Source organism: Ruegeria sp. AB6 (assembly GCF_056542685.1).
The window spans coordinates 448,334-560,292 of record NZ_JBQGAD010000002.1; the positions used below are offsets into that span (position 1 = coordinate 448,334).

Consider the following 111,959-nt stretch of genomic DNA (forward strand, 5'->3'; position numbering starts at 1 on the left):
GACATCAGGTATTTCTGCGGACCATACACCGTGATGGAAAAGAATGCATCGACCGGCACTTCCGCGAAGGTTGCCGTATAACAAGTGCCTCCCACCGCGTTTTCAGGACCACCAATAGCGTACATTGCGTTTTCGTCTGCCGACAAACCCCAGGCGCCTGCCGTGACATAGGTGAAATACTCCCAGTCCTCGACATCGGCGACCCGCTTCTGCATCGCACCGAACGATGAAGGCAGTTTGGAATACTCCGCCAGCAGGGCTGCGCGCACCCTTTCAAGTACCTCCGCGTCAAAGCTCTGCAGATTATCCTCTGACGCGGCACCTGAAATTGCATACTGTGGTTGGAGTTCTTCGGTCACCACACGCACATCGTCAGGCGTAGCATCTGTTCCGGTCCGAATGCCAACGGCGACGAAATCGGTCTCGAACTCCTCGGACGAGAATGTGTATTGACCGTCCCCGTACAGGTAGAACGGAGTCATGTGGTCTTCCGTAATGATCTGGATCGATAGAAACCGGTCGCCCACATCCGGCACATCCAGCGTGAACCCCTGCCTCGCATTGACGATAGCAATCGAATAGATCGTATCGTTATTGGGCGAAACGACCCAGCGGTCGTCGGCGGTTGACAGATTGGTGAAGTGAAAGAACTGGTTGACGCCAGAGCGGCCCATGAAGTTTGCAAAAAACGCCCGGCTGTCTGCGTTGATATACTCGGCGGCGCTCATCCCGTAGTCGTTCGGATCTGTTGACCAGCCGGAACTGTCTATGTCCGGGATATCCGCGAGCGCCGCTGGTGCGATCAGAGTGCTGCACAACAGTGCAGCTGTAATTTTGTTGAACTTGTTGGATGTGTTTTTCATTTAGTTTCGACCTCGACTGTCAAATCTGCGCCGGGAACCGGAACGTAGGCTCGAAGGACACCGTAAAACGGCGTTCCTGTCGGGATGCCGTTCTGCCCCTCGCCGGATGGGCTGAGGGTCACGGTATAGGTGCCGTCTTCATTCGGCTCCGCTGTATAGCTGGTTTGATCGTAGATGCCCTTATCGTTTGGTATCAGCAGCTTGTTGACCGACGCATAGACCGTAACGGAGAAATAACCACCGTCTTCGACGATGTTTGCAGGCACGGTGAGAACGTATGTGTCATCGCCGTTGAACGGCTGGCCGTTTTCGTCAAACGCCAGTAGGCCGTATCTCACCACGTCGGACGGCGTGCCAAGTTGTCCCTGAAACACTCCTACAGCAGCATGTATTTCTCCCACATCACCTGAAACCGACCCGAAAATCTTGTCGGTATCCACCAAAGGAACGGCGGTCTCGATCAGCGTCAGTGCCGCCGCCTCGGTCTCGGGCGAAAATCGCTGCACGTCGCGGTCCATGTCGCCCTGACCACCTTCCATCACGATTTCACCGCTCAGTGCCATGACTTCGTCAAGATTGTCGACCACGACCATTCGGGTGAACGCAAGCCCTTGGTCGGTTTCAAGGGCCAGTTTGTGAAAATCGCCTTCGGGCAAGGTTTGCCCAGGCCGGTATAGCAGGATCGGCAATTCTGGGTTCACAATGACGCCTGGTATGTTGTGCTTCATGTCGAAAATCGACACTGAGAAGTAGCGGTCGTATCGCGGCGTGCGGATGATCGCGGGCCCCTCGGAAAGGCTGAACCAGTTATAGCCGTAATTCACTGTCGCCTGCGGCGTGATCACCGTGTCATCGGTGGGGTCGACGAGTCCCGTGAACTGAAAACTGCCCGGCTCGTTGGTTTCAAGCCAGCGCTGCATCATGCGCACTTGTTCCTGGTTGGGATACTCGCGGATATAGTTTTCGATGGTGTCCTGAGCAAATGCAGGAACAGCAAAGAATGGCAGAAACAAGATCAGAGTGTATAGCTTGCGTAGAAACATCTTGGTCAACCCCATATTGGAAACATAGGTTTTGGAAATTTGTTTACTAAACTATAATTGTACTAGTCTGGAGCAAGCTAAAACGGATAGTGCGCTCGCATGACGCACAATTTTGGCCGAAAATGGCCAATTTGGGCAAACTTTGTCATGCGTGAGACAAGCGACTTAGAGGCATGACCGAATAGATCAGAAATGAACGGAAAAATACCTTCTTTAACACAAGCGCTAGTGCCGGTCGCAGTGTTAGTCGTTCTCCTTGCGACGGCTTACTCCCTCTATGGAGAGCAAGCGGCATCCGGCCCCAATCAGATTGCGTTAGTATTTTGCGCGCTCGTTGCAATTTGGATCGGGCATCAAAACGGCTACTCACTAGAAGAAATGCGTGAAGCAGCAGTCCAAAGTGTCACAACTGGCATCACCGCTATCTTTATTCTGCTCGCGGTTGGATCACTGATCGGTACGTGGGCAATGTCAGGTACTCTGGTTGCCATGGTCTATTGGGGGCTAAAAGTTCTGCAGCCGGATTATTTCTATATGACTTCGGCGGTTATATGTGCCGTCGTCGCCCTCTGCATTGGATCCTCATGGACTGTCGCAGGAACGATTGGAATTGGATTGATGGGTGTCTCATCATCCATCGGACTCAATCCGGCAATCACGGCGGGCGCGGTGATATCCGGTGCTTACTTCGGAGATAAATCATCCCCGCTTTCAGACGCTACCAACCTGGCAGCAATTTCCTCGGGCGCCGATTTGTATGAGCACATTAAGGCCGCATTCTGGACTTCAGGGCCGACCCTTCTGATTACTCTGGCAATTTTCTGGTTTCTTGGCAGCCCGCAGGAATATGACGCTTCGCCTATTACTGAGGCAATTGCTGCCGAATACAACGTGGGCGTTGTGCCCTTCATTCCTTTAATTTTCGTTCTTGTTTTGGCAATTACACGTTGGCCTCCTTTTACCACCATTTTTTTGGGCGCACTTATAGGAGGCATTGTGGCTGTCGTTTTGCTTCCAGAACGGGTGATCGAGTTTGCGGATGCCGAAAACCTGCCGACTACGTTGGGCCTATTGAAAGGTGTCTGGTCAGCTATGGCCAATGGCTACATCTCAGATACAGGTCGGCCCGGAATTGACGAGTTGCTTTCGCGTGGGGGAATGGAAAGCATGCTAATCACAATTTGGCTTATTCTGACGGCACTGGCTTTTGGCGGCGTAGTTGAAAAAACTCGTGTTCTTGAACGAATTTTGAAGCCGATTGTGGACGCAGCAAAGTCCGTTGTCGCGCTCGTTGCGGCCTTGGTTGGGGCATGCATCGGTACCAATTTGCTCGCTTCTGATCAGTACATTGCAATTGTATTGCCTGGTCGGATGTTCCGCTCAACTTTTATCAAACGCGGGCTGTCAAAGACCGCTGTATCCCGCACTGTTGGCGACAGTGCGACTGTCACGTCCGCGTTAATCCCGTGGAATTCCTGTGGTGCCTACATGGCTGCTACACTCGGAGTTGCAACGGCCACTTACGCGCCCTTTGCATTTTTCAACCTGCTGAATCCGCTTGTTGCAATCATGCTTGCCGCAATCGCGCCTGCGCTTTTCCGAACGGACGATTCCGGCGGAGACGGTTCTGGTATCCACAAAAGTGACATTTCATCAACTTCCAGCTGAACCCATTCCTTCATACGATTGATGAGAAAGCGACTGCTACGCGCCACAAAAAGATCTCGAGCTGCACGGACAATTGGTGGTTTCTAGTGTATCGGGTCGAGAAAGAGTGCGTGCTTTCAATCGAGAACCCTCTTGAAAAATACAAAGATACATCAAGCCAAGACACTTTCGGACTGCCAAGTGCCGTCGGTTTTCCCAAGGCGCGCGAACTTAGTTCAGGATAAATAACAGCAGTGCCGGCCTAGTAGAGACGAGTTTGGGTCGGTCTGACAGCATCATCTCGACTTTACTTTACCGCGACCGGAACCTAAACGCCAAATTTCTCTCGACACAACTCTCGCACCTGCTCCCAAGTGTCTTTGTATTCGGGCGTGCCGTCCGCTGCATAATGGAAGTTCTTCATTAAGCCAGTCAACTGCGTGAATGTTTTTCGTACATTTTCCTTGTCTTCGAACGTCGCCTCGGATTGCGTTACGTCATAAACGAGCTTGAAGGTTATTTTTTGCCTGTCCAACGGAACCGTCGCATCAACGTTGTCGAAAGGGTCTTGTCAGAAGAACTTTGCTTGAGCGGGGCAGGGCGGTTTCGTAGCGTCTGGGAATGACCAAACCTGCCGCCTTCAAGTATTTCAAAACCAGCCCCGAGATCATCCGCCTGGCGGTGATGCTGTACGTCCGTTTCCCACTCTCGCTTCGGAATGTCGAAGATCTGCTGCATGAGCGAGGCATCGACGTGAGCCACGAAACTGTCCGATATTGGTGGAACAGGTTTGGCCCTATGTTTGCATCAGAGATCCGAAGAAAACGGGTTCAGCAACTCCGAGCCTTTTCAAAATGGAAGTGGCACGTTGACGAGGTTTTCGTGAAGGTGAATGGCAAGAGAAACTATCTCTGGCGGGCCGTTGATCATGAAGGCGAGGTGCTGGAAGCCATTGTCACCAAACGCCGAAACAAAGCTGCAGCACTGAAATTCCTCAAGAAATTGATGAAGCGGCACGGTAAAGCAAAAACCGTCGTCACGGATCGCTTCGCGTCGTACCAGGCCGCTCTCAGAGAGCTTGGCGCTACCGAAAAACAGCAGACGGGCAGGTGGCTCAACAACCGAGTCGAGAACTCGCACCTGCCGTTTCGACGACGCGAACGCGCGATGCTGCGTTTCAGGCACATGCGAAGTTTACAGAAATTCGCCTCCGTCCATTCCTCCGTTTGCAACCACTTCAACCAGGAAAGATCGTTAGCCAGTCGAGACACCTTCAAGCTGACCCGCGCCGCCGCTCTTAGCGAGTGGCGTCAACTTTGTTCCGGATAGGTTAGCGGTTTCCGCGGCACACTGAGACTGGTTCGAATTCGTCTGACAGCACCGCCACTCATGATACATCTTGGACGAATTGAACGACGAAAAGCCGGGCAAACCTGTGGTCAGCCCGGCCTTGCGAGATTTTTCAGTTTCAGGAGAAGGGTTCAGCCGAACCTGACCAAAGGGCCATCCTGAATTTCTGAAAGTTCAACAGCCTTGTCGATCAGGAACAGAGCTTCCATCTTCGACGAAGCATTCAGCGAGACGTCCTCACCGACGTGGTATGATATACCGGCATTAGCCAGAAGCTCACCGGCGTCGGTGCCAGGCAGGCGTGACAGGCGCAAGCTCAGTTCTTGCGCGTTCAGGCCCTTTTTGCGGTCGTGAATCAGAAGGAACACACCATTGCCCCAATAGGTCGCGAAGTTGCGGCCATCCTTGGAGGATGTCAGTAGCGCCTCGCCTGCAACCGCCATGATCTCGCGGAATTCGGTTGATGTGCTGAGGCCGAAGATCTCTTCGACTTCGTTGACCTTGATGGCCAGCATTTTGGACGTTCTGGCGTGCATGGTTGCCAGTTGAACCACGTAATTTTCGAACTCGGCCAGACCGATGCAGCCAGGCAGATCGCCAAAATAGAGCGGATCGCTCAAACGGAAATTCGGATTCACCTCGGAATCGTTTTGCGCGTAGACATCCGCCTCGAGCACTTCGATCGCGGCACGCCGTTCGGCAGCCAGTCGATACGCATCCGAAAGACGCTGTTTTAGGTCGGCAAACTCGAACGGTTTGGTGACATAGTCCGTGGCGCCAACCTCGAACGCTTCGTCGATATACTGTTTCTGCACCATGGCGGTGACCATGATAATTGGGGTAAAGCGATAATCCGGCAGTTTGCGCGCTTCTTCGCACAAAGTAATACCGTTCATCTCGGGCATTTGCACATCAAGCAGCAGACAGTCGAATACCTGATCCGTTTCGGACAGGACTTTAATCGCCTCTTGACCGCTGCGCGCGGTTACCACGTCTTCATAACCGAAGGCGCCCAATACACAGATCAACAGCTCAAGAATGCTTGGGTCGTCGTCTACGGCAAGTATACGCATAACAAATCACCAGGTTTTGCCACCGAACCATCCTTTTGCTTTGCAGACTTCCGGCAAAGGACGGCAGGCGAGTGGATTTTCAGGTGCGTTCAGGCTGTCCGAGAAAAACGGCAAAAGATTGACGGGTCAGAGGCACCTATGTGTCCGATTAATCATTTTTTCATTAAGCGCGGATTTAATGAACATTAGGATCAACATGGAATTTGCCAATCATTTCGACCGCTCGGGTAGGAGCTTTTTCACCCTGTTGCAACGGAGTTGACGTGTCGTGATCGCGAAAAATTCATGTTTGCCGCTCCAAGTTCCACCCAGTTAGTCGGAAAACCCAGAAAATTCTCTTCTGTTCAAAGAGTTGTGAGCGGCTAACTGTCTGCATCTGGCGCAGGAAATCCACAAAAAAATCAAACAAAATGGCGAATAAACTAAAATTTAGCAGCCAAAAATGAAGGGTGGAGGTGATTTGGCCACACATGGGCTTCAATCATAAGGCGAACAGCACTAAGTTGTAGACTTGGTGTTCGGCATCTTGGCATAAGTGTGTCAAAAATAAGAGCAAAATATGGATCGACCACTCCAGTACGAGCAGGCCTACCCGGCGTCCAAAGTTTTTCCGGACCTTGAGCCTGCTAATGACGCTGCGGCTGCGCCCAAGCCTGCGCCGCGGCGACGGTTGTTTTCGCTCAAGCGAAGCCAGCCGTCCCGTCAGGAAAAGCTGGGTGAGATTCGTGCGACGACGATGAGTTTTCGCAACATGCATGAATATGGCACGCTGCTGTCCAAGTATCTGGAAACCCGCAAGTCGATTTTCATCGACCGCCTGAACTGGCAGATCGGGCAGGTAGATGGCATGGAGTTCGATCAATACGACACACCCGCCTGTCGCTGGGTCGTTCTGCATGAATTCGGCGAGGTTCTGGGCGGCGTGCGCCTTTTGCCGACAACCGCGCGCTGCGGGATTTACTCCTATATGTTGCGGGATGCGCAGCAGGGGAATTTGCCGGGTATGCCAACGGATGTCCTTTTTTTCGAGGCTCCAGTTGCCCCCAATGTCTGGGAGGCATCGCGGTTTTTCATCACCGACAGCGTGCCGTCCTCACGTCGTATGGCCGTGCAACAAGAGTTGTTCTATCAAATGACTGTGACAGCCGCCGAGGGTGGAGCGACGCGCATTCTTGGAATTGTACCGTCAGTCTGGGCGCGCTGGTCGCGGCGGCTTGGGGTAGGGGCCGCGCCGGTTGGGGCGAAGTTCTCGATCGAAGGGACCTATAGCCAGTCGGTCTTGTTCAATATCAATCGGCAATCGCCATAGAGCGCAGTTAAGGTGCTGGAAAGCATGTTAAACACGGGGTTGGCCTGCGTGTTCCTTGTCTTTTGGTGCGAGGCCAGTGGCCGGTTTTGACAAAATAAGGCCCAGAAATGAACACGTTTCGCGGCGTTTTTTACCGTTTTCGCCGCGGTTTTGTCCTAGTCGTTCAATAGGTTGGGACCGTTAAACAAGTTGAAAACGGTTTACCAGTCATGAAACACTCCAACCCGGACAGTGAACAGTTCCAGCGGAAACTGGAAATCCGCGCGTTGCAAAAGACCAAGCTGCGCGTCTTGGTGGTTGATGATGAACCCAGCATTCTGGAGCTGTTGCAGGCCGCGTTGGCCGAGTTTGAGAATTGCGATATTTCAGCTGCATCCTCGGCCTCTGAAGCCCTGGCGCTGATCGAGGCCACCGGAACGCCGTTTGACTGTTTCCTGCTGGATATTCAAATGCCCGGTATTAACGGAATCGAATTGCTGCGGCGTATTCGACAAATGCCCGAACATGCCGATGCGCCGGCGATCATGCTGACCGCGATGAGCGATAGAAAACATGTGGAAGAAGCGTTTCTGGAAGGCGCGTTCGACTATGTTACCAAACCGTTTGATTTCTTCGAGCTGCGCAGCCGGATGAACGCGGCGCATCTTTTGATGCAAGAACGTATCAAGGCGCGCCGCAGCTCGGCCTCGGTGCAGAGCCTTCGGGCTGAACTTGACAGCACACAGCAGTTCAGCTTTGATGATCCATTGTCAATCGACGGGCTCGAACGGTGCCTACGATATGTTGAGTTCGACAATTACATCGAACAACTTTCGCGGGGATGTCTGTACGATTCATGGGCCGTTGCCGTCAAACTTCAGGATGCTGACTTCCGGTTCGATCTTAACGATTTCAGTGCGTTCCGCCGTGCGATTTCCGATTTGGGACGCTCCATCGAAAAGACGACCAAGCTATCGCAAGCAGTGTTCTCGTACCGGGGTAGCGGCGTGTTTCTCGTCGTCGTGCATGGCCGCGAGGCCGCATCCGACCTGCCTGCCGAAGAAGAATTGAACCAGCTTTTTGGCGCGATGCTGGCGGACCGAGGTGTCTCGGGGTCGGTTCGGGCTGTCAAAGGAGCCGCTATTGCCATGCGGTCTATTTCCAAGTCAGGGGCATTCTCAGCAATGAATAACGCGATCGAAAAGGTGCAGGAACGGGAAGTGGCCCTTCGCAAGGTCGAAGCGCCCGAGGCAGAACTGCCCAGCAAATCTAACGTGGTGAAGATGGACAAGCCACGTACCAGCCTGTTCGAGACCGTTTTGCAGGAGATGTACGGCAGCCAGACCTATCTGGCCCGCAAGTAAGGCTTGGGCCTCAGGCGCGGGCCGCGTTCAACATCATGGGACCGCTGGTGCGCATGGTGAACGTCAGGACCGGCTCGGGCATCGGAGCCGATGACATCGAGAAATGAATGTCTCGCAGAACTGACGCCATCAGAACCATAATCTCGGTCTCGGCATATTGCGCGCCAATACAGATGCGAGGGCCATCACCGAAGGGGATATATTGCCCACGCGGAGGCGGAGCACCCAAAAAGCGTTGGGGTCTGTACTGATCGGGCTCTTCCCACAGCTTTTCATTGCGGTGAAGTGAATAGACCGGGAAAAACAACGCGTCACCTGGTTCGATCTTGATCCCTTTGATCTCCACCGCTTCCTCAGCATCCCGCGCAAAAAACGCAGCCGAAGGGTACAGGCGCAACGTCTCTTTGATATGCGCGCGCAACAGCGGCATGTGTTCGAGATGCGAGAATTCGATTTTGTCTTCAGGGCAGGCTGTTCGAATCTCATCCCGGATTCTGTGCTGCATCTCGGGGTAGAGCGCCAGCAGGTAGTATCCCCAAGCCATCGCATTGGCCGAAGTCTCGTGCCCCGCGACAACAAAGGTCAGCAGGTTGTCGACCGTGGTTTCCAGATCTTCGAAGTCTTCCTTAAGCGCGTCGATCATCAGGTCTAGGAAATCTTGCGGCTCCTCTCGGCCTTCGGCGCGGCGCTGCTCGATCACAGTGCGTGCCAAATCGCGCATCGTAGTGACGGGGGCGGTGCTGCGCAGCCATTTGCGGCGGGGCAGCCATTTGGGCAGGCCCATCAGGTCGAACAGAGAGATATCGGAAATATAGTTAAAATAGGCGATCAAGCCCACCCGGATCTGTTCGGCGCTGACCTCTTCATTGCCGGAAAAGATCACACGAGAGATATTCGTTAGCGTCGAAGCCGGTGCGACCTGCGCTATGTCCACAGGACCTTCGTTCTCAGCTAACGACGCGGCGATCTCGGAGCCAGTTTCGGCAAAGTGACGCGACAAGACAGGCAAGTTCCGGGCCGCGAAAAGCGGCGAGTAGCGCTGTCGTTGTTTGCGCCATTTCTCACCCTCGGACAGGATCAGACCATTGCCAACGGCGGAGCCGATGATGTCTTTGGTGAACTTGGCCTTTGGAAAACGGCGGCCTTTGCCAACAAGCAATTCGGTCACCATTTCGGGGTCGCATATATAATGGATGTTCAACGGACCACGCACATAGGTCTGCTGAATCGTCTCAATCGGGATAACCTCAAGCATGTTGCGCCCGGCTGAACGGGCGAATTGCAACAACGATACGGGCTTTTCTGCCAGTCGGGCCGAAACCGGTGTCACGTCGGCCTGCCTCATTTCCTGCATACCAATTGCGGTCATGCTGCTCATCCTTCAGGTTCATTGGCCCCTGGGCAGAAACATTTAGTGTCAAAACACGCAAAGAATCAATGAAATCGTTAACTTACCGCCATGTGTTTCCGGACTGTGTCATATTAGACTCCGTCACTGATGCTGATATGAGAACAGTGACTATTAACAATACACATCGCGTTTTGAGATTATTGCCAAACTGTGAACCAATTTCGGACCAACTGCGTCCTCATTGTGCCTGTAGTTCAAGGAGAACAGTGCCACAATTGAAGACGACGTGATGACGATCACAGAAACGACACCGCCGATCGAGCTCTCGGAAGAGCCTGTCGATCAGCTGCTACAGAACATCAAAGACTACACCGCCATGAGCTTTGCGCTGCTTTGGCAGCGGCAGGCAATTTTTCTGGCGACGACCATCCTGACGGGCTTCTTCTTCGACTCGCTCAACGCGATCCTGTTCTATGGCACGATCCTGATATGCGAAGCGCAAGACCTGTATCTTGCTAAACGTGTGGCGCGCCTGCGGCGCGATGAACGGCGCGCGATTGCGATGATGGTCGCGTGGATATTGCTGAACACGATCCTAAGCGCCGCTGCCATTTGCCTCTATGCGGTGTCAGTTGCGTTCAAACAGCCGTCGGGGGGGCACTTCACCCCCTTGTTCTTCCTGTTTGCGGCCGCGCTTTTTGCGGCGATGAACAACCATCAGTTCGTCTGGGCCATGATCGTGCGGCTGGCCATGTATGGCGTGTCGTTCATGGTGATCGTCGTTACCGATATCTGGATTGAACAACCCGACCTGTCGTCGGAACTTTGGCTGCATTTCTTCACGGTCGTCTTCGTGATGTACTTTTTGATCGACTGTTCACTGGTCTTTCTTAAGCTTTATCGAAAAAATCTAGAGCAGCTTGAAAAACTACGGGAGGAGCACGAACGTACCAAGGCGGCCTATATCGCCAAGACACAGTTCATTTCTACGGTTAGTCACGAATTGCGCACGCCGCTGACCTCTATCAAGGGATCGCTGGACCTGATCAACACAGGCGCGATGGGCGAGGTGCCTGAAAAGATGCAAAAACTTGTTGATCTGGCTGCGCGCAACAGTGAGCGGCTGGCGTCGCTGATCAATGACGTACTTGATATTCAGAAGATGGAAGCGGGTGAGATGGTCTTTCGGCAAACTGCGATTGATGTTCGTCCTCTTGTGCAAGAAGCCATTGCGGCCAATCTGGGTTATGCCAGTGCCCATAACGTAGTGATTGAAGAGAATGTCGACGGCCAAGCCGATCTGCAAATACGCGGGGATACATCGCGCCTGATTCAGGTGCTGACCAATATGATTTCGAATGCTGCCAAGTTCTCTTTCGATGGTGGCTCGATCACCGTCGGCTACAAGCAGGTTGGCGGCCGCGTGCGGATTTTTGTCAAGGATCAGGGGATCGGTATTCCCGCGGGAAGCCGAGACAAAGTTTTCGACCGCTTTTCGCAGATTGATTCATCTGATGAACGTCATGCCGGAGGTACAGGTCTTGGAATGAACATTTCCAAGGAAATCGTGGAACAGTTTGGTGGCACGATCGACTACTACAGCACACTAGGCGTCGGAACCGAATTTTTCGTAGAGTTTCCCATCCTGGAACCGCGTAACAGGCCTGCAAAAGGACATGGACTTACTGATCTGCCGAAAATCATACGATCCAACTAGGCCGTCCATTTGGATCAGCCTTTGCCCAAAATTACTTCACCAGTCGAAACGCTCATAGACTTGTGTATCTAGTGCCGAAACTTGCGGGCTGTCAGGTAGTGTCACTGTCTCGGACAGGACATCTGCTTCTTGGGCTATATCCTGAGCCTCCGGTGCCATGTCCCAAGGTTGAGAGGCCATATCAGTTTCCGTCGCGTCGGCGAGTACAGATGCATCCATTCTTTCGGACTCCGCGCCCGCTGGTTCTGATCCTCCGACAGTGAGTTGAACCGGGATTTCTATTCTGTCCACTAAGTCGGGATCGTTGCGATCAGAGATTGCGAGTTCGAGGTTGATACTATCTTCGAATCCAGCGGGCGGGGAAATTTCCAAACTCGAAAGGTCCCAGCCATCCAAATTGACCACTTCTCCATCCGATAACAATGAGGCTTCGCCACTAACGAAGAGAGTGTTTTCGGGTGCGCCGTCCAACAAAATCGTCGCGCGCTCACTGGCTTCCGCTATGTCGATTTTTAGAGCTATAGTTCCACCTTCTTCGGCTGAGAGAATTCCGCTGACCTGAATTTCGGGCGCGTTTGAACTTTCTCCTTCCGGCCGGTTGTCTGGACCTGTTTCCAAAGCGGTGGTCGGCGCGCTTTCATCGAAAGAGCGTTGGACTTCCTGATCACGGTTTTTGGCTTTTGAGTAGCTTTGACTTGCGGAATTGTTTTTTGACGCCAGACCGCTGGCGATTGCAGTCTCGGGCATGTCGGCAACAGTGATCGAGATTGTCTCGGTTCGGCTTAAACCACCTGCGTCGATCACTGATACATCGATGTCAATCGAGGCTGCTACTTCATAGTCCAAGGCGACACCAGGCTTCAGTCGCAACTGGTTGCCGACCACTTCGAACCGATCATCCGAAACTTCGAACCGGTGTATGTCATTTGCATCGGGATCAGCGAAACTCAGATACCCAACGATGGCGCCTTCGGTATTTTCTGCGACCGAAAGCTGAGCCTCTGTCAAGGCGATGTTGTCGACCAGGGCGCCGTAGCTGTCATTTTGACTTTCTGGTTCACGGAGTTCCAGCGTGTCCTGGCCAGAGCCGACCACCTGAAGCTGGAACGTTTCCCAATCGGACGATTGTGGATCCAGTTCGCCGACCAACTGTCCGTTCCAATATACTTCGACCGTGTCGGTGCCACCGGATAGGCGCTCTCGCAGGTCAATGCCCAAATCGTAAAGCTGCCCGTCTTCAGTCTCAATCGTCTGGGAAATACTGTCGACGCCCCTTGCGTGGTCCAACTCCAACAATTGGTCCCCATGTGAAGCCTTGGTCCCCCATAGATTATCCCAGATTTCAAGGCCATGAGCATCGGTCCATCCCCCAGAATCGTTATTGTCGAAGCCGCGCCATCTGCCACGGTCGAGGTCGAATTCTTCAAAGCTTCCGTTTGCGACCAGATTGTCTGTTGCATTGCCAATGGACAAGTCGACCGGGGCTTCGTTGATGTCTTGGATATCCACTACGAAAGTTTCAGAAACACTCAGCCCGACGGCGTCGATAGCTGTCACCTCAAGCTCGATCTGTTGGGTGGTCTCATAGTCAATGTCCGCCTCAGGCTTGAGGCGTAACTTTCCATCAACAACTTCGAAACGGTCGTCCGAGACTTCGAAGCTGTGGCTGTCGCTCTTGTCTGGATCAATCACCGAAATCTCTCCAACCACGGCACCGGCTGCATTTTCTGCCACAGTTGAATTCCTGAGCGAAACGCCCTCGGGCCCTTCGTTCACATCCAGCACCTCGATGGTGAAGGTTTGCGTCAAGCTGAACCCGTGCGCGTTTGTGGCCGTCACGTCCACTTCGATCTGGGCTGCATCTTCATGGTCCAGCGATACTTCGGGTTTTATTCGCAGCTCTCCATCAATGATTTCAAACCGATCGTCCGAGACGGTAAATTCATGCGCGTCGCTGCTATTTGGATCAATGACGGTGAGGGTGCCAATCGCTGCACCAGACGCATTCTCTGCGACGGTCGCGTTGTCCAGATTTAGCGCGTCAGGCGCAAGGTCAACCTCCTGTTCTGGTGGAGGCACTGCGCTGGGACCACTGGAAACCGGGGCAGCGATTCTTGGCGGAACATCCGGAATTTCTGGAACCGTCGGAGAGCCCTCCGTGTTTGAGGTGTTGAGCTTCGAAAAAGGCTCATTGGCGGATCCTGAAAAAGAAGAGGGGGCTTCAGGTGCATCTGGAACAGCGCGCGTTTGCACAGTTTTCTGGCCATCAATGACGGCCTGTGCTTGAGGAAGCGAGCGTTCGGCGCTGATGAAGTCGTCGCGCGCAGAAGGCATGTCTGCTTTCTCAGGTGCACCGTTTTGATGCAGCCTGTCGTCTATCGTTCCTTCGACCCGTTCCCCCGTGTGCAAAGTGCTGCGGGTCGGATCCTCTTGGATCGAAACGCCGCGCGCAACGTGAGAGACGATCTCGGCTTTGTCGTTCAGTTCGGTTTGTGCGGAATTGATCTGATGCTCAAGATATTGCCCGGCTTTTTGCATTGATCTGATCCCCGTTTGTTCCCCTGATTCCGGCCCATCAGTAACATAGGTTGTTGCTGCGATTGCGACTTAAGTATCTAAAAATTAAACGAAATAATCCACAGTTCTCGATCGGAGTTTACGCTTCTTCAATAGGTTCAGGCCAAACCGATTGGACGAGGCAACTGGGTGAGCAATAGTATGGGATCGAGCGAATTTATCGGACGAAAACTGACGCCACGGTTGGGTGTTCCGGTTTGGGTGGCTTCCCTGTCTTTGAACGTATTGTCACTTTTGATGCCGATCTCAATCCTGTTGATTTTCGACCGGATCATTCCATTCCAATCCATGGAAACTCTGCACGTTCTGACTTGCGTTCTACTGTTCAGTGCGGGGTTTGAACTTGTTTTGCGACATTGCCGATCCATTCTATTGTCGACCGCCGCAGAGGATGCAGCGCGCGCCAACTACAGCCTTTTTATGAGACAGGTTCTGACGGCAAATACCCTGACCTTCGCCAAAGAGCCACCCAGCAGTTATGCCGAGCGCTACGCTGCGATTGCGCAACTTCGGGATCATTATGCGGGGCAAGGGCAAACGCTTTCGATTGATCTGCCGTTTACGCTCATGTTTGCAATCTTGATCGGATTGATTGGCGGCTGGCTCGTTCTGGTTCCATTGGGTGCTTTTGGCATCGTCCTGATTTTTGCGGCCGTAATGAAACGTGCTCAATGGAACTTGTTCCGACAGCGTAAGACGCTGGACACCCGCAGATACGCCTTTTTGTCCGAGCTTTTGTCGAACATGAAGACAATCAAGGCTAACCGGATGGAGCCGCAAATGTCGCGGCGATTTGAGATGCTTGAGGATCAGACAGTCGACATCAGCGGCCGAATGATACGTTTCGCCGGCTTCGCACAGAGTTTTGGTACCGTTTTTGCTCAGGTATCGGTGGCCGCAATGGGCTTGTTGGGCGCTTATCTGGCGATCCGAAATCAGATTGGTATCGCGGAAATGGCGGCCTGTATGCTTCTGAATGGGCGGATCGTGCAGCCGCTGACCAAATTGATGGCAATGTGGGTCCAGGCTGAAAATATCACTGTCGCCTGGTCCAGATTGAAAGAGATGAATGAGCTTGAAACGCATCTAGTCGCGACGTCTGGCGACGGGAAGCTATCGGGTGTTGTTACGGCCTCGGACGTCTCGGTCAGGCGTTTGCATGGAAACGGTGCGTCATTTTCAACGGTCAGTTTTACAGCCAGCGCCGATAGAGGCGTTTTGATCGAAGCCGAGGAAAGCTGGATGGTCGACGCCCTTTTTGATGCGCTAACGGGACAGTGCGACCTGGATCAGGGAAGCATTCTTTTCGACAGAGTGGATGCCAAGAAAAGAGTTGCCTTTCGCGGCGAAAACGCGTTGGTCGCGCTGGAGAGAGAACCGGTTATCCTTTCAGGTACCTTGCTGGAAAACCTAAGTGCGTTTGGTGATCACGAGCGGATCGAAAGCGCCAAGACGATTGCCGCTGCATTGGGGTTGGAACGCCGGATTTTTCGCCTGCCGCTTGGGTACAACACCCCAATGACAATTGGGTCGGCGTTCGAACGCGACCCGGTGAACCGGCAATTGATCGCATTGGTGCGCGCACTGGCTCTACAGCCTCACATCCTGCTAATGAACGAGCCGACCGCTGTGCTTGATACGGCTGAGCGACAGGCGCTGGCAGATTATCTGGCTAAGTTAGAAGTGCGACCGACGCTTATCGTGGCATCGCCCGACCCGCGTTTTAAGCAATTTGCGCCACAGGTCGTCAGGCTAAGTGCAACCAAGTCACGCGACATGGCAGCGTGGGTCGCGGATACGGATCTTGAAAGGCTGACATCAGAGGCCATGCAAAAGGGGGCCGCATGACGACGCTTGAAGTAGAAAAAGCAACCGGCCTGCTGGACGCTCTGCTTTACAACCAAGGGCGCCGAAGCAGCCTAAACACGTTGCTGGAAGCACTCCCACATCAATCAGAAAGGCTAGATCAGGATGACATTCTGGATGTGCTCGACACGCTGAAAATTTCTTATACCAAAACTCGATACCGGGAAGACACCATTGTGGACGCGGATTGCCCGGCTTTGGTTATTCCCGAAACCGGGCCGTGGTACGTCGCCTTGGGGCGTAACGGCTTGTCCTTGCGGGTGGCTGGCGCGAAAGACCACTCACCAAAACGTCGTAAGTGTTTGGTCATCCGAATTGAAACGAAGGCTTGGCGCGAAGAGGACGGTTCGCCACAAACTGTTCGTATGGCATTCCGAGTCTTTAGGCCGATGTTGCCTTGGCTTTTTCTTGCGTCATTCCTCATCAACCTATTGGGCTTGGCTGCGCCACTTTTGATCATGGCGATTTATGACAAGGTTATCCCATCGGGTTCGGTGGCAATGCTTAAGTCATTGGTTGTTGCGGTCTTGGTTATCGGCCTCTCGGATATGTGTTTCCGACACGCGCGAACACGGGCATTGGCGTATATCGGCGCGCGCGGCGAACACCAACTCATGATTGAGTTGTTTCACAAACTGATGTCGCTGCCCCTGCAGCAGTTGCAAAAGTCGGATATCAGCCAACAGCTCTCTCGTTTCAGGCAATTCGAAGCCCTGCGAGACGTGTTCACAGGCCAGATCATGACCAGCTTGCTTGATTTGCCTTTCGTTTTAATTTTCTTTGCCGTCCTGACTTTTCTTGCCCCTCAGGTCGGATTGTTGACGCTTGGGCTTGTTGTTATTTTGGTGATACTCGGTTTCGTCACCATCCCCGAACAGCGGCGACTGGACGGTGCAGCCTCAGATGCGGCTGCAAAAAGTCAATCTGCAATGCAGCAGGCGATATTGCACCAGCGCATGATGAGCGACTTGGGACTGCAACAGAGATGGCTGGATCGCAGCTTGTCTTTGTCCAAAGCGGCAGAGGATGCAACGCGGCGTGCACGTGTGTTTCAGGCATTCACGCAGTCCTTGTCCCAATCGGTGACAGCGTTGGCCACGGTGGGGGCCATTATTCTCAGCGCTTATGCAGCGGTGAATGGCGATCTCAGTTTTGGCGCTTTAATCGCTGTGATTGCTCTGGTGTCAAAAATTCTTGCCCCGGTACAGACATTGTGTAGTTGCTGGGCTCAAATCCTGATTTTCAGTCACAGCCGCAATCAGGCTGATCGGGTGCTTTCGTTGCCAGAAGAGCTTGAACTGGGGTTGGAGCATTCTCACCGCAAGGACATTCAGGGCGAGATCCGGTTTTCTGCCGTCACTTTTCGCCCAGATCCGCTGAATGCACCGCTTCTGTCGCAGGCGAGTTTGAGCTGTGATCCCGGTGAAGTCACCTTAATCATGAGCAGTGATGCAGCCGTGCGAACGGCGGTCTTAGACCTGATGGACGGGCTGGCTACGCCTTTGGCGGGCACTGTATCTTATGATGACGTTGACTTGCGGCAAATCGCCAGGGACGAACTGCGCACTTCGGTTACTTACGCGACCTTTGAAAAAAAGCTGTTCTACGGCACGATCGCACAGAATTTTCGATTGGCGTCTGTGTCACTGAGTGATTGCCAAATCGAAACGGCCTTGTCGCAGATGGGATTGTCGCAGGACCAGGAGTTGTTGCCAGATGGTCTTGAAACTCGTCTGACCGATGCTCACCTGGCGCAGTTGCCAGATGAAACCCTCAAGGCTCTGACCCTTTCGCGTAGCATGGCGCGCCCTTCATCGGTTTATCTGTTTTCGGAACCGACCAATGGTTTGTCAGATCAGCGCCGTGCTGCCTTCAAGGAGTGGATGCGACAGCAAAAGAGGCGGAGCACCGTTGTGATCGCAACTGCGGACCGGTCCTTCCTTTCGATCGCAGATCGCTTTGTGTTTCTAAACGGAGAGCGCGTGGTTTTGAATGACACCGGAGAGGTCGGGCGCAGAAAGTTGAAGGCCATTTTACAGGCAATGGAAAAATAAAATGAGAGAGCAGACACAACAAAATTCGACCTCCGGTCCCACGGCACGTTTAATAAATCGTCGTCGGATGCGACCTCCAAGGGTGGCCGCGTTTTTGGCGCTGACGATCTCGGGCTTTCTGGGCGTGATACTAGTTCTGGCGGGGCAAACCAACGTTCCTCAAATCACGCGGGCCCCGGGGACAATCTTGCCGTTCGGGGACTATGCTCAGATCGAAACTCTGCACGGAGGCGTGGTCAGTGCCGTTCATGTGCGCAATGGCCAAACGGTCAAGGCGGGCCAACTTTTGGTGGAATTGGACCATCCAGACCTTTCGCGTGAGCAGGACATTATGACGGGTCAGCTTTCAGCAATTATTCGTCAGACCGAAAATGCCAAAACCGTTTTGTCCATGCTAGACAGCGAGACTTTGCCAAGTGACCGCGCGCTTGATGAGATAAGGAGTAGAGGCCTGACCAATGCCGCGGCTAGGCTGGATCTGTATTCTGAAAGCCAGACGATCCAGCAGGTATCGATCCAGCAGCAAGAGGGGACGCTGCGAATTTTGCAAGATGCAGCCGAACTGTCAGCAGCACGGGTCGAAAGAAAACAAGATCTTCTGGCAAGATATGCACAGCTTAGGGCACGTGGATTGAAAACCCTGAGCGACTATCTTGAAGAGGAAGATGAGGTTGAAGCGGTTCGAATTGCGGCATCGGACGCGCGGGTTCGGTTGGCCCAGGCGGAAAATGCGTTGAATTTGGCCCGCGCGTCTATGGCAGAGGAAACTCTGGCTCTGCGCGAAGAGGTATTGACGAAACTTTCTGATCTGGATCAGGAAAGGGCAGAGCTTATTGCCGCTCTCAAGATAGTGGGAGCTCAGATCGCGAGCCTGGCCATCGTGGCTCCGGCCCGCGGAGTCGTTCAAGCTGCTGCCTATCCCAATCCGGGAGAGGTCATTGCGCCGGGTGAGGTGCTGTTCGAATTGTCGCCAACACATGACGCGCTATTGGTCGAGGCACGCATTCCAAACGCGGATATCGGTCATGTGGATACCAGTCAGCCAGTGTCCGTCAGCGTTGACACATTCGATGTGCGCAGGTTCGGAAAGGTCCAAGGGCGATTGCAAACTGTCTACCCCATGCCGCTTACCGATGAGAGGACCGGCGAGACCTATTTTCGCGCATCCTTTGTTTTGGCTGAAGGCAATGTGGGACGTGGACCTTATGAAAGGCCACTTCAGGCCGGGATGACGGTTGTGGCCGAGATGGCGACAGGGGAGCAAACGCTGTTGTCCTATATGTTGAAACCTGTCCAGACGACTTTGGGCCGTGCTTTCAACGAAAGATAGTAGCCCGACCTGCGTGCCGCCCCATCTCGTCACGTAGGTCGAGCAGGCGATGAATTTAGTTTTCGTTCGACAAAACCGCGCCACCCGTTTTGTTGCGGGATGCGGCACGCAGACGGTCCTTGAAAGTCTGGGTCGCGCTGTCTGCAACGTCAGCCTGGGTGACAATGGCATCAGATAGAAGAAACGTGGCACGCATTGCGACAGGTCCATCCACGACAATAAATTGAGTGTTGCTCGGGGAAATCGTCAGCCGGCCAGTGACCTCTACACTTTGGTGAATGTATTCGGGCATCCAATCCGTCTCCAGTTCGACGCGGATCATCTGGTTCGGAGGCGGCGGCGGTAAATGGCTGCACATGCCTGGCCTCGGTACAAGGTATATGATTGAAGCACCGTTAGGAGCTTGAGGAGCCGGGATAGCATAGCCTTGAATTGTGGCGGCTTTACCCTCAAGATCGGGATTGCCTTGGGAACCGGCTTTCGCGCGCTGCGCGATCACATTGTCGCGCTGACTCAACAATCGGTCGATGTCGATCTTTTCAGCGGCAAGAGCATCTTCGGTTTCAAACAGATTTTGTTGCCACATCTGCCGTTCCTCGGCGGTGCCTACATCCTGTTGCAAGCGGCTGCGCAAACGCAGGACGTAAACAAGATCATCGAACTGTTCCGGGCTGAGTGCGCGAAACGGGTCGTGAAAATCCTGTACGGATGGGTCGGGCAATTCAGACCAAAGCAATGGCGTCGCGGCCCATGTCCCGAGGGGCGCACACAATACTGAAAACGCACAGATCAAAACTGCTCGCAGGCGCATCCCAACGGCCTTTCATGGCTTAGAAAATAGCGGTCATTCAAAAGTGAGAGATATCCGGGTAAACCGCAAATCACGACACTGCAAGCGCCCCCAATTGGTTCAGGCAGGGGGTGTGATAGGGTTCGAACAAGGCGACAAATTCCAGCGGTAGTCCGTCCTCTGCTGCACGGATGACATTAGTCGAAGTTGCAAATTTGTCGATGACGCTGTCGTCGATCTTGCCGAGGACGTCTTTTACATAGGGCAATCGGTGCAGCCCGCTCCAATATCCCAAATCCAGAGCCTTCCCTTCGATCCCTTTCTCTAGAACGAATTCTTCGTAAGCATAGGCGAACTCAGTGGCCGCATCCTGTCGCGCGATCTGGGGGCCATAGATCCGGTTGATGACGTCAAGCGCGTGACCGGCAATGCCGTGCCCCTTGATCAGCCGGTAGGCAACACCTGCGCCAAGGGCACCAACCCCCAAGGCAAGAACGCGACGGCGCGACCAGCTCATGTGATAACCTCCGATGCTCTGAGGGATAGGGCGGAAATGGTCAGGGATGGGTTGGCAGGCGAGCAGGTCGGGAAAGCGCCCGAGCCCAGTACGAACAGGTTTGGAACTCCATGCAGGCGCAACCGATCGTCAACCACCGATGACTCGGCCGAGGGACCCATGCGGTGCGTGCCTTGAATATGCGCCTGTGTGCGAATTTTTTCGTCCACTATCAGCTCCTCGATCGTATCGGGGATGATGTCCGGCAAGCCGTCAATCGCCCGTCGCAGGCCGCGCATCGCATAGTCGGTGTACCCGACCCATTCGATGACGGGTTCGTCGTCCTCCAGCAGGACCCTGTTCTCTGCCATTGGAATATCATCGACGGTTAACCGGAGATGCAGTCGGTTGGCCCATTTACCCTGTTCTCGCCGGATCGAGACCGGGGCGTTAACGGTTTCGATCAGAACAGCGCCGGCCTCTGATCGGTCAATGTCATGGTAGAAATGATACCCATGTCCGGTTTCGGACGCACCGCCGTAAAAGGCTTTGATATTTGCGGTGTCCAAAATGATGTCAACCTCGCCTTGTTCATGAAGGTACGCACCTAGAGCTTTGTTTTTTATTCCTGATCTCAGCAAGATGGCAGCGTTGAATATCCCGTTTGTTCCCAGCGCAATTGTGTTGCCGCGCAAGCGCGCCTCAGCACCGTCAGCAGTCTTGACTTGTACTGCACGGGCCTGACCGCCTTCGATATCTACCGTGCGTACTTCGGTGCCCAACAGGTAGTGCGCGCCGGGATGTTGCAGCCGCTCGAACCCGTTCAGAATCGTAAATTTCGCGTCCACGGGGCAGATGCGGCAGACACCGTTTGCGCAACACCGCGCTCGCGAGCCACCGTTCGAGGTCGCGCTTGGCAAGGGCACCCAAAGCGGGCTGTCTGCGCGCAAGGCTATGTCAGAGCGAGATGGCGCGTGAGGCGGATACGGAAACGGCGCACTGCGCGGCAAGATGTGATCGGATTGCCCACCGCAAACTTCAATCATCTCTTCGGCCTGAACCCAGAAAGGTTCAAGATCATCGTAGGTTATGGGCCAATCTTCACCGATACCGAACTTGCTTTTCAGGATGAAATCATCGGGATGCAGACGCGGAGTGTTGCCCCACCAATAGTTCGAATTCCCGCCAAACAAGGTGAATGCAACCCATTCCTTGTGTGCGCCCGAGCTATTGCGTTGCTCGATTTTTTCACGAACGGCCCATCCATGTGCGATCTGGTCTGCATGAGAATAGTCCTGCCCCTTTTCGACAAACAGGATGTTAAGATGATCGGGCAAGCCGTGGGCGAAAAACATCGCGGAAAAACTGCTGCCTGCGATCACCACATCCCAATCGCGGGCGCTGGCTTGTTCAAGAGACAATAGGCGCATCAGAACTCATTAACCTTATTAATCTTCACCTGTTGACCAAATTACAGGCTTCCGTCCGACCCGACCAGATCACGCGAGAATTGCGGCGGGGCGAGACAATCACTTTATGGTTTGCAATAATCAGGCCCTTGTCAATAAAGTTAAAGAGACGGCAATGCAGTCGCCTTGCCGGAATTGTTGTTGTTTGTTTGGTGTGTTCGTTGAAATTTGCTTTGAAAAGACGTCATCTTCTTGGGGCTGTTGCTGCGGTGGTCATTGTCCCACCGGTTGCCAGGATTGCAATTTTGAAGTCGCGGGATAATCCGCTGCCTCCCATTTCCGATCCGAAAGTGGTTTTTGCTGATGGCTGGCTGTTGGATGCGAGCGACCTGGATGTGGACGGGTTGTCATGATCCTGGATGCGCGCGCTGAAATCCCGGCGTTAGAGGGGCCCTATGACTGCTGCATCGTAGGCGCGGGGCCGGCTGGTATCGCGCTTGCGCTGAAACTGGCACAGGCGGGCCGTCGAGTGGTTCTTCTAGAGGCCGGAGACCGTGAGGTCACGCCCGACTCGCAGGAACTATATGAGGGCGAAAATCTGGGCCTGGAATATTACCCTCTGTCTGCGCCCCGGCTGCGCGCGCTTGGGGGGACGACCGGTCATTGGGGCGGGCAATGTCTTTTGCTGGACCGGTCCGACTTTCTGCCGCGCCCGGACGTACCCCTCAGCGGATGGCCCATTCGGTACGAGGATCTGGCCCCGTATCAGGCGGAAACAGCTAAACTTTTGCAAACAGGACAGTTCTCGGGCGGCTTCCGCAAACCGGTTGACGACAGCGGCACGCTGGATGTTGTTGAGCAGAGGTTCAGCTCTGACCGGGCGTTTTATGATATCGGCAACACGGACCCGGTACGCTTCGGTCCATTCTATCAGGGGCAATTGGAGGATGAGCCGAACATCGACCTTGTCTTGAATGCCAATGTGGTAGGGTTCGACGTCGATGGTGAGACCGGCCAAATCACGCAGGCGCAGATCCGTAACTATGGTGATGGCGAGGGGGCGGTGGCTGCCGGACGCTTTGTGCTGGCCATGGGCGGTTTGGAAAACAGCCGTATGCTGCTGCATCTGAACGCCCGGCAAAACAACAGGTTCGGCAATCAGAACGACATGGTTGGTCGCTGTTTCATGGAGCATCCGGTAATCGACCATGAAACATACTTCATCACACGGCGTCTTTATTCTCATTCCCCGACATGGGAATTCGAACGTCTGACGAGGCGCTCCCGCCCCGAGCTTGTGCTGAGTCCCAGCCAGGACCAGATGCTAAAAAACGGCTGGACCAACTCAGCCGTGCGGATGCGGCGACTACGACGCAGAAAACTGCCGCCCAAAGAGCTGGGGGACACGGGCTTTATTAACGGTTTGAAATTCGATGAGGATTACTTTTTCACCAGCAACTCTCAGGTCACGGCTGAACAGCGCCCTAACCCTGCCAGCCGGGTTGTTCTGACCGATCAGCGGGATCGGTTTGATCTGAATACTGTCGGGCTGGAACTGCGGCTGATGCCCGAAGATATCGAGACCCTGCGCGGATCAACCATTGAAGTGGCCAAGTTCCTGATCCGAAACGGGCTGGGCCGGATGCGGATGGACCCCGCCTTGTGGAACCGCGATGCATTCGAAAACCTGCCGTTGGACTATGGCAGCCACCATATGGGCGGCGCGCGCATGTCCGAGACGCCCGAGACTGGTGTGGTCGATGCCAACTGTAAGGTGCATGGGGCCGCGAACCTCTATGTTGCAGGGTCAGGTGTGTTTGCGACCTGCGGCCACGCCAACCCCACGTTTACTATTGTACAACTGTCCCTGCGGCTGGCGGATCATTTGCTTGGGCGTTCTGCCTGACGGGGTTTTGGGGTTGAAGCCCCCTGTATTCCACTGGCAGGTTAGCCCCGCACAAGGGGGGCGTTCATGACATCTCAAAGCTCGGGTCAGGCAGTCTTTCTGTCGGGCAGCCTGATGCGCCATGTCACGCGCATGTCATTGACCACCAGTATCGGCCTGATGGCGATCTTCGCTGTCGACTTCGTCGATATGGTGTTCATCTCGATGCTGGGTAACGACGCGTTGGCGGCGGCGGTTGGCTATGCCGGGACGCTGCTGTTCTTTACCAACTCGGTCAATGTCGGCCTTTCTATTGCCGCAGGAGCTCTGGTCTCGCGTGAGCTGGGGGCAGGGCGACCGGATCAAGCCAGGCGGTTTGGCACCAGCGTAGCAGTGCTGGGCGCGATCACCGGCATGATCCTGTCCGCGCTAGTGCTGTGGAATCTTAGGGCCTTGTTATCGCTGTTGGGGGCCGAAGGTGAAGTGCTGGACCTTGCAGTGCGCTATAGCTCGATCATTCTTCCGACCATGTGGGTGATGGCGTTGGCCATGGCCGGGATGGCGGTCTTACGGGCCCATGGGGATGCGCGCCGTTCCATGCAGGCGACGATATTTGGTGGGCTGGTCAACGCGGTGCTGGATCCGATCCTGATCTTTGCGGTTGGGCTTGGGCTGGACGGGGCGGCGATAGCCTCGGTCATCGCGCGGGTCTGTATGCTGATAGCGGTGATGCGACCTGCGACAAAGGTGCATCGAGGGTTCGCGCGCCCTTCGCTTAAACAAGTGGTTCAGGATGTGCGCCCGGTGCGTGCCATTGCGGTACCTGCCGTATTAACCAACATAGCCACGCCCGTCGGTAACGCCATCGTCATCCGTGAGGTGGCGCAGTTCGGAACCGATGCTGTAGCCGGCATGGCGGTTATCGCACGGCTGATGCCGGTGGCGTTTTCGGTTGTGTTTGCCCTATCAGGCGCGATCGGCCCCATCGTCGGCCAGAACTATGGTGCGGGGCAATATGATCGAGTGAAAGAGACGTTTCTGGCCGGGGTCAAATTCACCGCCATCTACGTTCTGCTGATGGCCGCTGTCTTGTTTGCCCTTCGAGGCCCAATTGCGGATCTGTTTCTGGCGCAGGGGGAAACGCGGGCGCTGATCTATCTGTTCTGCGGTCCTCTGGCGCTGGCGTCTTTCTTCAACGGGGTAATCTTTGTTGCCAATGCCAGCTTTAACAATCTGGGCCATCCCATCTATTCCACATGGGTCAATTGGGGGCGGCATACGTTGGGTACTTGGCCGTTTGCCGTGGTCGGAGGCATCCTTGCCGGCGCGCCTGGTGTCCTGATGGGGCAGGCGCTGGGGGGCGTTGTCTTTGCGGTTGTCTGCTGGGTGATGGTGCGCCGCGTTGTGTCAAAGCTCAGCACGCCGAAAAAGCCGGACCCGTTTGCCGGGCAGAACCGACTTCACGCGCTGTTTGGGCGGCGTGGTTGGTAAGCGGGATCAGTTGCCGCTGTTGCGAGCCTCGAGCCGTTCAAGGTTAACTACTGTCGACAGCATCAATCGGTCGTGGCTCCAATCCTCGGTCTGTTGCACGGAGGCGGCACCAAAACCCAGCACGGTTGCAAAGACCAGCGTCAGGCCCAGAAACAGCACCGGAGTGCCAGAGCGGACCGAGGGAGCCTCGGCCAGCGCCATCACGCGTTGGCGCAACACGCGCTTTGCTTTGCCTCCCGTGACCAGCGCGACATTCAGAACCCGAGGGCTGCCCTTGCGCACCGTGCGGGCGCAATAGTCCAGCAGGCAAGCGGTATAGTCGCGCGCGTTGATCCCGCGGCGGGCAACCACGGATTGGTCGCAGGCCAGCTCGCGCAGACGGTCGAACTGATATTTCAGCACCAGATAGGCGGGGTTCCAGAACAGCAATGGGCGTAAAATTTCGAACCCTAGCTCCCACTCCACATCGCCCGCACGCACGTGCTGAAGCTCATGCGCCAGCGCAAAGCGCAATTCGCGCGGCGTGTCCAGCAGATGGCTGGGCAGGACAACATGGCGGCGACGAAGGCCGCGCACGGCAAAGGGCACGGCGATCCGGTCGGAGAGGCGTATATCGACCTTGGCCGAATGCCGCCACAAAAAGCTGGTCTGGATCGTTTCACGGATCGCCAGCCCATCGCGCAGGACGCGCACGGCATAGGCCGCGGCCATCACGATCACCAGACCGAAGATCGCGGACAGAACCGGATATGCACCGGAAACAAATACTTCGACCCAGCGTTCGCGTGTGTTCAAAAGCGCCTCGAATTGGGTCGCGGGCATGGCGATGTCTCCGCGCAGATAGGCGGCAACGGCGATGTCCCCCAAAGCAACGGTGCCATGGGCTGAGGTGAGTGCAAATGCCCCAATGGCCAGAACAGGGCTAAGAACGACGCAAAGGCACAGGGCCTTGAGCGCCTGAAGCTGCGCAACAAAGCCATATTGCAGCCGCGTCCGACCCATAATGGCCCGCACGACCAGCCACACCAGTGCCGCGAGGGCCAGTACGATATTCCATTCCAGATACGCGTCGAGAACCGGTTTAACCGCCGTCATTGTGCAGTCTCCTTTCTACCAGTGCTCGAATTTCCTCCAGATCGGCTTCGCTCAGGCCCGCATCGTCTACCAGGCGCGCCACCAGCGAGGCAGGCGTGTCATCGAACAATGTACGCGAGAGGTTCTGCAACGACCGTGCCTGATATTTGTCTTTCTCCAGCAGCGGCGTATAGATCAGCGTCTTGCCGTCCTTGCGGCTTTCGACGAAGCCTTTCTCGTCGAGAATCCGCAGGATGGTTGCGCCGGAGGTATAGGCCAGATTGCGTTCTGGAGGCAGACGATCAAGCACGTCACGGACCGAGCCCTGACCAAGCGCCCAGAGCTCATTCATGAACTCCAGCTCTACCTCGGTCAGAAGGTTTGTTGTCTTTTTCTTTCGCATCGGTCTTTCGTGTCGCATTTTTTAGTATGCCTGACAGACAAGCATCCTTTCGCTGTTTCGCAAAGCTCAAACTTTCCAGAAGACGAAGAATCCCCAGCCGATCGACAGGAAAAGCGGTGCCCAGACGGGCTGGCCAACCAATCCCAGCCAAGCAAGGAAGATATAGGCCGATCCCAATAGGGTGATGAACAGTCGATCCCCCAGCGTAGTGGTCAGGCCCAGAACGCCGCGCCGTTCGATCCCGTCGCGGAACTTGAACCCCTCCAGCACGCCGATCAGGGCGATGGCCGAAAAGATACCGACGAACAGCGCCAGCGTTGCGGGGGTCCAAGCCATCCAGAAATCGGGCCACAAGGGATCGGTCCAGGAAAACCCTTTTTCCTCCTGCTGGCCGACGCTGCCCCAACCGGCCTGCTGGGCAGCCGCCATCGAGGGTAGAAAGGGGAGGGTGAGAAGAAGTTTACGCATATCGAACCTCACACACGGCCCATCGCGAAACCACGCGCGATGTAGTTGCGGACAAACCAGATGACGATGGCACCGGGGATGATGGTCAATGTCCCGGCAGCGGCCAGCAGACCCAGCTCGTACCCGGCGCTGGAGGCGGTGCGGGTCATCACGGCGGCGATGGGTTTCGCCTCGACCGCTGTGAGGGTTTTGGCCAGCAGCATTTCGACCCATGAGAACATGAAGCAGAAGAACGCCGCCACGCCGACGCCCGCCTTGATGTTGGGTAGGAAAATCGTCACGAAGAAGCGCGGGAAGGAATAGCCGTCGACATAGGCGGTTTCATCCAGTTCCTTTGGGATGCCGCGCATGAAGCCTTCCAGAATCCACACCGCCAGCGGCACGTTGAACAGTGTATGCGCCAGCGCCACGGCCAGATGGGTGTCAAACAGCCCGATCGACGAATAAAGCTGGAAGAACGGCAGCGCGAACACGGCCGCCGGGGCCATCCGGTTGGTCAGCAGCCAAAAGAACAGCTGCTTGTCACCCAGAAACCGATAGCGCGAGAACGCATAGGCCGCAGGCAGGGCTACACAGACCGACAGCACGGTGTTCAGCGTCACGTAGAGGATCGAGTTGATATAGCCCCAGTACCACGTCGGATCGGTGAAGATGGTGATGTAATTTTCCAGCGTAAAGGTCTGGGGAAATAGGGAAAAGCCCGACAGGATTTCGTTCGTTGTCTTGAAGGACATCGCCACCAGCCAATAGATCGGCAGCATCAGGAACGCGATATAGAGGATCGGGATAAGAGACCGCTTCTTCATTGCGCGTCATCCTTTGTCATCAGAGTGTAGAAGACCCAGCTGACCAGCAGCGTGATGGCGAAATAGATCAGGCTCATCGCGGCTGCAGGGCCAAGGTCGAACTGTCCCAGCGCGATCTTCACAAGGTCGATCGACAGCAAGGTGGTTGAGTTGCCGGGGCCACCGCCCGTCAGAACGAAGGGCTCGGTATAGATGTTGAAACTGTCCATGAACCTCAGCAGGACGGCGATGGTCAGGACGGTTTTCATCTTGGGCAGTTGGATATAGCGGAACACCGACCAAGGGCTGGCACCGTCGATTTTGGCGGCCTGATAATAGGCATCGGGGATCGACACGAGGCCCGCATAGCACAGCAGAACAACCAGCGACGTCCAGTGCCAGACATCCATGACGACGACCGTGATCCAAGCCGACAGAGGCTGTTGCGTCATGTCATAGTTGATGCCCAGAACATCATTCAGGAAGTAGCCCAGCAGGCCGATCTTGGGCAGGGTAAAGATGTTCCACATCGAGCCGACTACGTTCCACGGGATCAGCATCGGCAGGGCCATCAGGACCAGACAGACCGGCACCCAGAAGCCTTTGCGCGGCATCGACAGGGCGACGATGATGCCGAGGGGCACCTCGATTAGCAGGATCAGGAAGGTAAACAGGAATTGCCGTCCCAAAGCAGCCTGAAAACGGTCCGAGCGCAGGATTTGCTCGAACCAGCCAAGGCCTTCCCAGAAGAACTGGTTGTTGCCAAAGGTTTCCTGCACCGAGTAGTTGACCACCGTCATCATCGGCACCAGCGCGTTGAATGCGACCAGCGCCAGCACGGGCAACACAAAGAACCACGCTTTTTGGTTTTCCGTTCTCATCAGCTGCGCTCCTCGGTTGCGATCCAGCCGTCGCGGTAGACGCGGGATTGTTCTGGTTTGAATTGCAGGAACACATGCGAACCGGGTTCCGGCACGCTGTGTTCCGTCACGGCCTTGAGCGCGGTATTGCCAACCATGGCGCTGACCACGTAGTGGCGACCAATATCCGAGACCTTGGTAACATGCGCCGGGATGCCCGTATCTCCAAAGCCCACATATTCGGGCCGGATACCCAGATCGGTGCGGCCTCCGTCGCCATGGGTTGGGCCTTCCAGCATCACCTCGTGGCCTTCGAACACCGCGCGGTCGCCTTTGGCTTCGCAGGGCAGGACATTCATGCCGGGTGAGCCGATGAAGTGACCCACAAACGTATGCTGAGGCCGCTCGAAGAGTTCAACCGGTGTGCCGATCTGCACCACTTCGCCTTCTTGCATGACAACGACTTCGTCGGCGAAAGTAAGGGCCTCGGTCTGGTCATGGGTCACATAGATCATCGTGGCTTTGACGCGCTGGTGCAGCTCTTTCAGCTTGGACCGCAGTTTCCATTTCAGGTGCGGGTCGATCACGGTCAGCGGTTCGTCAAACATCACTGCGTTCACGTCATCGCGCACCAGCCCGCGCCCCATCGAGATTTTCTGCTTGTTGTCCGGGCTCAGGCCGCTGGCGCGGGTGCTCAGCATATCCGTGACGTCCAACATCTCGGCGATCTCATCGACACGACGCTTGATCGTTGCCGGGTCTACGCCGCGGTTTTTCAGCGGAAAGGCCAGGTTTTCGCCCACAGTCATCGTGTCGTAGATCACCGGGAACTGGAAGACCTGTGCAATGTTGCGCTGGTCGGGGGGCAGGGCGGTCACATCCCGATCATCGAACAAGATTTGCCCTTCGGACGGGGTCAGCAAGCCCGAGATGATGTTCAGCAACGTGGACTTGCCGCAGCCAGACGGGCCCAACAGGGCATAGGCCCCACCATCGCGCCATGTGACGTCGATTTCCTTCAGCGCATAATCTTCGGGGCCTTTCGGCGCGGGCATATAGCTGTGTCGCAGGTTCGAAAGTTTAATCTGTGCCATGTCAGGCCACCCTTTTGCCGTCTTGGCCGAAATACCGGCAATGGGCCGGGTTCAAGTAGAAACTGTGATCTTCGCCGACTTGATAGGGATGCACGCCAGCCGCCAGCGAGACCCAATCATCCGAGCCATGCCGGAAATGCGCGCTGGAATCTGATCCCGACAGCTCGGTCACGATCACCCGGCCTGTCAGCTCGACATCTGCGTCCGATGTGCGGAACGGCGTCACCCGGTGCGGGCGCACGGCGACCATGTAATCTCCGTCAGCCATGTCCGAGACGGCCCAGCCTCCGCCACCTGCCAGTTGCGCTTGAGCGCCGGACACGGTGATTTGGGCCACGTTGATCGGCGGGTCCGAGAACACACGCGCGGCGGCGATGTTTTCAGGATTGCGATAGATATCGGCGGTGGGGCCGAATTGCGTGACGCGACCATCCTCCATCAGGGCGGTGTAGCCACCCAGAAGCAGCGCCTCTTCGGGTTCCGAGGTCGCATAGACCACGACGGCCCCGCGCCCTGCAAACAAGTCGGGCAGTTGTTCGCGCAATTCTTCGCGCAGCTTGTAGTCGAGGTTTGCCAGCGGCTCGTCCAGAAACACCGCGCGGCTTTCCTTGGCAATCGCGCGGGCGAGAGCTGTACGCTGTTGCTGACCCCCCGACAGCTCATGTGGGCGGCGATGCAGCATGGGGCGCAATTGCAGCAAGTCAGCGGCCTCTTCCACGCGGCCTTCGATCTCGGATTGCGCCATGCCTGCCACGCGCAGGGGCGAGGCAATATTGTCGAAAACTGTCATATGCGGGTAGTTCACGAAGAACTGGTGCACCAGGCTGATCTGCCGCTTTTGCGTGTTCAGCCGGGTCACATCCTGCCCGTCCATCAGCACTTTGCCCGAGGCCATCGGATCCAGCCCGGCCATCATCTTGATCAGAGAGGTCTTGCCCGATCCTGTCGCACCCAGCAGCACATTGAAATGGCCGGTCTGCAGCTTCAGGTTGGTAGGCTTGATATGAATAACGTTGCCAACCCGCTTGGTGGCGTCTTGAAGTTCGATCATGTCCGTGGGTTCCGGTCCTTCAGTGCGGCGCACTGGTCGTGGGGTGGGGATGCCGCGCACGGCACCCCCGGTTGCATTGGCTTAGTTGGCCTGCCAGCGCGCAACCAGCTCGTCATAGTTGACGGTCTGGCCCTGCGGCTTTTCGTTGTCCAACTTGGCCTTAGGCGAACCGGCTTTTTCCAGCCAGAAGGCAGGGTCCTGCGGCTCATTCAGGCGCGGGCCACAGCCGCCATAGACGTTGGCGGCCTCATCGGCGGCCTGCATCCGGGACATGGTGATGTCCATTTCCTCGGCCAGACGATCCATCGCCTCTTGCGGGGTGAAGGCGCCCGAGTTCACGTCACCGATCTGCTGCCACCAGATCTGGGCCAGCTTCGGATAGTCCGGAACATTGATGCCGGTCGGCGACCATGCCACACGATCGGGCGAGCGGTAGAACTCGACCAGACCACCTAGCTTGGGTGCGCGTTCGGTGAAGGACTCGTGGTTGACCGAGCTGTCGCGGATGAAGGTCAGACCCACGTGGGACTTCTTCACATCAACAGTCTTGGACGTCACGAACTGAGCGTACAGCCACGCGGCCTGGGCACGATCCGAGGGGGTCGATTTGAGGAACGTCCAGGAGCCCACGTCCTGATAACCAACCTTCTGACCTTCTTCCCAGTAGGGGCCATGCGGGCTGGGCGCCATCCGCCACAGCGGCGTGCCTTCGTCATCCACGGTGTTGTTGCCTTCGGACTTCGGCTTGACCATGTCGGCGGTAAAGGCGGTGTACCAGAAGATCTGCTGGGCCACGTTGCCTTGGCTGAGCGCCGGCAGCGACTGGTAGAAGTCATAGGACGCCGCACCCGGAGGCGCGTAGTTCCGCAGCCACTCATCCCATTTACGGATCGCATAAACCGCAGCCGGGCCGTTTGCAGCACCACCGCGCGAGACGGACGCACCAACTGGGTTACAGGTGCCCGCTTCCATGCGGATGCCCCATTCGTCGACGGGAACGCCGTTCGGCTCACCTACGTCGCCTGCGCCGGCCATCGAGAGCCACGCATCAGTCATACGCCACCCAAGGTCAGGCGCACGTTTGCCGTAATCCATGTGGCCATAGATCGCCACACCATCGACTTCTTTCACGTCGTTGGTGAAGAACTCGGCGATGTCTTCGTAGGCTGACCAGTTGACCGGAACGCCAAGGTCGTAGCCATACTTCTCTTTGAACGCGGCCTTGTTGGCCTCATCATCGAACCAGTCCTTGCGGAACCAGTAGAGGTTCGCGAACTGCTGGTCGGGCAGCTGGTACAGGTTTCCGTCCGGGCCAGTGGTGAACTGAATACCCATGAAGTCATCCAGATCCAATGTCGGCGATGTGGTCGCCGCCCAGTCACCGCCCATTTGTTCGGTCAGGTTATAGGCCAGTTGCAGGCGCGAATGCGTGCCGATCAGGTCGCTGTCATTGACGTAACCGTCATACAGGTTCCGGCCCGTCTGCATCTGGGTCTGCACGGCCTGAACCACTTCGCCCTCACCGAGGATCTGGTGGTTGACCTTTATGCCGGTGATCTCCTCGAATGCCTTGGTCAGCACCTCGGATTCATAGGAATGGGTCGGGATGCCCTCGGACAGGACGTTGATCTCCATGCCCGCATAGGGTTGTGCAGCTTCGATGAACCATTTCATCTCACCCATCTGTTCGTCTTTCGACAGGGTCGACGGCTGGAATTCGTCGTCGATCCAACGTGTTGCTGCGGCTTCGTCGGCCCAAGCGGTACCGTGCCCCGCAATGACGGCTGCTGCCGCCACGGCGGAAAGTAGATGTCTCCGCATCTGTCTCCTCCCAAAGATTATGGTTTCCGGCGCGAACCGGATGGCGAGGAGCATCGGCGATTTTTTGCATATGTGTCAAACTAAATTTTTAGTAAATGAAATTGACGTCGTATAATGCGTTGAAAAAAAACACTTTTCAAGTTATTGGGAGCGCAGTTACAAGACAGACAAAAGGCTGAGTGGTGGTTTGCCGCAATTGTGAGTTCGGGTTTGTCGTTGAAATCGATTCCCAGACATCCAAAGCGAAACCGGCGGACTGCACGGCGAAAAAGAGGGGGGAAATGGCAGCCCGTAGGGGAATCGAACCCCTCTTTCCAGGTTGAAAACCTGGCGTCCTAACCGATAGACGAACGGGCCATTTAAGCCGAACAAGCACAAGTGGCAGCCCGTAGGGGAATCGAACCCCTCTTTCCAGGTTGAAAACCTGGCGTCCTAACCGATAGACGAACGGGCCACGCTGGCTTGTGGAGGGCCTTTTACGGTTTACCTACACCCCCCGCAAGCCGAAAAATGCAGGGAGGGACAAGTTTTTTGGCGGGGTCGGGCGCGGGCCTAATTTGCCTCGGCTGCGTCCTCCAACCGAAGCTGCACGGATTGCCGTCCGCCCCACGTATTGACCTCGAGCCGCCCAGCAAAATGGAACCGAGCGCCACCGTGGTTGGACAGTTTTTCCCCGATTCGCCCGTCGAATGCACCGAACGCGATGGCGTCCAGACCGCTGCCCACACCATCGGACAGGGACAGTTTCAGATGTGACTCGCCTACGCGTTTGGCAAAGCGCACTTGCAGATCGGGCAGAGCATAGCGCGGGGCAGGGGCGCTGGCGCCAAACGGACCTGCCTTTTCGATCTGTTCGATCAGGTCCACAGTGGCGGCACCCGGCATCAACGTGCCGTCCAGCTTCAGGTCCGCCGGACCGCCTTCGCCCGCGCCCTGTTTGGCCAACAATTCTGACAGCCGCGCCATGGCTGGTTCCAGCTGATCGCGCATCACGGTTAGCCCTGCAGCCATCTTGTGCCCGCCACCTTTGAGCAGCAGCCCTTCGGCAGCCAGACGCTGGATCGAAGCCCCCAGATCGACGCCCGAAACCGAGCGACCCGAGCCCTTGCCTTCATCCCCGTCAAAGCCGATCACGATGGCTGGGCGGTTCGCGGCCTCTTTCAGACGCGACGCAACGATGCCAACGACGCCGGGATGCCAGCCCTCACCAGCGGCCCAGACAAGGGGGGCGTCCACTCCTCGTTCCTCGGCCTGTTCCATGGCGGCTGCGCGTACGGTGTTTTCGATATCGCGGCGCTCGGTATTCAGTTCGTCCAAGCGCTGCGACAGGGCCTCGGCCTCGTGCATCGAATCGGTGCTGAGCAACCGCGCTCCCAGATCGGCCTGGCCAATGCGTCCGCCCGCGTTCACGCGCGGTCCCAGCATGAACCCAAGGTGATAGCTGTTGGGGGCCGAATCCATCCGCGCCACGTCCGAAAGGGCCACCAGACCGGGCCGCTGCCGCTGTGCCATCACCTTCAGCCCCTGACGCACCAGCGCGCGGTTCGCCCCGATCAGAGGAGCGACATCTGCCACGGTCGCCAGCGCCACCAAATCCAGCAGAGAGATCAGGTCCGGTCCCTTGACCCCGGCCTCACGCAGTTGCCGCCCGGCCTCGACCAGCATTAAGAACACGACGCCCGCAGCGCAGAGATAGCCCAGATCGCCGCTTTCATCCTGCCGGTTCGGGTTCACCACGGCCACGCATTCGGGCAGGGTCTCGCCGCCCAAATGGTGATCCAGCACGATTACATCCGCGCCCTTGGCTGCCGCGATCGGTTCATGGCTCAGCGTGCCGCAATCGACGCAGATGATCAGGTCGTGACGGGCGGCCAGCTCTTCCATTGCGGGCACATTGGGGCCATAGCCTTCATCAATCCGGTCGGGCACGTACAGCGTCGCCTGCAACCCCATCTGCCGCAGCCAGACCAAAAGCAACGCCGCAGAACTGCCGCCGTCCACATCATAGTCCGCAAAAACAGCAATCCGCTGCTTGGCTCGCACCGCCGTCAGAAACCGGGTGGCTGCGATCTCCATATCCTTCATGTCACGCGGATCGGGCAGCAGTTCCTTAAGCTTGGGCTCCAGGAAACCGGGAACCTCCATCGCGGGAACGCCACGGACCGCCAGCACCTGGCAAACAGCACGCGGCAGCCCAGCCTGTTGCACCAGCATCTCGGTTGCGCGTTCCACATCCGCCGAGGGGCCGACCCACCGCCGCCCGGACAAAGACTGTTCAACCCCAAGAAAGCTCATGACCCGCCCCTGATATGCCAAGGCCGGATACCTTTCGGACCCGGCCCTTCTTCTCGTTCAAAATACGACCGCCGGAGGCCGCGGCGCAAGCCGCTAGTTGTCGTGCGACCACAGAGGGGTGCGATAGGACATGCGCCGAACCGATCCGGTCTTAGACCGCATCAGCAGGGTGGTGGTTTCCAGCCAACCCGGCTCGCGCTTGATGCGCGGCAACAGCGACCCGCCGGTCACGCCGGTTGCGGCGAAGATCACGTCGGCTGTCACCATCTCATCGCGTTCGTAGATACGGTCCAGATCGGTGATGCCCGCCTTGGCGGCACGGCCACGTTCGTCATCGTTGCGGAACAGCAGGCGGCCAAAGATCTGCCCACCCATGCATTTCAAGGCCGCTGCAGCCAGCACACCCTCAGGTGCGCCGCCTTGGCCCATATACATGTCGATGCCGGTCTCTTCACTTTCGGCGCAATGCATCACACCGGCCACATCCCCATCGGTGATCAGACGGATCGAGGCGCCCGTCTCGCGTACTTCGGCGATCATCGCCTCGTGCCGGGGGCGTTCCAGAATGCAAACTGTAATGTCAGCGGGCGCGCAGCCCTTGGCTTTGGCCAGAGCCTCGACCCGTTCGCGCGGGCTCATGTCCAGATTCACGACGCCTTCGGGATAGCCCGGACCCACGGCCAGCTTGTCCATGTAAACGTCGGGCGCATGCAGCATCGAGCCGCGGGGGCCCATCGCAATCACGGTCAGCGCGTTGGGCATGTCCTTGGCGGTCAGGGTGGTGCCTTCCAGCGGGTCCAGCGCGATGTCCACGCCGGGGCCATTACCGGTACCGACCTCTTCACCGATATAAAGCATCGGCGCTTCGTCCCGCTCGCCTTCGCCGATGACCACGACGCCTGCGATATCTAGCAGGTTCAACTGTTCGCGCATCGCGTTGACCGCTGCTTGATCGGCTGCCTTCTCGTCACCACGTCCCACCAGCGAGGCAGAGGCCAGAGCAGCCTGTTCCGCAACCCGCGCCAGGCCCAGCGACAGCAGTCGGTCGTTGAAATCAATCTTGGCAGCACTCATTTTCACTATCCTCAGGTCAGTATAGGCGTTTTCTTGGGCATAGCCTGCGGCCTAGTCAGGCCGCAAGGGTCAAACCTCTTCAATGCGCAGCGCGACCGGTTCGCCCGAGACCACATCGGTGTCGCGGAACCCATCCAATGCCACGTCCAAAGTGGCCCGTGTTGTCTTGTGCGTGACGATCAGGACCGGCGCGGTGCTTTCGGAATGGCCATATTGGCGCATCCGGTCGATCGACACACCGGCATCGCCCAGAATGGCAGCCACTTTCGCCAGCGCGCCGGGTTTGTCGAACAGCGCAAGACGCAGGTAGTAAGGGGCAGGCAGGCCGGTGATCGCCGGTGCCGCATCCTGCAACGAGGTCGCGGGCCGGCCAAAGGTCGGGATTTGCAACCCTCGCGCCAGATCGCAGACATCGCCCATCACGGCACTAGCCGTGGGGCCTTCGCCCGCGCCGGGGCCGCGCAGAACAACTTGGTCAACTGAGTCGCCCTCGATCACCACCATGTTGGTGCCGCCTTCCAGTTGCCCCAGCGCCGAGCCGCTGGGTACAAGGCAGGGCTGCATCCGTTGGACCAGCCCACGCGCGGTTTTCTGCGCCACACCTAGCAGCTTGATGCGATAGCCCATGTCGTCGGCCTGATGGATGTCATCGAGGCTGATCTGCTGAATGCCCTCAATCTCGATCCCGTCGAAGTTGGGTTTGGTGCCGAAGGCAATCGACGACAGCAGCGCCAGTTTATGTGCCGCGTCGATGCCGCCGACATCCAGATTTGGATCAGCTTCGAGGTACCCCAGCTGGGCGCATTCTTCGAACAGGGCGTTATAGCCCAGCTCCTGCGATTGCATCCGGGTCAGAATATAGTTGCAGGTGCCGTTCATCACGCCCATGACGCGGGTGATCTCATTGCCTGCAAGACCTTCGGTCAGGGATTTGATCACCGGGATACCGCCTGCAACGGCGGCCTCGAACCGGATAACGCGCCCGGCGGCCTCGGCCTTTTCGGCCAGCTCTTGCCCGTGGATCGCCAGCAGGGCCTTGTTTGCGGTGACGACATCCTTGCCACTGGCCAGCGCCGCCTCGACCGAGGCTTTGGCGGGGCCGTTTTCACCGCCCATCAGCTCGACATAGACGTCGATATCGTCCCGTTGTGCCAAGGCGACAGGGTCGGTTTCCCAGGCATAGCCCGACAGGTTCACGCCGCGATCCTTGGACGCGTCGCGTGCCGAAACAGCGGTGATTTCGATGGGACGGCCGGTGCGTGCTTGCAGCAAATCCGCATGTTGCCGCACGATCTTGACGACACCCACGCCGACCGTTCCCAAGCCCGCAATTCCAAGCCGCAGCGCCTGTGTCATCCCGTGGGTTCCTTTCGCTCGAATTCATCGCCTGTCGGGCCTTGCCCGTTCTCCGCTGCCTTAGCGGGTTCGGCGCGAGGGTGCAATGCGTCCCGAGCCAGGCCAACAAGGGATTTTGACGACGTTCAGTTGATTTCTGCGTTCTGCAGTTGATCCGCCTTGTTTTCCAGCGCTTCGCGGCGGGCGTTCAGCTCTTCTTCGACCTCGGCGGCTTCGCTGACGGGGTCGACTGGCGGGCCCAGATTCTGCTGCAACGCGATCAGCTTGGGATAGCGTGCCTTTTTCACGTTGGTGGGTTCCTCTCCCTCCAATTCCGGGAAGTTTGCACAGGCTGCGCAAGCCAGCACAGCGATCAGAAATGGCAGGGGTTTCATTCAGAACCCTTTCGAACAGGACTGCTCCAGTGATGCCTCTTTTGCGACGGCGGTTCAAGCGGGGTTCTATCTGAACATCTGTTCAGATATTGTTGAGTTATGGCACGCACGCAAGGTTCACATTCCGATATCACTGGCCCCCGCATTCGCAAGGCGGCGCTGGCTTTGTTTGCTCGCCACGGCTATGCAGCGGTGTCAATGCGCCAGATCGCGGCCGAAGTCGGTGTGCAGGCCGGTGCGCTGTATAACTACACACCCGACAAGCAGAGCCTTCTATACAGGCTGATGTCCGACCACATGCAGGACCTTCTGACAGCCTATGGCGCGCTGGATCCCGCAGGTGATGCCATTGAGGCCCTGCGCCGCTTTGTCGGCTTCCATATCCGGTTTCACCTGCAACGCCCCGATGAGGTCTTCATCGCCTATATGGAACTGCGCAATCTGACCCCCGAGAATTTTGCCGAGATTGAGGCTCTGCGCCGCAGCTATGAGGATTCGCTGGAGACAATTCTGCAAGACGGTCAGCGGGCAGGGCAGTTTGACATCGCGGATACCAAGATCGCCACGTTGGCCGTGATCGCAATGCTGAATGGCGTGATGACCTGGTATCGCGCGGGCGGGCGTTTGTCGCTGGACGAGGTCGAGCGGATTTATTGGGATATGGTGCGACGCTCGGTCAGTGCGCGGGGCGAATGAAGGTGCCGTTTTGCAGCTCTCGAAAGGCCTGCTCCAGTTCGGCGCGCGTGTTCATGACGATGGGTCCGTGCCACGCCACCGGCTCGTCGATCGGAGCACCTGAGATCAGCAGGAAACGGACCCCATCCGGCCCGGCCTGAACCGTGACCTCATCCCCGGTTCCAAACCGCACCAATGTGCGATCGCCGGACATGTCGCGGATATTGACCTCTTGCCCTGCGACCTCTTTCTCCAGCAAGACGCCAGTGGGTTGCGAGGCATCGGCGAAGGCCGCCTGTCCCTGAAACACATAGGCAAAAGCGCGGCGATAGGTGTCGACGCGAAAGGTCTTTTTCACGCCCGCCGGGATCTGGATATCGAGATATTGCGGGTCAGCGGCGATGCCGTCTACCGGGCCGGTTTTGCCCCAGAACTCACCAACAATGACGCGAACCTTGGTGCCGTCATCATCCGTGATTTCGGGGATCTCTTTGCTTTCCACATCCTGGTACCGCGGTGCCGTCATTTTCTGGGCTGAGGGCAGGTTGCCCCACAGTTGAAACCCGTGCATCTGCCCAGAGCTGTTTCCTTTGGGCATTTCCTGATGCAGAATGCCGGACCCGGCGGTCATCCACTGTACGTCGCCCGCGCCCAAGGTGCCGGTGTTGCCCAGAGAATCCGAATGCTCGACTGTGCCGGACAGCACATAGGTGATCGTCTCTATCCCGCGGTGGGGGTGCCATGGAAAACCGGCCATGTAGTCCTGAGGACGTTCATTTCGGAAATCATCGAAGAGCAGGAAGGGGTCCAATTCGGACGGGTCCTGAAACCCGAATGCGCGGTGCAATTTGACGCCCGCGCCTTCCATCGTTGGCATGGCTTTTCTGGTCTCCAGCGTGGGTCTAAGCGACATATGGGCCTCCTGTATCTCATGCGAACCATGTATCGCGCGGGTAAGGTTCGTCAATTTGCAGTCGGGCACGGGACCTGTGCGCAAAAATGCAATGCACCGCCCTCTGTCCTTCGTCAGCGAAAGCGGCTACATCCGGTCAAACGACCGCGGGGATATGACGATGCAGCAAGAGGTACTGGCCACTGTAAGGGCTTCAACACCAAGACGTTGGCTTGGCGTTGGCATGTTGGCTGTGGTTGGAGCGCTGGTTCTCTATGTGGCAGCGGCAACCCCGCCAGAGCCGGCCTGGCAGGTGTTTCTGGTCTTGGTTGGAATCGCGGCATTCTGGCTGGCGCACCGTATGTGGACTGCAACTGCCGACTGGATCGAGTTGACCAAAACCGAGATGCGTACAGGGTCAGGGCGCGTTATCGCTTATGTCGACAGTATCGAGGCCGTGGATCGCGGGGTCTTTGCGTTCAAGCCCTCAAACGGCTTTTTGGTTCGCACGAAAGAGGGTCAGGCGAACGCCTGGGCACCGGGACTTTGGTGGCGTCTAGGCCGTCGGGTTGGCATCGGCGGCATGACATCCGCCGCCGAAACCAAATTCATGTCTGAGGCGCTTTCTATCTTGCTTATGAACAGACCGGCTGAGGGCCAAGGTTCTGCGCAATAGCGTTCGTAAAACGCGGACGAGTGAATACAAAATTTTCGAAGGTTGAATCGTCGCTTACCCAATCCCCGATGACTGCGGCGCCACCAAAGGCCGGATCGAAGTCATTTGAGGTTTCAACGATGATAAGTGTGTCCTGATCCGGCATCGGCGGCAAAGAGCCGCTAATGCTGGTGATGTTGTCATTGTCCAATTGATCGCAGAAGCCGCGAATGGCGGACCAGTCTACATAATGTCGTGCATCGCCTTCATCATACCTGACCAGCGAAATGCGAACACGTAGTGGCGTACCATTGTCGACCATACGCTCCATCAATTCCTGCATGGAGTCTACGTATGTATCCGTAACCTCTGACGTTTCCCTTGAGATCAGATCTCCAACGGTATAGGCGGCCCGAAGGTTGGCGGCGCTTTGCCGGAAACCGTCGAAAAACGTGTAGGTGCCGGTGACCGTCCAGAACAGCATCGGAAAGACCAGAACAGCCTCGACCGACAGGGCACCACGTTCGTCACGGGCTTTGCGGTTTAATAGGTTTCGAACTTTTGCAAGCAGGGTCATGGGACTATCAAGGCTCCTGAACAAATGCTGTGGTGGCGGTCAGAGCGATCTGGCCCCTGTCGTCAGACAAAGCGCGGCCCATCAACGAAGTGGGGAATACGGGGTCCACTTTTGCGCAGGCCCGCAAAATCATCAGCTCGTTTGACAGGCCCGGTGTAAACTCGCGCACAGGTCTGGCTTCTTCCGAGTTGTCGGTGCAGTCAGGCGTTTGCGGCAAGACAACTCCGGTGAATGCGCTCTGCACGATCATCTCAAGACGCATGTTGTCTTGGCAGTTCTTGATAACCAGGGTCCGTTCGCAGATCGAATCCTTGATGGAATCATGTGTAGGGGCCGTGCCGGTTCCCAAGCGCACGTCCCTTACGGATTGATCCACAGCGCGTTCCAACATCGCCTGCTGGAGCGTGACCAGCGAATACTCCGTCGCGCTCAGGATGAAGAAGATGAATGCAGGAAACAGGAGTGCGAATTCGAGTGTGATCGATCCGTTTTCAGACTTTCTAAAAAGCCGTAGTTTTTTGAATGCTCGATGTGTCATTGAGTCAACCTCAACTTTTTGATCGACGATGCGATCGAGGCGAATGCCTCTTCCAAAGAGATACCTTCGGGATCATCAAACTCGTCGACTTCATAGACATGGCTGTCGGAACTTGCGCAATTCTTGATCGTAGTCAGACCCGCCGCGGGGGCTTCAAAGGCGATACCGTAGATAATCGTGCCCTTGTTCTTGGCCGCGGCGCAGATATTGGTTGTGCGCGTATTCTTGCTGGACGCCCCTGTCGAGCGGAAGGCGTTGTTGTACCAGTTGGTGCGGTGGTTGTTCTGCCAGCGGTAGTTGTTTACCGCGTTCCAGTACAGGGATGCCTGATTAAACAGTTGGGGGTATGTCAGGCGAGTGGCCCGACCTGGTTCGTTGTCACCAAAAGGGTGATCGCGGAAAACGCCTTGGCGTGTCCAGAAATAAGTGGGCGGGTTGCTGGAAACGCGGGTGCTGTATTCACCTCGTTGGCCGTTGAAATGAACGTAGTTGGGGTTGTACCAGACGTTCGAGTTACCGCTGCGCAGGTCCGAGCGTAAACGGAATTGCGAGGTGTTCTGGCCGTCGGTCATAACAATCACGATTTTCAGAACATCTTCTTCGTATCCCAGCGGGCGGTTGCTGAATTTTGCCGGGACGTTGCCGTCGGTCGACAGATCGCTGACGACATCCTGGAAGGCAGGGTCCAGCAATGCCGTACCCCATTTCATGCCGACGTCAATCGAGGTGTTCCCGGTCGCCGTCAGGGCATCAATTCGGTTGTGCAATACGGTAATGTCGTCCGTGACAGGCGTAATCTCGCTCCCAGCGCGGACCGGGCAAACAGGGGCACTGATCGGGTTTTCCGAGTTCGTGAAAACGTCGAAATGTCCGGTGCGTTCCAACGCCGTTGCCGGGTCAAGGGCTGCTTGCTGGAACTGAGTCGAAGTGAAGTTAACGCAATGCGAAAAGCTGTGTTCGCTTGAGACATTGGTGAACTTGTCCAAAATGTCAGCACCCGCGTTCACCTGAGTGGCATAGGGGATGATTGACATCGAAATCTCGCTGCCTTCCTGCTTTTGCAGCATCAGCGTGACAAATTCCTTTGCCGCATCCCTGAGAACCTCAATCTTGGTCTTGTTTGGTTCGGCTGAATCTTCGTTCATGGACCCGGACATATCCAGAACCAACGAGATTTCGACAGCGCCGATGGATTCCTCGGCGGTACTTGCCGCAACGGCCGTGAGTTGTTTGACACCCGAGAACCGCATGAAATGAGTGGGAACGACGGTCTGCGCTCTGGCAGAAACTCGACGAGACCCTAAGCCTTCCTCGACAACGGGTTCTCCGACCAGTTTATCTCCAAGCCCGGCCTTTTCCAGATAAGAAACCACGACCGCTTTCGGAGGCAGTTGCTGATCAAGATCCGCGGCTGCCAGAACGGCGCGGTCCAACGTGGACTGAAGGTTCGCGCGATCTCGCTCAAAGTTCATCAGGTCAACGCCCATACCGGTCGTTGCCAAAATGACAAGGAAACCCAGCAGCACAAAAATGGTGAATGCACCGTCTTCTCGCTGCGCGAAATGACGAGCTAAAGGAATTTGTCGACCAAAAAACGTTTTGCCGCCGTGACGTGCGTGTTCAATCATTATGCAGACCTCGTTGAGCAGACATCCCAAGCTGCTAGGAAAAAGATAACGCATGGAAATTACTGGTGAAACGTGGCGGGAATTGGGCGAAACGGCCCCCCTTTAGGCCCTTTTGGGGGCAAATGGAGGATAATTTATCGAACACGTGTCGCTCTGTTTTCCCGCTGGCGACAATCGCGTTGGCGCTGACGATCCCTCGCGACTCAGCGGGGGTTCAACAAGATGTGCAGAAAATTTCGACTTTTATTTCTGCTTAAATATTGATCGTTTAAGTAAGGGGTGCGACAAAACGTCAGAACGCCAGTCGTTCGTTGGCACGGAGGTATAGATGACGGCCATTAATGAACCAAGTTTTCGTGAGAGTGTTGATTTGATGTTCAACAGGGCGGCGTCCCTGATGGATTTGCCCCCCGGACTTGAAGAAAAGATACGTGTCTGCAATGCCACCTACACTGTTCGTTTCGGTGTGCGCCTACGTGGCGACATACACACCTTCACCGGATACAGATCGGTTCATTCCGAGCATATGGAACCCGTGAAAGGCGGTATCCGCTATGCGCTGGCCGTAAATCAGGACGAGGTCGAGGCGCTGGCTGCGCTGATGACTTATAAATGTGCCTTGGTAGAAACGCCGTTTGGCGGCTCGAAAGGCGGGCTATGCATCGACCCGCGCAAGTATGAAGAGCATGAGCTTGAGCAGATCACTCGGCGCTTCGCCTATGAATTGGCCAAGCGGGACCTAATCAACCCGTCTCAGAACGTTCCGGCCCCCGACATGGGTACAGGTGAGCGGGAGATGGCCTGGATGGCCGACCAATATGCGCGGATGAACACCACCGATATCAACGCGCGCGCTTGTGTAACTGGCAAGCCGCTGAACGCAGGTGGTATCGCCGGGCGGGTCGAGGCAACGGGGCGCGGAGTGCAATACGCGCTGCGCGAGTTCTTCCGCCACCCGGAAGATATCCAGAAGGCGGGCCTATCAGGGAAGTTGGAAGGCAAGCGGGTGATCATTCAGGGGTTGGGTAACGTGGGCTATCACGCGGCTAAATTCCTGAGCGAAGAGGACGGAGCGATTGTCACCGGCATCATAGAGTGGGATGGCGCGCTATATAACCCTGATGGGATCGACGTTGAATCCGTTCGGCAGTGGATCGTCAAACATGGCGGCGTCAAGGGTTACCCGGACGCGACCCATTCCGCCGAAGGCTCGGCAGTGCTGGAACAAGAATGCGATATCCTCATCCCGGCGGCGCTGGAAGGCGTGATCAACCTGGAAAACGCTGATCGCATCAAGGCCCCGCTGATCATCGAGGCGGCCAACGGCCCTGTGACGGCGGGCGCGGACGAGATTCTGCGCAAGAAAGGCACCGTGATCATCCCGGATATGTATGCCAACGCAGGTGGTGTGACGGTCTCGTATTTCGAGTGGGTCAAGAACCTCAGCCATATCCGCTTTGGCCGGATGCAGCGCCGGCAGGAAGAGGCGCGGCACGAACTGATCGTCAGCGAACTGGAGCGTCTGGACCGGTATCTGGGCGATGCCTGGTCGATGTCACCGGACTTCAAGGCCAAGTACCTGAAAGGTGCGGATGAGCTTGAGCTAGTGCGCTCGGGCCTCGATGACACGATGCGGATTGCGTATCAATCCATGCGTGAGGTTTGGCATAGCCGCGATGATGTCGAAGACCTGCGCACAGCTGCGTATATCGTGGCGATCGACCGGGTCTCGAAAAGCTATCGCGCTAAAGGGCTGTGATGTCAGCGCAGGGGCGGCCTTGGGTCGCCCCTGTGCAACACGAAGGCGCGAGGTGCAAAACGGCGATGGCGGGATGGGTTTGCCGGGGATAGACTGCCGGAACAGAAACGAATCCCGGAGACCTACATGTTGCGTATCGCCGTTGCGGCCCTTGTACTGGCTACCCCTCTGGCCGCTCAGGAAACCAAGGAACAAAGCTGCAAGTTTCAAGCCGACGTCGTGGCCGCCATTCAGCAGGCGCGGCTGGACCGGGTGAAGGAACGCGACGTGCCGCAGGCTGTCGCCGATGCAGGGCCCACCTGGCCAGAAAATTACAATGCGGCTATCCCTCTGATCACGCCCTGGGTCTATGAGCAAAAGATGCGCGACGTGCGCAAGAAAGACCTTGGTGCCGCCTGGCTGGAGCTGTGCTTGCAACAATAATCCACAGGTCCGCCATTTCCCTGTGGACAACCGCGCGCCATCCCCTTGGCGCGCGTTTTCATTTCTGGCAGGTTTAGCACATGTCATTGCCCCCCGGATTTATGGATGAACTGCGTACGCGCCTCAGCCTGTCTCAGGTCGTGGGGCGAAAGGTCATGTGGGACCAGCGCAAATCCAATCAAGGCAAGGGTGATATGTGGGCGCCGTGCCCGTTTCACCATGAAAAGACGGCGTCGTTCCATGTGGATGATCAAAAGGGGTTTTACTACTGCTTTGGGTGCCACGCCAAAGGGGATGCGATCAGTTTCGTGAAAGAGACCGAGAATGTCTCGTTCATCGAAGCGGTCGAGATTCTGGCCCGCGAGGCCGGGATGCCGATGCCGCAGCGCGATCCCAAGGCGCAGGAAAAGCAGGACCGCCGGGCGCAACTGGCCGAGGTGATGGAGCAGGCGGTGCAGTTCTTCCGTCTGCAGCTCAAGACCGGGGCCGGGAGTGCGGCGCGCGATTACCTGACCCGCCGGGGGTTGGACGCGCAGGCGCTGGATCGATGGGAGATTGGCTTCGCCCCCGATGGATGGCAGGCTCTGTGGGATCATCTGAGCGGCAAGAATGTGGCCGAGGATCTGATCCTGGGGGCGGGTCTGGCGAAACCGTCGAACAAAGGCAAAAAGCCTTATGATACCTTCCGAAACCGGATCATGTACCCGATCCGCGACCCGCGCGGGCGGTGTATTGCCTTCGGCGGTCGGGCGATGGACCCCAATGACAATGCCAAATACCTGAACTCGCCCGAGACCGAATTGTTCGATAAGGGGCGCAGTCTCTACAACCACGGGCCCGCGCGGCAGGCGGCGGGGAAGGGGCGACCTCTGATCGTGGCCGAAGGCTATATGGATGTGATCGCGCTGGCCGAGGCCGGGTTTGGCGCGTCGGTTGCTCCGCTGGGCACCGCGATTACCGAACATCAACTGCAACTGCTCTGGCGCATATCCGATGAGCCGGTCATTGCATTGGATGGTGACACTGCGGGCTTGCGCGCCGCGATGCGCGCGGTTGATCTGGCCCTGCCGCTGCTTGAGGCAGGGAAATCTCTGCGGTTTGCCCTTATGCCCGAGGGCAAGGACCCCGACGACCTGCTGCGCGCCGAAGGGCCGGGGGCCGTGCAAGCCGTGCTGGAAGGCGCAATTCCCATGGTCAAGCTGCTGTGGCAGCGCGAGACCGAGGGCAAGGTGTTCGACAGTCCCGAGCGCAAAGCGGCGCTGGACAAGGCGCTGCGCGAGAAGATCAAGCTTATCCGCGACCCCTCGATCCGGTCGCATTACGGGCAGGAAATTAAGGACCTGCGCTGGCAGTTATTCCGCCCGCAGCGCCAACAGCAGAACCGCCAATGGCAACCGCGTGGCAAGTGGCAGCCTCAGCCGACGGCGACACCAGGAGCACGCGCGTCCTTCCTGGCCTCGTCCGAAGGTTCGGAAATCCAACTGCGCGAAGCGGCGATTCTGGCCATTGCAGCGCTGAACCCGCAGGTGGTTGTGCAGTTCGAAATCCAGTTGGAAGAGATGGAGTGCCGTGACCCCGACCACGCCGCTCTGCGCCACGCCATCCTGCGCCATGCGATTGATGACCCCGAGAATCTGAAAGACCACATTGCTGAAACTTTGGGGCCCGAAGCCCTTGAAAACCTGCTGGCCCTTCGCCATGTCGCAGTGATCCCTTGTGTGTATAAACCGGGCGATGTCGAAAAGGCCGAAATGACGCTGGCCGAGGAGCTCGCAAAGATCAAAGCTCTCAGGGGGTTGGACGCAGAGATTGCCGAAGCCGAGGAGGAACTGTCTGATCTGGCCGATGAGGCGCTGACATACCGGCTGGCCCAGGCCGCCGAAGAGCGTAACCGCACAAGCCGCAGCCAGAATGAGGACAGGGCGATATTCGACGTGGCCGACAATGGCGCGCGAATCAACCGCGACGAGAAAGACAAGTTCGAGGCAATCATGTCCGGGATCAATTTCGAGCGGAAACGCCGGTAAAGTGGTGTTTTCGTAAGGCACTGGAAAAGAAAAACGGGTAAACGGGTGGCCGAATCACTTCTACGCGCTAATGATTCGGTTCAAACGAATCACCCATCCCTGCAGGAGCATTGAATGGCCGCCAAGGATACCAACGAAGACCGCAAATCCGACGAGCAGGAACAGGAAATCTCGCTGGACATGAGCCAGGCCCAGGTCAAGAAGATGATCGCCGAGGCCCGCGAGAAAGGTTACATCACCTACGACCAGCTCAATCAGGTTTTGCCGCCGGATCAGGTCAGCTCGGAGCAGATCGAAGACGTGATGTCGATGCTGTCCGAGATGGGCATCAACATCATCGAAGATGAAGAGGCCGAGGAAGAAGAAAACAAAGGCTCGACCGAATTAACTACGACGGAAAGCAACCGCGAGGTTGCTTTGGCCGGGGCAGCGACCGAAAAGCTGGACCGCACCGACGACCCTGTGCGCATGTATCTGCGCGAGATGGGCTCGGTCGAACTGCTGAGCCGCGAGGGCGAAATTGCCATCGCCAAACGGATTGAGGCCGGTCGGAACACGATGATCGCAGGTCTGTGCGAAAGCCCGCTGACGTTCCAGGCGATCACCATCTGGCACGACGAATTGCTGTCCGAAGACATTCTGCTGCGCGACGTGATCGATTTGGAGGCCACTTTTGGTAACCAGATGGACGAAGACGGCGATGTCGAGGAACCGGTGGTTGACACCTCGAACGTGCAGGCCGCCAAGCCCGCGAAAGAGGATAACGGCCCCGAACTGGACGCTGACGGCAACCCGCTGAACAACGACGACGATGATGACGATGATGATCAGGCAAATATGTCGCTGGCCGCGATGGAAGCCGCGCTGAAAGATCAGGTCCTGACCACGCTGGAACGCATCTCGACCGACTTCTCGATGCTGTCGGAAATGCAGGACAGCCGGATTTCAGCCACACTGAACGAAGACGGCACCTTCAGCGAGCAGGACGAGGCAACATACCAGAAGTTGCGCGCCGAGATTGTTGAACTGGTGAATGGGCTGCACCTGCATAACAACCGGATCGAAGCGCTGATCGACCAGCTTTACGGTATCAACCGCCGCGTGATGTCGCTGGACAGTTCGATGGTGAAGCTGGCGGATCAGGCACGGATCAACCGCCGTGAGTTTATCGACGCCTATCGCGGGCGCGAGCTGGACCCCAACTGGCTGTCGGATATGGCGGAAAAGCCGGGTCGGGGCTGGCAGATGTTCATTGAGCGCTCGACCGCGAAGGTCGAAGAACTTCGCAACGATATGGCCCAGGTCGGTCAGTATGTCGGTTTGGACATTCCCGAATTCCGCCGCATCGTGCAGCAGGTTCAAAAAGGTGAGAAAGAGGCGCGACAGGCCAAGAAGGAAATGGTCGAGGCCAACCTGCGTCTGGTGATCTCGATCGCCAAGAAATACACCAACCGTGGCCTGCAGTTCCTTGATCTGATCCAGGAAGGGAACATCGGCCTGATGAAGGCGGTGGACAAGTTCGAATACCGCCGCGGTTACAAATTCTCGACCTATGCGACCTGGTGGATTCGTCAGGCGATCACTCGGTCTATCGCGGATCAGGCGCGCACCATTCGTATTCCGGTTCATATGATCGAGACGATCAACAAGCTGGTTCGGACCGGTCGCCAGATGCTGCATGAAATCGGTCGCGAGCCGACGCCGGAAGAACTGGCCGAAAAGCTTCAAATGCCGCTAGAGAAGGTTCGCAAGGTGATGAAAATCGCCAAAGAGCCGATCTCTCTGGAAACACCGATCGGCGACGAGGAAGACAGCCAACTGGGCGATTTCATCGAGGACAAGAATGCAGTGCTGCCTCTGGACAGCGCCATTCAGGAAAACCTCAAAGAGACCACCACACGGGTTCTGGCCTCTCTCACTCCGCGTGAGGAGCGGGTGCTGCGGATGCGCTTTGGCATCGGTATGAACACCGACCATACGCTGGAAGAGGTTGGCCAGCAGTTCAGCGTGACCCGCGAACGTATCCGCCAGATCGAGGCGAAGGCGTTGCGGAAGTTGAAACACCCCAGCAGGTCACGAAAACTGCGATCCTTCCTAGACCAATAAACAAAAAGGCGCCTCAACCAAGGCGCCTTTTTTCATTCAGATGACCGTTCCAGAAAACGCTTTGGCAGGATTTCACAAGTTCTGAGCAGCAGCGGCACTTACCTCACTGTTGTCCACTCATGGGACGGACCGGGGCGAGGCATCTGCGCCGATGACCCCCGGTCTCACCCTTGGGGTGGAGGATCCAATCTGCTGCGGAACGTGCTTGGGGCTTGCCCGGTCCAACGCTTGAAAGCGGTGGAGAAGGCGGGTTGATCGGCATAGCCAAGCGAATAGGCAATCTCGGTCAAGTTCATTCCGTTGGTGATGAAGGTCTGCGCCAGATCGCATCTGAGGTCATCGACGATCTCGCGATAGCTGGTTCCTTCATCCTTTAATCGACGCGCAAAGGTACGGGTGCTAAGACCCAAATTGGCGGCGGCTTCCTCGGCTTGCAGGATTGCACCAGGAAGGGATCTGGTGATCAGCCCTTCGACCTGCGCGCGCAATTTCTGTTTGGGTTGGCGTCTGTCGGCCATGACGCGATCCCCATACTCCAACAGATGCTGACGCAATTTGGGGTCATATGTCGGGACAGGTAAATCTAGCGTTGATAGGGCCAGAATGATCTCGAGCCTCTCGGTTCCGAAAGAGACGGGAAATCCTGCAAGCTTCTGATACTGCGCCTTGTTTTCCCCAACTTCGTGCTGAAAACACATTTCTATCGGGTAAAAATCAATCTGGGTAAGGTCGCGCATACGTGAAAGACCGGCGAACATCAGAAACTCGGTCCGGCGATGAAAACGGGCATAGCTGGCGTCCTTCCACTCGGCCTCGATCGTGGCAAAGTTCCCGGCCACGCGCAGACTGAAGCGCAGGGCGGGATCAATAAGGCCATGATAGCGGGCCGCGTTTTCCAGTACCTGCTTCAGATCGCGAGAGTATTTGCTGACATAGGCCGTCAGGCTCGAGGATGATTTGAAGGCCAGCCCCGCTTGCGCGGCAAACGTCGGATCGCCTAGGGCATCACAGGCATATCTGGTGAACAGAGCTTCGGTTTTTGCGCTGATCCCGCTGTTTAGCGCTTCGACCTCGGGCCGGCTGAGCCCACATTTCTCAAGCAATTTGTTGGCGACAGAATTGTCCGCCGCTTTCTGATCAAGCGTTCGGGTCAATGTCTGAATGCGGGCGATGTCGACGTCCATAGGTTCATCATAGCCTGTTTGCCCAGATTTTGCATCTATGCTGCAACGACCATTGTCCGGTTGTCGAAAAAGCTTGGCGCAAAGTCACAAGCGCTTTTTCTACTAAGGCATTATCTGAGCCTCGTTGCCGGGTTAGAACCTTCTCGGGGATGAGGTCGAGCCCAGTCCGGACACAAAACGGATTGTCAGTGGCTCCCCGGCACACCCGTGTCCAATTGTGTCGCATTGCTCCATTCACGCAACCAGCGCAAAACTGGCGTGAAAAGGGCGACATGCAGCATTTTGATCTGACCAGCGTGACGAAAGACCAGGACGTAATCGTTTTCGACGGCGAATGTGTCCTGTGTGCTGGTTTTTTTTCAGTTCATGCTAAGACACGATAGGCTGGCTCGGTTCAAATTCGTCACGGCGCAGTCGCCGCTGGGGCAGCAGATGTATACCAGCCTTGGCCTGCCAACCGAGGATTTTGAGACCAATCTGGTCATTGTTGATGGCCAGGTGTTCCAACGTCTGGATGCTTTTGCTGCAGCTATGCGGGCTTTGCCAGGTTTGTGGCCGGTTCTTGGGCTGTGCCGCTTTTTGCCAAGAATTATGAAAGACCCGGTCTATTTTGCAGTCGCGCGCAACCGCTACAGGCTATTCGGGCAAAGGCCTAGCTGCCTGATACCAGACGCGGCAATCCACACGCGTTTTCTGCCCGGAGGGTTCTGATTGGACCCGTTCTGGCAAGCCCTGCCAACGCATTCCGATTTGCCTGACGCGCTTCGCGCTCTGCACGAACATCCTGGCAAGTTTTCAGGGCGTTGTTCGGTCGAAGCCGGAACAAGTTGGGTCGTAAGATCAGCGCTATGGCTGGGTAGGTTCCCACCCGTGGCTAGCGACATTGCGATCCGCATCGTGACCCGACAGGACAATGAGACTTGGTTTTGGACGCGAGATTTTGCCGGGCATCTGATGCAATCGTCAATTCGGTTTGATCCAAAGACCATGTTGGTCTGTGAAAAGGCGGGCGTACTGACATTTTGGCTAAAACCGATATGGAACGGCGCAGAACTGAAATTGAAAATTCAGGGCTTGTCTGTTTTCGGGGTGCCATGTCCGGGTGTTTTGGTGCCCAAATCCTCGACTGTCGAATGGCAGGACGCGGCGGGTCGGTTCCGTTTTGACGTTTCGGCCAGATTGCCCGTATTGGGACTGCTCATCCGATATCACGGATGGCTAACGCCGGATCACGCAAGCCCCGACTGAGGCTGAATTGATCGTGAACCGCCTTTGACTGCAAGCAGCGTATACTATTTCCAGTCTTACCTCGTAACAGGAAAGAGTATGATTATGAAACAGGTTATGACATATGCCGCTGTGGCGGCAGTGGTGCTGAGTACGCCGGTCTCAGCGACGGGATTTGCACGACTTGGGTACCAAATCGCGTCCGTAAACAGCAACGTTTACGAAGTGATCCCGCGCGGTCGAACTGATGTGGACGGATATTGGTGCGCCGCTGCGGATTACGCGCGCAGAACATTGGGTGCGGGTTGGAAACAGCCGATCTATGTTGTGCGCGGCTATGGTCCCAGCGAAGCGACCGGTCGTCGTACGGCGGTCCAATTCTCGATCAATCCGCCAGCGGGTGTTAGCACCCCGACCAAGACTGTGTCTGTCGGGTTTGTCGCCGGTCAAAGCAGATCGGTTCAAAGTGCCAATTCGCTATGCTACCGTCGCCAAATCTTTGACGACTAACGGAGTCTAGCGCCGTCTTGCAGACCGAGTTTATTATTTCGACGCGCGGACCGGGTTTGTATGAATTCACCCGCGACGTGTGTAACTGGCTCAACTCGGTCCAAGCAGACGGTCTTTTGACTCTGTTCGTGCGCCATACGTCGTGTTCTCTGGTGATACAGGAGAACGCAGACCCTGAGGTGCAGACGGACATGAATGCTTTTTTTCAACGGCTGGTGCCGCCCTCGAACCATCCATCGATGTCTTACTTGCGGCACACTTATGAGGGCCCAGACGATATGCCTGCGCATATCAAGGCAGCCTTGTTGCCTGTGTCGCTGACTGTCCCGGTGGCGAACGGTCGCCCGGTTTTGGGAACGTGGCAAGGGATCTACGTTTTTGAACATCGCTCCCAGCCGCATACCCGCAAGGTCGCGGCGCATTTTGCTTAGAATCAGGATATTGCGGTAAAATTTTCCGACTACCCAAACCCTAGCGGCTGCCCTATAGTTGTGGATAAGTAAGCCACAGCGCTTACAAAAGAGGCGGATATAGGGACGAGGAGACGGCGGATGCGCTGCCCGTTTTGCGGAAATATTGACACACAGGTGAAAGATTCACGCCCGGCTGAGGATCACGTTGCGATCCGCAGACGTCGCTTTTGCCCGGCATGTGGCGGGCGATTTACCACCTATGAACGGGTCCAGTTGCGCGATCTGGTCGTGATCAAGACAAACGGCAAGCGCGAAGATTTCGACCGCGACAAGCTGGAACGGTCGATCCGTATCTCGATGCAGAAACGGCCCATTGACCCTGAGCGTATCGACCAGATGATCTCGGGCATCGTCCGGCGGTTGGAAAGCATGGGCGAGACGGATATCCCCTCGAACAAAATCGGCGAGATTGTCATGGAAGCGCTGGCACGGATCGACACCGTCGCCTATGTACGCTTTGCAAGCGTATACAAGAATTTCCAGGCGGCCGATGATTTCGAGGAATTTGTCCACGAACTGCGCCCGCCGCAGCCTTCGACGGACGAGTGAGCGACTCAGATAAGCGATATATGGCGCTGGCCCTGTCTTTGGGGCAGCGCGGGCAGGGGATGTGTTGGCCTAACCCGTCTGTGGGCTGTGTACTTGTGCGGGATGGTCGGATTGTCGGGCGCGGCTGGACGCAACCCGGCGGTCGCCCGCATGCTGAAACCGAGGCGCTGAAACAGGCTGGCGACGCGGCTCGCGGTGCGACGGCCTATGTCTCGCTGGAACCATGTGCGCATCATGGCAAGACACCGCCCTGCGCGCAGGCGCTGATTGCTGCGGGCGTTTCGCGCGTGGTCTCACCCATCGAAGACAGTGATCCGCGCGTGGCGGGGCAGGGCTTTGCGATGTTGCGCGACGCGGGGATCGAAGTCACGACCGGTGTCCTCTTAGATCAGGCCGAGCGGGATCACGCGGGCTTTTTCCTGAAGAACGAGCAGGGTCGCCCGTTTGTAACGCTCAAGCTGGCCAGCAGTTTTGACGGCCGTATTGCCACTGCGTCCGGGCACAGCCAGTGGATTACCGGTCCCACGGCGCGCCGAGCCGTCCACGCAATGCGCGCCCGCCACGATGCGGTGATGGTGGGCGCTGGGACCGCACGGGCGGATGACCCCTCACTGACGGTGCGTGATTTGGGGGTCCAGGCGCAACCGGTTCGCGTGGTGGTCTCGCGCCATTTGGACCTTCCCTTATTGGGGCAACTGGCCAGAACGGCCAAGGACATCCCGGTCTGGCTCTGTCACGGACCATCCCCCGACCCCGAGCGGGCAAAAGCGTGGGAGGGGTTGGGCGCGCGTTTGATCCCTTGTGCCTTGCACGATCATCAAATTGATCCCTTGGATTTGGTGCAGCAACTTGGGCAGGCCGGTTTGACCCGTGTCTTTTGTGAGGGCGGCTCGGCTTTGGCTGCGTCTTTGCTCGCGCAGGATCTGGTGGATGAACTGATCGGTTTCAGCGCCGGGTTGACCATCGGGGCCGAGGGGCTGCCCGCGATTGGGGCGCTGGGACTTGAAACGCTGGAGGCCGCGCCCCGGTTTTCTTTGATGGAAACCCGTGCCATCGGGCCGGATATCCTGCACCGCTGGGAAAGATCCCTGCGCTAGCGCCGCCAGAGATGCGCATAGGTCGCAAAGAGCCCTTGTAGTTTCGACAGTGCCCGTAATCCAGGCCGGTCGTTTTGATATCCCTCGGACAGACGTTGAACCGCAACTTCGACGGGGCAGGGCAGGCCGGTCACAGGATCAAGATAGCGCGGGTAGTCTATCAATGCGGCATGGACCAGCCCCAGCATTGACGGGCGCGCGCCGCGCCGCGCGGGAACTGAACCCAGGTCGGTCGTTGATCCCCACCCTGCATAGAATGGCGCGCCCAGAGTGGTCACGGGTATCCCACGCATCAGCGCTTCGAACCCAAGCAACGAAGTTATGGTCCAGACCTCGTGCACCTGCGCCAACAATGAGGCCGGATCGGTATCCGAGACGACGACGTCCGCCAGATCGCGGGCGTCGATATTGCCACTGCGCAGGCCAGCCTCGACATCAGGATGGGGTTTGTAGATCAGCACTGCGTCCGGGTTGGCGGCGCGCACAGCGCGTAGCAAATCTGCGTTGGTGCGGACATCGCTTGCCCCCAGCTGGATCGAGGCGTCATCCTCCACCTGACCTGGAATCAAAATGCGGTGCCCATCGGGTAGGGCGGGGGCGGGGTCGCCCGTGTTGTATTTGCTGATCTGGCCCGAGATGATCTGCGCCACAAGCCGCTCGGCGCGCAGCTCCTGATCCGGGCGCAGGGTTTCGCGCCGGGCGATCAGGCTTTCCAATTGGCTGGGACGGGTTGGATCATAGTAGATTCCCAGATCATCCGTCGCCAGCGACAGAGGGGGCACCAGCCGGGCCCCCAGCCCCCGAGACCGCAGAAATCCATCCTCGACACGCACAACGTGATCCGTCGCCTCGGCTTGATTGGCCCAGACCATATGTGGTTGTTCGCCCGCCGTCGGAATATCCGGGGTGAACCTGACTTTTTTCTCGCGCCCGAACATCTGTTGGATGTGTTTACGTTTCCACAAACGCATCCCCGAGGCGGTCCACCCTCTGTGATCCTGCCGCCATGCGCGGGTCTGCGCTTCGAGCGTGTCCAGAACGGTTTCCAACTGACAGAGCTGATCTCGGAATGGGTCGTACCATGTCGGGTACAAGATCATCGCCGCCGCGAATAGCTGCGGTCGTGTCAAGTTGCGCTGGCGACGGGGCAGGTAGGGCTCGTCCTGCGTCAATCCCCAACCGGCATAGAATGGCAGGCCAAAGACACGCGGTTTGTGCCCGGCCAAAATGGCCTCGAACCCGTATTGCGATGACAGCGTGTAAACGCCAACGGCACCTTCCAGCAGGGTCCAGGGACTGATCGGATCGCTGAACAGTGTGACCCGGTCTGTCTTATCCTGGTCCGAGTAATAGCCGGGGCGGTGGCCTTGGATGGTTTCGGGATGCGTTTTGATCAGGACGCGGGCGCCGGGGTTCTCCTCTTGCGCCATCACCAGCATTTCGCGAAAGCGCGCCAGATCCCCGCCACTGGCCTTGACCGAGGCGTCATCGCGTGCCTGATCAACGACCAAAACATAGCCGGGTTCAGGTGGTTTGATGTCCGGGTGATAGGCCGAGTATTTGCCAAGATGTCCGTCACGCAAACGATCGATCCCGCTACGGGCTTGGTTCAGAAGGGCGGTGTCGTCCAGCGGGTGAGTGGCCAGAAGTGTCTCAAGCTCAGAGGGTAGCGACGGGTCGAAATGCAGGCCCGACCGGTCCAGCAACAGACCCATAGGGGCTTCTCCGCTTCGACCGGGATGAAGAGAGCGCAGAAAGGCATCTTCGACATGCAGGATGGGTGCGTCATACCTTTCTGCCACCCATCGGCCACGATGCGCGGTGGGGCTGTCGCCCCAGACACCCACCAAGTCGCCGTCTTTCGGCAGGCCGAGGCGGATGTCGTAACCTGCAAGCGTCAGGATTCGGCGGATGCGGCGTTGGGTCAGAAACCCGCCGTTGTAGACAAGCAGTCGGGTCCGACTGTCCCCGGCTGTTGTGCCGGAATACATCAGCCGCCTGTCAGCGTTGTGACATTTGCCAGCGGTGTCAGGCCGCCCGCGATCAGCGAGATGGACTTGCTCCACTGTGAGTAGGGGGCTTCGGTGACATAGATCGTGTCATCATCGCGGATGACGAAATCGCGCGCGATGAACAGCCCGTTGGGTGCGGTGAGGTTCAAAAGGTAGATCATGCGCTGATCCCCTTGCAGATCAGGCTGCCCCATGACCGCACGTGCGATTTCTTCGCGTTCCTTGCGCAGCACGAAAATACCGGTTGGGTCTGAGGACAGAGATTGTAAGCCGCCAACCTGGGCCAAAGCCTCTAGGGCGGAAAGGTCCTGACTGTCAAAGGCTACCCGCGATTGCCCGCCGGTGGCGCCAAGCGCCACGTAAGAGCGGGTGTCCGCCTCAATCAAGATGCGATCTCCGGCGCGTAGCGCGACGTCCAGTTTGGGATCACTGAACAAGTCGTTGTACCAGACCGTCCCCCGCTGATCGCCGCGTATTAGTGTGACCAGAGCGATATCGGAACCGACCGAAACACCACCAGCCCGTGACAGCATCCCACTGAGCGTTCGGGTCGGGCGTTCGATCGGGTAGATGCCCGGAGACGCCACACCGCCAACCAAAGATACGGTTGACCCATCCCCCGCAGCGCGGCGTACTTCGACTTGCGGATCAGGGGTTTGCTCGCGCAGCTTGTCGGTGATGACGATGCGCAATTGTTCCGGAGTGTTGCCCGCTGCGCGGACCCGCCCAGCATATGGGACAAAGATGAAGCCCTCGCTATCGACCTGCACTTCGTTCAGGGATGTGGCCGCGCCCGCCTGAACCGACAAAAGGCCGTTGTCGACGTTTTCCCAAATCGACAGACCGAGAACATCGCCGGGGCGCACCGTGTCTGCCGTCAGATTTGGCGCGCTGCGAAAGGCTGCTGAGAACCCGAATTGTGGGATGGCCGATGTTTCCTTGGTGACGCGGTCATCCACCTCGACGACAAAAGCGTTGCCTCCATTCGCGGTGGAGCCCGCTAATATTTCGGATTTATTAGGACCAGATTTGGGAAGCTGGCACGCCGCCAGCAGACCTAAAGCGGCCACAAGGGAGACCCCCCGTACCCAGCGGATGGGAAAGCACTGCACTGCCGAATATCCTCAGTCTTTTTTGTTTGTGTCAGGCTAACCGGTTCGCCGCACGACTTCCAGTCTCAACCCGTTCGAGTCCTTGCACGATTTTCAACTGTGGCCTCTCGGTCTCGTTCAGCAGGGTTTGGTAGGGATCATATTGGTTCAGCATCAAATCCGCCGCACGGCGTAGCAGCTGCCGACGCCCTCGCACCGAGTAGAAACCACCCGGAATTTGGCTGGTCTTCAGCAAAAACCGGCGATAACTCCGGTAGGCGTCCAGATCGGGCCGGGTGGGATTGGCAAAAAACGCCTCAAGCGGTTGTTGCGAGACGAATTCCGCCTTGTCATAGACCGACCGTCCAAAAATGCGCAGCGGTATGCCGCGCCAAAGCACCTGCTGTCCTGCTGTCGAGTTGATCGTCACGGCCGAGCTGGCCTCATCCAACAGACGGGCCAATTTGCCGCCGGGGACATAGTGCACCCTGTCGGCAACCCCAAAAGAGCGGGCCAGATCGCGTGTGCGTTGTCGCAAAGGCTCTCGATGATTTTCCAGAGGATGTTCCTTGACCACCAGTTGGTGATGCCGGGGTGCACCTCCGGCAAAACCGCGAATGACATGTTCCAGAAACTCGCTCATTCCCTTGAAATCCGAATGCGCCTGTACCGAGCTGTCATGCCCAAGTTGCAGCAACGCCAGATGGTAGGGCTGCCCTGTCCGGCGCACGCGTTGGGTGGCCCAAAAGCGTTGTAGCCTGTGGAAGGGCATCAGCATGAAGCGTTTGAAATAAAGCAGAAACTCCCGTGAGACGGGTAATTCCCGGTGACGGCGGAAATTACGGTAGCGTTGGTTCAGAAACAGGACGAACCAATGATATAGCGCACCATAGAAAATATGCTCATGCATGTCGCCCCAATGGGCAGGCGGAGGCGATGTCTGAGTGTCAGTCTGTTCCAACGCATCCTGCATCTGCGTGATATCCATGGACATAAGCCGCGAGTTCCCATTCGAGCCCGCCCTTTCGTACGTCACCCACCAGGGGCGCAGATACCCTTCTTCGAACACATGCACTGTCAGCCCGTTTTCTTGCGCGATTTCGGCAGCCTGCGCGTGGATCGGCCGCGTGTCGCCATAAAGCACCAGATCTGTGACGCCGCGATCCGCGATCAGTTGGGTGAATGTGTCCGGCCAATCTTCGGGCCTGCCGCGAAATGGGGCATAGCTGACCCGGTCGAACCAAAAGGCTCGGTCGCCAGCGTTGAACCCCACGCGCCACACCGTCGCCCCTGTTTTGCGCAAAATCCGCCCCAGCGCGTTGAAGAACGGGCCGTGCGGTCCTTGCAGGAACAGAAAGACGCGTTGATCCGCGTCTGTGGTGATTGGTGGCATGAGGACTGCTCGTGTGGTTTTATGGCTAAATTTATGCCCGTTTCCATCATTCCCGGCAAGGCAGGGCTTGCCCGCCATGGCGGTTACGCTTACCTCGACTGGGACTACGGGTCATAGGTTAGCAAACCAAGGGTAAAGAAAATGTTCACTGGGATCGTCACAGATATAGGAACCATTACCGAGTTAGATCAGCAGGGCGATTTGCGGGCGCGCATTCAGACGGGCTATGACACCGCTGGGATTGATATCGGCGCATCCATTGCCAGTGACGGCGTGTGCCTGACTGTAATCGCGCTGGGCGACGACTGGTACGATGTCCAGATCAGCGCCGAGACCGTGTCGAAGACCAATCTGGATGGCTGGAAACTCGGGAAACGCGTCAACCTTGAACGCGCCTTGAAAGTTGGCGATGAACTCGGCGGGCATATCGTATCCGGCCATGTGGATGGCGTGGCCGAAATTGTGGCCATGCAGGACGAAGGTGACAGTACGCGTGTCACCCTGCGCGCTCCCAAGGACTTGGCGTGGTTCATCGCGCCGAAAGGATCTGTTGCGCTGAACGGGACGTCCTTGACCGTCAATGACGTGGACGGATGTGACTTTGGCATCAACTTCATCCCTCATACCAAAGAGGTGACAACCTGGGGCGATGTTGCGGTCGGAGACAAGGTGAACCTTGAGATCGACACGCTGGCTCGTTACGTCGCGCGTCTGGCCGAAATGTCCTGAGTTAAACGCCGCGTTCTGACCGGTTCGGGACGTTTGCAGACTGGCCTTTGCGCGCGGGGTGGTCTATCCACCCGTGCAAACATGCTCTGCGAAAGGCTGCCCAATGAGCTTTGAAACCCCCGGACCCGTCGAGGCGCAACTGCGCGACGCGATCAGCCCGATTGAAGAGATCATCGAAGAGGCGCGCAAAGGTCGGATGTATATTCTGGTCGACCACGAAGACCGTGAGAATGAAGGCGATCTGGTCATCGCGGCCGAGTTCGCGGATGCCGAGGCGATCAACTTCATGGCCACCCATGGGCGCGGCCTGATCTGCCTGCCGATGACCGCAGAACGTGTGGAGGCGCTGGGCCTACCGATGATGGCGGTGAACAATTCCTCGCGTCATGAAACCGCGTTCACCGTGTCCATCGAGGCACGCGAAGGTGTGTCGACCGGAATTTCCGCCACTGACCGGGCGCTGACCGTGGCGACGGCGATCAACGAGCAGAACACCATGGCGGCCATCGCGACCCCCGGCCATGTGTTTCCCCTACGCGCCAAGCGGGGCGGGGTGCTGGTGCGTGCGGGCCATACCGAGGCCGCCGTGGATATCTCGCGCTTGGCTGGGCTGAATCCTTCGGGCGTGATCTGCGAGATCATGAAGCCCGACGGCACAATGGCGCGTCTGCCCGATCTGGTGGAATTCGCACAAACCCATGACATGAAAATCGGTACGATCAGCGACCTGATCACCTACCGATCCCGCAATGACAATCTGGTGGTCGAGACGTCGCGTGAAACCGTCAATTCGGAATATGGTGGCGAATGGGAGATGCGGCTGTTCACTGACCAGCTTCATGGCATCGAACATGTGGTCATGATCAAAGGCGACATCACCACGCCCGAGCCCGTTCTGACCCGCACCCATGCTTTGCACGAAGCGCCGGATATCTTGGGCCTCGGGCCTAAATCTTCGCGCGAACTGCCGCGTGCGATGGAGAAGATCGCCGAAGAGGGGCGCGGCGTCGTCTGTCTGTTCCGCCAACCGCGCAACTCGCTTTACGCGGTCGAGGATGAAGGTCCTCGGACCATCAAACAAACAGGACTGGGGTCTCAGATCCTGTCCAAATTGGGCATTCACGAGCTGGTGCTGCTGACTGACTCGCCCGAAACCGTATATCTGGGGCTCGACGCGTTTGGCCTGTCCATCGTCGGCACCCGCTCAATCCTCAAGGAAGACTGATCGTGGCTGAACAAGACAAACACGGCGTCCTGCCGACCCCGACCTTCGACAAGCCGGTGAAGCTGCTGCTGGTGGTGGCCCCGTTCTACCGCGCTATCGCGGACAATATGGTCGCCGGTGCGAAAGCAGAGATCGAGGCCGCAGGCGGCACCTGTGAAGTGGTCGAAGTGCCCGGCGCGCTGGAAATCCCGACCGCCATCGCAATGGCCGACCGTCAGTGCGATTTCGACGGCTATGTTGCGCTGGGCTGCGTAATTCGCGGCGAGACTACGCACTATGAAACTGTCTGTAACGACTCAAGTCGTGCCATCCAACTGATGGGTCTTCAGGGCTTGCTTATTGGTAACGGTATCCTGACGGTTGAGAATGACGAACAGGCTGAGGTCCGCGCCAATCCAGAAAAGATGAATAAAGGGGGCGGGGCAGCCGCTGCGGCCTTGCATCTGATCGCGCTCAGCCGTAAGTGGGGCTCTTCCAAAAAGGGCGTGGGCTTCAAGCCGCCGTCCGAGTCCATCCTTGTGGCGGGCGACAGCAACGGATCCACGACAGCATGACCCAGACAGACGCGCCGAAACCGGCCAACCAGCACCGCCTGATGAAATCCGCCGCCCGGCTTTACGCCGTGCAGGCGCTGTTCCAGATGGAGCAGTCAGGCCAGACGACCGAAGCAGTCGTGACCGAGTTTCTGGATCACCGGTTTGGTGCCGTTTATGAGGGGGAAGAGATGCTGGACGGCGATATCCGCCTGTTCCGCAAACTGGTCGAGGACGCCGTGAACTATCAGGCCCCCATCGACCAGATGACCGACCGCGCGCTGGTGGCCAAATGGCCCATCGCACGTATCGACCCGACCTTGCGCGCCGCTTTCCGCGCTGCCGGGGCCGAACTGACCCAAGGCGACACGCCCCCCAAAGTGGTCATCACCGAATTCGTCGACGTGGCCCGCGCCTTTTTCCCCAAAGGCAAAGAGCCGAAATTCGTGAACGCTGTACTGGACCACATGGCGCGCGAGGCTCAGCCCGAGGCGTTCTGACGCCTTTACTCAGAGCATTCGAAGGCTACGCTTGTGACCAAACAAGGAGTGCCGCTATGCCCAAGCTCATCCGTCTTTATATCACTCAGGTTATCTGGGGATTTGTGATCTCGGCCGTATTTGTCGGCGTGCTGTTGGCTGTGAACGTGGCCAATCTGCGCGGGTTGATTTGGGGTTCGGATGTTGGGTTGGTGGCACTCGTCATGATCTGGTTCATGAACGGCATCGTTTTTGCAGGTGTCCAGTTCGCCTACAAGATCATGAGCATGGCGGAAAGGCCGGGTGGTCCGCGCCGTGGATCACCCGTCGTTAATGTGTTCAAACCTGTGCTGGCCAAGCAAGGCTCACGCGCAGAGCGCTGATAATTTTAGAAAAATGTGGCGGGACCACCAGTCAACCGTGCGGTGTGATTCCCGAGGACCTGTATGTACAGGTGGGCGCCAGGTAATCAGGCCAGGACCTGAACAGAGCCAGCCCCCTCGGAATTGCTTAAGGCCACCAGAATGCTACCAGTCACAAGAAGGGCAGAACCCGCCAAGCGCTTAGTTAGGGCGTCTGACGGGCTGGCACAAGGGGTTAAGCGTCAACAGTTTCGTGCAGAGCTTTGCGCATCTTGCCGAAATGTTCGTCCCAACCGTTGTCCAGGGCCAGGATTAGGTCGAAAGCCTGGGCGCCCTGCGGCAGGCCTTCGTGCTTCAAGGACAATCGCGTGCCGCCGTCTACGGGCTCCAACGTCCATTTGACCACGCTGACAGCGTCTCCCATCGGTTTCACCGTGAAGGTATATTCAAGATACTGCGGCTTGCGCGCCTCGCGCACCTCTCCCCAGATCAACAGATCGCCGCTTGTGGTTCCGAACATCTCAAGCTTTTGTCCTGCTGCCAGTGGGCGTTCGGGCTTGTGAAACCATTCGGCAAGGCGTTCCGGTTCGGTCAGATAGGCCCAGACAGTGTCCGGCTCAGCGCGCAGGAAGATGGTCTTTTGCAAAGCTGCTTTGGTCATGTTTCTTTCCTCTCAATGGCTTCTTTCAAGTTACGCAGGCGCTCGTCCCAGAACTGATCAAAGAAGCTCAACCAATCCAGAACAGGGGCCAATCCCTGGGGTTCAAGATGGTTGATGCGTTCTCGCCCCCGAGCTTCGACCTGGATTAGGCCTCCGTCCGACAACACGGTCAGGTGTTTTTTGACGGCCGCTCGGGTCATGTCGAAGCAATCTGTCAGTTGCGCGATTGTCATATCCTGCGATGCAAGCATCTGAACGATGTCCCGGCGCGTGGGGTCCGCAAGCGCGCGAAACGCGTTTTGGATTTGGTCAGGCATCCGTTTCCTCATATTCGATACCATTTGGTTTTATATTTATTTGATACCATATGGTATCATGTCAACAGCAATCTCGCCCTTGCAATTTGTTCACGAATTGTTCACATTTCCCGAATGACGTTGGATCTACAACCCGGCCAAAAGCTAGCACGCGGCGTGGCGCGCCATCTCAGCGCGCACGGTTTTGTTTCTGTTGAAGAATTCGTGCCGGCGCGCGGGCTTCGGGTGGACGTTATGGGGCTGGGCCCGAAGGGCGAGCTGTGGGTGGTGGAATGCAAATCCAGCCGGGCGGATTACCAATCGGATTCCAAGTGGCAGGGCTATTTGGAGTGGTGCGACCGATTCTTCTGGGCCGTGGATACCGAGTTCCCGACCGAGCTGTTGCCTGCCGAGACTGGTCTGATCATCGCCGACGCCTATGACGCCGAGATCGTGCGCATGGCCCCAGAGGATAAGCTGGCTCCGGCGCGCCGGAAGAAGATGATCCAGAAATTTGCAACCGATGCCGCCCGAAGGCTGCACGCATTGCGAGACCCAAGGCTTTAGCGCGTTAGTCTTTCACCGCCAGCGCGGCATGCGCGGCAGCGCGAATCTCTTCGGCGATTTCTTCAGCCTCGTCGGGTTCGAAATCCATCGGAATCTCGACGCCATCAGCCTCGATGAACAGGCGCACCATGCCTTGGTCGGTCGGGCCGATTTGCAGGTTGGCCTGAATGTCACGTTCGGTGTTGATACCCATTTGCGCCTCCGGGGATGAGCGTTTGTGCTAGCGCGCAAAGACTTGAGAATCAAGCCGCTGATCGGGTCAGATGAGGAATGAACGACACGGTGATCAGACTTTTTTACCCATCAGACGTTCCGTGGCTGGTCGCGCAGCACGGCCTTCTTTACGAGCGCGATGAAGGGTTCGACAAAAGCTTTGCGCGCCTTGTGCAGCAGATACTGGATGAGTTTGTGGCAACCCATGATCCCTCCTGTGATCGCGGTTGGATCGCGGAACAGGCCGGCGTTCCTCTGGGCAGTATCTTCTGCGTGCGACTGGATGAGACCACTGCAAAACTGCGCCTGTTCTTTCTAGTGCCCGAGGCGCGCGGAAAAGGTTTGGGTAAGCGCTTGCTGCATACCTGTATGGACCACGCCCGCGACACTGGGTTTGAGAAAATGTCGCTATGGACCCACGAAAGCCACCGTGCCGCTTGCGCGCTGTATCAGGCGGCGGGATGGCAATTGACGGGTAGCAAACCGGTGCATTCTTTCGGGGTCGATCTTGTCGAACAAAGCTGGGAAATTCGGCTTTAATCCTCTTGCATTCCCTCGGCGCGTTCGGTACATCGCCCCTCACGAGTGCCGCCTTAGCTCAGTTGGTTAGAGCGCTGGATTGTGGATCCAGAGGTCCCCTGTTCAAGCCAGGGAGGCGGTACCATCTCCCTCATCATCGGTTGAATAATTACAAGGCTGCTTGTCCGGCTGAATGCATGTGCATTGCTGTTCGCGGCGGCGATTTTTCCTTAGACCGAGATCTTACCAGACAGAATTCCTGCAAAGAAGGTGATCAGCCAAAGCGCAACCCAGATCCACAGGAGCGGCTTTTTCTTGATCCGGCCGTGTCGGATCAAAGGAAAGGACAGGGCCGTGCCCGCCAGAGGGAACAGAGCCGTGAATGGCACCAGTGAAAATATCAGCGGCAACATGAAAGGCAGGGTAAAAGCTGCCATTAGAAACGACAGCCCGACATAGGCCAGTGTGACAACCGGGCCGGCCTGAGACTCGCCGACGAGGAACGGAATGGACGATACCAGCATCAGCGCCGCTGTTAACGGAGCCGAGATGACAAGCGCCAGGGCAGCGCAGGTGCAAAGGCTGCGGAAGGGCTTGGTGGTATCAAAATTCCAAGTTCTGAGCTTCACGAAGAAACGCCTCGGGGTGTTGGCCGGCGAAGCTGCGGGGCCGCTCTGCGGTGGCGTGCTTTCGGGACCACTGCCAGAACCGCATCAAAGCCTGCGACAGGAATGCTGTGTCTCAGCGGGCCAGATTTAGTCTCAACTTCATCTTGCTGCGTTTGGCCACGGGCAGGTGCCGGTTTAGGTGTTTGTTCACCAGCCCAAAGCCCCAGATCACCACTAGAGTCAGCAGAATGAAGTAGAAGGCCAGAATAGGGTAGGGGATGAACGGATTGAACGTCTTGTCCGCGAAATAGCCCGCGTAATAAAGCGCATCGCCCCGTTGTTGCCAGACTGGGAAGGCCGAGAAGAAGACCAGCGTGGTGGCGTGGAACAAAAAGATTGCCTCATTTGTGTAGGCAGGCCAGGCAAGCCGCAGCATGGTCGGCCAAATGATACGGCGAAACCGCGACCAGCCGGTCATTCCATAGGCGTCTGCAGCCTCAATATCGCCCTTGGGGATCGAGCGTAGGGCACCATAGAAGATCTCGCCTGAATATGCGGCGGTGTTGCAGAACAACACGATCAACGCTCCCAGCCAGGCAGAGGTCAGTGCGTCGAAGAAGGGAAAACTCTGCTTGAGGGACAGGAAGAAGAAGTAGGCAAAGAAAAACTGGATGAACAGAGGAGATCCCCGGAACAGGAAAATGAACCACTCGGACGGTTTGCGCAGCCATTTCTTGCTTGACGCTTTGCCAACGGCCAGCGCTGTAGCCAGAAAGAACCCGGTCGCCAGCGCCATGATCCCGAAATAAATATTCCAGATCATGCCCGAACCGATCAGGGTGAATTGCTCGCATAGTGTAAAATCATTGCGCGGCAGAAGGCGTTCACCGATGCCGACCGAGCGGAGCGCATAGTCCTGGATGGTCTGGACGCAGCTCATGCGGTGGTCTCCTTGCGCAGAAGCTCTCCGCCTGCGGTGGCTTGTCCGTGCGACAGGCGACGCATCAACCGTTCAAGGCCGATTTCCGAGACGCGGGTCATGCCCAGGTAAAACACGAGCAGAGCAAGGAAGTACCACATACGCCAGTCGCCGTGAGGGTATTGGGTGAATTTCGGGTTTTTGAACGACCCCAGTTCGCGGGCCCAATAAACGATGTCTTCGATGCCCAGCAGGAACAGCAATGGTGTGGCTTTGATCAGCACCATCCAAAGGTTCGACAGGCCGGGCAGGGCGTAGACCCACATCTGTGGTACCAGAATGCGCCAGAATGTCTGGCGGCGGGTCATACCGTAAGCTTCGGCGGTTTCCAGTTGCGCATGCGGGACGGCGCGCATGCCGCCAAACAGAACATTGGCGGCGAATGCGCCAAACACGATTGAAAAAGTAATAACGGCCAGGAAAAAGCCATAGGTCTCGTGAACCCATTCGGGTGCAGTTCCAAGCGGCAGTTTGGCGGCCTGACAAACGATGAAATCATTGCCCTGTCGAACGGGGTCAGTCCATTCGGGGCAAAGAATCTTGTGGCGCGTCCATTCGAATGCCTGATCCAGCGCTATCACGAAGAACATGAAGAACGCGATATCCGGCACACCGCGAACGATGGCGATATAGCCTTTGCCCAACATGGCAAGCGGTGGAAAATGTGACCGCGCGGCCATGGCCCCCAGAAAGCCGAACCCCAATGCAACCGGGGCGGTGATCGCCAGCAGCAGCAGGACCTTGAAGAAGGATAGATAAAACAGCCAATGCACACCGTTGGTCAGGTAACAGGCAAACCAACGGAACGTGCCGAGTGTTTCGGGATCGGTGCAGAACGAGAAAATGGCGGGCCTCTTTGACTTGCAAGGGCTCTGAGGCGGCGCGCCCTAAGTAAGGCGCGCCGCAGAGTTTATCAGAAGGTCGAGGACACTTCCCACTTAGTGATCAGCGCGTTCAGGCTGCCATCGTCCTTCATGGACTGGATGGCCTCGTTGAACTTCTCTTTCAGCTCACCATCGGATTCGCGGATACCCATTCCGACACCGCCGCCCAGCGGAACGTCGTCACCCACAAAAAGCAGGCCCGAGCCATCTTCGGTAAAGGGTGCCAGGAACGACCGGTCAGCAAGGACTGCATCCGCTTCGCCGTTGCGCACAGCAGCAATGGTTTCCTCGGGGCTGGCGAACTCAACCAGAGTTGCACCGGAATCGGCCACATAACCCGCCTGAATCGTGCCGGTCTGGGCGGCGATCACACCACCAGCCAGGTCCACGCCATCAGACATGGCGATATAGGCCGACGGATCCGGCGGCGTGTAGTTCTGGGTAAAGTCGATGACTTCGTCACGCTCATCGGTGATCGACATGCCGGCGATGATTGCGTCGTAGTTGCCCGAGACGAGGTTCGGAATGATCGAATCCCAGTCATTCTTGACCCACTCGCATTCCAGACCTGCGCGTTTGCACAGCTCATCACCCAATTCACGCTCGAACCCGTCGATTTCGCCAGCGTCGTTGACGAAGTTCCACGGCGCATAGGCGCCTTCGGTGCCCAGACGAACGGTGTCCGCCATGGCCATGCCGGCGCTCAGCGCCAAGGCCGCAGTGGTCAGAATCAGTTTTTTCATTGGTTACTCCCCAGTTTAGTTCTGTCCTGAATTTATGCCGCCATAGTGGCGGATAGAAAGCCCTGAAGCCGTTCGGATTCAGGGGTGGTGAAGATATCTTCCGGCAGGCCTTCTTCTTCGATGAGGCCCTGATGCAGAAAGACGACATGGCTAGAGATATCAGCAGCCATCTTCATGTCGTGGGTCACGATGATCATGGTGCGGCCTTCGGCAGCCAGATCCTTGATCACCTTAATCACTTCCTGTTCCAGTTCGGGGTCCAGCGCCGAGGTGGGCTCGTCAAACAGCAGGGCCTCGGGCTCCATGCACAGCCCGCGTGCAATGGCAGCGCGTTGCTGCTGCCCGCCCGAAAGCTGCGCCGGGTAGACATCACATTTGTCGCCAATGCCCACTTTTTCCAGGTATTTTCGGGCGCTGTCCTCAACTTCGGCCTTGTCGCGGCCCAAAACGGTGACGGGGGCCTCCATCACGTTTTGCAAGATGGTCATATGGGACCACAAGTTGAATTGCTGGAACACCATCGACAGATTGGTGCGGATGCGCAGGACCTGTTTGGGGTCTGCGGGGCGGCGGTTGTGGCCCGAACCGCTCCACTGAACCGGTTCTCCCTTGAACAGGATTTCGCCCTGTTGGCTGTCTTCCAACAGGTTGCAGCAGCGCAGTAGTGTAGATTTTCCGGACCCGGATGAGCCGATCAGCGATACGACATCGCCGCGTCTGGCCGTAATATCCACCCCTTTCAGCACCTCAAGATTGCCGAAGCTTTTGTGTAGGTTCTTGATCTCGATGACCGGAGTGGAATCTATCACGGGCGACCTGAGTGTTATTGGTGTTGGTGCGGTACTAGGGCTTAAAAATCAGCCTAATGCAATGCGCAAATGACATATATGAGGTCCGAAACCGTCAAATTGACCAGACGTTCTGGTCGAATCGATCAGGGATTGAGCAGCTTGGCAGCATCCTGCGAAGGGTTGGGGATGGCTAGATAGTCGCGGGCCGGTATCTCTATCAGATCCAAAAGGTGCAATGCATTGCGGTCGCGCGGGGATAAGGCGTTGATCGCACGCCGAACAGCTTGAGTTATGGCGGCCGCATCTTGAGTGCCCGATGTGATATAAGGCAGCGCCGGAGTGGGAGCTGTTGCCTCGACATCCCGCAATGCGGTTCCCAGCTTGGTGTGTTCCTTCAGCATCAACCAGGTTAGCGCATCCAGCGCTGCGAAATCGGCCAGACCGTCGGCAACAGCGCGCGCTGAGTTGGCATGTGCGCCTGTTTCCAAAGCAGACATCGGGCGCAGGCCCAAAGCCTCCAAGTGTACCAAAGGTCCGATCCATCCAGACTGAGAAAGCGGCTCATTATAGGCAAAAACACCACGTGATAGCTCGGTCAAGTCGCGCGGGTCCTGAGTTCGCGCCACAAAAACCGAACGATAGTGGCCCGGTGGGCATCCCGAAAGCCCATGATCCGGTGTTCCTACCAGCTGCACCTGATCTTGCAAATGGGTGCGATAGGGCATTCCGCAGGTCTGCGCGAACAACAGGTCAGGACTTTGCCAAACCTCCCAGGCGTCGACATCGCGGGTCAGTTCGACAGGTCCATAGCCCAGATTGTCTCGAATCAGGGTCCAAAAGCGGTCGTGGGCAGGCCGCAGGCCGGGCATGTCGTACATGCCCAGCATCGCAATCACGACTTGGCGGCCTTTTGTCTGGCCAGCGCAGAATCCACATCGCTGACGCCAAGCAAGCTAACCACAAGTCGTAGCAGCGAGTCCTCCTCGCCGGTGCGGTGCCCATCAGCCAGCGCTACAGACCAGAGCGCCTGTACGACGGCCAGACGGTCGTCATAAGCCACGGCTTCTTTGATGGCGCGGGTAAAGCGCACGGTATCGGGGGCCTCGGACTCAAGGTCTTCGGCGCGGGCGCGCAGACCGGCCGCCTCGAACGGGGACAGGCCATAGCGTTCGGCGGAAATTCGGTCGATTCGCGCCATTTCGCTGTCGGCATAGTCATTGTCAGACCGCGCGATGCGCACCAGCAGCGCCGTTAGGGCAAGGCGGGCATCATCATCGACAAGTGGGTCGGGCTGGGGCTGCGTGAGCCGGGACAAGAAATCACTGAACATGGGTCAGATATAGATTGGGCCTAAGCCTCTTCCAAGCGCCTTTGCACCCGTTCGCGGGCTGTCTGGCTGTCATTATAGCTGAGCCCCATCGAAATACGGGCCTCTTCCACGATTTTCATCTCTCCCTCATCTGACTTTCCGTCGGCCAACACGACTTCCCACAAGGCGTCAAGCGCGGCGAGGCGTTCGTGCAGATCTGTGGTTTCGCGGATCAGCTTGCCGAACGTGTCGGTTTCTGGCGCGGCAGCGTGTAGCTTTTCGCAGGTGGCGCGAACCTTGGCGGCCTCGATCGCGTTATGCTGATAGAGCCGCGCAAGAATGCGGTCGATCAGGCTGATCTCTTCCAGTTTATAGTCCCGGTCCGCTTGCGCGACCCGCACCATCAGAGCCCCAAGGGCCAATTCGGCATCGGGGTCGGGCAGGGCATCGTGTTGGGGCGGGCGAAAGGCCTGAAAGAACTTTTTCAACATAGCGTGAGGGTATTCCATATTTTGTAGTCCGCCAAGCACGGACTACAGGTCATAGCCTCAAATTGACATTTCTTTGCCGGGCGTCGCCCTGCGTGGCGGGGCGTCAGCCCAAGGCCGCTGCGGCCTGTTCCTGTAGCCACGCCACCATTTTGCGATAGGGCACAGGGCCATAGCTGATCCGGGCAACCCCCAGCTTGGCCAAAGTTGCGGTGTCGGGAGTGCCGGGCAGGGCAATGATGTTCACCGGCAGATCCGTGGCCTCACACAGGCGACCGATCATGGCTTCATCCTTTAAACCGGGGGCAAAGAATCCGCTGGCACCTGCATCGGAATAGGCTTTGGCGCGGGCGATGGCGTCGTTCAGCATCGCGTCGTCATGGGTGTCCGGCTGCGCCTTGAGGAAGATATCAGTCCGCGCGTTGACAAAGGCTGGGATACCGGCGGCATCACAACCCGCGCGCATCGCGGCCACGCGGGTCGCCTGCGTTTCGATGTCAAACAGGTCCTTGGTGCCGATGATCTGATCTTCGAAATTGAAACCGATGACCCCGGTCTCCAGCGCGCGCTGTACGTTATCCGAAATGCCCGCCGCATCCGTGGCATAAGCCCCTTCGAAATCCAGCGTCACTGGAAGGTCCACCGCACCGATGATGCGCCGAGCGTTGTCCAACACATAATCCATGGGAATGTTCTGACCGTCCCCGAACCCCTGCGCCATCGCAACCGGTGCGCTGCCCGTGGCCAAGGCTTTGGCCTCGGCATCCTGCACGGCCTTGGCGCTGCCCGCGTCCCAGATATTGTAGAGGATCACCGGATTGCCCTTTTGATGCAGGGCGGCAAAGGTCTTGGCGCGGGTGGTTTGATCGGTCATGGCAGGGCTCCTGTCTTGAAATTTGAAGACAGTTAACCCTGCAAAGGGGCGTTTCGAACAGAAAAATCGAAAGCGCCCCTCACTTTGAGGTGACTTAGACCAGACGCGACGTCTCTTTCGCAGCGCGTACGAAGTCGCGGAACAGAGGGTGGGGCTCAAACGGTTTGGATTTGAGCTCGGGGTGGTATTGAACCCCGATGAACCATGGATGATCGGACCATTCGACAATCTCGGGCAGACGGCCATCGGGTGACATGCCCGAGAATTTCAGGCCCGCTTTTTCTAACTTATCCCGATATTTGATGTCGACCTCATAGCGGTGACGGTGACGTTCTTCGATATTTGAGCCGCCATAAACCTCGGCCACCTTGGATCCATCCGCCAGAACCGCATCATAAGCGCCCAGACGCATGGTGCCGCCCTTGTCGTCGCCAACTTTGCGTTCGACCATGTGGTTGCCCTGTACCCATTCTTTCAGATGGTACACCACGGGTTCAAAACGCTTTTTCCCGGCCTCGTGGTCGAATTCTTCGGACCCGGCCTCGGTGATGCCTGCTGCGTTGCGGGCGGCCTCGATCACAGCCATCTGCATGCCCAGACAAATGCCCAGGTAAGGCACCTTATGTTCGCGGGCATATTGGGCCGCCTTGATCTTGCCCTCGGTGCCGCGCTCACCAAAGCCGCCTGGGACGAGGATTGCGTGGAAGCCCTCTAGATGCGGGGCGGCGTCTTCGGTGTCGAAGACCTCGGCATCGACCCACTCGACCTTTACGCGGACACGGTTCGCCATGCCGCCATGGGTCAGCGCCTCGGCGATTGATTTATAGGCGTCTTCCAATTGGGTGTATTTGCCGACGATAGCCACCTTCACTTCGCCCTCGGCGTTGTGGATGCGGTCGCTGACGTCTTCCCATTTCGCCAGATCTGGCTTGGGGGCCGGGCTGATCTGGAACGCGTCCAGAACCGCCTGATCCAGACCTTCGCGGTGATAAGCCAGCGGGGCGTCATAGATGGTGCTGAGGTCCTGCGCCGCGATCACGCTGTCCGGGCGGACGTTGCAGAACAGGGCCAGCTTTTCGCGTTCTTTCTTGGGGATCGGGCCCTCAGAACGGCAGACTAGAATATCCGGCGCCAGACCGATGGAGCGCAATTCCTTGACCGAGTGCTGGGTCGGCTTGGTCTTCAACTCTCCAGACGCCTTGATGTAGGGCAGCAGCGTGAGGTGCATGAACATGCACTGACCGCGCGGCTTGTCCTGACTGAACTGACGAATGGCCTCAAAGAAGGGCAGGCCCTCGATATCGCCCACGGTGCCGCCGATTTCGCAAAGCATGAAATCGACCTCATCCTCGCCAATGGCGATGAAATCCTTGATCTCGTTGGTGACGTGCGGGATCACCTGAATGGTCTTGCCGAGGTAGTCTCCCCGACGTTCTTTCTCGAGCACGTTAGAGTAAATCCGACCCGAGCTCACCGAGTCGGTCTTGCGAGCAGCAACACCTGTGAAACGTTCATAATGGCCAAGGTCCAGATCGGTCTCGGCCCCGTCATCGGTAACGAACACTTCGCCATGTTCAAACGGCGACATCGTGCCGGGATCGACGTTCAGATAGGGGTCCAGCTTGCGCAGGCGAACCGAGTAGCCTCGCGCCTGCAACAAAGCGCCCAAAGCCGCCGAAGCCAGCCCTTTGCCCAAGGACGAAACCACACCACCGGTGATGAAAATAAAACGCGCCATGTTGTTCGGCTAGCTCCCGTGAGACTTCAAAATCAGCTGCCCGACGGTTTACGAAAAACCGCTGCATCACGGGACTTCACGTATAAAGGATTCGCGCCCACAGCGCAAGAGAACCGCAAGATGCTGTTGCAGTTCTCTGTCAGATTTCTAGGTTTTGTGGCTTAATCCGCTTGCGGGATCAGCGGCGCATTGTCGCCCTGCGCCGGAGGCAGCAGATCATCCGCCGACGGAACCGCCGGTGCGCTTTCTTCGGTCGCGGCTGGGGCAGGGACGCCCAAACGGTCAATGACTGAGCTGCCCGAGGATTTCTGCGCCGCAATGATCGTCAGCGTGATCGAGGTGACGATAAAGCACGCCGCCAGAATCCATGTGACCTTGCTCAGCGCAGTTGCGGCAGCGCGTCCGGTCATGGCGCCGCCACCACCGCCACCCATGCCAAGGCCACCGCCTTCGGACCGCTGCATCAGGACGACGGCGATCAGGCCCAAGGCCAAAAGAAGATGGATGATGAGAACGACGTTTTCCATGGTGGTCCTGTACAGCGTGGCGTGTATCGCGTGGTACTTATGCAAGTTTGGGTCCGGGGGCAAGACACGAGTTTCCATCACCTCTGGTGATGTGTGATATCACGTCAAAGGGACTGGACAGATGGGCGGATCGTGACGCAACCTGCGGCCATGCCACATGACGATCACGACCACCCGCACGCGCTGTTGCCGCCGGAACCTGCGCTTCGAGTAAAGGCGCTGGAAACGATTCTGACCCGCAAGGGTTTGATTGATCCGGCGGCTTTGGATGAAATCATCGACACCTATCAGAACAAGATCGGCCCTCAGAACGGGGCGCGCGTTGTCGCCAAGGCCTGGACGGACCCAGAGTTCAAGCGCGCCTTGCTGGAGGATGCAACACCAGTCGTCGCCGATCTGGGGTTTTACGGGCGTCAGGGCGAACACATCGTAGTCGTTGAAAACACGCCCCAGCTGCACAACATGGTCGTGTGTACCCTGTGCAGTTGCTATCCGTGGCCGCTGCTGGGCATTCCGCCGGGCTGGTACAAATCCGATGCTTACCGCGCCCGCGCCGTGCGTGAACCGCGCAAGGTTCTGGCTGATTTCGGCGTGTCTCTGCCCAAAGACACCGCCATTCGCGCCTGGGACTCAACGGCTGAGATTCGGTATCTGGTTCTGCCGATGCGTCCCGAAGGCACAGAAAGTCTGTCCGAGGACGAACTGACCGCCCTTGTTACCCGCGACAGCATGATCGGCACCGGTCTTCCCAAGGTGCCCTCATGACCCGTGTTCACGATATGGGCGGACGGTTCGGGGATGGCTCAGTTATCCCCGAGGCGGAAGATGCTCCAGTTTTCCCGCAGGAATGGCATGGGCGTGCTCTGGCCGTAACTTTGGCTGCTGGCTTCTTGGGGCAATGGAATATCGACATCTCGCGCCATGCGCGCGAACGTCTGTCACCAAAGGACTACACACGGTTTTCCTACTACGAGAAATGGATTTCGGGCTTGGCCGACCTCTTGATTGAACGGGGTGTCCTGACGTTGGAGGACCTAAAAGGCGGGAACGGTGACACCCCCCATCCGTTGGCGTCGCGAGCCCTGAAAGCAGAGAACGTCAGCGCTGCGCTGGCCAAGGGCGGCCCTGCGGACCGCCCGTCCAAGGTTGCTATGCGTTTCCAGCCGGGACAGGCCGTTCGCACGGCGCACCCATCCGCCAACCGCCTGATCGACGGTGGGCATACTCGGCTGCCAATTTACGCGGCCGGTGCGCAAGGGCGGATATTGCGCCTCCATGGGACACATGTTCTACCTGATTCCAACGCGCATGGATTAGGGGAAGCGCCCGAACCCCTCTACGCGGTGGCCTTCGCGGCATCAGAACTTTGGGCAAACCCGGAAAACCCAAAGGACGAGGTCGTACTGGATCTTTGGCAAAGCTATCTGGAGCCCGCATGACCGACTGCGCCGCACACACAGCGCCCGAACCCGTTTTCGCCGAGCCCTGGCACGCACAGGTCTTCGCGGTGACTGTCGCATTGATTGAAGCAGGCCGATTCGAATGGCCAGATTGGGCCACCCGATTTTCCGCGACACTTAAGCGGCGGGGGCTTTCGAAAGAGTTGGATGGCGGAGACGACTATTTTCGAGCGTGGCTGGACGCGCTTGAAACCCTGTTGGAAGACGCCGGAGAGGCCGATGCGCAAGATATCAGCGAAGTGTTGGCAGCTTGGGAAAATGCCTATCTGACTACGCCGCACGGACAGCCAGTCAAATTGGCAACCGGGTAGGGGGCTCTGCCCCCGCCGCCCGTTCCGGGCGACTCCCCCGGGATATTTATAGCCAGATGAAGCAGGGGATCCGCTCTTCATCTGGCTATAAATATCCCCCCCGGCGGCACCGCGCGCAGCGCGGTTCGAAGCTGCGGCGAATTATCGGTTTCCCTGTCGCTGACACATCGCTATACGAGCCGAGTTTGATTACTCAGCGCAAAAGGACCTGTTATGGCCAATGTGGTTGTTGTCGGCGCCCAGTGGGGTGACGAAGGAAAAGGCAAGATCGTCGACTGGCTCAGTGAGCGGGCGGACGTGATCGCGCGCTTTCAGGGTGGGCACAATGCCGGTCATACACTGGTTATCGATGGCGAGGTCTACAAACTGCACGCGTTGCCGTCCGGCGTCGTCCGCGGGGGCAAGCTGAGCGTGATCGGCAATGGTGTCGTGTTGGACCCTTGGCATCTGCTCAAGGAGATTGGGACCATTCGCGCGCAGGGCGTCGACATCTCTCCTGAAACACTGATGATCGCTGAGAATACGCCTTTGATCCTGCCTATTCACGGCGAGCTCGATCGGGCACGTGAGGAAGCCGCAAGCAAGGGCACCAAGATTGGGACCACTGGTCGTGGGATCGGCCCGGCTTATGAGGACAAGGTGGGGCGCCGATCCGTTCGTGTTGCTGACTTGGCCGATGAGGCAACGCTCGAGGCGCGCGTCGACCGGGCGTTGCAGCATCATGATCCGCTGCGTAAGGGCTTGGGGATCGAGCCGGTTGACCGCGACGCGCTGATTGCGCAGTTGAAAAACGTCGCGGCGGAGATCCTGCCCTTCGCCGCACCGGTCTGGAAAGTGCTGAACGAAAAGCGCAAGGCCGGTAAGCGCATTTTGTTCGAAGGGGCACAGGGGGCTTTGCTGGATATCGATTTCGGCACCTATCCGTTTGTGACCTCGTCCAACGTGATTGCCGGTCAGGCGGCAACGGGTGTGGGCATCGGGCCGGGCTCGATCGATTTTGTGCTGGGCATTGTCAAAGCATACACGACCCGTGTAGGCGAAGGTCCGTTCCCGACCGAACTGGATGATGCCGACGGTCAGCGCTTGGGCGAGCGGGGCCATGAATTCGGTACCACCACGGGGCGCAAGCGCCGCTGTGGCTGGTTTGATGCCTGTCTAGTGCGTCAGACCTGTGCAACCAGTGGTGTGAACGGCATCTCGCTGACTAAACTGGACGTTCTGGACGGGTTCGAGACCTTAAAAATCTGTGTGGGGTACGAACTGGACGGCCAACGTCTGGACTACTTGCCCACCGCTGCGGATCAGCAGGCGCATTGCAAGCCCATTTACGAAGACATGCCGGGTTGGAGCGAATCCACTGAAGGCGCGCGTAGCTGGGCGGACTTGCCTGCCAATGCGATCAAGTATGTGCGCCGGGTCGAGGAACTGATCGAATGCCCTGTGGCCCTTTTGTCCACCAGCCCGGAGCGGGACGACACCATTCTGGTGACCGACCCGTTTGCTGACTGATGAGTAGCGAGGAAAAGCCGGGCCTTAGCTATAAGGCGCGGCGTAGATGGTCTCTGGTTCTGCTTCTGGTGGGACTGCCAGCCTATATCGTGGCGGTTGTGACGGTCGTGAACTGGCTTGATCGACCGCCGATTTGGTTAGAACTTCTGGTCTATGTGGTTCTGGGCGTGCTCTGGGCTTTGCCGTTCAAATTTGTGTTTAAGGGTGTTGGCAAGGAAGACCCGGGTAACACACAAGATTGACCGTCAATACCGACCTCACCTTCGAGGCCAACTGAGAATTGCACGGGCGAATGCATGGTATTCTCCGGAGATTTCTTCAGCCAGGCTAAAGGGTGAAGGCCATGGCGTCGCCAGTGTTGCTTCGATCTGGCCTGTGATTAGTTTCAATTCTGCTTTGTGCTTGGCTGCCAGACGACGCATCTTTTGGTTGGTGGCAAGGCACAGCATGTGGACTTCGTTGATCCCGCGATTGCGTGCAGCGGTAAGGAGGCGGGAGAGCAACCCGTCTCCAATGCCCCTGTCTTGCCAGCCAGTTTCAACAGTTAGCGCGACCTCTGCTACGTAGTTCAGGCTGTCCGGAACAGCCCGAAGTTCCCCTACGCCGCGCAGTCGTGAATCCGGGAAAGCCCCAAAAATCAACGCCGCATCATCAAAGATACCGGAAAGATAAGCTTCAACGAATTCTGTGCTGACCGGCGCGCCGAAACGCGATGTCAGTGCGTCATTATCCAATGATTTGAAGTGGCTTTCGATTTTGGGCCTGTCATGGAGCCTCAGACGGCGAATCGGAAGTTCATACATGGCGCGACCTCTGTTTGAACCGAGGGAAAAGTGCCTGGCGTAGTGGTTCAAACCTAGCATAATTCTGCGGTGCAGCATAGCAGGACGCTAGGTACTTTCAGTTTAGTGCTCAAAAAAGGGCCAGAGGAATTGCTCTGGCCCTTCTGGTTTTAGTTTATTTGGCGATCAGCCCGCGGCGCGTTCGTCGTCGTCGGGGCGGAAGCCGATATCAGTTGAGGCTGCAAACCGGCCACCACCGGCTTTTTCGATTTTGCCGTCGCGCAGCAATTGACCGAATGAGCGCAGGCTTTCCTCGCGGTTGAAATCCGCCTGTTGGAGCGACCGGATTTTGTTCATCAATTGCGGACGCGAGAACTGCTCCTGACCTTCGATAAAGGACAGATAGGATGCGGCGGCTTCCAGAAGGTCGGGCAAGGACTGGGCGCCCTGTTCTTGTGCGAAAAGGGCAAAGCCGCCTTCTTCGCCCGCCTGAGCATCCTCAGATGAAGACACGCGGCGCGGCGTGACGGGGGCTGCCTCAGGGGCATCCGCGTCGATACGCTGCTCGGCGACCAGTTTCAGCGGGGCCATCTTATCTGATTGCGGGCGCGTGCCGGTGACCTGAATGTCCGGCCGGCGTGGGCTGACCGATGCGGTCAGATCACGATAGACGCTGTCATCAGATGTTTCTTCGGCTTTTGGCTTGTCCTTGCGCTCGGCTTCGGTCGCGGCCACTGCAGCGCGCAGGTGCGAGTATGTCTCGCGCTGATCTGTGGTTGCCGGGTCCTCCATCTGGACATCGGCTTTGTCCATAAGACGCGAAACGTCCTGGTCCAGGCTTCCGGTATCCGAGGCAGAGTCCGCCGCGCGTCGGGCAAGAAAAGCCTCGACATTCGAAATCTCGCTCAGCAGGTCTTCTTCATCGTCGGCAGTCAACACCCCTTCCTCTTGGGTGGTGTCGTCCTCCGGCATATCCATGGCTTCCTCGTCCTCCTGCAGCAGGTTGACGGGATCGTTTTCTTCCATGGCATCGGCTTCGGGTGTCAGGTCTTCTTGCGCTGCTGCCTCGGCCTCTTCAACCATCGCGGCAGGCTGAATTTCTTCTTCCGGCTCACCATCAGAGACTTCGGTTGGGGCTGCTTGGACTTCTTCTGCAGGTTCACCGAATTCGGTGCTCAGGGTATCGTCGAAGACCTGCTCAGTTTCTTCAGGCGCATCTTCGACAATCTCATCTTCGGCCAAGGCTTCTTCGATCGCGGCCACAGCCTCTTCCGGGGATTCCTGCGGTTCGGTATCGGACGCTTCGCCCAAATCCTCGGCGCTTAGCGAACCAGCTTCGAATGCTGCGGCCACAGCGTCCGACGGTCCGGCCGCCGCCTTCATCAAGGTCGTTTCTTCATCCTCGGAATAGATGACGGTGTTTTCTTCCGAATGGGAAACGACCGCGCGGATGCGTTGCAGTTTGGCGGCGATGCTGTCGGCGGCAGGGGGGGACGCGTCTTCGATCTCGTCCGCCTCGGCAGCCACCGGATCGGGTTGAGTCGGTACAGGCTCAGGGTCGGCGGCGGGCGTGGGTGCGGCGGCAATCGGGGCGGGTGCGGGTTGTTCAGTGGCACGCAACAGCAGGCCGGAGTCATTCTGGCTGGCTTCCACCCGCCGCGCGACATCGCGCTGAGCGATGCGGGCCAACATCTCGGCATCCGGTTGCGGGGGTTCTGACCCAAAGTAGCGATCCTCGGCGGCAAGGTCGCGGAAATATTCTGCGATTGCCTTCATTGTCTCGAAGGAATCGTCAAAGCCTTCCAAAGTGCATGAGAAGGTTCCGTATGAAACGGTCAAAACCTTGTTATTCTGTACCATCAGACGCACGTCCTTTACAAACTACGAGAGCCAACCCGCCCGGCGATGGGCATACCCATTGGCCCTGAACTATGCCAATCAGCCTATCATTTTGTGGTTTCAATGTGTCCAAATCCGGGAAAAATGATCAATCTTAGAAAAAACACGGGAATTGTACGCTGTGATGGGCCAATAACGCTAGTCGGCGGCGGAGAAATCAACCCAAGGGACATCGAACTGGCGCTGATTCGCGCCGAAACCTGCGTTGCAGCTGATGGAGGGGCCGCACCGCTGCTGGATGCAGGGGTCATTCCCGACGCGGTGATTGGCGATTTTGATTCGCTTTCACCGGATCACAAGGCCCAGATTCCGGCGGAACGGTTGTTTCTTATCCGTGAACAGGACAGCACGGATTTCGACAAGGTTCTTCGCAATGTGGAAACGCCGCTGGCGCTGGGTGTCGGGTTTCTGGGCGCGCGTCTGGATCATCAGTTGGCGGTGCTTAACGCTCTGGTTCGACATCAGGATCGCCCTTGTATCCTATTGGGCGTGCAGGAAGTGGTGTTTCACGCGCCACCTCGGATCACATTGCCTTTGGCGGTGGGGGAGACCGTGTCATTGTTTCCTTTGCGGTGCATAACCGGGCGCAGTCAGGGGCTGGAATGGCCGATTGACGGGTTGGAACTGGCCCCGGATGGGCAGGTCGGGACCTCGAACCGCGCCGTATCCGAGGTGACGCTGGAGATGGAGGGGCCGGGGCTGCTTGTGATGGTGCCTCGGGATGCGTTGGATCAGGTCATGCAGGCGTTTCTGTCGGGGCAGACCGGGCGCTGGCCCGCTCTCGCAGAATGACGAACAATCCGGCTGCGATGGTGATGGTGATCCCGATGGCTGCGATTCCGTCGGGCAGGTCATGGAAGATCAGCCAGCCGATCAGGGTGGCGACGGGGATTTCCAGATATTGCATCGGGGCCAGTGTGGCCGAGGGCGCATAGCGCAGGGACCACGTCATGAACAGATGCGCCACGGTGCCCAAAAGTCCGATGGCCCAGAGAAGCGCATAGGTGCCGTCGGCGGGTGCGATCAGCAACAGTTCCCATACACCTGCTGCGGTTCCGATCAGAAGAAACGGCAGCATCAGGACCGCGGCCATGGTGCCCGAGACCGCTTGTAGGGCGATTGGGTCCGTCTCCTTCGCAATGTGTCGTGTGACCAGCATGAACAGCGAAAAGACCACGGCGACCACCAGCGGCAACAAAGCTGCGGCGCCGACTTGTACAAAGCTGGGCTGAATCACCAATAGCGTACCGATAAACCCGACGATACAGGCGATCAGGCGGCGCAGGCCGACCTCTTCCCCCAGAACGTATTTGCCGAGTAGCAGCATGATGAAGGGCATGACAAACGCGATGGCCACCGCGTCTGCCAGCGGCAGATATTGCAGCGAGGTGAACATCGCGCTGATTCCGATGATGTGCAGAACGGTACGCAGCAAGGTCAGCCGCACCACGCGCCCGGTCATCCGCCAGACCCGCCCCGTCAGGGCGACCAGCGGCACAAGCACCAGCGCCTGCACGGCGAAGCGCACAAAGACCAGCATGGCCACCGGAGTCGTCTCGCCCAACAGCTTGGCCATCGCATCGCCCGCCGGGGCGAGGACGCAAAAGCCAAGCATCAACATGATGCCAAGAACGGGACGATCCTGAGTCATGGGCGGCACGCTACGGGGTTTGCGCCGCCGATGAAAGCGCCAGTCTCAGCAGTTTGGGACGTTCACGGCCAAACCGCCCAGCGAGGTTTCCTTGTACTTCTCGTGCATGTCGTGCCCGGTTTGGCGCATGGTCTCGATCACCGCGTCAAGCGGGACAAAATGATGCCCGTCCCCGCGAAGCGCCAGAGACGCGGCTGAAACCGCCTTGATCGCCCCCAATCCATTGCGTTCGATGCAGGGGACCTGAACCAGCCCGGCGACCGGGTCGCAGGTCATGCCAAGGTGATGCTCCAACGCGATTTCAGCGGCGTTTTCTACCTGTTCCGGCGTACCGCCCATCACCGCGCACAAACCTGCGGCGGCCATGGCTGAAGCGCTGCCGACCTCGGCCTGACATCCGGCCTCGGCCCCCGAGATTGAGGCGTTGAACTTGACCAACCCGCCAATAGCGGCTGCAGTCAGAAGGAAATCCTCAATGCGGCTTTCAGAGGCACCTGGCACGTGATCCAGGTAATAACGCAGCACCGCCGGCAGCACGCCCGCCGCGCCATTGGTGGGGGCGGTGACGACCTGACCCCCAGCGGCGTTTTCTTCGTTCACGGCCATGGCGTAAACGCTCATCCAGTCGTTGATCGTGTGCGGGGCGTTCAGGTTCATGCCCCGCTCGGCTTGCAGCGCGTCATGGATGCCCTTTGCGCGACGGCGCACGTGCAGGCCACCAGGCAGGATGCCATCGGTGTTCAGACCACGCTCGATACATTCGTTCATCACTTGCCAAAGGCGCGCGGTGCCCTTGGCGAAACTGTCCGCGCACCCGCGCGCGATCTCGTTGGCGCGCTTCATTTCGGCGATGCTTTTGCCACTGGCTTTGGCCATGTCAAGCATCTCGACTGCGGATTTGAAGGGGAAGGGCACCGGGTCGCCTTCGTCGGTCGCCTTGCCCTCGGCCAGTTCCTCTTCGGTCAGAACAAAGCCACCGCCGATCGAGTAATAGACCTGCCGCAGAATCACATCGCCCTGTGCATCTGTGGCCATCAGGATCATGCCGTTGGCGTGGCCGGGAAGATTGTGTTCATAGTCAAAGACCAGATCAGTCTTCGGATTGAACTCCAGCGTCGGCAGCCCCTCGGGCGTGACGCTATGCGTTTCGTTGATCGCGGCCAGCGCGGCCTCGGCCTTTTCATTGTCATAGGTGTCGGGCACAAAACCGGCGAGGCCCAAAATGGTGGCGCGGTCGGTGGCATGGCCGACACCGGTGAACGCCAGCGATCCGTGCAAAGACCCGCGCAGCCCCGAAAATTCGAACGGAGAGGCGCGCATCTGGTCCAAAAACCGCGCGGCGGCCACCATCGGCCCCATAGTGTGCGACGAGGACGGGCCGATGCCCACTTTGAACATATCGAAGACAGACAGGAACATATCAGGTAGCAGAGCCTTCTGGAGGGTTAGCGTAAGTCGGGGCGGTGAATGGCGTGGCGCCCAACCCCTCGGCCGCGATGGCGGCGCGGGTTGCGGGACGGGCTTCCAACTGCATCACGATGCGTTGCAAGTGAGGAGTATCAGCCAGTTGATACCAACTGCGATCCGCCTTGGCAGGATAGAGCGCCATCCAGCGCATCTGACAAGCCAGATAGTAGGTCAAAACCGACGGGCTGTCAGGTTGCAGCCAGTTCGGAGTGCTTTGGGCCTGCGCATCCAGCAATTTCAGGTGATGCCGCAGGCGCGGGCGGATGCCAGTGCGCAGGGTGTCGGCCTGTGCCGCGTCGATATATTTCTCGGCATAGAACAAAATGCGCAGATCGGCGTGCAACGTGTTCGAAGCAAAGAACAGCCATTTCAGAAACGCGGCCCGCTCGGGATCGGTGGCGGCGGGGGCCAGTTGCCCATGGGTGTCCGACAGCCACAGCAGAATAGCGGCTGTTTCGAAAATCGGGCCCTGGGGCGTTTCCAGAACAGGAATCAGCCCGTTGGGGTTCAGCGCGCGATAATCTGCGCTGTCCTGCGCGTTGCGGGTGCGATCCACCAGCACGGTCTCGAACGGCAGGCCCATCTCGGACAGTGCCAGTCGGATCACCAGCGAGGCGTTGTCGGGGGCATAGTGCAGGCGATAGGGCGCAGTCATGAAACCTATCTATACCTTACATCATTTTCCCAAAGCCCTGATTGCGACGTTTCCAATCGGAAACGCGTAGTTTCGCGACGTGTTGGCCTGCGCGGTTCTGCAATTCGCTCTCGCAGTTGGCGCGGGCATTCCGTATACGTTGCCTCAGTAAGACAGGGGGATGCCGCCATGACCGCAGAAATGTCACCGATCGACCGGGCAAAATACGTGGCCGCGCGTCGGGCCGCCGATCTGGTGCAGGAGGGTATGCGCGTGGGGCTGGGGACCGGGTCCACCGCCGCCTGGATGGTGCGTCGTTTGGGCGAACGGGTGCAGGAGGAAGGCCTGAAGATCAAGGGCGTGCCCACCTCGACCCGGACTGCGCAGCTTGCGCGTGAGGTCGGGATCGAGGTCGTGTCTTTGGATCAGGCCGGATGGTTGGATATGACCATCGACGGCGCGGATGAGTTCGATCAGGAGATGAACCTGATCAAGGGCGGCGGCGGCGCGCATTTGCAGGAAAAGATCGTCGCGACGGCCAGCGATAAGATGGTGGTCATCGCCGATGCCGGGAAAGAGGTTGAGACCCTTGGCGCTTTCCCCCTGCCGCTCGAGGTCATTCCTTTTGGCTGGCAGACCACGCGCACTCTGGTCGAAGAGATTCTGGATACGATGGACGTTCTGGGGACTTCGACTGCTTTGCGGATGGATGGGGACGAGCCCTTCGTCACGGATGAAGGCAACCATGTGCTTGACCTGCATCTGCACCGTATCGGAAACGCCCGGCAGCTGGCTCTGGTGCTGAATCAGGTGCCCGGCGTGGTCGAAAACGGGTTGTTCATCGACATCTGCGACAAGGTGGTGATTGGCCATGGCGATGGCCGGGTCGAGATCAGGGATATCAATGAGGGCACGACCGAAACAGAGCAACCCTCCGACAGCGATGAGAACCTGTTTTTGGACATTGCGGACTGATCCGTATGATTTCTTCACAAAATCCGGCCCATCAAGGGTTGGCAGTTTCGCAATCGACCCCAGATAAGCAACGAAATTTGGCCTGACAAAAAGGAACTCGGGATGAGCTTTGACTATGATCTTTTCGTCATCGGCGGCGGCTCGGGCGGGGTTCGCGCCGCGCGTGTCGCGGCGGGTGAAAACGGGGCCAAGGTGGCGCTGGCCGAGGAAGATCGCTATGGCGGAACCTGCGTTATCCGGGGCTGTGTGCCCAAAAAGCTGATGGTGTTCGCCAGTGAGTTCTCGGGCATGGTGGGTGACGCGCAGGCTTACGGTTGGGATATCCAGCCCGGCGCGTTCGACTGGAATACGTTCCACGGCAAGCTGGTAACAGAACTGGATCGGCTGGAAGGCATCTATCGCAACATCCTGAAGAACAACGGCGTGGAAAGCTTTGACCAGCGGGCCACCGTGGTGGATGCGCATACGGTTGAACTGGCCGATGGCACCCGCAAAACCGCCAAGCATATCCTGATCGCCACCGGCGGTCGCCCGGTTGTGCCTGAGTTTCCGGGATCAGACCTCGCCATCACTTCAAACGAGATTTTCCACCTGCCGAAACTGCCCGAAAACATCCTGATCGTGGGCGGCGGCTATATCGCCAGCGAATTTGCAGGGATCATGAATGGGCTCGGCGTCAAGACCACGCAATTCTATCGCGGTGAACAAATCCTTCGCGGCTTTGACCGAGAGGCCCGCGATTTGATCTGCAACGAAATGCGCGCAAACGGGATCGACGTGCGCCTGGGTACAAATGTGGTTGAAATGGCCAAGGATGGCGACAAGATCCGCGTCAAAGCCACCGACGGGACCGAGGATCAGTTCGACGTGGTCATGTACGCCACCGGTCGCGCGCCCAACGCCGACAATCTAGGGCTTGAGGCTGTTGGTGTCGAACGTGGCCGCAAGGGTGAGATCATCGTGGATGAATACAGCCAGACCGGCGTGCCCTCGATCTATGCCATCGGGGATGTGACTGATCGTGTAAACCTGACCCCGGTTGCGATCCGCGAGGGCATGGCCTTTGTGGAAACCGTGTTCAAGGGCAACCCAACCCCGGTGGATCACGAACTGATCCCGACCGCGATCTTCACGCAGCCCGAAATGGGCACCGTTGGTTTGAGCGAAGAAGAGGCCGCAGCACAGGAACCAGTCGAGATTTATGCAACTTCGTTCAAACCGATGCAAAAGGCGTTTGCGGGTGGGACCGACAAGGTGATGATGAAGCTGATCGTGTCTCAGGCGACGCGCAAGGTGCTGGGCTGTCACATCGTCGCTCCGGGCGCGGGTGAGATGATCCAGCTGGCGGGCATTGCCGTAAAGATGGGCGCAACCAAGGAAGATTTTGACCGCACGGTCGCCGTTCACCCGGTCATGGCCGAAGAACTGGTGACAATGCGTCAACCTGTGCGCACTGCTTGATTTGCAACCACGCGCACACAAGTTACAAGGGAACCCGTGATCACACGGTCCAACACAAGGGAAAAGATACATATGGCGGGCAACAGCGGTGGCCCCTGGGGGGGCGGAGGCTCCTCGGGCGGCGGAGGAAATCGGGGTAACAACGGGAACGGGCAACGCCCACCCGAAGGCGATGGCCCGCAGATCCCCGAGATCGACGATCTGGTAAAAAAGGGGCAGGAACAGCTGCGCGTCCTGATGGGCGGTCGCGGCGGTTCGGGCCGAGGAAGCAATGGCAAGGGCGGCGGCGGTGGTCCGCTGTTTACGAAGGGGACCGTGCTTATCGGTCTCGTCGTTGGTGCTGTGCTTTGGGGCGCGGCCAGCTTTTACACCGTCAAACCCGAAGAACAGTCGGTTGAACTGTTTCTGGGCGAATTCTCATCGGTCGGAAATCCCGGCCTGAACTTTGCCCCTTGGCCGTTTGTCACCGCCGAGGTTATCCCGGTCACTCGGGAACAGACCGAAGACATGGGCGGAACACGCGGCAGCGACGATGGGTTGATGCTGACCGGGGACGAAAACGTGGTCGATATCGACTATCAGGTCGTCTGGAACATCAGCGACCCCGCCAAGTTCCTGTTCAATCTGCGCGATGCGCGTCAAACGATCCGTGCGGTGTCTGAGTCGGCCATGCGTGAGATTATCGCACAAAGTGAGCTGGCACCGATCCTAAACAGGGATCGTGGTGTAATCGCAGAACGCCTGCAAGAGCTGATCCAATCGACAATGGACAGCTATGATTCCGGCGTAAACATCATCCGTGTGAACTTCGACAAGGCCGACCCGCCGCAGGACGTGATCGCCGCCTTCCGCGACGTTCAGGCCGCGGCGCAGGAACGTGACCGTCTGCAAAATGTGGCGGACGCTTATGCCAACCGCGTGTTGGCGGAAGCGCGCGGTGAAGCCGCGCAGGTGCTGGAGGAGGCTGAAGCCTATCGCGCCCAGCAGATCAACAGCGCCATGGGTGAGGCCAGCCGCTTTAGTGCGGTTCTGGAAGAGTATTCCAAAGCACCCGACGTAACCCGGAAGCGCCTCTATCTGGAACGGATGGAGCAGGTTTTGGGTGACGTGGACAAGATCATTCTGGACGAAAACTCGACCGGTTCGGGGCAGGGCGTTGTGCCGTACCTGCCGCTAAATGAACTGCGCCGCAATTCTGGGCAGGAGAGCAACTGATGCGTAAATCACCAATTATTCTAGGTGCAGTTGTCTTGTTGGTAGTGGGCATCCTGTCCTCTATTTTCATCGTGGATGAACGTGAACGGGCGTTGGTCCTGCAATTCGGACGCGTGGTTTCCGTCAAGGAAGAACCCGGTTTGGCCTTTAAAATCCCGCTGATTCAGGAAGTTGTGCGCTATGACGACCGTATCTTGTCGATCGACGTGCAACCGCTTGAAGTGACGCCTCTGGACGATCGCCGTTTGGTGGTCGATGCCTTCGCGCGCTACCGGATTTCGGATCTGGAGCAGTTCCGTCAGGCGGTCGGTGTCGGCGGCATTCCGGTGGCAGAGGATCGTCTGGACCGTATCCTCCGCGCTGAAACGCGGGAAGTGCTGGGGTCGGTCTCGTCCCGTGACATCCTGAGCTCCGACCGTGCAGCGTTGATGCTGCGCATCCGCAACAGCGCGATTGCCGAAGCGCGGGCGCTGGGCGTGAACGTGATCGACGTACGCCTGAAGGCGACGGATCTGCCGCAGGCAAACCTGAACGCAACCTTCGATCGGATGAAGGCCGAGCGGGAACGTGAAGCGACCGACGAACGTGCCCGTGGTAACGAGGCCGCCCAGCGTGTGCGCGCACAGGCCGACCGGACCGTGGTTGAACTGGTGTCGGACGCCAACCGTGAGGCCGAGATCATCCGCGGTGAGGCTGACGCCGAACGCAACGCTATCTTCGCCGAAGCCTTCGGCAAAGACCCGGAATTCTTCGAATTCTACCGCTCGCTGTCGGCATATGAACGTGCGCTGGGCGGTGGCAACAGTTCGATGGTGCTGAGCCCGGATTCCGAGTTCTTCAACTACCTCAAATCGCCTACAGGGCAGGCAGCCCAGTAATGGGTATGATCTTTCTGGCCTTCGGGCTGGTACTGATTGTCGAGGGGCTGGCCTATGCGCTGGCCCCTTCGCTTATTGAACGCATGCTGGAAGCGCTGCGCAGCCTGCCCGAACAGGCGCGGCGGCTGGCCGGATTGCTGTGCGTGGTCTCGGGTTTGGTGCTGCTTTGGGCCGCGTATCAGGTCGGGTTTTAATACAGCCTTTTCACTTGCCGGTGATTTCCCCGCGATCCTCAGTTGCGGGCTTGGCCAAACCGACTACATTGGTTGTCAAGAAGGGCCGCCTGCGGGCGATCCACCGTGTAGTGACGACAAGGAGTTCCCAAGTGCAGGCACAAGCGCGCAGTATTTCCGTCCGGCGGGACGAGGTTGTTGGTTTCATGCGGCTGATGTGGTTGGCCATTGCCGGGATGGTTCTGGTTCTGGCCCAAACCGTCGCCGCGCAGGCGCGCGGGGAAAGCCTTGCGCCTCTGGCCGAAAAGATCAGCCCGGCGGTGGTGAACATCACCACTTCAACCTTGATCGAAGGGCAATCCGGGCCGCAAGGCATTGTGCCCGAGGGCTCTCCGTTCGAGGATTTCTTTCGGGAGTTTCAGGATCGAGAGGGTGATGACGACAACCGCCCGCGCCGCAGCAACGCGCTGGGTTCGGGTTTTGTGATTTCCGAGGATGGTTTCATCGTCACGAACAATCACGTGATTGCCGAAGCCGATGAAATCCTTGTTGAATTTTTCCCCGGCGACGGTCAACCCAAGAAAGAGCTGCCTGCAAAGGTCATCGGCACTGATGAGAAAACCGATATCGCACTGCTTAAGGTCGAGGCCTCAGGGCCACTGCAATATGTGCAGTTCGGTGATAGTGATGTGGCACGTGTGGGCGATTGGGTGATTGCGATGGGCAACCCGCTGGGTCAGGGCTTTTCGGTTTCAGCCGGGATCGTCTCGGCCCGCAATCGTGCGCTGAGCGGGTCCTACGACGACTACATCCAGACCGATGCAGCGATCAACCGGGGCAACTCGGGTGGGCCGCTGTTCAATATGGATGGAGAGGTCATAGGTGTGAACACAGCGATTCTGTCGCCCAATGGTGGCTCAATCGGGATTGGTTTCTCGATGGCGTCGAATGTGGTGATCAAGGTCGTGGATCAACTGCGCGAGTTTGGTGAGACCCGCCGTGGTTGGCTGGGTGTACGCATTCAGGACGTGACCGAGGATATGGCCGAAGCCATGGGTCTGGAAAAGCCCGGCGGTGCGTTGATCAGCGATGTGCCGGACGGCCCAGCCAAAGAGGCTGGCCTGCTGGCGGGCGATGTGATTCTCAGCTTTGATGGTGTTGAGGTTGAAGACACGCGCGGTCTGGTGCGGCAGGTCGGTGAAACTACGGTGGGCAAATCTGTCCGCGTAGTTGTGCACCGTGATGGCGGCACGCAGACCGTTCTGGTGACATTGGGCCGCCGTGAGGATGCCGAGCGTTCCGGTGGGAGTGAAGAAGAACCTGCAGAGGAAGCTCCGGTCGAGGAAGACGCGGATATTCTGGGCCTGACGATCTCACCGTTGACTGAGACGCTGCGCACCGATCTGGAATTGGATGCTGACGCTGAGGGACTGGTTGTAACAAATGTGGATGAAGCCTCGGAAGCTTATGCCAAGGGCCTGCGGGCGGGTGATCTGATCACCGAAGCCGGTCAGCAGAAGGTCGCGTCGATTCAGGATCTTGAGACGCGCATGGACGAAGCACGCGAAGCGGGCCGCAAGTCGCTGTTGCTGCTGGTACGGCGTGGTGGCGATCCACGTTTTGTAGCACTTAGCCTGGGCGAATAACCTGCCTTTCAGATTGCAAGAATGGCCGGGGTCTGCACCCCGGCCTTTTTTTTCATACACCGGAAATGAGAAGAGCCGCACACCGGGGAAGGCGTGCGACTCTGATACAGGGAGAGGTCAGTGGACAGATATCGGGGATGATTCTCTGACCTCCTACGGTAACAGTTATGAAGATAGCCTTAACGACTACACAGGTATGTGAAGCAGGTCACAGCGGATCAGATAAGATCGGAATCCGCCAGTTCTCGAAGCGCGTCAAAGTCGTGGATCATCAACCCGCCCCGCGATGCCTCGACCACCTTGTCGCGCTTCCACGTCGAGATGGTCTTCGATACGGCCTCGCGCGTGGCGCCGACAAACTCGGCCAGCTCGCTTTGCGACAGGGACAGACGGCTTGAGGGGTCCTCTTGCAGGTCGGTCAGGTGCAGCAGCTTGCGGGCCAGACGGATCGGCATGGGCAGGAACACCTGTTCGTTCAACTGCGAGCCCATCCAGCGCATCCTGAGACCGGCCAGACGGATCATATCAACTGCCAAATCCGGGTGTTGTCGGATTTGGTCCATCACATCTGTACGCCGCACCCGCAATACGCGAGAAGGCTCGGCGGCGGCAATGGTCGCTGTACGCGGACCGCTGTCGAACAGCGCTATCTCACCAAAAACTTCGCCGGGTTTCATCAGGGTCAGCGACAGTTTGCGACCGCTCATCGCCAGAAAGGACACTTCGAGCGTACCGGCGAGAATGGCGTAGAGCGCATCGCCCTCATCGCCCTGTTCAAACAATGTCTCGCCGTCATCAAGCGAGATTTCGGTCGCCTGTGCCGACAGCATCGCGCGCAGACGGTCGGATGCTTCGGCCAGAAAACCGGTATTGGGAAAGGCCGTCATGTGGATGTGGTGCTCCGGCTGGCAGGTGTGAGTGGTGTCACAACTTTCCACAGCAACGGCGATTAGCCAAGGATTTTATGTAGTTTTACGGAATCTACGGCCTATTGCTGGTCAGGATCGTCCATATAGGTCTGCAACATGCTGAACTGGAGCATGAGAAAGACCATTAGTGCGATCGGAAAACCAAAGGTTTCGATTTTGACCCACAGATCGGTCGACATGGTGCGCCAGACGAATTCATTGGCGACGGCCAGCACTGCGAAACAGGCACACAGCCGGCGTGTCAGAATCATCCAACCTTCGTGGCGCATGGGCAGCATCTCGTCCAAAACATAGGCGAGGTAGGATTTCTTTTGCAGCAGACCAATGCCGAGGATCAGGGCGAAAAAGCCATAGACCAGGGTGGTTTTCATTTTGAAGAACCGCTCGTCATTGAACCATGCGGTCAGGCCGCCGAAGAAGATCACCATGAAAGCGGTGAAGATCTGCATCCGGCTGAGTTTTCCGGTCAGGAACCACAATATCCCCATTGCGCCCAGCATAAGTGGGACGAAGATGATCGTTGCGACGATAAAGCCGGAATATTCCGTTCCTGCGAATTGGAAGCTGTCGTCGCGCAGGCGCAAATAGATGAAGAAGAAAGCCAGCGGCGGGCCAAGCTCCAGCACCTGTTTCAGAAACGGGTTGATCTCATTCTTGCCTGTCATGTCGGTTTCCTGCTGTTTACCCGCCCATTTCAACTATTACGGCGCCGAGTGCAATCAATGCCATCAGTGCGATGCGTCTGGGGCCAACGGTTTCTTTCAAAACCAGCCAGCCAATAAGCGCTGCGAAGACGGTTGAGGTTTCACGAAGGACAGCTGCTTCGCCGACTTTATCCAGACGGGTGGCGAGCATGATCGAACCGAAAGACAGAGGTGCAATGATACCGCCAGCCAGCCCGCGCAGCATCAAAGGGCCAAGCGCGGGGCGGTGGATCATCGCGCGCCATCTGAGGAAGGCATAGAAGGGTAGCGTGGCGCCGTCGATCATGAAGAACCAGGCGAGGAAGGTGAACGGGTCGGCGGTGGCGCGGATGCCATAGGCGTCATAGGTCGTGTAGAGCGCGACGAACAAACCGGTCGCGATGGCCAGCGCCAAGGCGATGCCCAGCGTTTCGCGGTTGGTTTCGAGAAACCGGAAGTTATAGGCGGCCAGTCCGAAAATCCCGCAAAGCAGGACAGCCACACCGAGCCATTGGGTGCCGGTGAAGGTTTCGTCAAACAACAGGTAAGCGCCAATCACGGTGAACAGTGGACCGGTGCCGCGCACGACCGGGTAAACCACTGTGTATGAGCCTTTGGTGTAGGCCAGGGCCTGAAGGATTTTGTAGAGGATGTGGATCAGCCAGACGACTGCGAATATGGGCCACATAAAGGGTTCGGGCCAAGGCACGACGAAGAGGGCAAACGGGGCCGCCATAAGGCAATAGCAGGCGTCAATCACCCCGCGCGACATCCAGGGATCGTGGCGCCCTTTTTGCAGCGCGCCAAAGGCTGCGTGCAGGAAAGCGGCTGACAGCGCAAGCGCCAGGGCGAGCCTGTGGCCCGCTTCGGTGCCTTCAAGGGAGATCAGCCAGTCGCTCAAATTTCGGTCTTTGTTTTGGCGGAGAAGTGGGGGGCTGTCTGCCCCCCCCACGCCCCCCGAGGATATTTTTGGCCAGATGAAGCGGCGGATCAGCTTTGCAGGCCGGTGAGGGCGGCGGCGAATTCTTCGGGGTCGAACGGGGCGAGGTCGTCGATTTGCTCTCCGACGCCAATGGCGTGGATGGGCAGACCGAATTTATCCGCCAGCGCCACCAGAACCCCGCCTTTGGCGGTGCCGTCGAGCTTGGTCATCACCAGACCGGATACATCAGCCAATTTCCTGAAGGTTTCGACCTGGCTGAGTGCGTTCTGGCCGGTGGTGGCGTCCAGTACCAGCAGGGTGTTGTGAGGGGCGCTGTCGTCGACCTTGCGAATGACGCGGACAATTTTTGCCAGTTCCTCCATCAGGTCGGCGCGGTTTTGCAATCGGCCAGCGGTGTCGATCATCAGAAGGTCTGCGCCTTCGTTCCGAGCTTTGGTCAGGGCGTCAAAGGCCAGCGACGCCGGGTCCGAGCCTTCGGGGGCGGTCAGAACCGGGACGCCTGCGCGGTCGCCCCAGACTTGCAATTGTTCGACGGCGGCGGCGCGGAAGGTATCCCCCGCGGCGATGACGACTTTTTTGCCCGCGGCTTTGAACTGGCTGGCCAGCTTGCCGATGGTGGTGGTTTTGCCCGAACCGTTGACACCCACAACCAGCACGACCTGCGGGCGTTTGGGGTAAAGCGGCATGGGCTTGGCCACGGGTTCCATCACGCGGGCGACTTCCTGTGCCAGCAGCTGCTTGATTTCCTGCGTAGACAATTTGCGTCCAAAGCGCCCCTCGGCCATGTTCGAGGTGACACGCAGGGCGGTATCGACGCCCATATCCGAGGCGATCAGCAGCTCTTCGAGCTGTTCCAGCATGTCATCGTCCAGGGTGCGACGGACAACGGTTTGGGACTCGGACCGGTTGAACAGGCGGCTCAAGACGCCTTTGGGCTGGGTTGGTTCGGGCGCGGGTTGTGCGGCAGGTTCAGGTGGCGCGGTTTCGACCGGTTGTGGCGTGCGTTCAGGTTCGGGCGGTGCGGAGACGGGTTCAGTTTGCGGTGCAGGCTCAAGTGGGCTGGGCTCGGGTGCAGCCGTTTCCTCTCCGCCATCGTCGACGATTGCATCCAGCCCCTGTTCGAGGCGGGACGAGGATTTGAACAGCTTGTCTTTGAGCTTTGAGAAAAACGCCATTTTTGGTCTCCGCAGGTGTTCCTTTCACCTAATGCGGATTTGCGGCAGTTGCAAAGGGTCAGAGAAAGGCGATCAACAGACTGGCCTGTGCGCCCCAGTATAGCGGCCAGACCAGATAAGGGGTCATCCGCAGGGCCGGGTGATTGGCGGGCAGCAGGAATTTCTCGGTCGCAAGGATCAGGTCCGAGGCGATGAAGGCCAGCGCGGCGGGCAGCGCCCAACGCAAAGCGCCGGTGTCGGGCAGGGCCAAAACAGTGACACCCATGCCCAGAATGATCGGGATATAGCCCAGTACCGGTAGTTTGAGATCCCCGGCACGTGGGGCCAGAAGAGTTGCCGCGACGATACCCAGCAGGATCAGGGACCAGAATAGGCCGGGGTGAGTTAAAATCAGGCTGGTATCGCTGCTGGGATGCGACAGAAACAGTGCGATATAGGCCAGGTGTCCGGCTGCAAAGGCACCGATCCCTGCCATGAACGTTGCGTCGGTTTCGCGCGACAACAGCGCGTCTCCGATGGCGCAGAGGCTCAGTGCGGCGATCAAAAGGAGTGGCGCCTCAGACAGCAGGGCGATGACGGCAAGGCTGGCGACCGAGGCTGTTTTCAGCACCGACCTAAGTGTGTTGGCCGGGCGAGGCGCCAAGGGCAGATAGGCCAACGCGCAGGCAGCAGCGACCAGAAACAGCGCAGTTGTCATTCAAGTGTCCCTTTTTTCGTCCAGCTTCATCGGGAATGCGTCCGCAACTCAACCCATGACGTTAAGGCAGCCTGTCCTGACAGATTGGTAATTGGCATTGCCGGTTGGCATCTGACATCATACGGACATGATCAGGCATGTTGCGATTCTTCTGGCTATGTCCGCGCAGATGGCGGCGGCGCAATCCGCGCTTTCGGGGGCTGAATTTGACTCGTATACGCAGGGTAAAACCTTGTTCTACGGCTTTGAGGGGCAGGTTTACGGGGTCGAACGTTATTTGCCCAACCGACGCGTGATCTGGTCCTTTCTGGACGGAGATTGCAAGGAAGGCGTCTGGTACGAGCAGAATGACCAGATTTGTTTTCTGTACGAAGACCGGCTGGACCCGCAATGCTGGGTGTTTGTCGAATCCGGCAGCGGCTTGATTGCTCAGTTCGAAGGCAACCCCGAGCAGACGGAGCTGTACGAGGCCGAAGATATCGATGAGGAGATGGTCTGCCTCGGCCCCGAGGTTGGCGTTTGAGCGAGACCTAGAACAGTGAACCCTGATCGGGTGGCGCTTTTTTCTGCGATTTCTTAGCTGGTGACTTTGCTGTGGACGACATGCCCGTCGCTAATATGCCGTCGGCGAATTCGATCTCAAGCGCGGTATGTTTTGCCGCCTGTTTCCGGGTTGTCACCACCTCGCCCTCGGCGCGCACCACGGCATAGCCCCGCTGCAACGTGGCCTTGTAGCTGAGTGTTTCTCGAAGCCTGTCCGTGGCTTCTAACGTCTGTCGCATCCGGTCCAAACGCGTGGTCTGGGCGGTGTTCAGACGCTCGGTCAAGCGGGTCAGGGTTTGCCGTTGAGCGTCAATGTCGCGCTGAATAGGGCGCAAGGACAGGCGGGATGACAGGTTGCGCACCGCCTCCTGCCGTGAGGACACCAGATTTCGCAGGGTCGAGGGGCGCAGATGGGCCGACAGTTCCACAACTTTGATGCGTCGCGCTTGAACACCACGTTCCAAAGCCGGGGTCAGGCGATCGGCAATCAGATCAAGACGTTGACGCGGTGTGTTCAACAGGCTGTCGGGGCGCGGTAACGCCCGGGACAGGTCGCGCAGGCGTTGGCTGCGGCGCTGCACGGCGTCGGTCGCAGCGCGGGACAGGCGCGCGTCCTGTTCGCCGGTCCAGGCCAACAGTTCCATCCGCACGGGCACGGCCAGTTCGGCGGCTGCGGTGGGCGTCGGCGCGCGACGGTCCGAGACATAGTCGATCAGTGTCGTATCCGTTTCGTGCCCCACGGCTGAGATTAGTGGGATGTCTGAAGTCGCAGCCGCCCGTGCGACGGCCTCTTCGTTGAAACCCCACAGGTCCTCGATCGACCCGCCGCCGCGGGCGACGATGATCAGGTCTGGGCGCGGCAGGGCGCCTCCGGGGGTGAGTTGGTTGAAACCGTTGATCGCGTTGGCAACCTCGGGCGCGCAGTTCGATCCTTGCACGGCGACAGGCCAGATCAGCACCTTGCGCGGGAACCGGTCGCGCAGGCGGTGAAGGATATCGCGGATCACTGCGCCAGATGGTGATGTCACTACGCCGATGATCTGCGGTAGATAGGGCAGGGGTTTCTTGCGTTCAGGCGCGAACAGCCCTTCGGCCTCTAGCTGTTTCTTACGCTTTTCCAGCAACGCCATCAGTGCGCCTTGGCCTGCGACGGCGACCTCATCGACATTCAGGTTGTATTTCGATTGCGCGCCAAACGCGGTGAGACGCCCGGTTACGACGACCTCAAGCCCTTCTTCGGGCACCACGGACAGTCCCGAGATCTGACCCTTCCACGTGGTGCAAGCCAGCACGTTCCGGTCATCCTTGATATCATAGTAAAGATGGCCCGAGCGCGCCTTGAACACGCGCCCGACCTCACCACGCACACGGATTCGGCCAAAGGTGCTTTCCAGTGTGCGTTTTACCTCGCCGGAAATGTCGGAAACACTGTATTCAGGTGTGTTTTGGCCGGGAATGGGATCGTCAAGCAGGTCGGACATTTCAGCGCCTTGTGTCAAATGCCCACCCAGCTTAGAACGCGCGGAAGGCGAGGCCAAGCAGATCGGAGAGCAGTCATGAATATCCTCATTCTCGGGAGCGGTGGACGCGAACACAGCCTAGCCTGGGCGGTGATGCAGAACCCCAAGTGTGACCGTCTGATCGTCGCGCCGGGCAATGCCGGAATTGCTCAGATTGCCGATTGCGCGGCTCTGGACATCGAAAATGGCGGCGCTGTGGTCAGCTTTGCCGAGGAAAACGCAATTGATTTCGTGATTGTCGGCCCCGAGGCCCCCTTGGCGGCTGGGGTTGCCGACCGCCTAAGCGAAGCGGGTGTTCTTGTCTTTGGCCCCTCGGCTGCGGCGGCGCAGTTGGAGGCATCAAAGAGTTTTACCAAGGAAATCTGCGACGCCTCGGGCGCGCCGACGGCAGCCTATGGGCGCTTTACCGAGGCCGAGCCCGCCAAGGCCTATATCCGCGAACAAGGCGCGCCGATTGTGGTCAAGGCCGATGGTCTGGCCGCCGGCAAGGGCGTGATCGTGGCGATGGACGAGGCGACCGCGCTGGAGGCCATCGACGACATGTTTGGCGGGGCTTTTGGCGGGGCCGGGGCCGAGGTGGTGATCGAGGAATTCATGGAGGGCGAGGAGGCCTCGCTTTTCGTGCTGTGTGACGGTGAGGATATCCTGTCGGTCGGCACCGCGCAGGACCATAAGCGCGTAGGCGAGGGGGATACCGGGCTGAATACAGGCGGGATGGGAGCGTATTCTCCGGCTCCGGTCCTGAGCGCCGAGGTCGAAGCCCGCGCGATGGAAGAGATCATCAAGCCGACCGTGGCCGAGATGAAAAAGCGCGGGATGCCGTTTCAGGGGGTTCTCTATGCGGGTTTGATGATCAAGGACGGGCAGCCGCGACTGGTGGAATACAATGTGCGCTTTGGCGATCCCGAATGTCAGGTGCTGATGATGCGCCTGGGCGCGCAGGCGATGGATCTGATGCATGCCGCAGCCGAGGGCCGTTTGCGTGAGGCGCAGGTGAACTGGGCCGATGATCATGCGCTGACCGTTGTGATGGCGGCTCAGGGATATCCGGGGTCTTACGAGAAGGGCAGTGTTATTGGCGGTCTGGACGGGCTGCCCGAGGACAGCAAGAACATGGTCTTTCATGCCGGGACCAAGGCTGCGGATGGGCAGGTATTGGCCACGGGTGGTCGGGTTCTGAACGTCACCGCTCGGGGCGAGACATTGCAGGACGCGCGCGACCGGGCATATGCGATGGTTGATGGGATTGACTGGCCCGGCGGGTTCTTCCGTCGTGATATCGGCTGGCGGGCTTTGTGATCTGATTTCCGGGCTGCGCCTGTCTCGATCTTTTTTAGCGAGGGGCCAGCTCCTCGCGCTCCCCGGGATATTTGGGGCCTGATGAAGGACGGATCAGCAAGTGAGTGCGTTTGTTAGGTCACTGCGCTTCTTGAGGGGGCCAAGGTTGTTGGTTTGCCAGCCGTCTAGATAAGAAACGCCGACGATGGTGCTCCAGTCGGCGCTGGCGACGACCATCTCGAGGCCGGTGCCGCAAGCGCGGATGGCGCTTGAGATGAAAGCCTCTCCAATTTTGTGGTTTGTCAGACCGCGCAGTGCCGCGATTTCGGTCAGAGTGCCATCTTTGAAGCGCCAGATGCGCAGGGTTTTGGCCAGGTGAGGGCGGTCGATATAGGCGATCTCGACGTAGCCGTCGCCGTCCAGATCGGCCGCGCCGATCGGTGCGAGCCAGCGGAAACGGGTGCCGATATGCGGGGTGGCGGCGATCTTTTCCCCGTGCGCGTTATAGATGGCGAGTTGCGCGCCTGTATCCTTTTGGGCTTCGACAACCAGAACTTCGAGCGTGCCGTTTTGATCAACGTCCGCCAACCGGGGCGCTAGATCTTCGAAAACACGGTCCTCGGGCAGGCGGATGGTCAGGGCAGATCGTTCCTTAGCGCCCGTCGAGCCTTGTGTGGCAGGCGTGTTTTCTATGGTAAGCTCAAGTGTTCCATATTCGATCTGATCCCCCAGAACGCCATGAGGATATCGGGTCGTGGGTTCGGTATAACGAGCCGCGACAATCGTATCTGCAATGGCAGGGGCTGTTGTGACCAACCACAAGCACATTGCCATAAGCGCGCCGCGAGACCTGCCTTGCCAGAGGCGAGAGAGTCGGCGCGGCGCTTTGGAGATCATCAGATCTGTTTCTCGGGCATCTGAACGACCAGACCGTCCAGCGCGTCGGTGACTTTGATCTGGCAGGTCAGGCGGGACCGCTCTGGGTCGGGCTCAAACGCAAAGTCCAGCATGTCCTCTTCCATGTCGTCTTTGGCAGGCACCTTCTCGACCCAATCAGGGTGGATATAAACATGACAGGTCGAGCAGGCGCAGGCGCCGCCGCAATCGGCCTCGATGCCGGGGATGTTGTTGTCACGGGCCCCTTCCATGACGGTCAGTCCGTTGGCGACCTCGACAGTGTGCTCGGTACCGCCATGCTCGACATAGGTGATCTTTGCCATTGCGTGCGTCTTCCTTTTACGATGTTCGAAACCTTCCTTAGTCAAGCCATTTAGGTCTTTCCACCCTCATTTGCGACTCGGGATGCCGCGACTGGACATTCCTGTGATATGTTCTATTTTTGTTCTCATGCTTGTTGCCCCTGTTCGCAATGCAGTTTCAAACCGAGACTGGCCGCGCCCACCCGCTTGCCTGCCAGCCAATCGGCTGGACGATCCGCCCGATCATGCGCGTGTGACCGTGGCCGGGCTGGTGATCTTGCGGCAGAGGCCGGGTACAGCCAAGGGCGTGATCTTTCTGACGCTGGAGGACGAAACCGGCATCGTGAACGTGGTTGTCTGGCGCGCGATGTATGAACAATTTCGCCGGGCGGTGATCTCGGGCCGGTTGCTGCGGATCACGGGGCGGATGCAGCGGGCGCATTCCGTAACCCATGTGATCGCGGAAGAGATCGAAGATATCTCGGCCATGTTGGACGTGTTGGTACGGGGGGAGGGGCAATCGCCCCAAAGCAAGTGAGAAGAAAACACCCAGACGTCATGGTTTTGCCAAGGTTGAATGTAATTCAGTCACCAGTTTGACGGGTATTACATTATGAAAAACAAGTATTTGTACCGCGTATTTCGACTACGTCGGCTGATATTTCTTAGTTTGATTCTTTTGTTCGTGCCATGGGCTGTGGGGACGCAGGTATTTGGTCATTCCGCACTTTTGGCGGGTCCGAAAATGCAACTCGTGACGGCCTTGTTTGGTGTATTTGCAATCATGTTACTGGTGCTCATTTATCCGCGGGTCTGGTGGGAGACGGTCACAACGGCCTTAGTGCTTGGTATGACCCTAATGCTCTTGCCGGTGATTGAGATGCTGCCCGACCTTGCGCCAACGCAAAATCAAGGGAAGGCAACAGCCTGGACGATTATCGGAACGGTTCTGGTCAGTTTTTTCTTATGGCTCGGCCTGAACTGGCTGCCCAGCGTTTTTCTGCATGTTCCCCTTGGTTTGCGGGAATGGAAGTCGCGCGCCAGATACCCCATCCCTGCACAGCGTGCCTTTGACATTCTGAAGACAGCACCTGACAGCTATAGCGGAAAATACAAAACCGGCCCGGTGGGGGATGATGGGTTGTTCACGGTCTCGATGAACATGAACACGGTAAATCCCGACACCTGGGACCCGGAGAACATGGAAATGCTCTATAAATGCAAGATCGAGCAAGAGAGCGGTACGAGTCAGGTTATTTCGACGTATTATATGGTTGAAGGAGAGGCCAACGTGGATGTCGAACGCTTGACTGTCCGCGGCGAAGGGCAGACCGCGATATGTGAGACAGTGACAATCAGAAGCCGACGAAACCTGTACGAAGATTTGGGTTTTTGGGTGCAGGATTTCGGAGCGGACCGTTTGCATGCTAGATTGGATGCCGCCGAAGGTCTGTCCTCGATTGCGCTGGTCGACTTGCCGTATGTGTCGCCATTGGTCGGGCTTGCGCGGTTTTTCGAGCAGTTTAATGAAGATCCGCCTGGTAAAAGCGGCGGATCGATTTAGCACTCTGCCGACTACCGCTTGTCCCGGTGGTTCTTGGACATGCCGACATACGGTACACGGCCCGCCTGAAACTTACTCCTGCCTTGCCCAAACGTCAGCGTTGATGCACAGTTTCATCATCGGAACTTTGGCGGCGCCGACAGGCTGCCGTGCCACGCTTTGGGAGGACCGTGACATGCCATCCAAAACCGCAGATTCCACACCGCCAGACGACCTGACGCCCCAGCCACAGGACAGGGCCAACGTCAATACGATCACTGCTGACGATATCACGGCCTCTTTGAAGGCCGGGTTTTCCGACTTTCTGGCGCGCCCGGTCATGAGCGGCTTTTTTGGTCTGTTCTATGCGGTCTTCGGCATTCTACTGGTTTGGGTCATGGTCTGGCTGGGCAAGATCTGGATGATCATTCCGGCCATTGTCGGCTTTCCGTTGATTGCACCATTTGCAGCCGCCGGGCTGTATGAAATGTCACGCCGGTTGCAAAAGGGACAGGCGTTCGGGTGGTCCGACATCCTGACCGTCATGGCCCATCAGCGCAAACGCGAGATGGGCTGGATGGCCTTTGTCACCCTGTTCATTTTCTGGGTATGGGTTTATCAGGTTCGGCTGTGGCTGGCGATTATCCTGCAAAACGCCTCGTTCTCGGATTTGGACGGGTTTTTGAACATCGTCTTCTTTACCCCGCAGGGCTGGACGTTTCTGGCCGTTGGCACGGCCATAGGCGCATTCCTTTCCGCGGTCCTGTTCTCGGTCACTGTCGTCGCCATGCCCATGTTGCTGGATCGCGAGACCAACTTTGTCTCGGCCATGCTTACATCTATCCGCGTCGTCACCGAAAACCCTGTGGTCATGCTGAGTTGGGCGGCGATTATTTCGGTCACGATGCTGTTGTCACTAGTTCCGGCATTTCTGGGCCTGATCTTCACCTTGCCGATTCTGGGGCATACGACATGGCATCTCTACCAGCGGGCGGTGCCACCGGTAGAGGAGTGATTTGAATGTGAACCCTTCGGAAAAGGGTCAGCCGCCGACCGTGTTCATCGCTTGAACAAATTGCTCTGCGATTGCTTGTCCCGGTGATCTCCGCGCAACTCGGCGTGCAGCGCGCGACCGGCCTGAACGCCGGGGCGGGCGCTGACGGTTTCCAGCCAGCGGGTGAAATGAGGTTTGTCCTCCAGCACCTGTTGCTGACCTTCCCACAGGCTGGCCCAGCCCCAGATCGACATGTCTGCAATGGAGTAGAAATCGCCCGCGACATATTCATTCTCGGCCAGCCGCCGGTCGAGCACGCCGTAAAGCCGCCCAACTTCGGTGCGATAGCGATCCTTGGCATAGGGCAGGTCTTGTGGCGGATCCAGTTGCGGGGCGTACTTCAAAAAGTGGTGCGCCTGACCGGCCATGGGTCCGACCCCGCCCATTTGCCACATCAGCCATTCCTCAACGGCGATCCGGTCACGCTCGGTTTCGCCATAGAACCGCCCGGTCTTGCGGGCCAGATACATTAGGATAGCACCGCTTTCGAAGACCGAGATCGGCTCTCCATCCGGGCCGTCGGGGTCCACGATGGCAGGCATCCGGTTGTTGGGCGCGATTTTCAGGAATTCGGGATCGAACTGATCGCCCTTGCCGATATTGATCAGGTGGGTGGTGTAGGGCAGCCCCATCTCTTCCAGAGCGATAGACGCCTTCCACCCGTTTGGCGTAGGCCAGAAATACAGATCAATCATGGTCTCTCCTTCGGTTGACGGCGATCATGAAGGTTTCGGGCCATTGGGCAAGGGGGCAGGGGCAAACTGTTACGAAACCGTGACTGATTGCGCCTAAGGCTTGACGCCTTTGCATGCGCGGCGTAAGGGCAAGGCACCACGTGGCGATTTGTTACCGGATTGCGGGCCACGCTAAACAACACCGCTAAAAGGTCAGGATGAAAGACCCCTTTCGCTTGGCCGCGTCTGGGGTTTTTTGTTTGCCTCCAAAGAGGGGCCGAAAGGAATGACATGAGCGAGAATTGGAACAAACGCACACAGGCCGTCCATGGCGGCATCCGTCGTAGCCAATATAACGAAGTGTCCGAGGCGATCTTTCTGACGCAGGGCTTCGTTTACGAAAACGCCGAGCAGGCTGAGGCGCGGTTTATCGAGACCGGCCCGGATGAGTTCATCTATGCCCGCTATGGCAACCCGACCGTGTCCATGTTCGAACAGCGCATCGCAGCGCTGGAAGGGGGCGAGGACGCCTTTGCCACCGCATCCGGCATGGCGGCGGTGAACGCGGCACTGGTGTCGATGCTGAAGGCGGGCGACCATGTGGTTTCGGCCAAGGCTTTGTTCGGCTCTTGCCTCTATATCCTTGAAAACATTCTGACCCGTTACGGCGTTGAAGTGACCTTTGTCGACGGCACCGATCTGGACGCGTGGAAAGCGGCGATCCGCCCCGACACCAAAGCGGTTTTCTTCGAATCCATGTCGAACCCCACCCTTGAGGTGATCGACATCGAAGCGGTGGCCACGCTGGCCCATGCCGTCGGTGCAACCGTGATCGTGGACAATGTGTTCTCGACCCCAGTCTTTTCGCGCGCGATCCAGCAGGGCGCGGACGTGGTGGTCTATTCCGCAACCAAGCATATTGACGGGCAGGGCCGGGCTCTGGGTGGTGTGATCATCAGTACCAAAGAGTTCATCCGTGGCACCGTTGAACCCTATCTGAAACATACCGGCGGCGCGCTTAGCCCGTTCAACGCGTGGGTCATGCTCAAAGGGCTTGAGACGATGGCTCTGCGGGTGAATGCTCAGGCCGAGACGGCGCAGATCATTGCCGAGGCGTTGGAGGGCCATCCCGCGCTGGAACGCACCTTGTATCCGGGGCTGAAAACCCATGCCCAAAATGCGTTGGTGCAATCTCAGCTGGGCGGCAAGGGCGGTACGGTTCTGTCCCTGGACATCAAGGGCGGGAAAGCAGCGGCTTTTGCTTTCCTCAACGCGATGACGATCCCGGTGATCTCGAACAATCTGGGCGACGCCAAGTCGATCGCGACGCATCCGGCAACAACGACCCATCAACGCCTGAGCGATGCGCAGAAAGACGAGTTGGGCATTGCACCCGGCTTGATCCGGTTCTCAGTCGGGTTGGAAGATGCTAGCGACCTGCTTGCCGATATTAAACGCGCATTGGACGTTTCTCAGCAGTAAACGTCGCGTCAACGGTGCTACAAACAGGCTCAAAGAGATGTGTGTGGGGTGGTAAATCGCTCATCCCGCACCAAAAATCGATCCGGACTGTGTTTTCCGGCGTATACGGTTAAACTGGAAAACACGCCCAAGCTGTATATAGTCCGGCGGCGAACCCCGAGGAACCCCAAGCGATGAACGTGCATCCCCGTGACATTGACGACGCCCCCGACCATGACGAGGCCGCTGCGGCGCTGAAAGTTCTGCGCAAATGGGCGGTATCCGCGACCGACGCCGAGATCAGTCAGCTTGATCCGGCAATCGCGCGCCTTGTGCCGGGTCAGGAGACGTCCAACTATCCGTCTTTGTCGCGCGACTACCCCGAGGACTTCAAGGCCGATGAGGCCTATCGCGCCACGCTGCCCGATCTGCAAAACGGTCCGTCCAGCTTGATCCGGGGAGCGAAGCAGCAAATTCAGCATGTGGGTATCTCGAATTTCCGCCTGCCGATCCGGTTTCACCGCAAGGATGGCGAAGACCTGACGCTTGAGACCTCGGTCACGGGCTCGGTCAGCCTTGAGGCCGAGAAGAAGGGCATCAACATGTCCCGTATCATGCGGTCCTTTTACAAACACGCCGAGCGCACGTTCAGCTTCGAAGTCATGGAAGCCGCGCTGGATGATTATATGACCGATCTGGACAGCTTTGACGCGCGTATACAGATGCGGTTTTCCTATCCCGACAAGGTGAAAAGCCTGCGCTCGGGGCTGGAAGGCTATCAGTATTACGACATCGCGCTGGAGCTGGTGGAACAGAACGGCGTGCGCCAGAAGATCATGCATCTGGACTATGTCTACTCTTCGACTTGTCCCTGTTCGCTTGAGCTGAGCGAACATGCTCGTTCAACACGTGGCCAGTTGGCGACGCCGCATTCACAGCGGTCGGTGGCGCGGATTTCGGTAGTGGTAGATTGCGCCGCCGATTGCCTTTGGTTCGAGGACCTGATCGCGTTGTGCCGTCGTGCCGTGCCCACGGAAACACAAGTGATGGTTAAACGCGAGGACGAGCAAGCCTTTGCCGAGCTGAACGCCGCAAACCCGATCTTTGTCGAAGATGCTGCGCGCCTGTTCTGCGCCGAACTTCTGGCCGACCACCACGTGGGTGATTTTCGCATAGTGGCCAGTCATCAGGAAAGCCTACACAGCCACGACGCTGTATCAGTTCTGACCGAAGGGCCGACCTTTGTGTCATCCAGCCTTGACCCAAGGCTGTTCTCGACTCTGTTCCATGTCGGCTGAACGCGCAAAGTCTCAGGATTAACCTTACGGCACGTTTTTGCCGCATCGCAGCAAAAAATGCTGCACTCGCACGGTCTTTGAAGTAGACTGATGTGGAATGCAGCCGTGGTTAGACCGTTGGTCAATGGGAAAGCCACTCTGAAGGAAGCTGAAACGTGCAACGCTTGATCCTGCGTGACATCGTTTCCCGCCCGTTATCCCAAGGCGGGCAGGGCCTCTTTTTCTCAAGCGTGCTGCGTTACTTTCAGAGGAGAGACTACGTATGAATCCGATTACCCAGCCCTTGGAATTTCAGGCTGCCGCAATCCGCATGGCAGGCTACGCGGTGAGCAACCAGATGAAAATCATGCAGATTCTGGCTTGCTCGGCGATGGAGTTGCCATTTTTTCAGGTGCAGGCACTGCACGCCTCATCCGCTGCGCCCGCGCCTGTTGCACCGAAACCTGCAGCGCCGGCCAAGCCGAAACCGGTAGCCCGTGCTGCCAAGGCGAAAACGCCGCCGGCGGCTAAAGCCAAACCTGCGGTCAAAGCGAAACCGGCAGCGAAGCCAGTCGCCGAATCACCTAAACCGGCAGCCGTGAAATCCACACCGGCCAAAGCAGTGGCTGCCAAACCGGCCAACAAACCGCACATAGCCAAACCAGTGGCGAAAAAACCAGCTGCGGCCAAACCAGCGGCAGTTAAATCGCCCATCGTAGCCAAGCCTGCGGCTGCAAAGCCGGTAGCTGCCGCCGTTGCGGCGAAGCCTGAGGTCAAGGCTGCGCCGAAACCGGCAGCGGTCCCTGCTGCATCCAAGCCAGTGACCGCAAAAGCTGCGCCGAAACCGGCCGCTCCTAAGCCTTCGGCGGTAAAACCCGCAGTTGCAAAAACGGCAAAGGTCAAGGCAGAGGCACCCAAACCAGCCGCACCCAAGGCGCAACCTGCCAAACCCGCAGCACCCAAGGCCGAAGCCGCGAAACCCGCAGCACCCAAAGTCGAAGCCGTGAAACCTGCAGCCCCCAAGGCAGAGGTTGCGGCACCAACCCGCCGAACCCGTGCGCCATCGAAGCCGCCCGCAATGCCCAACGCGACCAACAAAACGCAAAAGTAAATCGGGGCATCCGCTTGACACAGTCGTGCAGGCGCGCCAACGCTGCGCCTCATGACGGATATACGCCCGGTTGGATATGTGATTGGCCTGCTGGTCGCCATTCTTGGGGCGACCATGATTCTGCCTATGCTTGCGGACCTGATCGAAGGGCGCGACGAATGGCATGTGTTCCTTGAAAGCGGGATCATCACCGTCCTGACCGGCGTCATTCTGGCAATGAGCTGCTCGAACGGGGTGGGCGAAGGTCTGACGATCCGTCAGACCTTTTTGCTGACCACCGGGGTTTGGGTCGCTCTGCCGTTTTTCGGCGCGATCCCGTTTTTGATCGGCGCAACAGAACTGCGCTTTGTCGACGCTTATTTCGAGGCGATGTCCGGTCTGACGACCACCGGTTCGACCGTGATTTCCGGGTTGGATGAGCTGCCGCAGGGCCTGTTGCTGTGGCGCGGAGTGCTGCAATGGTTGGGCGGGATCGGGATCATCGTCGTCGCTATGGTGTTTCTGCCCGAGCTTCGGGTGGGCGGGATGCAGATCTTTCGCTCGGAAGGGTTTGAAACTATGGGGAAAATTCTACCCCGCGCGCAAGAGATCGCGGGCCAGATTTCTCTGATCTACGTCTTTCTGACCTTCGTCTGTGTGCTGGTATATGCCGGCTTTGGCATGAGCTTTTTCGACGCCGTCGTCCACGCCATGACCACAATCGCGACTGGAGGGTTCTCGAATTACGACGCCTCGTTCGGGACGTTCTCGGGGCCGACGGAATATGCCGCCTCGGTGTTCATGATTTTGGCGGCGCTTCCTTTCGTGCGCTATGTGCAACTGGCAAATGGCAACACCAGTTCGCTGTGGAAAGACAGCCAGATCCGTGCCTTCCTGGCCACGATCCTTCTGCTAGTCGCGATAATGACCGTCTTTCTGCTAACCGTCTTTCCGCATCACTGGGAACAAGCGTTCCGGGAATCTCTGTTCAACATCACCTCGATCATCTCGGGCACAGGCTATGCCAGCGTGAACTACATGACCTGGGGCAGTTTCCCGGTCATGGTTTTCTTCCTGATCGGCCTGATCGGTGGCTGTGCGGGCTCGACCGCCTGTTCGATCAAGGTGTTCCGCTACCAGCTTTTGTTTGCCTCGATCAAAACCCAAATACGCCGCATCCGCTCGCCCCATGGGGTGTTCATGCCTTTGTATGATGGACGGCCGATAAGTACGGATGTTCTGACCTCGGTGATGAGCTTTTTCATGTTCTTTGTGCTGTCAATGGGCGTTCTGGCCTGGGCTCTGGCGCTGACGGGTCTGGACTTTATCACCTCGGTCTCGGGCGCGGCGACGGCGTTGGCCAATGTAGGGCCGGGGCTTGGTGATCAGATCGGTCCGGCAGGCAATTTCGCGGGGCTGAGCGATACCGCCAAGTGGTTGCTGTCCATCGGGATGCTGGTCGGGCGGCTTGAGCTTCTGGCCGTTTACGCCCTGTTCACCGTTCAATTCTGGAGAAACTGATGAAAAGACCCCTCGGCGCGCAAATCTCGCATATGCTTCGGGATCGCGGTGTGGATGTGATTTTCGGCATCCCCGGCGTGCATAATCAGGAAATGTACCGGGGGATCGAAGAGGCGGGCATCACCCATGTTCTGGCTCGGCACGAACAAGGGGCCGGGTTCATGGCCGACGGCTATGCGCGGGCAACTGGTAAGCCGGGGGTGGCCTATGTGATTACCGGGCCGGGCCTGTGCAACATCATGACACCTATGGGGCAGGGATATTCGGATTCGGTGCCGATTCTGGTTCTGTCCTCATGTCTGGACGAGACCGAGGCGTCAAAGGGCCAGTTGCACCAGATGAAGGACCAGCGCGGGGCCGCCGGTACGGTTGCTGATTGGTCTGTGCAGGCAAATTCGGCCCAAGCCGCTTACGGGCTGGTCGAGCGCGCCTTTGAGGAATTCGAACTGTCGCGCCCGCGTCCCAAGCATATTCAGGTGCCGATCAAACAGCTCCAGGCCGAAGTAGATCCGGCCCCGTTTCCCAATCAGCCGGGGCTGCGCACCAAGGCCGCGCCGCCGGATGTCGCGCCCGTTCTGTCGATGCTGAACATCGCCCGCAGGCCCTTGTTCATCCTGGGGGGCGGGGCGCGGTCCAACCTGTGGCGGCAGATCCTGACCCAACTGGGGGCGGCCTGTTTCACCACCTATGCGGGGCGCGGTATGGCCGGGTTGAACTATGCGTTGGATTTTGGTTCCTACCTGCCCAGGCCGGGCAGCGCGGAAGTTATCGACTCGGCCGATCTGGTTGTGGTCGTTGGATCGGAGCTGGGTGAAGTTGACCTGTGGCGCGATGATCTGGGGCATTCCGGAAATCTGGTGCGGGTCGATCTGGACCCGGCTGTACTGTCCGACCGCCACCGGGCAGCGGTCAAATTGCAGGTGGATGGAGAAAGCTTCGCCCATGCGCTTTGGGCGGCGATCGACCATGTGAAACCGGCAACTGGCTGGACCGAGGACGAAGTGGCGCAAGCCCGCGCGAAATGGCGGGTCGAGGTGGACGCCGAACGCCCCGGCATCGTCCCCGTGCTGGACGCGCTGCGCGAAGCGATGCCGGCCGAGACCATGATCTATTCGGACATGACCCAGCTAGCCTATGTCGGCAAAGAGGTCTGGGACATGACCTTCCCCTACCACTGGCATCACCCGACCGGGTTCGGCACGCTGGGTTACGCTCTACCCGCCGGGATCGGCGGTGCGGTTGCACGGCGCGGAAAACCGACGGCGGTGATGGCCGGGGATTACGGGTTTCACTACACAATGGCCGAGCTGGGTGTCGCGGTCGAGTTGGGCTTGTCTCTGCCCATCATTCTCTGGGACAACGCCAAGCTGAAAGAGATCGAGGACAGCATGGTCCGGGGTCAGATCGCACCCAACGCCGTGGTCGCGCGCAACCCCGATTTCTGCAAACTCGCCGAAGCGTTTGGCGCTCTGTCCGCAAACCCCTCTAGCCTGGAGGAGATGCAGCAGACGGTTCGGGGGGCATTCTCGGCGCCGGGTCCGACGCTGATACGGGTGACGCCCGACATCCTGACATAAGAAAAGCGCTGCATGGGTTTTGCGGCGCTTTTTTGTTTTGGATTAAGTGCTTACTCCCAGCAGTGAACCAGTACAGTCATACCTGTAGCGCGACGGTTCAGTTCGTTGGGCGACACCTGACCGGTGGATTGACCGGCCTGACCGACAACGCCCGCCTTATCAAGGATTTCACCCAGACGCGCCGCGGTTGCGGCCAAACTGACCGAGGCGGGCAGGGTTCGGCCGTCCGCGGGCGTCGGCAATAGCATCCCCACAACCTGACCGCTGGTGTCAAAAATCGGGCCACCTGCGTCGCCGGGTTGTGCGGCCAGCGCCAGACGTTTCACGCCCTCTTCACCGTTCAGCCCGCGCACATCGGCGATCTGGCCATAGGTCAGCGTCGGTGCGCCCAACGCGCCTTCGTAGGAGAACCCGGACACGGCGACCTCGGTCTGAATGCGCGGAGTAGCGGCGTTGAACTCGGCAACATTCAGCGGGGCGAGGGTGGTTTTGGGACGCAGGACGGCGACTCCAAGATCCACATCGGTCCAGGCGACCTGAAGTTCCTGATCACCGTCCAGCGTCAGACGGGTGCACATGTCGGTGGCCTCGGTCACAGTCAAAATCGTACCGTTGGCGTCCGCGAAAAAGCCCGAACGCGACAGACGGGGTTTGCGCAGCTGCAGGCCCGAGATCAGGTCAATGCGCTGCTCAGCCTCGGCCCCGGCGCTGGCATCCAGAACGGCGTCATTGGTGGCAAAACTGGCCTTCATTCCCGCCAGCACACGGGCGCGGCGGGCCTCATCCCCGTCGGGCCATACAAGGGTAAAGCCCTTGATCTGGCCGTCTTGCAGCTGGGCTTCGGTATAAGACACGATGCCATTGCCGCGCCCTTCGAGCGTAAAACGGTCACCGCGCAACTGACGAGGGCCGTCCAGCGGCACGATCTCGAGCGATTGCATGACCTCGTAAAGCGCGCGCAGGGTGTTCTTGTCGCCTTCCTGACTGATCAGCAGTGCCTTGGCATTCAGGTCAGAGATACTGTTGAAATGGGCAAACGGGGCCTCATACCGGTCAAAGGCAACAGCGCTAAGCGGCAGGTCCAGATCAATCCCCGCCTGCGGGTCGGAATGGCGGGCCATCCCGACGCTGATCAGAGGGGCGTTGTAGTCGTCCATCAAGGTGGTGCGTTGCGCGGTGGTTAGAACTCCGGTGGCCTCGAACCCGTTGAAGCGCTGCCAATCCGCCATCGAACGACGGGTGCCTTGCCCGAAAGCTCCATCAATGGTCGAATTGTAGAACCCGGCGGCCTGAAGGGCGGTTTGCAACGCGCGTCGATCCTGCGCGCTGAGCAGCCGTTCGGATTGTAGCGCCTGCGCGCGGGTTTCATCTGATGTCTGCGGCGTCAGCCCAGTTGCAGGTTGTTCCGGCGCAGCGGTTGTCGGAGGTTCCACTGCGGCGCGGTCTTGGCTGGTGCTCGAAACAGGCCAGAACTGCGGTCCAAAACTGTTGGAAAACGCGATGTAACTGTCGGAGGGGATTTGGCCTTCAGCGCGATAAACCCTCAGAACTTGCTCGGCATCAGCGCGTAAATACGGTCCGATAACAATGGCGTACCAGCCAGAGTTCAAGCGAAACCCATTCACGTCTGGTAGAAGGGACGCATAGGCCTGCGCGCGCTCTTGGGCTTGGCTCAGGGATGGCCGTGCCTCGACCTGAACCCAGACGCCTGCCTCTTGCTGGGCGAAAACGGCGCGGGTGCCGAAGAGGAAAAGAAATAGAATTGCTGTAAATATGCGTGTCATTGTCTGCCCGTGTCCGCAATTTTTATCTGGGTGGCAGAGTACGCCAAGTGCAGGGTTGAACACCATGCCCAGATTGCGGGGAATTTGCAGTGTGGCGACGCAGTGACAGGCCGGACGCACTGGCCCGTTGACGCCCCTTGGCCCCTTGCATAGGAAGGGCAAAACCCATCGTTACCGGCGCAGCGGCGCCCAAAGGGAATGTCATGACCGAACAGTCCAGCGCACCTCGTTCTTTTCAGGAGATTATCCTGCGGCTTCAGTCCTATTGGGCCTCGAAAGGCTGCGCGATCCTGCAGCCCTATGACATGGAGGTCGGTGCGGGCACATTCCACCCGGCGACGACTTTGCGCGCCCTGGGGTCCAAGGCATGGGCTGCTGCCTATGTGCAACCCTCGCGCCGCCCGACCGACGGGCGATATGGTGAGAACCCCAACCGATTGCAGCACTACTACCAATATCAGGTGTTGATCAAACCCAGCCCACCGGACCTGCAAGAGCTGTATCTGGGTTCGCTTGAAGCGATCGGTATCGACATGGAGCTGCACGATATCAGGTTCGTCGAGGATGACTGGGAAAGTCCCACTCTGGGCGCATGGGGTCTGGGCTGGGAGGTTTGGTGCGACGGTATGGAAGTCAGCCAGTTCACCTATTTCCAGCAGGTCGGCGGCCACGACTGTACACCCGTTTCGGGCGAACTGACCTATGGGCTGGAACGTCTGGCCATGTATGTGCTGGGTATCGACCATGTGATGGACATGCCCTTCAACGACCCTCAATCGCCCAGCCCGTTGAAATATGGCGATATCTTCAAACAGACCGAGGAAGAATACGCCCGCTGGAATTTTGACGTGGCCAATACCGAGGTCCTGCTGCGCCACTTTGAAGAGGCCGAGGCGGAATGCGCCACTATTCTGGCGCAAGAGCATGATGATCCAAAGACCGGCAAGCGCATCGTGATGGCGCATCCGGCTTATGATCAGTGCATCAAGGCCAGCCATATCTTCAACCTGCTGGATGCGCGTGGGGTGATTTCAGTCACCGAACGGCAGGCCTATATCGGGCGGGTGCGTGCCCTGGCCAAACAATGCGCAGATGCGTTTGTCATGACCGAGGCTGCCGGGTACGAGGCTTGATGGCCAGATCACGCCAATCCGGGCAGCAACACCTTCAGGCCGTCGGCGATCATGCTTATGGCGATGGCCGAAAGGATCATGCCCATGAAGCGGCTCATAATAACGCGCGCGTTTGCGGACAAGCGTTTGGCCAGCGCCGATGCGTTCCAGAAGGTGACGAACAGCAACAGCAGGACGACCAGAAATACGCCTGCATAAAGCATCGCATCCACTGGTTTGGTGATGTG

At 57.9% G+C, this 111,959-nt stretch carries 111 protein-coding genes, 3 tRNA genes and 1 riboswitch (2 of these 115 running past the window's edge); of the genes, 53 read left to right on the forward strand and 61 right to left on the reverse strand.

The features are described from left to right. A protein-coding gene (locus ACR0DB_RS06340; protein WP_480549563.1) for a DUF1254 domain-containing protein crosses the window boundary here: on the reverse strand, nt 1–863 show its 5' portion. 214 nt of this gene lie to the left of the window's left edge; the window shows 863 of its 1,077 coding nt (coding positions 1–863); the start codon lies at nt 861–863; its stop codon lies off the left edge, out of view. Continuing rightward, nucleotides 860–1,906 (reverse strand): DUF1214 domain-containing protein, encoded by a 1,047-nt coding sequence (locus ACR0DB_RS06345; protein WP_480549565.1) that lies wholly within the window; start codon nt 1,904–1,906, stop codon nt 860–862. The genes ACR0DB_RS06340 and ACR0DB_RS06345 overlap by 4 nt, the downstream gene beginning before the upstream one ends. A 192-nt stretch (nt 1,907–2,098) precedes the next feature. On the opposite strand from ACR0DB_RS06345, the gene ACR0DB_RS06350 reads away from it, so the two are divergent. Beyond that, nucleotides 2,099–3,574: a Na+/H+ antiporter NhaC family protein gene (locus tag ACR0DB_RS06350; RefSeq protein WP_480549567.1), complete on the forward strand. Its 1,476-nt coding sequence runs from the start codon at nt 2,099–2,101 to the stop codon at nt 3,572–3,574. Between the two features lie 600 nt (nt 3,575–4,174). Next, nucleotides 4,175–4,882 carry an IS6 family transposase gene (locus tag ACR0DB_RS06355; RefSeq protein WP_480549569.1) on the forward strand — a complete coding sequence of 236 codons (708 nt, stop codon included), beginning with the start codon at nt 4,175–4,177 and terminating at the stop codon, nt 4,880–4,882. A 152-nt stretch (nt 4,883–5,034) separates the two neighbouring features. Here the strand turns inward: ACR0DB_RS06355 and ACR0DB_RS06360 are convergent, their stop codons facing one another. Next, a complete protein-coding gene (locus tag ACR0DB_RS06360) occupies nt 5,035–5,976 on the reverse strand; it encodes a response regulator (protein WP_170769307.1) in 942 nt (313 codons plus the stop codon). Between the two features lie 559 nt (nt 5,977–6,535). On the opposite strand from ACR0DB_RS06360, the gene ACR0DB_RS06365 reads away from it, so the two are divergent. Both ACR0DB_RS06365 and ACR0DB_RS06370 read left to right on the forward strand, forming a co-directional pair. Next, a complete protein-coding gene (locus tag ACR0DB_RS06365) occupies nt 6,536–7,285 on the forward strand; it encodes an acyl-homoserine-lactone synthase (protein ID WP_170769308.1) in 750 nt (249 codons plus the stop codon). Between the two features lie 209 nt (nt 7,286–7,494). Further along, nucleotides 7,495–8,628: a response regulator gene (locus ACR0DB_RS06370; protein ID WP_480549571.1), complete on the forward strand. Its 1,134-nt coding sequence runs from the start codon at nt 7,495–7,497 to the stop codon at nt 8,626–8,628. Nucleotides 8,629–8,638: 10 nt separating this feature from the next. On the opposite strand, the gene ACR0DB_RS06375 is transcribed toward ACR0DB_RS06370, so the two are convergent. After that, nucleotides 8,639–9,997 (reverse strand): cytochrome P450, encoded by a 1,359-nt coding sequence (locus ACR0DB_RS06375; RefSeq protein WP_480549573.1) that lies wholly within the window; start codon nt 9,995–9,997, stop codon nt 8,639–8,641. Nucleotides 9,998–10,268: 271 nt separating this feature from the next. On the opposite strand from ACR0DB_RS06375, the gene ACR0DB_RS06380 reads away from it, so the two are divergent. Further along, nucleotides 10,269–11,696: a sensor histidine kinase gene (locus ACR0DB_RS06380; protein ID WP_170769311.1), complete on the forward strand. Its 1,428-nt coding sequence runs from the start codon at nt 10,269–10,271 to the stop codon at nt 11,694–11,696. Between the two features lie 36 nt (nt 11,697–11,732). On the opposite strand, the gene ACR0DB_RS06385 is transcribed toward ACR0DB_RS06380, so the two are convergent. After that, nucleotides 11,733–14,234 (reverse strand): cadherin repeat domain-containing protein, encoded by a 2,502-nt coding sequence (locus ACR0DB_RS06385; protein WP_480549575.1) that lies wholly within the window; start codon nt 14,232–14,234, stop codon nt 11,733–11,735. A 180-nt stretch (nt 14,235–14,414) separates the two neighbouring features. On the opposite strand from ACR0DB_RS06385, the gene ACR0DB_RS06390 reads away from it, so the two are divergent. The 3 genes from ACR0DB_RS06390 to ACR0DB_RS06400 all read left to right on the forward strand — a co-directional run bounded on the left by ACR0DB_RS06390 (nt 14,415) and on the right by ACR0DB_RS06400 (nt 19,523). Then, nucleotides 14,415–16,121, forward strand: coding sequence for an ABC transporter transmembrane domain-containing protein (locus tag ACR0DB_RS06390; RefSeq protein WP_480549577.1), 1,707 nt, complete (start codon nt 14,415–14,417; stop codon nt 16,119–16,121). Beyond that, a complete protein-coding gene (locus tag ACR0DB_RS06395; protein ID WP_480549579.1) occupies nt 16,118–18,193 on the forward strand; it encodes a peptidase domain-containing ABC transporter in 2,076 nt (691 codons plus the stop codon). The genes ACR0DB_RS06390 and ACR0DB_RS06395 overlap by 4 nt, the downstream gene beginning before the upstream one ends. 82 nt (nt 18,194–18,275) lie before the next feature. Continuing rightward, entirely contained in the window at nt 18,276–19,523 is a 1,248-nt protein-coding gene (locus tag ACR0DB_RS06400) for an HlyD family type I secretion periplasmic adaptor subunit (protein ID WP_480549581.1), read from the forward strand. Between the two features lie 55 nt (nt 19,524–19,578). Here ACR0DB_RS06400 and ACR0DB_RS06405 read toward each other — a convergent pair whose 3' ends face one another. The 3 genes from ACR0DB_RS06405 to ACR0DB_RS06415 form a co-directional block, all read right to left on the reverse strand. Next, nucleotides 19,579–20,109, reverse strand: a complete 531-nt coding sequence (locus tag ACR0DB_RS06405; RefSeq protein WP_480549583.1) for a DUF3299 domain-containing protein — start codon at nt 20,107–20,109, stop codon at nt 19,579–19,581. 295 nt (nt 20,110–20,404) lie between these two features. Further along, nucleotides 20,405–20,830: a hypothetical protein gene (locus ACR0DB_RS06410; RefSeq protein ID WP_480549585.1), complete on the reverse strand. Its 426-nt coding sequence runs from the start codon at nt 20,828–20,830 to the stop codon at nt 20,405–20,407. After that, nucleotides 20,827–22,239, reverse strand: a complete 1,413-nt coding sequence (locus ACR0DB_RS06415; protein ID WP_480549587.1) for a GMC oxidoreductase — start codon at nt 22,237–22,239, stop codon at nt 20,827–20,829. The genes ACR0DB_RS06410 and ACR0DB_RS06415 overlap by 4 nt, the downstream gene beginning before the upstream one ends. Before the next feature lie 200 nt (nt 22,240–22,439). Here ACR0DB_RS06415 and ACR0DB_RS06420 point away from each other — a divergent pair, with 200 nt between their 5' ends. The 3 genes from ACR0DB_RS06420 to ACR0DB_RS06430 all read left to right on the forward strand — a co-directional run bounded on the left by ACR0DB_RS06420 (nt 22,440) and on the right by ACR0DB_RS06430 (nt 25,594). Further along, on the forward strand, nt 22,440–22,631 hold the full coding sequence (locus ACR0DB_RS06420; RefSeq protein ID WP_170784288.1) for a hypothetical protein: 192 nt from the start codon (nt 22,440–22,442) through the stop codon (nt 22,629–22,631). Then, nucleotides 22,628–24,124: a GMC oxidoreductase gene (locus tag ACR0DB_RS06425; protein WP_480549589.1), complete on the forward strand. Its 1,497-nt coding sequence runs from the start codon at nt 22,628–22,630 to the stop codon at nt 24,122–24,124. The genes ACR0DB_RS06420 and ACR0DB_RS06425 overlap by 4 nt, the downstream gene beginning before the upstream one ends. A gap of 66 nt (nt 24,125–24,190) precedes the next feature. Further along, the gene (locus tag ACR0DB_RS06430) at nt 24,191–25,594 is read left to right on the forward strand and encodes an MATE family efflux transporter (RefSeq protein WP_480549591.1); all 1,404 of its coding nucleotides are present in this window, start codon (nt 24,191–24,193) and stop codon (nt 25,592–25,594) included. Nucleotides 25,595–25,600: 6 nt separating this feature from the next. Here the strand turns inward: ACR0DB_RS06430 and ACR0DB_RS06435 are convergent, their stop codons facing one another. From ACR0DB_RS06435 to ACR0DB_RS06500, 14 genes are all read right to left on the reverse strand, one after another. Then, on the reverse strand, nt 25,601–26,689 hold the full coding sequence (locus ACR0DB_RS06435; protein WP_170784292.1) for a M56 family metallopeptidase: 1,089 nt from the start codon (nt 26,687–26,689) through the stop codon (nt 25,601–25,603). Continuing rightward, complete coding sequence (locus ACR0DB_RS06440) at nt 26,676–27,071, reverse strand: BlaI/MecI/CopY family transcriptional regulator (RefSeq protein WP_170769322.1); 396 nt, start codon at nt 27,069–27,071, stop codon at nt 26,676–26,678. The genes ACR0DB_RS06435 and ACR0DB_RS06440 overlap by 14 nt, the downstream gene beginning before the upstream one ends. A gap of 66 nt (nt 27,072–27,137) precedes the next feature. After that, nucleotides 27,138–27,539, reverse strand: coding sequence for a DUF2160 domain-containing protein (locus ACR0DB_RS06445; RefSeq protein ID WP_170769323.1), 402 nt, complete (start codon nt 27,537–27,539; stop codon nt 27,138–27,140). Nucleotides 27,540–27,547: 8 nt separating this feature from the next. Then, nucleotides 27,548–28,345, reverse strand: a complete 798-nt coding sequence (locus tag ACR0DB_RS06450; protein ID WP_480472568.1) for a carbohydrate ABC transporter permease — start codon at nt 28,343–28,345, stop codon at nt 27,548–27,550. Further along, nucleotides 28,342–29,205, reverse strand: coding sequence for a carbohydrate ABC transporter permease (locus ACR0DB_RS06455; protein ID WP_085807799.1), 864 nt, complete (start codon nt 29,203–29,205; stop codon nt 28,342–28,344). The genes ACR0DB_RS06450 and ACR0DB_RS06455 overlap by 4 nt, the downstream gene beginning before the upstream one ends. Next, on the reverse strand, nt 29,205–30,278 hold the full coding sequence (locus tag ACR0DB_RS06460) for an ABC transporter ATP-binding protein (RefSeq protein ID WP_480549593.1): 1,074 nt from the start codon (nt 30,276–30,278) through the stop codon (nt 29,205–29,207). Before ACR0DB_RS06460 ends, ACR0DB_RS06455 begins: the two co-directional genes overlap by 1 nt. A gap of 1 nt (nt 30,279) precedes the next feature. After that, the gene (locus ACR0DB_RS06465) at nt 30,280–31,329 is read right to left on the reverse strand and encodes an ABC transporter ATP-binding protein (RefSeq protein ID WP_480549595.1); all 1,050 of its coding nucleotides are present in this window, start codon (nt 31,327–31,329) and stop codon (nt 30,280–30,282) included. A gap of 81 nt (nt 31,330–31,410) precedes the next feature. After that, the gene (locus ACR0DB_RS06470; RefSeq protein ID WP_480549597.1) at nt 31,411–33,150 is read right to left on the reverse strand and encodes an ABC transporter substrate-binding protein; all 1,740 of its coding nucleotides are present in this window, start codon (nt 33,148–33,150) and stop codon (nt 31,411–31,413) included. Between the two features lie 282 nt (nt 33,151–33,432). Continuing rightward, nucleotides 33,433–33,507: transfer RNA gene (locus tag ACR0DB_RS06475), tRNA-Glu, on the reverse strand. Nucleotides 33,508–33,529: 22 nt separating this feature from the next. Continuing rightward, nucleotides 33,530–33,604 (reverse strand) — tRNA-Glu (locus ACR0DB_RS06480). Nucleotides 33,605–33,702: 98 nt separating this feature from the next. Then, complete coding sequence (gene recJ / locus ACR0DB_RS06485) at nt 33,703–35,445, reverse strand: single-stranded-DNA-specific exonuclease RecJ (protein WP_480549599.1); 1,743 nt, start codon at nt 35,443–35,445, stop codon at nt 33,703–33,705. A 93-nt stretch (nt 35,446–35,538) separates the two neighbouring features. Continuing rightward, complete coding sequence (glpX, locus tag ACR0DB_RS06490) at nt 35,539–36,519, reverse strand: class II fructose-bisphosphatase (RefSeq protein ID WP_170352726.1); 981 nt, start codon at nt 36,517–36,519, stop codon at nt 35,539–35,541. Between the two features lie 69 nt (nt 36,520–36,588). Beyond that, nucleotides 36,589–37,875, reverse strand: coding sequence for a homoserine dehydrogenase (locus ACR0DB_RS06495; protein ID WP_480549601.1), 1,287 nt, complete (start codon nt 37,873–37,875; stop codon nt 36,589–36,591). 125 nt (nt 37,876–38,000) lie between these two features. Further along, nucleotides 38,001–38,249 carry a hypothetical protein gene (locus ACR0DB_RS06500; protein ID WP_170769332.1) on the reverse strand — a complete coding sequence of 83 codons (249 nt, stop codon included), beginning with the start codon at nt 38,247–38,249 and terminating at the stop codon, nt 38,001–38,003. Between the two features lie 99 nt (nt 38,250–38,348). On the opposite strand from ACR0DB_RS06500, the gene ACR0DB_RS06505 reads away from it, so the two are divergent. Then, nucleotides 38,349–38,945, forward strand: a complete 597-nt coding sequence (locus ACR0DB_RS06505; RefSeq protein WP_480549603.1) for a TetR/AcrR family transcriptional regulator — start codon at nt 38,349–38,351, stop codon at nt 38,943–38,945. Here ACR0DB_RS06505 and ACR0DB_RS06510 read toward each other — a convergent pair. Continuing rightward, complete coding sequence (locus ACR0DB_RS06510; RefSeq protein WP_170769334.1) at nt 38,926–39,837, reverse strand: pirin family protein; 912 nt, start codon at nt 39,835–39,837, stop codon at nt 38,926–38,928. The two genes, ACR0DB_RS06505 and ACR0DB_RS06510, sit on opposite strands and share 20 nt — an antisense overlap. A gap of 91 nt (nt 39,838–39,928) precedes the next feature. Between ACR0DB_RS06510 and ACR0DB_RS06515 the strand changes: the two genes are divergently transcribed. After that, nucleotides 39,929–40,492, forward strand: a complete 564-nt coding sequence (locus ACR0DB_RS06515; RefSeq protein WP_336510144.1) for a hypothetical protein — start codon at nt 39,929–39,931, stop codon at nt 40,490–40,492. Here the strand turns inward: ACR0DB_RS06515 and ACR0DB_RS06520 are convergent. From ACR0DB_RS06520 to ACR0DB_RS06530, 3 genes are read right to left on the reverse strand one after another with little or no spacing between them, the layout of a single operon-like run. Next, nucleotides 40,452–41,048: a TadE/TadG family type IV pilus assembly protein gene (locus ACR0DB_RS06520; RefSeq protein ID WP_170784309.1), complete on the reverse strand. Its 597-nt coding sequence runs from the start codon at nt 41,046–41,048 to the stop codon at nt 40,452–40,454. The two genes, ACR0DB_RS06515 and ACR0DB_RS06520, sit on opposite strands and share 41 nt — an antisense overlap. Before the next feature lie 7 nt (nt 41,049–41,055). Continuing rightward, the gene (locus tag ACR0DB_RS06525) at nt 41,056–41,586 is read right to left on the reverse strand and encodes a TadE/TadG family type IV pilus assembly protein (protein WP_170769336.1); all 531 of its coding nucleotides are present in this window, start codon (nt 41,584–41,586) and stop codon (nt 41,056–41,058) included. Beyond that, on the reverse strand, nt 41,583–43,214 hold the full coding sequence (locus ACR0DB_RS06530; RefSeq protein ID WP_170769337.1) for a TadE/TadG family type IV pilus assembly protein: 1,632 nt from the start codon (nt 43,212–43,214) through the stop codon (nt 41,583–41,585). Before ACR0DB_RS06530 ends, ACR0DB_RS06525 begins: the two co-directional genes overlap by 4 nt. A gap of 328 nt (nt 43,215–43,542) precedes the next feature. Here ACR0DB_RS06530 and ACR0DB_RS06535 point away from each other — a divergent pair, with 328 nt between their 5' ends. The 4 genes from ACR0DB_RS06535 to rpoD all read left to right on the forward strand — a co-directional run bounded on the left by ACR0DB_RS06535 (nt 43,543) and on the right by rpoD (nt 49,529). Further along, nucleotides 43,543–44,973 carry a Glu/Leu/Phe/Val family dehydrogenase gene (locus ACR0DB_RS06535; RefSeq protein WP_170769338.1) on the forward strand — a complete coding sequence of 477 codons (1,431 nt, stop codon included), beginning with the start codon at nt 43,543–43,545 and terminating at the stop codon, nt 44,971–44,973. Between the two features lie 126 nt (nt 44,974–45,099). After that, nucleotides 45,100–45,396 carry a hypothetical protein gene (locus tag ACR0DB_RS06540; protein ID WP_170769339.1) on the forward strand — a complete coding sequence of 99 codons (297 nt, stop codon included), beginning with the start codon at nt 45,100–45,102 and terminating at the stop codon, nt 45,394–45,396. An 80-nt stretch (nt 45,397–45,476) separates the two neighbouring features. Beyond that, on the forward strand, nt 45,477–47,423 hold the full coding sequence (gene dnaG, locus ACR0DB_RS06545; RefSeq protein ID WP_480549607.1) for a DNA primase: 1,947 nt from the start codon (nt 45,477–45,479) through the stop codon (nt 47,421–47,423). Nucleotides 47,424–47,537: 114 nt separating this feature from the next. Next, entirely contained in the window at nt 47,538–49,529 is a 1,992-nt protein-coding gene (gene rpoD, locus ACR0DB_RS06550; RefSeq protein ID WP_480549609.1) for an RNA polymerase sigma factor RpoD, read from the forward strand. Nucleotides 49,530–49,693: 164 nt separating this feature from the next. Here the strand turns inward: rpoD and ACR0DB_RS06555 are convergent, their stop codons facing one another. Beyond that, nucleotides 49,694–50,713 (reverse strand): helix-turn-helix domain-containing protein, encoded by a 1,020-nt coding sequence (locus tag ACR0DB_RS06555; RefSeq protein WP_170769342.1) that lies wholly within the window; start codon nt 50,711–50,713, stop codon nt 49,694–49,696. A gap of 366 nt (nt 50,714–51,079) precedes the next feature. Between ACR0DB_RS06555 and ACR0DB_RS06560 the strand changes: the two genes are divergently transcribed. The 6 genes from ACR0DB_RS06560 to ribD all read left to right on the forward strand — a co-directional run bounded on the left by ACR0DB_RS06560 (nt 51,080) and on the right by ribD (nt 54,569). Beyond that, nucleotides 51,080–51,424 carry a thiol-disulfide oxidoreductase DCC family protein gene (locus ACR0DB_RS06560; RefSeq protein WP_480549611.1) on the forward strand — a complete coding sequence of 115 codons (345 nt, stop codon included), beginning with the start codon at nt 51,080–51,082 and terminating at the stop codon, nt 51,422–51,424. Nucleotides 51,425–51,463: 39 nt separating this feature from the next. Then, on the forward strand, nt 51,464–51,961 hold the full coding sequence (locus tag ACR0DB_RS06565) for a DUF4166 domain-containing protein (RefSeq protein WP_480549968.1): 498 nt from the start codon (nt 51,464–51,466) through the stop codon (nt 51,959–51,961). Between the two features lie 84 nt (nt 51,962–52,045). Further along, entirely contained in the window at nt 52,046–52,450 is a 405-nt protein-coding gene (locus ACR0DB_RS06570; protein ID WP_170784317.1) for a hypothetical protein, read from the forward strand. Between the two features lie 17 nt (nt 52,451–52,467). Continuing rightward, on the forward strand, nt 52,468–52,881 hold the full coding sequence (locus ACR0DB_RS06575) for a secondary thiamine-phosphate synthase enzyme YjbQ (protein ID WP_170788424.1): 414 nt from the start codon (nt 52,468–52,470) through the stop codon (nt 52,879–52,881). A gap of 120 nt (nt 52,882–53,001) precedes the next feature. Then, a complete protein-coding gene (nrdR, locus tag ACR0DB_RS06580; protein ID WP_008756450.1) occupies nt 53,002–53,472 on the forward strand; it encodes a transcriptional regulator NrdR in 471 nt (156 codons plus the stop codon). Continuing rightward, a complete protein-coding gene (gene ribD, locus ACR0DB_RS06585) occupies nt 53,469–54,569 on the forward strand; it encodes a bifunctional diaminohydroxyphosphoribosylaminopyrimidine deaminase/5-amino-6-(5-phosphoribosylamino)uracil reductase RibD (RefSeq protein ID WP_480549613.1) in 1,101 nt (366 codons plus the stop codon). Before nrdR ends, ribD begins: the two co-directional genes overlap by 4 nt. Here ribD and ACR0DB_RS06590 read toward each other — a convergent pair. Genes ACR0DB_RS06590 through ACR0DB_RS06600 form a run of 3 tightly spaced genes read right to left on the reverse strand, consistent with a single transcriptional unit; the run spans nt 54,566 to nt 59,065 of the window. Then, the gene (locus ACR0DB_RS06590; RefSeq protein ID WP_480549615.1) at nt 54,566–56,560 is read right to left on the reverse strand and encodes a capsular polysaccharide biosynthesis protein; all 1,995 of its coding nucleotides are present in this window, start codon (nt 56,558–56,560) and stop codon (nt 54,566–54,568) included. The two genes, ribD and ACR0DB_RS06590, sit on opposite strands and share 4 nt — an antisense overlap. After that, a complete protein-coding gene (locus ACR0DB_RS06595; protein WP_480549617.1) occupies nt 56,560–57,693 on the reverse strand; it encodes a polysaccharide biosynthesis/export family protein in 1,134 nt (377 codons plus the stop codon). The genes ACR0DB_RS06590 and ACR0DB_RS06595 overlap by 1 nt, the downstream gene beginning before the upstream one ends. A gap of 31 nt (nt 57,694–57,724) precedes the next feature. Next, nucleotides 57,725–59,065, reverse strand: a complete 1,341-nt coding sequence (locus ACR0DB_RS06600) for a capsule biosynthesis protein (protein WP_480549619.1) — start codon at nt 59,063–59,065, stop codon at nt 57,725–57,727. A gap of 141 nt (nt 59,066–59,206) precedes the next feature. Here ACR0DB_RS06600 and ACR0DB_RS06605 point away from each other — a divergent pair, with 141 nt between their 5' ends. From ACR0DB_RS06605 to ACR0DB_RS06625, 5 genes are all read left to right on the forward strand, one after another. Next, nucleotides 59,207–59,794 (forward strand): riboflavin synthase, encoded by a 588-nt coding sequence (locus ACR0DB_RS06605; RefSeq protein WP_480549621.1) that lies wholly within the window; start codon nt 59,207–59,209, stop codon nt 59,792–59,794. A 103-nt stretch (nt 59,795–59,897) separates the two neighbouring features. Then, complete coding sequence (ribB, locus tag ACR0DB_RS06610; protein WP_480549623.1) at nt 59,898–61,019, forward strand: 3,4-dihydroxy-2-butanone-4-phosphate synthase; 1,122 nt, start codon at nt 59,898–59,900, stop codon at nt 61,017–61,019. A 2-nt stretch (nt 61,020–61,021) separates the two neighbouring features. After that, nucleotides 61,022–61,573, forward strand: coding sequence for a 6,7-dimethyl-8-ribityllumazine synthase (locus ACR0DB_RS06615; protein WP_170769351.1), 552 nt, complete (start codon nt 61,022–61,024; stop codon nt 61,571–61,573). Further along, nucleotides 61,570–62,052, forward strand: coding sequence for a transcription antitermination factor NusB (gene nusB, locus ACR0DB_RS06620; protein ID WP_480549625.1), 483 nt, complete (start codon nt 61,570–61,572; stop codon nt 62,050–62,052). The genes ACR0DB_RS06615 and nusB overlap by 4 nt, the downstream gene beginning before the upstream one ends. Before the next feature lie 56 nt (nt 62,053–62,108). Further along, a complete protein-coding gene (locus ACR0DB_RS06625; protein WP_170352750.1) occupies nt 62,109–62,414 on the forward strand; it encodes a hypothetical protein in 306 nt (101 codons plus the stop codon). 214 nt (nt 62,415–62,628) lie between these two features. Here the strand turns inward: ACR0DB_RS06625 and ACR0DB_RS06630 are convergent, their stop codons facing one another. After that, nucleotides 62,629–63,054 (reverse strand): SRPBCC family protein, encoded by a 426-nt coding sequence (locus ACR0DB_RS06630; protein WP_480549627.1) that lies wholly within the window; start codon nt 63,052–63,054, stop codon nt 62,629–62,631. Beyond that, complete coding sequence (locus ACR0DB_RS06635) at nt 63,051–63,371, reverse strand: ArsR/SmtB family transcription factor (RefSeq protein WP_480549629.1); 321 nt, start codon at nt 63,369–63,371, stop codon at nt 63,051–63,053. Before ACR0DB_RS06635 ends, ACR0DB_RS06630 begins: the two co-directional genes overlap by 4 nt. A gap of 114 nt (nt 63,372–63,485) precedes the next feature. Between ACR0DB_RS06635 and ACR0DB_RS06640 the strand changes: the two genes are divergently transcribed. Beyond that, on the forward strand, nt 63,486–63,917 hold the full coding sequence (locus ACR0DB_RS06640; protein WP_170784335.1) for an MmcB family DNA repair protein: 432 nt from the start codon (nt 63,486–63,488) through the stop codon (nt 63,915–63,917). A gap of 4 nt (nt 63,918–63,921) precedes the next feature. Here ACR0DB_RS06640 and ACR0DB_RS06645 read toward each other — a convergent pair whose 3' ends face one another. Then, complete coding sequence (locus tag ACR0DB_RS06645; RefSeq protein WP_480549631.1) at nt 63,922–64,110, reverse strand: DUF6324 family protein; 189 nt, start codon at nt 64,108–64,110, stop codon at nt 63,922–63,924. Nucleotides 64,111–64,187: 77 nt separating this feature from the next. Here ACR0DB_RS06645 and ACR0DB_RS06650 point away from each other — a divergent pair, with 77 nt between their 5' ends. Both ACR0DB_RS06650 and ACR0DB_RS06655 read left to right on the forward strand, forming a co-directional pair. Further along, complete coding sequence (locus tag ACR0DB_RS06650; protein WP_480549633.1) at nt 64,188–64,670, forward strand: GNAT family N-acetyltransferase; 483 nt, start codon at nt 64,188–64,190, stop codon at nt 64,668–64,670. 47 nt (nt 64,671–64,717) lie between these two features. Then, nucleotides 64,718–64,794, forward strand: a tRNA-His gene (locus tag ACR0DB_RS06655). An 85-nt stretch (nt 64,795–64,879) separates the two neighbouring features. Here the strand turns inward: ACR0DB_RS06655 and ACR0DB_RS06660 are convergent. The 11 genes from ACR0DB_RS06660 to secG all read right to left on the reverse strand — a co-directional run bounded on the left by ACR0DB_RS06660 (nt 64,880) and on the right by secG (nt 73,590). Next, nucleotides 64,880–65,278, reverse strand: coding sequence for a hypothetical protein (locus tag ACR0DB_RS06660; protein WP_480549635.1), 399 nt, complete (start codon nt 65,276–65,278; stop codon nt 64,880–64,882). Nucleotides 65,279–65,390: 112 nt separating this feature from the next. Continuing rightward, nucleotides 65,391–66,197 (reverse strand): ABC transporter permease, encoded by an 807-nt coding sequence (locus tag ACR0DB_RS06665; RefSeq protein ID WP_480549637.1) that lies wholly within the window; start codon nt 66,195–66,197, stop codon nt 65,391–65,393. After that, entirely contained in the window at nt 66,194–67,081 is an 888-nt protein-coding gene (locus tag ACR0DB_RS06670) for an ABC transporter permease (protein WP_170769835.1), read from the reverse strand. Before ACR0DB_RS06670 ends, ACR0DB_RS06665 begins: the two co-directional genes overlap by 4 nt. Nucleotides 67,082–67,149: 68 nt before the next feature. Next, the gene (locus ACR0DB_RS06675) at nt 67,150–67,863 is read right to left on the reverse strand and encodes a transporter substrate-binding domain-containing protein (protein ID WP_480549639.1); all 714 of its coding nucleotides are present in this window, start codon (nt 67,861–67,863) and stop codon (nt 67,150–67,152) included. 32 nt (nt 67,864–67,895) lie between these two features. Next, nucleotides 67,896–68,672, reverse strand: coding sequence for an ABC transporter ATP-binding protein (locus tag ACR0DB_RS06680; RefSeq protein WP_480549641.1), 777 nt, complete (start codon nt 68,670–68,672; stop codon nt 67,896–67,898). Nucleotides 68,673–68,797: 125 nt separating this feature from the next. Next, the gene (locus ACR0DB_RS06685; RefSeq protein ID WP_480549970.1) at nt 68,798–69,541 is read right to left on the reverse strand and encodes a phosphate/phosphite/phosphonate ABC transporter substrate-binding protein; all 744 of its coding nucleotides are present in this window, start codon (nt 69,539–69,541) and stop codon (nt 68,798–68,800) included. 5 nt (nt 69,542–69,546) lie between these two features. Continuing rightward, nucleotides 69,547–69,984: a tellurite resistance TerB family protein gene (locus ACR0DB_RS06690; protein WP_170769364.1), complete on the reverse strand. Its 438-nt coding sequence runs from the start codon at nt 69,982–69,984 to the stop codon at nt 69,547–69,549. 20 nt (nt 69,985–70,004) lie between these two features. Further along, nucleotides 70,005–70,454 carry a tellurite resistance TerB family protein gene (locus ACR0DB_RS06695; protein WP_170769836.1) on the reverse strand — a complete coding sequence of 150 codons (450 nt, stop codon included), beginning with the start codon at nt 70,452–70,454 and terminating at the stop codon, nt 70,005–70,007. Between the two features lie 103 nt (nt 70,455–70,557). After that, nucleotides 70,558–71,325 (reverse strand): isocitrate lyase/PEP mutase family protein, encoded by a 768-nt coding sequence (locus tag ACR0DB_RS06700; protein ID WP_480549643.1) that lies wholly within the window; start codon nt 71,323–71,325, stop codon nt 70,558–70,560. 94 nt (nt 71,326–71,419) lie between these two features. Further along, entirely contained in the window at nt 71,420–73,063 is a 1,644-nt protein-coding gene (locus ACR0DB_RS06705) for a CTP synthase (protein WP_480549645.1), read from the reverse strand. 161 nt (nt 73,064–73,224) lie between these two features. Further along, complete coding sequence (gene secG / locus ACR0DB_RS06710) at nt 73,225–73,590, reverse strand: preprotein translocase subunit SecG (protein ID WP_170788438.1); 366 nt, start codon at nt 73,588–73,590, stop codon at nt 73,225–73,227. A gap of 150 nt (nt 73,591–73,740) precedes the next feature. Here secG and nthA point away from each other — a divergent pair, with 150 nt between their 5' ends. The 5 genes from nthA (at nt 73,741) to ACR0DB_RS06735 (ending at nt 77,112) form a co-directional block, all read left to right on the forward strand. Continuing rightward, nucleotides 73,741–74,355 carry a nitrile hydratase subunit alpha gene (gene nthA / locus ACR0DB_RS06715; RefSeq protein WP_480549972.1) on the forward strand — a complete coding sequence of 205 codons (615 nt, stop codon included), beginning with the start codon at nt 73,741–73,743 and terminating at the stop codon, nt 74,353–74,355. After that, nucleotides 74,352–75,029 (forward strand): nitrile hydratase subunit beta, encoded by a 678-nt coding sequence (gene nthB / locus ACR0DB_RS06720; protein ID WP_170784344.1) that lies wholly within the window; start codon nt 74,352–74,354, stop codon nt 75,027–75,029. Before nthA ends, nthB begins: the two co-directional genes overlap by 4 nt. Beyond that, complete coding sequence (locus tag ACR0DB_RS06725; protein ID WP_480549647.1) at nt 75,026–75,361, forward strand: nitrile hydratase accessory protein; 336 nt, start codon at nt 75,026–75,028, stop codon at nt 75,359–75,361. The genes nthB and ACR0DB_RS06725 overlap by 4 nt, the downstream gene beginning before the upstream one ends. A gap of 213 nt (nt 75,362–75,574) precedes the next feature. Beyond that, nucleotides 75,575–76,870 carry an adenylosuccinate synthase gene (locus tag ACR0DB_RS06730; RefSeq protein WP_480549649.1) on the forward strand — a complete coding sequence of 432 codons (1,296 nt, stop codon included), beginning with the start codon at nt 75,575–75,577 and terminating at the stop codon, nt 76,868–76,870. Then, nucleotides 76,870–77,112: a DUF2842 domain-containing protein gene (locus ACR0DB_RS06735; RefSeq protein ID WP_170784346.1), complete on the forward strand. Its 243-nt coding sequence runs from the start codon at nt 76,870–76,872 to the stop codon at nt 77,110–77,112. The genes ACR0DB_RS06730 and ACR0DB_RS06735 overlap by 1 nt, the downstream gene beginning before the upstream one ends. 15 nt (nt 77,113–77,127) lie before the next feature. Here ACR0DB_RS06735 and ACR0DB_RS06740 read toward each other — a convergent pair whose 3' ends face one another. Both ACR0DB_RS06740 and ACR0DB_RS06745 read right to left on the reverse strand, forming a co-directional pair. Further along, entirely contained in the window at nt 77,128–77,673 is a 546-nt protein-coding gene (locus ACR0DB_RS06740) for an N-acetyltransferase family protein (protein WP_480549651.1), read from the reverse strand. A 165-nt stretch (nt 77,674–77,838) separates the two neighbouring features. Next, nucleotides 77,839–79,512: a hypothetical protein gene (locus ACR0DB_RS06745; RefSeq protein ID WP_480549653.1), complete on the reverse strand. Its 1,674-nt coding sequence runs from the start codon at nt 79,510–79,512 to the stop codon at nt 77,839–77,841. A 123-nt stretch (nt 79,513–79,635) separates the two neighbouring features. Between ACR0DB_RS06745 and ACR0DB_RS06750 the strand changes: the two genes are divergently transcribed. Further along, nucleotides 79,636–80,343 carry a thiamine diphosphokinase gene (locus ACR0DB_RS06750; RefSeq protein ID WP_480549655.1) on the forward strand — a complete coding sequence of 236 codons (708 nt, stop codon included), beginning with the start codon at nt 79,636–79,638 and terminating at the stop codon, nt 80,341–80,343. Here the strand turns inward: ACR0DB_RS06750 and ACR0DB_RS06755 are convergent. Genes ACR0DB_RS06755 through ACR0DB_RS06765 form a run of 3 tightly spaced genes read right to left on the reverse strand, consistent with a single transcriptional unit; the run spans nt 80,288 to nt 83,324 of the window. Then, a complete protein-coding gene (locus ACR0DB_RS06755; RefSeq protein WP_480549657.1) occupies nt 80,288–81,202 on the reverse strand; it encodes a DMT family transporter in 915 nt (304 codons plus the stop codon). The genes ACR0DB_RS06750 and ACR0DB_RS06755 overlap by 56 nt on opposite strands. Before the next feature lie 45 nt (nt 81,203–81,247). Further along, nucleotides 81,248–82,621: an L-serine ammonia-lyase gene (locus tag ACR0DB_RS06760; RefSeq protein WP_170784350.1), complete on the reverse strand. Its 1,374-nt coding sequence runs from the start codon at nt 82,619–82,621 to the stop codon at nt 81,248–81,250. Nucleotide 82,622: 1 nt separating this feature from the next. Then, entirely contained in the window at nt 82,623–83,324 is a 702-nt protein-coding gene (locus ACR0DB_RS06765; RefSeq protein WP_170784351.1) for a glutathione S-transferase family protein, read from the reverse strand. A gap of 168 nt (nt 83,325–83,492) precedes the next feature. On the opposite strand from ACR0DB_RS06765, the gene rpiA reads away from it, so the two are divergent. The 6 genes from rpiA (at nt 83,493) to ACR0DB_RS06795 (ending at nt 89,651) form a co-directional block, all read left to right on the forward strand. After that, on the forward strand, nt 83,493–84,278 hold the full coding sequence (gene rpiA, locus ACR0DB_RS06770) for a ribose-5-phosphate isomerase RpiA (RefSeq protein WP_480549659.1): 786 nt from the start codon (nt 83,493–83,495) through the stop codon (nt 84,276–84,278). A 102-nt stretch (nt 84,279–84,380) separates the two neighbouring features. Beyond that, nucleotides 84,381–85,739 carry a glutathione-disulfide reductase gene (gene gor, locus ACR0DB_RS06775; protein WP_480549661.1) on the forward strand — a complete coding sequence of 453 codons (1,359 nt, stop codon included), beginning with the start codon at nt 84,381–84,383 and terminating at the stop codon, nt 85,737–85,739. A 72-nt stretch (nt 85,740–85,811) separates the two neighbouring features. Continuing rightward, nucleotides 85,812–86,954: an FtsH protease activity modulator HflK gene (gene hflK / locus ACR0DB_RS06780; protein WP_170788449.1), complete on the forward strand. Its 1,143-nt coding sequence runs from the start codon at nt 85,812–85,814 to the stop codon at nt 86,952–86,954. Beyond that, nucleotides 86,954–87,832: a protease modulator HflC gene (gene hflC / locus ACR0DB_RS06785; RefSeq protein WP_170788450.1), complete on the forward strand. Its 879-nt coding sequence runs from the start codon at nt 86,954–86,956 to the stop codon at nt 87,830–87,832. The genes hflK and hflC overlap by 1 nt, the downstream gene beginning before the upstream one ends. Continuing rightward, nucleotides 87,832–88,026, forward strand: a complete 195-nt coding sequence (locus tag ACR0DB_RS06790) for a DUF2065 domain-containing protein (RefSeq protein ID WP_480549663.1) — start codon at nt 87,832–87,834, stop codon at nt 88,024–88,026. Before hflC ends, ACR0DB_RS06790 begins: the two co-directional genes overlap by 1 nt. A gap of 185 nt (nt 88,027–88,211) precedes the next feature. After that, entirely contained in the window at nt 88,212–89,651 is a 1,440-nt protein-coding gene (locus tag ACR0DB_RS06795) for a Do family serine endopeptidase (RefSeq protein ID WP_170769838.1), read from the forward strand. A 218-nt stretch (nt 89,652–89,869) separates the two neighbouring features. Here ACR0DB_RS06795 and ACR0DB_RS06800 read toward each other — a convergent pair whose 3' ends face one another. The 5 genes from ACR0DB_RS06800 to ACR0DB_RS06820 form a co-directional block, all read right to left on the reverse strand. After that, nucleotides 89,870–90,538 (reverse strand): Crp/Fnr family transcriptional regulator, encoded by a 669-nt coding sequence (locus ACR0DB_RS06800; protein ID WP_480549665.1) that lies wholly within the window; start codon nt 90,536–90,538, stop codon nt 89,870–89,872. A 101-nt stretch (nt 90,539–90,639) separates the two neighbouring features. Then, on the reverse strand, nt 90,640–91,245 hold the full coding sequence (locus tag ACR0DB_RS06805; RefSeq protein WP_170769384.1) for an inner membrane-spanning protein YciB: 606 nt from the start codon (nt 91,243–91,245) through the stop codon (nt 90,640–90,642). A 16-nt stretch (nt 91,246–91,261) separates the two neighbouring features. Then, nucleotides 91,262–92,164: an EamA family transporter gene (locus ACR0DB_RS06810; protein ID WP_170769385.1), complete on the reverse strand. Its 903-nt coding sequence runs from the start codon at nt 92,162–92,164 to the stop codon at nt 91,262–91,264. 89 nt (nt 92,165–92,253) lie between these two features. Then, nucleotides 92,254–93,381: a signal recognition particle-docking protein FtsY gene (gene ftsY, locus ACR0DB_RS06815; protein ID WP_480549667.1), complete on the reverse strand. Its 1,128-nt coding sequence runs from the start codon at nt 93,379–93,381 to the stop codon at nt 92,254–92,256. A 58-nt stretch (nt 93,382–93,439) separates the two neighbouring features. Beyond that, nucleotides 93,440–94,078: a lysoplasmalogenase family protein gene (locus tag ACR0DB_RS06820; RefSeq protein WP_480549669.1), complete on the reverse strand. Its 639-nt coding sequence runs from the start codon at nt 94,076–94,078 to the stop codon at nt 93,440–93,442. A 127-nt stretch (nt 94,079–94,205) separates the two neighbouring features. Here ACR0DB_RS06820 and ACR0DB_RS06825 point away from each other — a divergent pair, with 127 nt between their 5' ends. Then, nucleotides 94,206–94,601 (forward strand): hypothetical protein, encoded by a 396-nt coding sequence (locus tag ACR0DB_RS06825; RefSeq protein WP_480549671.1) that lies wholly within the window; start codon nt 94,206–94,208, stop codon nt 94,599–94,601. Between the two features lie 7 nt (nt 94,602–94,608). Here the strand turns inward: ACR0DB_RS06825 and xseA are convergent, their stop codons facing one another. After that, nucleotides 94,609–96,102 (reverse strand): exodeoxyribonuclease VII large subunit, encoded by a 1,494-nt coding sequence (gene xseA, locus ACR0DB_RS06830; RefSeq protein WP_480549673.1) that lies wholly within the window; start codon nt 96,100–96,102, stop codon nt 94,609–94,611. Nucleotides 96,103–96,177: 75 nt separating this feature from the next. Between xseA and purD the strand changes: the two genes are divergently transcribed. Next, a complete protein-coding gene (gene purD, locus ACR0DB_RS06835; protein WP_480549675.1) occupies nt 96,178–97,440 on the forward strand; it encodes a phosphoribosylamine--glycine ligase in 1,263 nt (420 codons plus the stop codon). A gap of 93 nt (nt 97,441–97,533) precedes the next feature. Here purD and ACR0DB_RS06840 read toward each other — a convergent pair whose 3' ends face one another. Together ACR0DB_RS06840 and ACR0DB_RS06845 are read right to left on the reverse strand one after the other, a co-directional pair. Beyond that, nucleotides 97,534–98,253: an FG-GAP repeat domain-containing protein gene (locus tag ACR0DB_RS06840; protein WP_480549677.1), complete on the reverse strand. Its 720-nt coding sequence runs from the start codon at nt 98,251–98,253 to the stop codon at nt 97,534–97,536. 62 nt (nt 98,254–98,315) lie between these two features. After that, nucleotides 98,316–98,639 carry a 2Fe-2S iron-sulfur cluster-binding protein gene (locus tag ACR0DB_RS06845; protein WP_170769391.1) on the reverse strand — a complete coding sequence of 108 codons (324 nt, stop codon included), beginning with the start codon at nt 98,637–98,639 and terminating at the stop codon, nt 98,316–98,318. A gap of 127 nt (nt 98,640–98,766) precedes the next feature. Here ACR0DB_RS06845 and ACR0DB_RS06850 point away from each other — a divergent pair, with 127 nt between their 5' ends. The 3 genes from ACR0DB_RS06850 to ACR0DB_RS06860 all read left to right on the forward strand — a co-directional run bounded on the left by ACR0DB_RS06850 (nt 98,767) and on the right by ACR0DB_RS06860 (nt 101,176). Then, a complete protein-coding gene (locus tag ACR0DB_RS06850; protein ID WP_480549679.1) occupies nt 98,767–99,156 on the forward strand; it encodes an OB-fold nucleic acid binding domain-containing protein in 390 nt (129 codons plus the stop codon). A 75-nt stretch (nt 99,157–99,231) separates the two neighbouring features. After that, nucleotides 99,232–100,182, forward strand: coding sequence for a hypothetical protein (locus tag ACR0DB_RS06855; protein ID WP_480549681.1), 951 nt, complete (start codon nt 99,232–99,234; stop codon nt 100,180–100,182). Nucleotides 100,183–100,357: 175 nt separating this feature from the next. Then, the gene (locus tag ACR0DB_RS06860; RefSeq protein ID WP_480549683.1) at nt 100,358–101,176 is read left to right on the forward strand and encodes a DUF2189 domain-containing protein; all 819 of its coding nucleotides are present in this window, start codon (nt 100,358–100,360) and stop codon (nt 101,174–101,176) included. Between the two features lie 44 nt (nt 101,177–101,220). On the opposite strand, the gene ACR0DB_RS06865 is transcribed toward ACR0DB_RS06860, so the two are convergent. After that, on the reverse strand, nt 101,221–101,910 hold the full coding sequence (locus ACR0DB_RS06865) for a glutathione S-transferase N-terminal domain-containing protein (protein WP_170769395.1): 690 nt from the start codon (nt 101,908–101,910) through the stop codon (nt 101,221–101,223). Nucleotides 101,911–102,040: 130 nt separating this feature from the next. Then, a riboswitch (SAM riboswitch) is annotated at nt 102,041–102,118 on the forward strand. 62 nt (nt 102,119–102,180) lie between these two features. Here ACR0DB_RS06865 and metZ point away from each other — a divergent pair. Both metZ and folE2 read left to right on the forward strand, forming a co-directional pair. Next, nucleotides 102,181–103,371 (forward strand): O-succinylhomoserine sulfhydrylase, encoded by a 1,191-nt coding sequence (metZ, locus tag ACR0DB_RS06870; protein WP_480549685.1) that lies wholly within the window; start codon nt 102,181–102,183, stop codon nt 103,369–103,371. Nucleotides 103,372–103,544: 173 nt separating this feature from the next. Continuing rightward, entirely contained in the window at nt 103,545–104,648 is a 1,104-nt protein-coding gene (folE2, locus tag ACR0DB_RS06875; RefSeq protein WP_480549687.1) for a GTP cyclohydrolase FolE2, read from the forward strand. A gap of 387 nt (nt 104,649–105,035) precedes the next feature. Here folE2 and ACR0DB_RS06880 read toward each other — a convergent pair whose 3' ends face one another. Continuing rightward, nucleotides 105,036–105,791, reverse strand: a complete 756-nt coding sequence (locus ACR0DB_RS06880; protein ID WP_480549689.1) for a hypothetical protein — start codon at nt 105,789–105,791, stop codon at nt 105,036–105,038. Here ACR0DB_RS06880 and ACR0DB_RS06885 point away from each other — a divergent pair. Both ACR0DB_RS06885 and ACR0DB_RS06890 read left to right on the forward strand, forming a co-directional pair. After that, entirely contained in the window at nt 105,790–107,238 is a 1,449-nt protein-coding gene (locus tag ACR0DB_RS06885) for a TrkH family potassium uptake protein (RefSeq protein WP_480549691.1), read from the forward strand. The two genes, ACR0DB_RS06880 and ACR0DB_RS06885, sit on opposite strands and share 2 nt — an antisense overlap. After that, nucleotides 107,238–108,815, forward strand: coding sequence for a thiamine pyrophosphate-binding protein (locus ACR0DB_RS06890; RefSeq protein ID WP_480549693.1), 1,578 nt, complete (start codon nt 107,238–107,240; stop codon nt 108,813–108,815). The genes ACR0DB_RS06885 and ACR0DB_RS06890 overlap by 1 nt, the downstream gene beginning before the upstream one ends. Nucleotides 108,816–108,865: 50 nt before the next feature. Here the strand turns inward: ACR0DB_RS06890 and ACR0DB_RS06895 are convergent, their stop codons facing one another. Beyond that, nucleotides 108,866–110,599, reverse strand: a complete 1,734-nt coding sequence (locus ACR0DB_RS06895; protein ID WP_480549695.1) for a serine protease — start codon at nt 110,597–110,599, stop codon at nt 108,866–108,868. Between the two features lie 203 nt (nt 110,600–110,802). Between ACR0DB_RS06895 and ACR0DB_RS06900 the strand changes: the two genes are divergently transcribed. After that, nucleotides 110,803–111,732 (forward strand): glycine--tRNA ligase subunit alpha, encoded by a 930-nt coding sequence (locus tag ACR0DB_RS06900; protein WP_170769402.1) that lies wholly within the window; start codon nt 110,803–110,805, stop codon nt 111,730–111,732. Between the two features lie 8 nt (nt 111,733–111,740). Here the strand turns inward: ACR0DB_RS06900 and ACR0DB_RS06905 are convergent, their stop codons facing one another. Then, nucleotides 111,741–111,959 carry the final stretch of a MarC family protein gene (locus tag ACR0DB_RS06905; RefSeq protein ID WP_480549697.1) on the reverse strand. 414 nt of this gene lie beyond the right edge of the window, so 219 of the gene's 633 nt are visible here — the last part of the coding sequence; the start codon falls outside the window, past its right edge; its stop codon occupies nt 111,741–111,743.

Coding starts and splice junctions, on each gene's coding strand:
- glpX (WP_170352726.1), bottom strand. CDS start 36,519: ATGAGTGCTGCCAAGATTGATTTCAACGACCGACTGCTGTCGCTGGGC.
- ACR0DB_RS06745 (WP_480549653.1), bottom strand. CDS start 79,512: ATGGTACAGAATAACAAGGTTTTGACCGTTTCATACGGAACCTTCTCA.
- ACR0DB_RS06530 (WP_170769337.1), bottom strand. CDS start 43,214: ATGATTGAACACGCACGTCACGGCGGCAAAACGTTTTTTGGTCGACAA.
- ACR0DB_RS06825 (WP_480549671.1), top strand. CDS start 94,206: ATGATCAGGCATGTTGCGATTCTTCTGGCTATGTCCGCGCAGATGGCG.
- ACR0DB_RS06425 (WP_480549589.1), top strand. CDS start 22,628: ATGATCCTGGATGCGCGCGCTGAAATCCCGGCGTTAGAGGGGCCCTAT.
- xseA (WP_480549673.1), bottom strand. CDS start 96,102: ATGTCCGACCTGCTTGACGATCCCATTCCCGGCCAAAACACACCTGAA.
- purD (WP_480549675.1), top strand. CDS start 96,178: ATGAATATCCTCATTCTCGGGAGCGGTGGACGCGAACACAGCCTAGCC.
- ACR0DB_RS06450 (WP_480472568.1), bottom strand. CDS start 28,345: ATGAAGAAGCGGTCTCTTATCCCGATCCTCTATATCGCGTTCCTGATG.
- ACR0DB_RS06850 (WP_480549679.1), top strand. CDS start 98,767: ATGCTTGTTGCCCCTGTTCGCAATGCAGTTTCAAACCGAGACTGGCCG.
- secG (WP_170788438.1), bottom strand. CDS start 73,590: ATGGAAAACGTCGTTCTCATCATCCATCTTCTTTTGGCCTTGGGCCTG.
- ACR0DB_RS06510 (WP_170769334.1), bottom strand. CDS start 39,837: ATGTCGCTTAGACCCACGCTGGAGACCAGAAAAGCCATGCCAACGATG.
- ACR0DB_RS06760 (WP_170784350.1), bottom strand. CDS start 82,621: ATGTTCCTGTCTGTCTTCGATATGTTCAAAGTGGGCATCGGCCCGTCC.
- nusB (WP_480549625.1), top strand. CDS start 61,570: ATGACCCAGACAGACGCGCCGAAACCGGCCAACCAGCACCGCCTGATG.
- ACR0DB_RS06890 (WP_480549693.1), top strand. CDS start 107,238: ATGAAAAGACCCCTCGGCGCGCAAATCTCGCATATGCTTCGGGATCGC.
- ACR0DB_RS06515 (WP_336510144.1), top strand. CDS start 39,929: ATGCACCGCCCTCTGTCCTTCGTCAGCGAAAGCGGCTACATCCGGTCA.
- nthB (WP_170784344.1), top strand. CDS start 74,352: ATGACCCGTGTTCACGATATGGGCGGACGGTTCGGGGATGGCTCAGTT.
- ACR0DB_RS06750 (WP_480549655.1), top strand. CDS start 79,636: ATGATCAATCTTAGAAAAAACACGGGAATTGTACGCTGTGATGGGCCA.
- ACR0DB_RS06395 (WP_480549579.1), top strand. CDS start 16,118: ATGACGACGCTTGAAGTAGAAAAAGCAACCGGCCTGCTGGACGCTCTG.
- ACR0DB_RS06840 (WP_480549677.1), bottom strand. CDS start 98,253: ATGGCAATGTGCTTGTGGTTGGTCACAACAGCCCCTGCCATTGCAGAT.
- ACR0DB_RS06360 (WP_170769307.1), bottom strand. CDS start 5,976: ATGCGTATACTTGCCGTAGACGACGACCCAAGCATTCTTGAGCTGTTG.
- hflC (WP_170788450.1), top strand. CDS start 86,954: ATGCGTAAATCACCAATTATTCTAGGTGCAGTTGTCTTGTTGGTAGTG.
- ACR0DB_RS06895 (WP_480549695.1), bottom strand. CDS start 110,599: ATGACACGCATATTTACAGCAATTCTATTTCTTTTCCTCTTCGGCACC.
- ACR0DB_RS06535 (WP_170769338.1), top strand. CDS start 43,543: ATGACGGCCATTAATGAACCAAGTTTTCGTGAGAGTGTTGATTTGATG.
- ACR0DB_RS06505 (WP_480549603.1), top strand. CDS start 38,349: ATGGCACGCACGCAAGGTTCACATTCCGATATCACTGGCCCCCGCATT.
- ACR0DB_RS06690 (WP_170769364.1), bottom strand. CDS start 69,984: ATGTTCAGTGATTTCTTGTCCCGGCTCACGCAGCCCCAGCCCGACCCA.
- ACR0DB_RS06675 (WP_480549639.1), bottom strand. CDS start 67,863: ATGAAAAAACTGATTCTGACCACTGCGGCCTTGGCGCTGAGCGCCGGC.
- ACR0DB_RS06525 (WP_170769336.1), bottom strand. CDS start 41,586: ATGACACATCGAGCATTCAAAAAACTACGGCTTTTTAGAAAGTCTGAA.
- ACR0DB_RS06460 (WP_480549593.1), bottom strand. CDS start 30,278: ATGGCACAGATTAAACTTTCGAACCTGCGACACAGCTATATGCCCGCG.
- ACR0DB_RS06440 (WP_170769322.1), bottom strand. CDS start 27,071: ATGCGAAAGAAAAAGACAACAAACCTTCTGACCGAGGTAGAGCTGGAG.
- ACR0DB_RS06455 (WP_085807799.1), bottom strand. CDS start 29,205: ATGAGAACGGAAAACCAAAAAGCGTGGTTCTTTGTGTTGCCCGTGCTG.
- ACR0DB_RS06865 (WP_170769395.1), bottom strand. CDS start 101,910: ATGATTGATCTGTATTTCTGGCCTACGCCAAACGGGTGGAAGGCGTCT.
- ACR0DB_RS06390 (WP_480549577.1), top strand. CDS start 14,415: ATGGGATCGAGCGAATTTATCGGACGAAAACTGACGCCACGGTTGGGT.
- ACR0DB_RS06370 (WP_480549571.1), top strand. CDS start 7,495: ATGAAACACTCCAACCCGGACAGTGAACAGTTCCAGCGGAAACTGGAA.
- ACR0DB_RS06555 (WP_170769342.1), bottom strand. CDS start 50,713: ATGGACGTCGACATCGCCCGCATTCAGACATTGACCCGAACGCTTGAT.
- ACR0DB_RS06740 (WP_480549651.1), bottom strand. CDS start 77,673: ATGTATGAACTTCCGATTCGCCGTCTGAGGCTCCATGACAGGCCCAAA.
- nrdR (WP_008756450.1), top strand. CDS start 53,002: ATGCGCTGCCCGTTTTGCGGAAATATTGACACACAGGTGAAAGATTCA.
- ACR0DB_RS06790 (WP_480549663.1), top strand. CDS start 87,832: ATGGGTATGATCTTTCTGGCCTTCGGGCTGGTACTGATTGTCGAGGGG.
- ACR0DB_RS06705 (WP_480549645.1), bottom strand. CDS start 73,063: ATGGCGCGTTTTATTTTCATCACCGGTGGTGTGGTTTCGTCCTTGGGC.
- ACR0DB_RS06600 (WP_480549619.1), bottom strand. CDS start 59,065: ATGCCACCAATCACCACAGACGCGGATCAACGCGTCTTTCTGTTCCTG.
- ACR0DB_RS06700 (WP_480549643.1), bottom strand. CDS start 71,325: ATGACCGATCAAACCACCCGCGCCAAGACCTTTGCCGCCCTGCATCAA.
- ACR0DB_RS06540 (WP_170769339.1), top strand. CDS start 45,100: ATGTTGCGTATCGCCGTTGCGGCCCTTGTACTGGCTACCCCTCTGGCC.
- ACR0DB_RS06640 (WP_170784335.1), top strand. CDS start 63,486: ATGACGTTGGATCTACAACCCGGCCAAAAGCTAGCACGCGGCGTGGCG.
- ACR0DB_RS06805 (WP_170769384.1), bottom strand. CDS start 91,245: ATGACAGGCAAGAATGAGATCAACCCGTTTCTGAAACAGGTGCTGGAG.
- ACR0DB_RS06665 (WP_480549637.1), bottom strand. CDS start 66,197: ATGAGCTGCGTCCAGACCATCCAGGACTATGCGCTCCGCTCGGTCGGC.
- ACR0DB_RS06500 (WP_170769332.1), bottom strand. CDS start 38,249: ATGAAACCCCTGCCATTTCTGATCGCTGTGCTGGCTTGCGCAGCCTGT.
- ACR0DB_RS06635 (WP_480549629.1), bottom strand. CDS start 63,371: ATGCCTGACCAAATCCAAAACGCGTTTCGCGCGCTTGCGGACCCCACG.
- folE2 (WP_480549687.1), top strand. CDS start 103,545: ATGAACGTGCATCCCCGTGACATTGACGACGCCCCCGACCATGACGAG.
- ACR0DB_RS06650 (WP_480549633.1), top strand. CDS start 64,188: ATGAACGACACGGTGATCAGACTTTTTTACCCATCAGACGTTCCGTGG.
- ACR0DB_RS06430 (WP_480549591.1), top strand. CDS start 24,191: ATGACATCTCAAAGCTCGGGTCAGGCAGTCTTTCTGTCGGGCAGCCTG.
- ACR0DB_RS06560 (WP_480549611.1), top strand. CDS start 51,080: ATGCTAAGACACGATAGGCTGGCTCGGTTCAAATTCGTCACGGCGCAG.
- ACR0DB_RS06355 (WP_480549569.1), top strand. CDS start 4,175: ATGACCAAACCTGCCGCCTTCAAGTATTTCAAAACCAGCCCCGAGATC.
- ACR0DB_RS06380 (WP_170769311.1), top strand. CDS start 10,269: ATGACGATCACAGAAACGACACCGCCGATCGAGCTCTCGGAAGAGCCT.
- dnaG (WP_480549607.1), top strand. CDS start 45,477: ATGTCATTGCCCCCCGGATTTATGGATGAACTGCGTACGCGCCTCAGC.
- ACR0DB_RS06415 (WP_480549587.1), bottom strand. CDS start 22,239: ATGCGCCTATTGTCTCTTGAACAAGCCAGCGCCCGCGATTGGGATGTG.
- ACR0DB_RS06435 (WP_170784292.1), bottom strand. CDS start 26,689: ATGACGGCGGTTAAACCGGTTCTCGACGCGTATCTGGAATGGAATATC.
- ACR0DB_RS06350 (WP_480549567.1), top strand. CDS start 2,099: ATGAACGGAAAAATACCTTCTTTAACACAAGCGCTAGTGCCGGTCGCA.
- ACR0DB_RS06405 (WP_480549583.1), bottom strand. CDS start 20,109: ATGTGGCAACAAAATCTGTTTGAAACCGAAGATGCTCTTGCCGCTGAA.
- ACR0DB_RS06765 (WP_170784351.1), bottom strand. CDS start 83,324: ATGACTGCGCCCTATCGCCTGCACTATGCCCCCGACAACGCCTCGCTG.
- ACR0DB_RS06730 (WP_480549649.1), top strand. CDS start 75,575: ATGGCCAATGTGGTTGTTGTCGGCGCCCAGTGGGGTGACGAAGGAAAA.
- ribB (WP_480549623.1), top strand. CDS start 59,898: ATGAGCTTTGAAACCCCCGGACCCGTCGAGGCGCAACTGCGCGACGCG.
- ACR0DB_RS06860 (WP_480549683.1), top strand. CDS start 100,358: ATGCCATCCAAAACCGCAGATTCCACACCGCCAGACGACCTGACGCCC.
- ACR0DB_RS06570 (WP_170784317.1), top strand. CDS start 52,046: ATGAAACAGGTTATGACATATGCCGCTGTGGCGGCAGTGGTGCTGAGT.
- metZ (WP_480549685.1), top strand. CDS start 102,181: ATGAGCGAGAATTGGAACAAACGCACACAGGCCGTCCATGGCGGCATC.
- ACR0DB_RS06385 (WP_480549575.1), bottom strand. CDS start 14,234: ATGCAAAAAGCCGGGCAATATCTTGAGCATCAGATCAATTCCGCACAA.
- ACR0DB_RS06685 (WP_480549970.1), bottom strand. CDS start 69,541: ATGCTGGGCATGTACGACATGCCCGGCCTGCGGCCTGCCCACGACCGC.
- ACR0DB_RS06375 (WP_480549573.1), bottom strand. CDS start 9,997: ATGACCGCAATTGGTATGCAGGAAATGAGGCAGGCCGACGTGACACCG.
- hflK (WP_170788449.1), top strand. CDS start 85,812: ATGGCGGGCAACAGCGGTGGCCCCTGGGGGGGCGGAGGCTCCTCGGGC.
- gor (WP_480549661.1), top strand. CDS start 84,381: ATGAGCTTTGACTATGATCTTTTCGTCATCGGCGGCGGCTCGGGCGGG.
- ACR0DB_RS06800 (WP_480549665.1), bottom strand. CDS start 90,538: ATGACGGCCTTTCCCAATACCGGTTTTCTGGCCGAAGCATCCGACCGT.
- ACR0DB_RS06900 (WP_170769402.1), top strand. CDS start 110,803: ATGACCGAACAGTCCAGCGCACCTCGTTCTTTTCAGGAGATTATCCTG.
- ACR0DB_RS06795 (WP_170769838.1), top strand. CDS start 88,212: ATGCGGCTGATGTGGTTGGCCATTGCCGGGATGGTTCTGGTTCTGGCC.
- nthA (WP_480549972.1), top strand. CDS start 73,741: ATGCCACATGACGATCACGACCACCCGCACGCGCTGTTGCCGCCGGAA.
- rpiA (WP_480549659.1), top strand. CDS start 83,493: ATGACCGCAGAAATGTCACCGATCGACCGGGCAAAATACGTGGCCGCG.
- ACR0DB_RS06880 (WP_480549689.1), bottom strand. CDS start 105,791: ATGAGGCGCAGCGTTGGCGCGCCTGCACGACTGTGTCAAGCGGATGCC.
- ACR0DB_RS06855 (WP_480549681.1), top strand. CDS start 99,232: ATGAAAAACAAGTATTTGTACCGCGTATTTCGACTACGTCGGCTGATA.
- ACR0DB_RS06410 (WP_480549585.1), bottom strand. CDS start 20,830: ATGAGCTGGTCGCGCCGTCGCGTTCTTGCCTTGGGGGTTGGTGCCCTT.
- ACR0DB_RS06365 (WP_170769308.1), top strand. CDS start 6,536: ATGGATCGACCACTCCAGTACGAGCAGGCCTACCCGGCGTCCAAAGTT.
- ACR0DB_RS06735 (WP_170784346.1), top strand. CDS start 76,870: ATGAGTAGCGAGGAAAAGCCGGGCCTTAGCTATAAGGCGCGGCGTAGA.
- ACR0DB_RS06495 (WP_480549601.1), bottom strand. CDS start 37,875: ATGACACAGGCGCTGCGGCTTGGAATTGCGGGCTTGGGAACGGTCGGC.
- ACR0DB_RS06820 (WP_480549669.1), bottom strand. CDS start 94,078: ATGACAACTGCGCTGTTTCTGGTCGCTGCTGCCTGCGCGTTGGCCTAT.
- ACR0DB_RS06725 (WP_480549647.1), top strand. CDS start 75,026: ATGACCGACTGCGCCGCACACACAGCGCCCGAACCCGTTTTCGCCGAG.
- rpoD (WP_480549609.1), top strand. CDS start 47,538: ATGGCCGCCAAGGATACCAACGAAGACCGCAAATCCGACGAGCAGGAA.
- ACR0DB_RS06885 (WP_480549691.1), top strand. CDS start 105,790: ATGACGGATATACGCCCGGTTGGATATGTGATTGGCCTGCTGGTCGCC.
- ACR0DB_RS06645 (WP_480549631.1), bottom strand. CDS start 64,110: ATGGGTATCAACACCGAACGTGACATTCAGGCCAACCTGCAAATCGGC.
- ACR0DB_RS06590 (WP_480549615.1), bottom strand. CDS start 56,560: ATGTATTCCGGCACAACAGCCGGGGACAGTCGGACCCGACTGCTTGTC.
- ACR0DB_RS06470 (WP_480549597.1), bottom strand. CDS start 33,150: ATGCGGAGACATCTACTTTCCGCCGTGGCGGCAGCAGCCGTCATTGCG.
- ftsY (WP_480549667.1), bottom strand. CDS start 93,381: ATGGCGTTTTTCTCAAAGCTCAAAGACAAGCTGTTCAAATCCTCGTCC.
- recJ (WP_480549599.1), bottom strand. CDS start 35,445: ATGAGCTTTCTTGGGGTTGAACAGTCTTTGTCCGGGCGGCGGTGGGTC.
- ACR0DB_RS06625 (WP_170352750.1), top strand. CDS start 62,109: ATGCCCAAGCTCATCCGTCTTTATATCACTCAGGTTATCTGGGGATTT.
- ACR0DB_RS06695 (WP_170769836.1), bottom strand. CDS start 70,454: ATGTTGAAAAAGTTCTTTCAGGCCTTTCGCCCGCCCCAACACGATGCC.
- ACR0DB_RS06445 (WP_170769323.1), bottom strand. CDS start 27,539: ATGCGTAAACTTCTTCTCACCCTCCCCTTTCTACCCTCGATGGCGGCT.
- ACR0DB_RS06345 (WP_480549565.1), bottom strand. CDS start 1,906: ATGTTTCTACGCAAGCTATACACTCTGATCTTGTTTCTGCCATTCTTT.
- ACR0DB_RS06630 (WP_480549627.1), bottom strand. CDS start 63,054: ATGACCAAAGCAGCTTTGCAAAAGACCATCTTCCTGCGCGCTGAGCCG.
- ACR0DB_RS06465 (WP_480549595.1), bottom strand. CDS start 31,329: ATGATCGAACTTCAAGACGCCACCAAGCGGGTTGGCAACGTTATTCAT.
- ACR0DB_RS06605 (WP_480549621.1), top strand. CDS start 59,207: ATGTTCACTGGGATCGTCACAGATATAGGAACCATTACCGAGTTAGAT.
- ACR0DB_RS06520 (WP_170784309.1), bottom strand. CDS start 41,048: ATGACCCTGCTTGCAAAAGTTCGAAACCTATTAAACCGCAAAGCCCGT.
- ACR0DB_RS06755 (WP_480549657.1), bottom strand. CDS start 81,202: ATGACTCAGGATCGTCCCGTTCTTGGCATCATGTTGATGCTTGGCTTT.
- ACR0DB_RS06845 (WP_170769391.1), bottom strand. CDS start 98,639: ATGGCAAAGATCACCTATGTCGAGCATGGCGGTACCGAGCACACTGTC.